This is a genomic window from Catellatospora sichuanensis (genome assembly GCF_007483665.1).
Lineage (GTDB): Bacteria > Actinomycetota > Actinomycetes > Mycobacteriales > Micromonosporaceae > Catellatospora > Catellatospora sichuanensis.
Genome location: NZ_ML660189.1, coordinates 114,754 through 210,429, shown reverse-complemented (window position 1 = coordinate 210,429; position 95,676 = coordinate 114,754). Strand labels below are relative to the sequence as shown.

Below are 95,676 nucleotides of genomic sequence, written 5' to 3'. Positions count from 1 at the left end.
GTGTCGCGTTTCGGGACGCTTGAGCGTCCCGAAACGCGACACGCCGGAGTCGACGTATAGCCGGCGGAAGGCTCAGCGGGCGCGGGCGGTGAAGCGGCCCTCGGCCGAGGTGACCTCCAGCGGCAGGCCGAACGTCGCCGACAGGTTGTCCGACGTGATCGTCTCCGGGATCGGCCCGGCCGCCACGATCCCGCCCTCGCGCAGCAGCAGCGCGTGGGTGAAGCTCGGCGGGATCTCCTCCACGTGATGCGTCACCAGCACCAGCGCGGGCGCGTCCGGGTCGGCGGCCAGCTCGGACAGCCGGGCCACCAGATCCTCCCGACCGCCCAGGTCGAGCCCGGCCGCCGGCTCGTCCAGCAGCAGCAGCTCGGGGTCGGTCATCAGGGCTCGGGCGATCTGGGTGCGCTTGCGCTCGCCCTCGGAGAGCGTGCCGTACTGGCGCCGGGCCAGCCCCGCCATGCCCCACTCCTCGAGCAGCGCCTCGGCACGGGCCTCGTCCATCGGGTCGTATGACTCGCGGAAACGCCCCACCACCGCCCAGGACGCGGTGACCACCACGTCCCGGACCAGCTCGCCCGGGGGCACCCGCTCGGCCAGCGCCGCCGTGGACAGCCCGATCCGGGTGCGCAGCTCGTTCATGTCGACGCGGCCGATGCGCTCGCCGAGCACGTACACCGTGCCCTTGGTCGGGTGCGCGCGGCCGGCGGCCAGATGCAGCAGCGTGGTCTTGCCCGCCCCGTTGGGGCCGAGCACCACCCAGCGCTCGTCCAGCTCGACCCGCCACGAGATGTCGCGCAGCAGGTGCTTGCCCTCGCGTACGACGTCGACGCTTTCGGCGGCGATCACGAGATCGGGGTCTTCCGGGGCGACGGCCCGGTTCACCTCATGGACGGTCTGAGCGACGCGGTGCAGTCCTGACACAGCCGATATCCAATCACGGCCGCACCCGCACAGGTGCGACCTGCCAGGCAGATCACAGTCCGTCCGCTGCCGGGGCACCACGACCGCCACCGGATCACATACGGTGTGGCGGCACACAGACCGATTGGGGAGGCGCTGTGACCGCCGTGATCGAGATCAGCGGGCTGTGCAAGACGTTCCACAGCCTGTGGCGCGAGGAGAAGACCGCGCTCGACGGGTTCGACATGGTCGTCGAGAAGGGCCAGGTCCATGGCTTTCTCGGCCCCAACGGCTCGGGTAAGACCACCACGCTGCGTACGCTGCTCGGCCTGCTGCGGCCCGACGAGGGCGTGATGCGGATCCTCGACACGCCCAGCGCCGACTTCGGCGACGTGGCGCACCGGGTCGGTGCGATCGTGGAGAGCCCGGCGTTCTTCACCCCGTTCAGCGGCCGCAAGACCCTCCAACTGCTGGCCACCGCGGGCGGCCTGCCCAAGGGGCGGGTGGACGAGGCGCTGACCGCGGTCGGGCTGCGCGACCGGGCCAACGAGCCCGTCAAGGTGTACTCGCTCGGCATGCGCCAGCGGCTCGCCGTCGCCTCCGCCCTGCTCAAGCGGCCGGAGCTGCTGATCCTGGACGAGCCCGCGAACGGGCTGGACCCCTCCGGCATCCACGCCATGCGCACCCTGATGAGCGACCTCGCCGCGCAGGGCGTCACCGTGCTGCTCTCCAGCCACCTGCTCTCCGAGATCGAGCAGGTCTGCGACTCGGTCACCATCATCGACCGCGGCCGCCGGGTGGCCCACGGCCCCGTCTCGGTGGTGCTGGCCGGCCACGACACCGGCGAGCATCTGGTCCGGGTCGCCGACACCGAGCAGGCCGCACGGCTGCTGCGGGCGGCGGGCGCGACGGTACGCATCGCCGACGGCGCGCTGTTCGTCGGCGGCGTCAGCGGCCCGGCCGCGATCAGCGAGACGCTCGGCCAGGCCGGACTGTGGCTGACCGAGCTCACCCCGCTCACCCCCGACCTGGAGAGCGTCTTCCTGGACCTCACCGGCACCCGGCCCGTCCCCGACGCCCCACCACAGGTCGCGGTGCCGACCCGTCGGCGCCCGCCCGCGGACAACGTCATCGACCTCGACGTGCGCAGCGAGGAGCAGGCATGAGCGAGCGCAGCGAGCGATTCAACGGGCTCGGGCAGCATGCCGTCGACGAGCGCAGCGAGGAGCAGGCATGAATCTGGTACGCGCCGAGGTGAGCCGGCTGCTGTCGCGGCGGTTCACCCACATCATGGTGATCGGCCTGTTGGCCGTCTTCGGGATCACGGCCGCGACCACGCTGGCCAGTTCGACGCGGCCCGGCAGCGACGCCTGGGTGGCCGCGGAGCAGACCGCTGCGGAGCGGCGCACGAGCCTGATCCAGTTCAAGGCCAACTGCGAGGCGGCATTCCGCCAGGACAAGGAGGCCGCTGAGGCTGCGTTCGCCGGCGGCTGCGATGCCGCGGGCGACCCGGCCGACGTCCGGCCCGAGCACTTCCTCGAGGACGCGTTCGTGTTCGAGCAGGAGATCCGCGGGCTGACCATCTTCCTGGCGGTGTATCTGAGCTTCTTCGCCTTCGTGATCGCCGCGTCGTTCATCGGGGCCGAGATGAGCAGCGGCGGCATCACCAACCTGCTGCTGTGGCGACCACAACGCTCCTCGTTGCTCGGGGCCAAGCTCGCCGCACTGACCGGCTGCGTCGTGCTGTTCTCCACCCTGTTCACGGTGCTCTACGTCGGCGCGTTCTACCTGATCGCGTACACCTCGGGCTGGACCGGCGACACCGGCGCGGCCTTCTGGGGCGAGCTCCTCGCGCTGAGCTGGCGCGGCATCGCGTTGTCGACGGCGGCCGCGGCGTGCGCCTTCGCGCTGGCCACGCTGGCCCGGCACACGGCGGCCGCGCTGGGCATCGCGGTCGGCTACTTCCTGGTCTGGGAGGCGGGCGCGCGCATCGTCTTCGAGATCGGCGGCATGCTGCCGTACGACCCCTACTTTCTGTCCAGCTACCTTTCCGCGTTCGTGGGCGGCGATCTGAAGTACTGGTCCGGCCTCGACGGCTCGGGCGATCTGGTGATCACCCGGCTGAGCGGCGGCATGGTCGTGGCGGGTCTCACGGCCGCCCTGCTCGCCGCCGCGTTCGCCAACTTCCGCCGCCGCGACCTCACCTGACCCCGCCCGGACGGACGCGGAGGGGATCAGGTGGCTCGGGCGGGATCAGTCGACGGTGGAACCGAAGACCTCGTCGCGGACCGCGTCCAGGGCGGTGAGCAGTGCGCCCTGGAGCACGGGCTCGTCGGCGACGCCGGTCACCACGACCCGCGGGGCCACCGGGCTGATCGCGGCGACCTCGTGCTGTACCCGCTCGGCCAGCGGCGTGCCGCCTGCCGCGCCGACCTCGCCGGCCAGCACGACCAGCGGCGGGTCGAGCACGATGCAGGAGGCGGCCACGCCCAGTGCCAGCCGCCGGGCGACCTCGTCGAGCACCGGGCCGCCCTTGGTGCCGGCCGCGATCGCGGCCTTGACCGCCTCGGCCGCCGTGCCCGCCCGGAAGCCGTGTTCACGGGCCACCTGACGGACCGCGTCCGCGCCCGCCACCTGCTGGAAGGCGCCCTTGCCGCGCCGGCTGACCTCGCGCGGGATCTCCGCGCCGGGCACCGGCAGGTAACCGATCTCGCCCGCCGCGCCGGAGGCGCCGCGGTGCAGCCGCCCGCCCAGCATGACGGCCAGGCCGGTGCCCTGGCCGATCCAGACCAGCAGGAAGTCGCCGACCTCGCGGGCTGCCCCCGCGTGGGCCTCGGCGACGGCGGCGAGGTTCACGTCGTTCTCGAACACGATCGTGGTGTGCAGGTCGTCGCGCAGGGCCGCGGCGAGGCCGCGCTGCCAGCGGGGCAGGTTGAAGGCGAAGACGATGTCGCCGGTGTTCGGGTCGACCAGACCCGGGGTGCCCAGCACGATGCGGCGTACGTCGCCGAGCTGCGCTCCGGCCTGCTCGGCCGCTTGGACGACGGCGTTGTGCACCAGCCGGACCGGGTCCTCGCCGCCGCCGTTGGCGTCGGGCTTGGTGGAGACCTCCACCCGCCCGACCACCGCGCCGGTGATGTCGGCGCAGGCGGCCACCACGTGCTCGTCGCCCACCTCGACGCCCACCACGTACGCACTGTTCGGGGCGACGTTGTAGAGCTGCGCGTTGGGCCCGCGGCCACCGGCCTGCTCGCCGACCCGACGCACCAGGCCGCGCTCCTCCAGCCGCTCGACCAGCTGGGAGGCCGTGACCTTGGACAGTCCGGTCAGCTCACCGAGCTGGGAGCGGGTGAGCGGGCCCCGGGCCAGCAACAGCTCGAGCGCCGCCCGGTCGTTGAGCGCGCGGAGCAGCCGAGGCGTGCCTGGTTGGGAAACTGCGGCCATGGTGCGTCATCCTAGAGTTCGGCATGCGGCACCACCGGATGTCGGCGTGCGCTGGCTTTTAGTAAAGTTTCTTATTAGATTGGGTTACCTTAACCGGTACGGCCGTAGCCTACGGCCTACGCGCACAAAACCACTATGGATGGCAAGACCCGACACACTGGCCGAAGGGCCCACCACCAAAGTCGGGTCGAAGCGGAGGACACCGTGACCACTGATCCAGGTCTGCGCCGGCTGGCACTGCGCACCATGCTCGCCGCGTTCCAGGGCCACACCGCCCCCGACTGGGCCACCCGCCTGCTCGGCGAAGGCCTGGCCGGCTACACGCTGTTCGGGTTCAACGTCGCCGAGCCCGTGCAGCTCGCCGGGCTCACCGCGCAGCTGCGCGCCGCGCGCCGCGACACCCTGATCGCCATCGACGAGGAGGGCGGCGACGTCACCCGACTGGCCCACCGCACCGGCAGCCCGTACCCGGGCAACGCGGCGCTGGGTGCGATCGGCGACCTGGACCTGACCCGCCGCGTCTATCACTCCATCGGGCGCGAGCTGGCCGACGTCGGCATCAACCTGAACCTCGCACCGACCGTCGACGTCAACACCGCCACCGACAACCCGGTCATCGGCACCCGGTCGTTCGGCGCGGACCCGGTCCGGGTCGCCGCGCACGCCGCCGCCGCCGTGGTCGGCCTCCAGCAGGCCGGCGTGGCCGCCTGCGCCAAGCACTTCCCCGGGCACGGCGCGACCGTCGCCGACTCCCACCTCGAGCTGCCGACCGTCGACGTGACGCCGCAGCTGCTGCGTGACCGCGAGCTGCCCCCGTTCGCGGCCGTCGTCGCGGCGGGCACCAAGGCGATCATGACGGCGCACATCCGGGTGCCCGCGATCACCGGCGACGACCCGGCCACGTTCAGCGAGACGCTGCTGGTGGACGTGCTGCGGCACGAGTACGGCTTCACCGGCACCGTGGTCACCGACGCGCTGGAGATGCAGGGCGCGGCCCGTGCCGCGGGCGGCATCGGCCCGGCCGCGGTCCGCGCGCTGCGGGCCGGGGCGGACCTGCTGTGCCTCGGCGCCGACATCGACCTGGAGATCACCGAGCGCGTCGCCGCCGCCATCGCCGGCGCGATCGCCGACGGCTCGCTACCCCTCGCGCGGGTCGAGCAGGCCGTCGCCCGCAACCAGGCGCTGGCCGCGTGGACGCACGGGATCGAGGAGATCGAGCTCAGCCCGCGGCTGGGCTACGACGCCGCGCGGCGCGCGGTGAGCGTCGAGGGCAGCCTGACCGGGTTCGAGCAGCCGTTCGTCGTACAGCTGCGGGCCGGGCACACCATCGCCGAGGGCGCCGTGCCGTGGGGCCTGTCGCCGCACCTCGACGGCACCCCGCAGCTGGCCGTGGCCGCCGACGAGACCAGTGCCGGCGCGCTGATCGACGCCGCCGCCGGACGGCCCATCGTGCTGGTCGGGCGGCACACCCATCGCAACCCCGCCGCCCGGTCCCTGGCCGAGCAGCTGGCCGCCGTGCACCCGCTGGCCGTGGTGGAGATGGGCTGGCCGGCCGGCTGGCGGCCGAGCGGCGTGAAGGCGTTCGTCACCACGTACGGCGCGAGCCACGCCAACGGCAGGGCCGCCGCCGAGATCCTGGGCCTCGCCTCGTAACCGGCGTCACCCGGATCACACGGTCTGGACCGCAGCCCGACTCGATGGCAGTATTCATGCTCACGCATCTAATGCGTGAGCATGAATCATTTCCGACGGGAGAATCCTGCCGTGCCGCACGACGATCAAAGCACCTTCCTCTTCCTGCTCGCCGGAGCACGGGAGGGCGGCAACACCGAGACGCTGGCCCGCGCGGCCGCCGCCCATCTCCCCACGCAGGCGCGTCAGACCTGGCTCAACCTCCGCGAGCTGCCGCTGGCCCCGTTCGACGACATCCGGCACGCCGGCGCGGGCGTCTACCCCCAGCCCGAGGGTGCGGAGAAGGTCCTGCTGGACGCCACCCTGGCCGCCGACCACCTGGTCGTCGCCTCTCCGCTGTACTGGTACAGCGTTTCGTCGTCCGCCAAGCTCTACCTCGACTACTGGTCCGGCTGGCTACGAGTGCCCGGCGCCGACTTCAAGGCCCGCATGCGCGGCAAGACGATGTGGGTCGTCACCGCCCTCAGCTCCACCGACCAGACCACCGCCGACCCACTCATCGGCACCCTCAAACTGTCCGCCCAGTACCTCGGCATGCACTGGGGCGGCGCCCTGCTCGGCTACGCCAACCGCCCCGGCGACATCACCGCCGACACCGAAGCCCTGACCCGCGCCAAAACCTTCTTCTCCTGACCGCGACCCCGCCCCAGCCGACGATCTTGCGTGAACCGTTAGGGATATCCCCGATTCGGGCGTGTCATCCCCACAGTTCACGCAAGATCGTCGGCTGGGGCGGGGCGGGGGGTGGGGGTCAGGCGGCGGCGGTGCGGACCAGGGTGCGGATCTGGCGGAGGAGGACGGAGAGGGGGGCCAGGTCGGCTTTGATGCCCTCTAGTTCGGCTATGGATTTGCGGGCCTGGGCGATGGTGGCGGCGTTGCGCTGTTCCCAGTGGGACACGCGTTCCTGGGCGGGGCCGGTGGGGGTGGCCGCGAGTACCTCGGCGGTGAGGGCGGCCAGGGCGGCGTAGAGGTCGTAGCGCAGGGCCATGCGGGCGAGGGTCTGCCAGCGGTCGTCGCGGGGGAGCAGCGAGATCTTCGTCAGCAGGTCGTCGACGCGGAAGCGCTCGGACAGCACGAAGTAGACGCCGGCCACCTCGTCGAGGTCGCGTCCGGTCGCCGAGGCGACCTCTACGACGTCGAGCAGGGCGAAGCTGTACAGCGTGCGGGCGCCCCACTCGGCCAGGTCCTGCGGCGCGCCCAGGCCGACCAGCTCCGCCTCGTGCTCGGCGATGCCCTCGCGCTCCGTGCCCAGGAACATCTCCTTCATGCGCGGAGCCAGGGTGGACACGCCGGGCTTGAGCCTGGCGATCTCACCGGGCACGTCCAGCGGCGAGCGCCGGTTCTGGATGAGCCAGCGCACCGCCCGGTCCATGAGCCGCCGGGCCTTCAGGTAGACCGCGGTCTGCGCCGCCGTCGGCACCCGGTTGTCGGTCGCCTCCACGGCCGCCCACAGCGAGGGCAGGTCGAAGACCTCCCACACGATCTCGAAGGCCCTCAGCACGTCCGCGGCGGACGCGCCCGTCTCCTCGACCGTACGGTGCACGAACGTGATGCCGCCCCGGTTGACGGTCTCGTTGACCAGCACCGTGGTGACGATCTCGCGCCGCAGCCGGTGCTCGGCCATCTGCTGGGTCATCCCGTGCAGCGGCGTCGGGAAGTAGTCGGCCATGGTCTGCGCGGTCCACGCGTCGTCGGGCAGGTCGGAGTGGACGATCTCCTCCTCCAGCGCGATCTTCACGTACGCCATGAGCACGGCGAACTCGGGCGTGGACAGGCCCTCCCCGTTCTCGGCGCGGGCCAGCAGCTCCTCGTCGGCGGGCAGGCCCTCCAGCGCCCGGTCCAGCCGGCCGGAGCGCTCCAGCTCGGTGATCAGCCGGCGGTGCACCGGCAGCAGGGACAGGGTCTGCGCGCGGGCGTTGCCCAGTGCCGTGGCCTGGCCGTAGTTGTCCCGCAACACGAGCGCGGCGACCTCGTCGGTCATGCTGGCCAGCAGCTCGTTGCGGGCGTCGCGGCCCAGCTCCGGGTCCGCGCCCAGCAGGATCTTGATGTTGACCTCGTGGTCGGAGCAGTCCACCCCGGCCGTGTTGTCGATGAAGTCGGTGAAGATCCGGCCGCCCGCGCCCTGTGCGCCGCGGCGCGCGTACTCGATGCGACCGGCCTGGGTCAGGCCCAGGTTGCCGCCCTCGCCGACGACCCGGCAGCGCAGGTGCCCGCCGTTGACCCGGATCGCGTCGTTGGCCTTGTCGCCGACCTCGGCGTGCGATTCGGTGGTGGCCTTGACGTAGGTGCCGATGCCGCCGTTCCAGAGCAGGTCCACCGGGGCGAGCAGGATGGCCTTCATCAGCTCGGCGGGGCTCATCGCGGTGACCGTGTCGGCCAGGCCGAGGACCGCGCGCACCTGCGGCGTGATCGCGATGGACTTGGCGGTGCGCGGGTGCACCCCGCCGCCCGAGGAGATCAGCGAGGTGTCGTAGTCGGCCCACGAGCTGCGCGGCAGGGCGAACATACGCCGCCGCTCGGCGAACGAGGCCGCCGCGTCGGGGTCCGGGTCCAGGAAGATGTGCCGGTGGTCGAACGCCGCCACCAGGCGGATGTGCTCGGACAGCAGCATGCCGTTGCCGAACACGTCGCCGGACATGTCACCCACGCCGACGACGGTGAAGTCCTCGGTCTGCGTGTCGCGGCCGAGGTCGCGGAAGTGGCGCTTGACCGATTCCCACGCGCCCCGGGCGGTGATGCCAATGCCCTTGTGGTCGTAACCGGCCGAGCCGCCCGAGGCGAACGCGTCGCCCAGCCAGAACCCGTACGACGCGGAGATCTCGTTGGCGATGTCGGAGAACGTCGCGGTGCCCTTGTCCGCGGCGACCACCAGGTAGGGGTCGTCGCCGTCGTGGCGGACCACGTCGGCCGGGGGCACGATCTTGCCGGCGTCGAGGTTGTCGGTGATGTCGAGCAGTGCCGAGATGAACCGGCGGTAGCAGGCCACGCCCTCGGCCTGCAGCGCGTCGCGGTCCCCGCCGACCGGTGCCTGCTTGAGCACGAAACCGCCCTTGGCCCCGACCGGCACGATCACCGCGTTCTTGACCATCTGTGCCTTGACCAGGCCCAAGACCTCGGTGCGGAAGTCGTCGCGACGGTCCGACCAGCGCAGCCCGCCCCGCGCCACCGCACCGAAGCGCAGGTGCACGCCCTCGAAGCGGGGCGAGTACACGAAGATCTCGAACTTGGGCCGTGGCGCGGGCAGATCCGGGATCGCCTGCGGGTCCAGCTTGAACGCGATGTAGGACTTGGGCCGCCCGTCGTTCGCCTTCTGGAAGAAGGAGGTACGCAGGGTGGCCTGCATCAGCGTCAGGAAGTTGCGCAGGATGCGGTCCTGGTCCAGGCTCACCACCGACTCCAGCTGGCGGCCGATCGCCGAGATCAGCTCCTTGGCCTGGCTGCTGCGCTCGGTGTCGCTCAGCTGCAGCTTCGGATTGAACCGGGTCTCGAACAGCGCCACCAGCATCGCCGCGATCTGCGGGTACGTCGTGAAGGTGGCCTCCATCGACTCCTGTGCGAAGACCGTGCCGGCCTGGCGCAGGTACTTGGCGTACGCCCGGAGCACCACGACCTGCCGCCAGGTCAGCCCGGCGCGCAGCACCAGCTCGTTGAAGCCGTCGACCTCGGCCTCACCCCGCCACGCGGCGGCGAAGGCGTTCTCCACGTGCGCCCGCACCTCGGCCAGGTCCCGCGCGCCGGAGGGCAGCTGCAGGCCGAAGTCGTACACGAACACGGTCGCGTCGTCGCGGCGCACCTCGTACGGCCGCTCGTCGGTGACCCGCACACCCAGCGAGTGCAGCACCGGCAGCACCGCCGACAGCAGCATCGGCTCGCCGTGCCGGTACACCTTGAACCGCACGTCGTTGCCGGGCGTGGTGGCCTCGACCACGCTGCCCGAACCCGCCGTGAAGCGCCGCCGGAACAGGTGCATCTCCAGCTGGCCGGGCTCGTCCAGCAGCTCCAGCTTGGCCAGGTCCTGCGCGCCCTCGTAGGGCAGGTGCCCGTCCTTGTACGTCTCCGGCAGCGCGTCGGTGTACCGCGCGGCCAGCAGCTTGGCCTGCTCGTCGCCGACCTTGCGCTCCAGCACCAGCCGGAAGTCGTCGTCCCAGTTGCGGGTGGCGTCGCCCAGCATCTCGGCGAGCGCGTCGGCGTCCACCTCGCCGGGCGGGTCGTTCGGGTCGGTGCGCACGATGAAGTGCACTCGGGCCAGGTTGGACTCGCTGACCCGGGTGGTGTAGTCGACGCCGACGCCGTTCAGCTCGCGCAGCAGGATGTCCTGCATGGCCAGCCGGTGCGCGGTGGTGAACCGGTCCCGCGGCAGGTAGATCAGGCAGGAGATGAACCGGCCGTAGCCGTCGCGGCGCAGGAACAGCCGCAGCTGGCGGCGCCCGGCCATGCGCAGCACCCCGGTCACGGCCTGGTACAGGTCGTCGGTGCTGATCTGGAACAGCTCGTCGCGCGGGTAGGTCTCCAGGATCTCCAGCAGGTCCTTGCCGGAGTGGCTGCGTGCGGACAGGCCGGAGCGGTCCAGCACGTTGTCCACCTTGCGGCGGATCACCGGCAGGTCCCGCACGCTGGTGCGGTATGCCGCCGACGAGAACAGGCCCAGGAAGCGCCGCTCGCCGCTGACGTTGCCGTCCGCGTCGAACATCTTGAAGCCGATGTAGTCCAGGTAGGCCGAGCGGTGCACGGTGGCCCGCGAGTTGGCCTTGGTGATCACGAGCAGGCGCTTCTCCAGCGCCTTGCGCTGTGCCTCCGGGGTCATCGACTCCAGCGTCCGGGCGGTGGAGGACGCGTCGTCGCGCAGGATGCCCAGACCGGTGCCGGGCACGGCCCGCATCAGGTCGGTCTCGCTGCCGGCCGCGCCGGGCACGTGGACCAGCTCGTACTCGCGGTAGCCGAGGAAGGTGAAGTGGTGGTCGGCCAGCCAGCGCAGCAACTCCACCGAGTCGGTGATGTCGCGGTCGGGCACCGGCAGCTCGGCCCCGGAGATCTCGTCGGCCAAGGCCAGCGCCTGCGCCCGCATGCGCGGCCAGTCCTCGACCGCCCGGCGCACGTCGCCGAGCACCCGCTCCAGGTCGGCCCGCAGGTGCGCCAGCTCCGCCTCGTCGCGGATGGCGCCGACCTCGATGCGCATCCAGCTCTCGACCAGGTCGCCCGGGATGGCGTCGTCCGGCTCGACCTCGGCGCAGACCTCGACCAGGCTGCCCTGCTCGTCGCGGCGCACCACCATCACCGGGTGCACCAGCAGCTGCACGTCCTTGCGCGCGGACAGTGCCGCGGTGACCGAGTCGACCAGGAACGGCATGTCGTCGGTGACGACCTCCACGACGGTGTGGCGCGGTTCACCGGACAGGGACAGGCGCAGCTTGAGCTCGCCCGGCATACGGGAGGCGGCCAGCTCGCGGTGGGCGCGGGCGGCCTCGACCAGGCGGGCCGGGGTGAGGTCGACGAGTTCCTCGTCGGGAGCGAAGCGCCAGTACCGCTGCACCAGCTGCGCCTCGGCCAGCCGGTCGTCGGCCAGGCTCGGAGTGTCGGGACTGCCCCCGGCCGCCAGCGCGACCGCGGCCGCGATCAGGCGCTCGCCGTTGGGCAGCGGCTCGTCGAGATCGCTGTCATCCAGGTCGTCCGGGTGCGCCTGCGGCAGACCCTCATTCCTGATGGTGTCGCCGCTCGCACCGGCGTCGACCTCGGCAGAAGCGCTGCCGCCGTCGATTCGGCCGCCAGACTCCATGAAAAGCCACTCCCCTTCGCCCACCGCGCTGTGGGTCGTTGGTGGGACGGGCCGTTGCAGGGGCCGTCCCGTCGTCAAACCCCAGCCTAGTCAGCACCCCCGGCCAGGCACGCGTTCGGGGGCCGCCGACATCGGCCCGCACGAGTCCGGTCCCGGACAGCGCTGGTGCCACGCGGATGGTGCCGTTGCGGCAGAATGCCCGCATGGCTCTGCGCTCGAAGGTACGCCGTCCCAAGATTGTCCTCTCCCTGGTGGCGATGTCGCTGCTGTTCCCCGCACTTGCCGCCTGCTCGAAGGACGACGGCCCCGAGCCCATGCTCGACGCGTTCCTGGCCGGCTGGAAGACGGGGACCTACGACAAGGTCACCTTCGTCAGCCCGACCGGCCAGGGTGTCGCCGCCGACACGGTCAAGACCGAGCTCCGCGCGCTGGAGGGTGCCTTCCGGGACACTCCCCCGACACTGACCAGGCAGGATCCGGTGGTGAGCGAGGGACTGGCGACGACCCAGATCAAGGTCGCCCAGCCGCTGCCGGACAAGACCATCTGGGAGTACACCACCACGGTGCGGATGACCAAGGCCAAGGACAACTGGCAGGTCGTCTGGGAGCCGGTGATCGTGCACGAGAAGCTGACCAAGGGTGACGAGCTCGCCGTACGCCGGCTGGCTCCGGCGCGGGCCGGTGTCTTCGACGGCACCGGCGTGGAGATCGTCCGGCCGCGACCGGTCGTCGTGATCGGCGTCGAGCCGCGGAAGGTCAAGGACATCGACGCGCTGGTCAAGGAGCTGACCACGATCTTCACCTCGGGGGCGTACGACGTCGGCAAGGACGACCTGGCCAAGCTGCCCGCCCGGGTGAAGGACGCCAAGCCCGACGCCCTGGTCGAGATCGTGACCCTGCGCCGGGAGATCTACGAGCCGATCGGCACGCGCCTGCGGGCCCTGATGGACGACGGGGTGGCGTTCCGTGAGGAGGAGTGGCTGCTCTCGCCGACGCGCACGTTCGCGCGGGCGCTGCTCGGCACCGTCGGGCCGGTCACCAAGGAGATCATGGACAGCAAGCCCGGCGCGTACCAGGTGGGCGACCAGGCCGGTCTCGGCGGCATCCAGCGCACCTACGACGACCGGCTGCGCGGCACCGCGGGCCTGCGCGTCGTCTCCAGCCGCAAGGCCTCCGACGGCACCGTCCAGGACACCCCGCTCTACACGGTCGAGGACAAGGACGGGCAGAAGCTCCAGCTCACGATCGACCAGAAGTACCAGATCGCGGCCGAGAAGGCGCTCGGCACGGTCAAGCAGCGCAGCGCGATGGTGGCGATCCGGGTCAGCGACGGCAAGCTCATCGCGGTCGCCAACAGCGGCGCGGACAACCTGGCGTTCACCGCGCAGGTGCCGCCGGGCTCGACCTTCAAGGCCGTGTCGGCGTACGGCCTGCTCGACGCCGGCAAGGTGACCCCCAACCAGGTCGTGCCGTGCCCGAAGTTCTTCACCGTCGAGGGCCGCCAGTTCAAGAACTCGAACTTCCTGGAGCTGGGCAACGTTCCGTTCCACACCGACTTCGCCAAGTCGTGCAACACCGCGTTCGCCTCGCTGGCCCCGCAGCTGGGCCCCGACGGCCTGATCAGCGCCGGCAACGCGCTCGGCCTGGGTCAGACCTGGGACCTGGGCGTGCCGGCGTTCACCGGCCGCGTCTCGACCGGCGGCAGCGCCACCGAACTGGCCGCGGCCTCCTTCGGCCAGGGCCAGACCATCGTCAGCCCCGTCGCCATGGCCGGCGTCGCCGCCGCCATCGCCCGCGGCCAGTGGAAGCAGCCGGTCCTGCTGCTCGACCCGGTCCCCGCCAAGCCCGCCGCCGACGGCCCGGCCCTCAAGCCGACCACCGTGGAGCCGCTGCGCGCCATGATGCGCGAGGTCATCACCCTCGGCACCGCCACGACCCTCAAGGACGTCCCCGGCGCCCCCGTCTTCGGCAAAACCGGCACCGCCGAGTACGACGACAACCCCGCGCACACCCACGCCTGGTTCATCGGCTGGCAGGGCGACATCGCGTTCGCCGTCTTCATCGAAAACGGCATCAAGCCCAGCGAAACCGCCGTCCCCGTAACCGAGTCCTTCCTCCGCAACCTCCGCTGACCCAAGATCGCGACGATCTTGCACGAACAGTGGGTACGACACACTCGTACCGGACAGAGCACCAACCGTTCGTGCAAGATCGTCGCGATCATCCGGGGTCACCGGGGCGGTGTGGTCAGGCGCGCAGGCCGTCGGCTATGGCGATCAGCTGTGCTGCGGTGAGCCGGGAGACCAGGCGGCCCTCCACGCTCAGGGTCACCGAGCGGCCGTCGGCGGAGTAGATCCGGACCGAGCGCGTCGTCGCGTCAGCGGTGTCCCGGACCGTCACCCTGCTCCGGTCGCCGCGCACGGTGCAGGACGTGTCCCCGGGCGCCGGACACGCCGGCGGCGGCGGGCAGTCCGGGCCGGAACAGCGCGGGGTCACCTCGACCAACACCATGCCCTCGCCCATGACGGTCGCCCCGGTCTGGTAGCCGGTCTCCGCCGTACCCCGGATCCGGAACATTCCGAATGGCCGGTCCGGCAGCTGGTTGCGCAGCAGCAGTGTGAACAGGCCGACCAGTTCCTCCGCCGTCGCGTCCCGGGTCGGCCGAGGGCTGGGCGAGCGCCCCGGGAACAGGGACAGCCCCGGAGCCTCCGCGATGTCGGCGAGTTGCGCGATGGTCAGCGGTGCTACGACGCCGGGTGGCCGGGTCTCGCCGGTCACCCCCGGCACGTCCACCGACACCATGATCCGCGTCCCGTCCTCCCGGTGTGCCTCCACCTGGCTGGTATCGCCGAAGTCGGCCGCGAACACCACGACTCCGGTCGTGGTGATCTCGTACGAGCATCGTTTGTCCGTGTCCGGGCAGACCCGGATCCGGCTGGGCGGGTCCTCGGTCAGCTCCGCCACCTCCACCCGCAGCACTGGGCCGCCGGGGCCGGACAGGTTCACCCTGGCCTCGTAGTGCGCATTTCGCGGCTGGTACACGAAGGCGGTCGTGGCGAGCGGGTGCACGGCCCGGCCCGGGGCGGTCACCGCCAGCACGTCGCGCAGCGCCGCCGACAGCCGCTGCACGGTCGCGGCGCACTCCTGCGCCGAGGGCGCGGCGGGGGTGGGCGCGGCGTCGTACGGCACCTCCGTCGGGTTCGGGCCGGGTGTCGGGCATGCGGCACCACCCAGCGCCGCGGTGACGCCCGCGCCACCGGCGTACAGCACGGGCATCGCCACCAGGGCCGAGACCACGACGGCGGCCGCGGTGCTCGCGCCACTCCAGCGCAGCAGGCGGGAGCGGCGCTGCTCCCGGGCGATGAAGGAGTCGAGATCGATACGGCTGGGTGGCGCGTCGTCGGTCGCGGCGCGCATCTGTTCGGGCAGGTCGTTCATGGGTCAGGCCTCCTCGGCGACCAGCCCGGTGCCCTGCAGGCGCGCGCGCAGCGCCTCCAGGGCCCGGGACGTCTGGCTCTTCACGGTGCCGGTGGAGCAGCCGAGCTCCGCCGCCGTCTCCTCGACCGACAGGTCGCAGAAGTACCGCAGCACGAGCACGGCCCGGCGGCGGGCCGGCAGTTCGGCGAGCAGGGCGACCACGGCCAGCCGGTCGGCGACGCCGTCCGCCCCGGCCTCGGTCGACGCCTGTTCTGGCAGCACGTCGAGGCTGCGTTCCCGCCGCCACGGGCGGCGGCGCTCGTTGAGCATCGCCCGCAGCAGGCTGGTGCGCACGTAGGCGTCGGGATTCTCCATCCGCGACACCCGGTCCCAGTGGCGGTAGAGCCCGGTCAGCGCGGACGACACCATGTCGTCCGCGAGAAACCAGTCACCGCTCAGCAGGTACGCGGTGCGCCGCCATTTCTCCAGGCGGCCCGCCGTGTACTCGCGGAACCCCTCGACGTCCTTCGCCATCCCGCCCCCTCGCTCCGCCCCTTGAACACGGGTCGCGTACGGCTGGGTTGCTCGAGCCGGACAGAAGTCAGCGGCCGGGCAGCCGGGCGGTGAGCGCGAAGAGGCAGACGAGGGCGCCCAACAGGACGACGAAACCGGGTTCGGCCAGCGCAGTGTTCGCGACATTGGCGAGCGTCACCGGCCTGCCGTGGATCAGCGCGTCGACGACGGACGCCGACGCGTAGACGGCCAGGCACACGCCGATCGAGACCACCATGTTCCACAGCAGCCAGGTGGCGTCCCACGGCTTGCCGGCAGCGGCACCCTGCGTCATCAGCGTCCCCCACCTGCCCGACGAATCGGCGCAGCCTAGCGGACGGCCGGGTCCTCCGCGACGGCCCCGGTCGCGACCGGCTGCGCCCGGCGCAGCCAGATCAGGCCGAGCACGGGCAGTACGAGCGGAAGGTAGCCGTATCCCTCACCGAAGCCCGACCAGACGGTGGCGTCCGGGAAGTCCTGCGGTGCGAGCATGCTGAGCGTGCCGACCGCGAGTACGCCGACCAGCTCGACGGTGAAGCAGGCCTGCGCCAGGCGGCGGCCACCCGCGTCGCCGCGCACCAGGCCCATCGTGGCGACGACGTAGAGCACCGCGGCCAGCGCGCTGAGCAGGTACGAGACCGGCGCCTCATCGAACTTCATGATGATCTGCACGGCGGCGCGGCATGTCGCGGCGACGGCGAACAGGCCGTACACGAAGACGAGGACCCGGCCGAGACCGGTGTTGACCGGCTTAGGCACCGAACACCTGCCCGATGCGCAGCACGAGCACGGGCACGATGAGCGCGGCCACGCCGACGATCAGACTGCCGAAGCGGGTGGGCTCCATCTTGCCGACGATCCAGGCGCCCGCGGGCAGCAGCACCATCGTCAGGGCATACCCGAGGAATGTGGTGGTCTCCCGCGGCGAGTGACCGCCGATCCAGCTCGCCACGGCGGCACCGACCAGCACCACGGTGGCGACGCTGACGATCACGGTGCCGACGAACTGCACCCGGTCCGGCGCGCGGTTCAGCGCGGACGCCAGCAGGGCGGCGGCGGCCAGCAGCAGGGCGACGACGGTCGTCACGGTCGAGAGCACGGCGGGCATGCGGGCCACATTAACCGCTCGGGCCGTTCCCATCGCGCGCGCCTCCGCCTCGGGTAGCCCACACCACCGCCCGGTGCCGCTCCCCGGCCCGACCAGCGATGCCGGGCCGGCACACCACTCCTCCGATGATCATGAAGTTAGGGCGGCGACACGCCGTCGAGCCGTGCCACAAGTTCATGATCAACGGCAAAGGGGAGCGGGCGGGTCAGGCGGCGGTGCGCTTTTCGGAGGCGGTACGGGGGCTCGGGACGCGGGGGGCGCGGGCGGGGCGTTTGGGCGGCATCAGCGGGGCCAGGCCGGTGACCAGGGTGCTGACCAGCTCCGCGGCGTAGCGGCCGTCGGGGTCGTGGTCGGGGTCGAACACGGTCAGCTCCATGCCCAGGCAGTCCGGCGTGTTGACCAGGCCGGTGAGCAGCAGTTCGAGCTCGGTGAGGGCGATGCCGCCGGGTTCGGGGGCGTCGACGGCGGGCATCACCGCGGGGTCGAGCACGTCCACGTCGATGTGCACCCAGAAGCCCGCGCAGTCGGCCAGGCGCTCGCGGGCCCACTGCGCCGTACGCCGGGCGCCCTCGGCGCGTACCGCGGTCGCCGGACGCGTCGCGAACCCGGCCGCCTGCAGGTCCAGGCGGTACTCGTCGTGCTCGCGGATGCCGAGCACGACCACATCGGTGTCGCGGAAGTAGGGGCGGCGGCCCTCGATCCCGGCCAGCTCCGTCTGGCCCCGGCCGGTGACCAGGGCGAGGTCCTCGCCCGCGGCCGCGCCGACGTAGGGCGCGTTGCCGGGATGGCGGAAGTCGGAGTGCCCGTCCACGAAGACCAGCCCGATCCGGCCGCCGACCTCCTCGCCGAGCCGCCGCATGGCCAGCGCCGAGCCCAGCAGGATCGAGCAGTCACCGCCCAGGACCAGCGGGAACTCCCCACCGTCGACGATCGCGCCGATCCGTTCCGCCAGCCGCACGCTGTACGAGTGGATCTGCAGCGCGTGCGCCACCCCGTCGCCGGGACGCCAGTCACCGGGGTCGTAGCGGGGCGGGGTGAGGCAGCCGGCGTCGCGCGCGTCGAGCCGGGTCAGCAGGTGCTTGTCGCGTAGCGCGCCCGGCGCCTTGGCGCAGCCGGGCACGGAGGTCTCGGTCGGCGGGCGCAGGCCCAGGTTCGATGGTGCGTCGAGAACCGCGATGCGGCGCATACCTTCTCCCCCTGGCCTCATGCACGCTGGTGGGGAGTTCCCGGCGACCCGCCGACCAGGCGGGCCGTCCGGGACGGGCCACTAGCGGTCCTAGAACAAAGCACTGGCCAGGGCACGCCGCGCGGCCGCCACCGCGGGATCGTCCGGGCCGGCGACGGCGAACAGCGACACGAGGTGCTGGCGCACCGTCTCCCGATCGTCACCGTAGACGCGGCGCACCAGATTGACCAGCCGCTGATACGCCTGCTCTGCCTGACCGGCCAGCACCTCGACGTCGGCCGCTCGCAGCTGCGCGGTCAGGTCGTCGGGTGCGGCGTCGGCCGCGGCCACCGCGGCCTGCGGGTCCACGCCCGCGATTCGCTTGGCCAGCACGACCTGGGCCAGGCCGGCCTCGGCCGCGGCGTCCTTCGGCGAGTCCGACAAGATCTTGCGGTACGCCTTCTCGGCCTCGTCCAGGTTGCCCATGATCAGGGCTTCGTCGGCCTCTTCCAGGCGCGGGTCCTCGGGCACGGCCACGTCCACCCCACCGGCCCGCAGCACGGCGTCCAGCCACTGGCGCAGCTGCGCCGGCGGCACGGGCCCGGCGAACGCGTCGATCGGCTGCCCGCCGACGACGGCGTAAACCGTCGGCACGCTCTGCACCCGGAACATGGCGGCCAGCCGCGGGTCGGCCTGCGCATTCACCCGGGCGAGCACCCAGCTGCCACCGTCGGCGGCGTTGAACTGCGCCAGCGCGTCGGCCAGCTGATCCACCTCGGGGTAGCCGGGGGCCAGGAACGCCACCACGACGGGCACGGCCATCGACTTCTGCAGCACCTCGTCCTGCACGTTGGCCTCGGTCACGTCCACCACGTGACCACCCCCGGCGGGCGCCCCGGGGAACCCCCCGTTACCGCCACCACCAGGACCGGCCGGGGTCGTCGCGGGCGCGGCCGGGGTCGCGGCGGGCACCTGCTGACTGCGCGCGGCCAGCGCGCCGAGATCCACCGCGCCACGCGTGAAGATCGACTGTCCGGGTCGGAGATCGCTCATGGTTACCCAGTCTCCCACGCCCGTAACAATCCCCCCGCAAAGGTCCCCACCCGCCCATAGATCGCGACGATCTTGCGTGAACTGTTGCCTTTTCGGCGGATACGAGCGTGTCGTACCCACAGTTCACGCAAGACCGTCGCCTCGACGGGTGGGTGTTAGAAGCGGGCGGGCTCGCGGTAGACGCCCCATTCGGCGCGGAGGGCGTCGCAGATTTCGCCGAGGGTGGCTTCGGCGCGGCAGGCGTCGAGCATGGCGGGGACCATGTTGGCCTCGGTGCGGGAGATGTCGATCATGCGCTTGAGGGCGGCGTCCACGGCGGCCTGGTCGCGGTCGGTGCGGCGGGCCTGGAGGAGTTTGACCTGCTCGCGTTCCACCTCGTGGGAGACGCGCATGATCTCGAGGTCCTTGGCGATGGTGCCGGTGTGGCAGTTGACGCCGACGATGCGCTTGTCACCCTCCTCCAGCGCGCGCTGGTGGGTGTACGCCGAGTCGGCGATCGCGGAGGTGAACCAGCCGTCCTCGATGCCGCGCAGGATGCCGCTGGTGATGGTGCCGTCGGTGCCGCGTTCCTTGATGCGCTGGAAGATGGCCTCGGCCTCGGCCTCGATCTTGTCGGTGAGCGCCTCGACGTACCAGGAGCCGCCCAGGGGGTCGGCCACGTTGACGACGCCGGTCTCCTCCATCAGCACCTGCTGGGTACGCAGGGCGATCTCGGCCGACTCGTCGGTGGGCAGGGCGAGGGTCTCGTCGAGGGCGTTGGTGTGCAGCGAGTTCGTGCCGCCGAGGATCGCCGACAGCGCCTCGACGGCGGTGCGGACCACGTTGTTGACGGGCTGCTGGGCGGTCAGCGAGACGCCGGCGGTCTGCGTGTGGAAGCGCAGCCATTGTGCCTTCTCGCTGGTGGCGCCGTACACGTCGCGCATCCAGCGGGCCCAGATGCGGCGGGCGGCGCGGAACTTCGCGATCTCCTCGAAGAAGTCGATGTGCGCGTCGAAGAAGAAGCTCAGGCCGGGCGCGAAGACGTTGACGTCCAGACCGCGGGACAGGCCCAGCTCGACGTAGCCGAAGCCGTCGGCCAGCGTGTACGCCAGCTCCTGCGCGGCCGTCGAACCCGCCTCGCGGATGTGGTAGCCCGACACCGACAGCGGCTTGTACTTCGGGATCTCCTGCGCGCAGTACTCCATCAGGTCGCCGATGAGGCGCAGGTGCGGCTCGGGGTCGAACAGCCACTCCTTCTGCGCGATGTACTCCTTGAAGATGTCGGTCTGCAGGGTGCCGTCGAGCTTGCTCAGGTCGGCGCCCTGGCGCTCGGCGGCGACCAGGTACATGCAGAACACCGGCACCGCGGGGCCCGAGATGGTCATCGAGGTGGTGACCTTCTGCAGGTCGATGCCGCCGAACAGCACGTCCATGTCCGAGGCCGAGTCGATGGCGACACCGCAGTGGCCGACCTCGCCGAGCGAGCGGCCGTCGTCGGAGTCGCGGCCCATCAGCGTGGGCATGTCGAAGGCGACCGAGAGGCCGCCGCCGCCCGCGCCGAGGATCAGCTTGTAGCGCTCGTTGGTCTGCACCGCGTTGCCGAACCCGGCGAACTGGCGGATGGTCCAGGTGCGGCCCCGGTAGCCGGTCGGGTACAGGCCGCGGGTGAACGGGAACTCACCGGGCCAGCCGATGCGCTCGAAGCCCGGGTACTCGACGCCCTCGGCCGGGCCGTAGAGCGGCTCGACCTCGACCCCGCTGAGCGTGGTGAAGTCCGCATGGCGCTTGTGCGCCTTGTCGTACCGCTGCTGCCAACGCTCGCGACCGGCGGCGATCTCGTTCGCGTCCACGTTTCCTCCCGGGGTCTGATACCTGGATCACAGGATTTCGAGCACAGCGTAGCCCGATTGCCTGAACGATCGCTCAGCCAGTCGCTACCCGCCGGTCACTTGCCGGGCTCGTCCGATCCAGGCCACCTGCCGTTCCTCGGCTGTTTACGCGGCCTGGGTCGTCCTGTTATGTTCTGGCGCACTATGGCCGCGGGGGCCACCTGGCCCGCGCGAACGGAGCGGACGGCCCGGACGGCACGCCGCCCCAGGCGACACACGCGAGGGGGAACCGTGGCGATGCTGCGCCGGATACGGTCGATCACCGCCAAGGCCCGCAAGGTGTCCCGCGAGCCCTCCCGCGTGCTCAGATACGCCCTCTACCGCGCCCAGCTGCGCCTGCCCCTCGACGAGCGGCTCGCCGTCTACTCCGCCTACTGGAGCGCCGCCTACAGCTGCAACCCGGCCGCGATCTACGAGAAGGCCCGCGAGCTGGCCCCGCACATCCGCGGCGTATGGGTGGTCAAGGCCGACCGCGTGCGGAACATCCCGGCGGGCGTCGACTACGTGGTCGAGGAGTCCCCGGCGTACTTCCGGGCCATGGCCCGGGCCAAGTACTTCATCAGCAACGCGAACTTCCCCGAGTACATCGTCAAGCGCCCGGGGTCGGTCGTGGTGCTGACGCATCACGGCACGCCGCTGAAGCTCATGGGCATGGACGGGCTCACCTTCGCCGGCCGCGACGGCACGGGCAGCGCCGAGCTGCGCAAGCTCGTCGCCCGGTGGGACTACAGCATCGCGGCCAACCCCTTCTCCACCGAGGCCTGGCGCACCGCCTTCCCGGGCGACTACGAGTCGCTGGAGTACGGCTACCCGCGCAACGACGTCCTGGTCTCCGCGGCTCCCGAGCACGGTGCCCGGGTGCGTGCCGAGCTGGGCATCGAGCCCGGAAAACGGGTCATCCTGTACGCGCCGACGCATCGCGGCAGCACCCCCGGCGCACGCTCCTCCTACCTCGACGTCGCCGCGCTGGCCGAGTCGCTGGGCCCGGACACCGTGATCCTGGCGCGCTCGCACTACTTCTACGAGGACCGGCCGTCGGCCGCGGCCGGCGCGGCACGGGTCGTCGACGTGACCACCCACCCCCGGGTGGAGGACCTGTACCTGGCCGCGGACGTGCTGATCACGGACTACTCGTCGACCATGTTCGACTTCGCCGTGCTGGACCGGCCGATCGCCGTCTACGCCGCGGACTGGTCGTACTACCGGCGGTCCCGCGGCGCGTACTTCGACATCGCCGAGGCGCACCCCGGGGTCATCGCCACCACCCAGGACGAGCTGGTCGGCCTGTTCACCTCGGGCGCGGTCGACGGCCCGGACGCGCGGCAGCGGCGGGCGGCGTTCCGGGAGCGCTTCTGCGCCCTGGAGGACGGCCGGGCCAGCGAGCGGGTGGTGCGCCGGGTGCTGCTCGGCGAGCAGATCGACCACCGGCCCCCGACCGCACCGCGCGTACCGCAGCAGGCCGTCCGCACCGACCGCCCGGCCGCCACCGAGCAGCAGCCCGCCCTGTCCTGACCTCGCCCCGCCGCACCCCGCGCCGAACCCCCCGCGGACCCGTGGCGTTCGCGCACCCATCGCACCCGTCGCACCCGTGCGCCCGTCGCGCCCCGCCATGATCGTTCGACTTGCCAGGCACCTGTGCGTATCTTGGGCGCGCTTTCGCCCACCTGCCCGGCAAGTCGAACGATCACCCGCCGAGTCCGCGGCCATTCGCACGATCGAGGAACGACTCTTTCATCGCCGTGAATACTTCGTTACCATCCGGTACACGAAATTGCTTCACGTAAGTGCGTCGGTGGCGGTCACGTCGCGTCAGGCTGCGCGTGAGCCTGCTGTCCGATGCGGATCAGCGGCCCCCGTTCCGTCCTGCCGAAGGGATCCACCCCATGTCCCGACGCGCCACCCTCCCCCACCTCCGGGTCAGACGCCCCCTCGCCGCCACGTTCGCACTGCTCACCGCCGGTGCCTTCGCGGTGGTCGCGCCCTCGGCGCCAGCCGCCGCGGCCGTGCTCGCCCCGAACGACTTCTGCCTCGCCGAGTGCGCCGACATCCTGCCGCCCGGGCAGAACGGCAACGCCACCCTCGTCGACATCCTCGGCCACCAGGTGTTCGGCACCCGGCCCGCGCACTCGGCCGACCAGCTCGACCGGTACGCCAACCTGGTCTACAACTACGCCGGCCTCACCGACGAGCAGATCCCGGCGTACTTCAACGACGCCTCGTTCGGCGTGCCCGCCGGGCAGGTCGAGCGCAGCTACGCGCCCCGCTCCGACGTGACCGTGGTGCGTGACAAGGCCACCGGCACGCCGCACGTCACCGGCACCACCCGGGCCGGGACCATGTTCGGGGCCGGCTACGCCGGGGCCGAGGACCGCCTGTTCACCATGGACCTGCTGCGCCACGTGGGGCGCGGCACGCTCACCCCGTTCGCGGGCGGCGCGGCGGGCAACCGCTCGCTGGAGCAGAGCGTGTGGCGCAACTCGCCGTACACCGAAGCGGACCTGCAAGCCCAGGTCAACGCGCTGCAGGCGCTCGGTGCCCGGGGCGCGCAGCTCTACACCGACGTGCAGAACTACATCGCGGGCATCAACGCCTACATCAGCAAGTGCATGGCCGACCGCAACTGCCCCGGCGAGTACGTGCTCACCGGCCACCTCGACGCGGTCACCAATGCGGGCGGCCCGGTCCAGTTCACGATGACCGACCTGATCGCCATCGCGGGCGTGGTCGGCGGCCTGTTCGGCGGGGGCGGCGGCAGCGAGATGCAGTCCGCACTGGTCCGGGTGGCCGCGCGGGCCCGCTACGGCGCGGTCGAGGGCGACGCGGTGTGGAACGCGTTCCGCAGCCGCACCGACCCCGAGACCGTGCTGACCGTCCACGACGGCACCGGCTTCCCGTACGGCGCGGCCGACGACAACGCCGCGGGCGTGGTGCTGCCCGACGCCGGCAGCGCCGTGGCCGAACCGGTCGTCACCAGCCCCACCGGCTCGGCGACCAGCCCGGTCACCGCGCAGTCCGACATCGCCGCGGCGCTGGGCAGCCTGACCATCGGCCCGGCCCACCGCGGCATGTCCAACGCCGCAGTGATCTCCGCGGCGCATTCGGCCACCGGCCACCCGATCGCCGTGTTCGGGCCGCAGACCGGCTACTTCTCCCCGCAGCTGCTCATGGTGCAGGAACTGCAGGGCCCCGGCATCAGCGCCCGCGGCGCCGCGTTCGCCGGGCTCAACCTGTACGTACTGCTCGGCCGCGGGCAGGACTACGCGTGGAGCGCCACGTCTGCGGCGCACGACATCACCGACACGTACTCCCTGCCGCTGTGCACGACCGATGGCAGCGCCCCCACCCTGAGCAGCAACAAGTACCTCTACCGGGGCGTGTGCACCGCGATGGAGGAGCTGTCGCACACCAACGCCTGGACGCCGAGCACGGCAGACCCCACTGGCGCGGGGTCGTACAAACTGCGCGCGTACCGGACCAAGCTCGGGCTGGTGGCCTGGCGCGGCACCGTCGGCGGCGCACCGCACGCCTTCACCCACCTGCGCTCGACCTACCGCCACGAGGCCGACTCCGCGATCGGCTTCCAGATGTTCAACGACCCCGCCGCGATGGGCACCCCCGCCGACTTCAAGACCGCCGCGGGCAACGTCGGCTACTCGTTCAACTGGTTCTACGTGAACTCCACCGACACCGCCTACTTCATGTCCGGCAGCAACCCGGTCCGGGCCGCAGGGCACAACCCCAACCTGCCGGTACGCGGCGACGCGGCGTACGAGTGGCTGGGTTACCAGGCCGACACCAACTCGGCGACCTGGGCCTCCAACGCCACCCACCCGCAGTCGGTGAACCAGGACTACTACATCAGCTGGAACAACCGGCAGGCCAAGGACTTCGGCGCGGCCGACGGCGACTTCAGCTTCGGCTCGGTGCACCGTGGCGACCTGCTCGACGCCCCGGTCAAGGCGGCCCTGGCCGCCGGGCACAAGTTCACCCGGGCCTCGCTGACCACCCTGGTCGAGAACGCCGGCGTCACCGACCTGCGCGGCTGGAAGGTGCTCGACGACCTGCTCCGGGTGATCGAGAGCCAGGCCGTCACCGACCCCGCGCTGGCCACCGTGGTCGGCAAGCTCAAGGCCTGGCAGCAGTCCGGCGCCCGGCGTGTGGAGACCACCCCCGGCTCGAAGGTGTACGCCCACGCCGACGCGATCCGGATCTTCGACGCCTGGTGGCCGCTGCTGGTCAGCGGCCAGTTCCAGGCAGCGCTCGGCGACGGGCTCTACGGGGCCCTGGTCGACGCCATGTCGATCAACGAGTCGCCGTCCGGCGGCCAGAACGGGCCCGGTTCCGGCCTGCCCGGCTCGCTCAACGCCGGCCAGGCCCACAAGGGCTCTTCCTTCCAGCACGGCTGGTGGGGATACGTCGACAAGGACATCCGGACCGTGCTCGGCGACCCGGTCGCGGGTGGGCTCGGGCGTACGTACTGCGGCAACGGCGTGCTCAGCACCTGCCGTTCGGTGCTGCTGTCCACCCTGGGCAGCGCCAACGGACAGGCGGCGAGCGCCGTCTACCCCGGTGACGAGCACTGCGCCGCCGGTGACCAGTGGTGTGCCGACGCCATCCTGCAGTCGGCCCTCGGCGGCATCACCGCGCCGCTGACCGCCTGGCAGAACCGGCCGACCTACCAGCAGGTGGTGTCGTTCCCGGCCAGGCGCGGCCAGGACATCACCAACCTGGCCCAGGGCCGCCCGGTCTCGGCGAACGGCAGCCAGCTGTTCTACCCCGTCGGCAACGCCGTCGACGGCAACCCGACCACCCGCTGGAGCAGCAGTTACGCCGACAGCAGGCAGATCACGGTCGACCTGGGCAGCGTACGCAGCGTAGGCCGGACCATCCTGCGCTGGGAGGCGGCGTACGGGCGCGCGTACCGCATCGACGTCTCCACCGACGGCAGCACCTGGACCACCGCCTGGTCCACCACCACCGGCAACGGCGGTGTGGACAACAACGCCTTCACCCCCGTCAACGCCCGCTACGTCCGCATGCAGGGCGTCCAACGCGCCACCACCTACGGCTACTCCCTCTGGGAGTTCGAGATCTACAGCCGCTGACCGTCCTCTCCCCTGCGACAACTCTTGAAAACGTGCGGCCTCCGAGTCCTTCGGAGGCCGCACGTTTTCAAGAGTCGCGAAAGAGAGGAGGGGTCAGTGGACGGGGGCGGCGGCGTGGCCGTCGACGAGGTGGAGTTCGTCGTCGCAGGCTGCCGCCGCTTGCGGGTCATGGGTGGCGAAGACGACGGCGGCGCCGCGCTCGGCTTCGGCGCGCAGCAGGGTCAGCACCGTCTGGCGGTTGGCGGCGTCGAGTTCGCTGGTGACCTCGTCGGCCAGCAGCACCGGGCCGCGCAGGGCCAGGCCCCGGGCGATCGCCGTACGCTGCTGCTGCCCGCCGGACAGCTCCTCGACCAGCTGCTCGGCCTGGTTGGCCAGGCCGACCCGCTCCAGCGCCTCCGCCGTGAGCCGGCGCGCGTCCGCGGCCCGCACACCCGCCGACACCAGTGCGACCAGGATGTTCTCGGCCGCGGTAAGGGTCGGGGCGAGACCGTTGTGCTGCGGGATCAGGATGATGCCCTGGGTGACGGCCTGGTCGCGGTCACGCAGCGGGGTCCCGTCGAGGGTGACCTGGCCCTCGACGGGGCTCAGCAGCCCGGCCAGCGCCCACAGCAGCGTGGTCTTGCCCGCGCCGGACGCGCCGGTGACGGCCAGGATCCGGCCCGGCTGGGCGGCCACGGTGATGTCGCGCAGCACCGCCCGGTCCTTGGCGTACGCCATGGTGATCCGATCGGCCAGCAGCATCCGGGTCATCAGGCCACCTCACGGCTGTAGTCGGGGACGATCTGCCCGCGCCGGGAGTAGGCGGTCGCGTCGTCCTCGGGCTCGTACTCGTCGGCCGACACGATCTCGCTGCCCGGCTGGGCGGCGTGGGCCGCGGCCAGCAGCACCGTGCCGTCGGGGCGCGGGTGGACCCGCAGCCGGGTGCCGGGCGGCAGCATCGCCAGCACGTCGGGCGGCAGGTGCACCGAGCCGTCCCGGCCGACCACGGCGAACTCCTCGCCGAGCCGGCCCTCGCCGCCGACCCGCCCGTCACGGATGGTGACCTGGCGGCCCATGCCCGCGCCGACCTCGGGGTCGTGGGTGACCACGACGACCGTCGTGCCGGCCCGGCGCACCGACTCCAGCGCGGCGATGACCTCGTCGCGGGCGACCGAGTCGAGCTGGCTGGTCGGCTCGTCGGCGAGCAGCAGCCCCGGCTTGTGTGCCAGCGCCACGGCCAGGGCCAGGCGCTGCCGCTCGCCGGGGGTCAGTTCGTGCGGACGCTGGCGCAGCCGTCCGCGTACGCCGAGCAGGCCGACCAGCGCCAGCACGTCGCGCGGGGCGGGCAGATCGCGGACGCCATGAGAGCGGGCTGCGCGCTGGGCGAAGCGCACGTTCTGCTCGGCGGTCAGGTACGGCAGCAGGTTGCGCTCGGCACCCTGCAGCACGACGCCGACCTCGGTGGCCCGCATCCGGGCCAGTTCGGCCTCGGACGCCTTGGCCAGGTCGGTCTCGCCGACCGTGGCCCGCCCGGCGGCCGGCCGGATCAGCCCGGCCAGCAGCGAGAGCAGCGTGGACTTGCCGGAGCCGGACGGGCCCAGCAGGGCCACCGACTCGCCGGGCGCGATGTCCAGGTCCACCCCGCCCAGGGCGACCACGTCGTATCCCTCGAGCCGGTAGATGTAGACCAGGCCCCGACAGGTAACCGTGCCGTTCACCGGCCGCCTCCTCGGATCAGTTCGGGGGTGGCCCGCTTGACCAGCCGACCGCCGCGCAGCACCGCCACCACGAGCACCAGCAGCGCGCCGGCGATCGCCAGCGGCAGCGCGTCCAGGGTCAGGCCGGGCACCAGCGTGCCGAGCACGTCCCCGGTCAGGTTCGGCGCACCGGCCGTACCGACGGTGACCAGCGGGATGCCGGGCAGCATCAGCGCCGCGGCCCCCAGGCCGACCAGCAGACCGACGATCATCGGCAGGCCGATCAGCGCGAATCGTTCCCGCCGCAGGCCGCGGCGCAGCACGTTCGGGCGTACGCCGGTGATGCGCAGCGCGGCCAGCTCGGCGCGGCGGTCACCGGCGCCCAGCCGGGTGCTGAGCATGAGCACGCCCAGTGCGAGCAGCGCGGCCGCGATGCCGGCCAGCAGGTAGAGCCGCAGCCCGAGCGCCGGGGCGCGGCGGCCCAGCCGGGCCAGTTCGTCCGGCACGGTCTCCGTACGCAGCACGCGTACGCCCTGGCCGGCGAGCTTGGCGGCGAGGTCGGTCGGGGCGTCCGGCGCGGCCCACACCTCATAGCGCAGGTCGCTCGCGTCGGACAGGCCCTGCGTCACCGCGGCCGCCCGGGTCGCCAGGTCCAGGTCGAACAGCAGGCCGCGCTCGCCCGCGCGGGGCAGCACCGCGGCCTTCTCCAGCACGCTGAACGACTGCGGCGCCTCGGCGAACGCGGGCAGGTCGAAGTGCTCCGGGTCGTCGCTGCTCGGCGCCGGGCCGGCCAGCACCGCGGGCAGCTCCTTCGGCGTGTCCAGGTAGGAGACGAGCACGTCGCCCTGGTCGGCCGAGTTCACGCTGAGGCCGAGCTGCGGGCCGGGGGTGACCCGTACGGTCGCGTTGGGCGTGCGGTCCACCAGGAACCGCCACGCCGCGGACTCGGCGAAGCGCACCGGCAGCGCCTGCCCGCCGGAGCTCAGCTCGCTGACGGAGAGCTGGACCTGCACCGGGCCGCTCTCCCCGGTCTGCCGGGAGACGGCCAGGCCCACCAGGCGGCACGGCGTGCCCGCGCAGGCCGGCGCGGCGGCGGTGTAGGTGCGCGCGCCCTCCCGCAACCGGCCCAGCCAGACGATGCTCGGCGGCTCACCGGGCGAGGAAACGACCGCGCCCAGGCGCGTCGGCGTCTTGCCGAGCGCACTCACCGACACCCGTGCACTCAGCTGGGCGCCGACCTCGGCGGCCTGAGGCACGTTGGCACGCAGGCGGCCGGCCAGCGCGGACAGCCCGGCGGCGTCGTACCCGCGCCAGATGGCGACGGCGGGCAGCCGCTCGGACTGCACCCCGATCAGCTCGACCCGCTGGTTGTTGTAGAGCTCGTCGACGCGCACCACGGCCATCGACCGGTTCGTCGGATCGGCCGTGGCCAGCGCCTTGACCAGCGCCTGCGGATGCTCCGCGGAGACGGCGTAGACGGTCGGCGCGCCGACCGCGTCGTCGGCCCGCTGGGCGCGGGCGTCCGCGGCGACGTCCCACGCGGTCGCGGAGAAGGTGAGCAGGGCGACGGCGGCGGTGAGCACCGCGACGGTGCGGGCCGCGCCGGGCCGGCGCGACAGCTGCGCCGCCGACAGCATGGCGGGCAGCCGGCCGCGGCGGCGGGCCAGGCCCAGCCGCGCCCGCGACCAGAGGCTCAGCAACCGGCCGGCGAGCACGCCCGCGACGATCGCGAGCGCGGCGGGAGCCAGCAGCGCCAGCGGGGCCGACCGGTCACGCAGCGCCGCGGCCAGCGAGGCGATCGCCAGCGCCGCGGCCACACCCTCCAGCACGCCCGCACGCCAGGTGCCGCGCTGCGGCACGCGCCGCAGCAGGCCCAGCACGCTGCGGCCGAGCGTGGCCCGGGCCGCCAGCCAGGCGGCGGCACAGGCGAGCAGCAGGCCGCCCGCCGCTGCGGCGAAGACCGGCCACCGGACCTCGACGTGTACGCCCTGGGCGAGCACCGAGCGGGCGGCCAGCTCGACCGCGCCCAGCCCGACCGCCAGGCCCAGCGGAGCCCCGAGGATGATCAGCAGCAGTGTCTCGCCCAGTCCGAAGCGGATCGTGCCGCCGCTGCCGTAGCCGCGCAGCCGGGCCAGTGCCAGCTCCGGGCCCCGCTCCTCGGTCAGCGCCGCGACCAGCAGCAGCAGCACCACGAAGGCCAGCAGCACCAGCGGCACCGCGATGATGGGCACGGTCCGGGCGAGCGCGTCCTGGTCCTTGGCCGCGTCCTCGACGATCGACGGCAGGGCCGTCTCGACCTGCAGTTCGAACCCGTTCAGCGCCAAGCCGAGTGTGCCCAGCTCGCCGCGCAGCGCGCTGACGTCGTCCAGCCGCACCTGCTCGGGTCGCAGCGGGTACATCACGGACAGGGTCACCGGCACCGCGTCACCCAGCCGCACGTCGTCCTCGGCGCCGGCGAACACGGCGTCCAGGCGCGCCGCGCCCTCCCCGCCGGACGAAGCCTGCGCGAAGTAGCCGTTGTTGCCCCAGTACGCCTCGTCGGGGGCGAGCGGGGTGTAGAGCCCGACGACCTCGTACGACCGGAGCGCCGCGTCACCCTGTGCCGGGCGTACCGACACCTTGTCACCGACCTCGACCCCGGCCTCGGCCGCGGCGCGCTCGCTGAGCAGCACCTGCTCGGCGTCGATGGCGCAGTCGCCGGTGATCCGCAGGTGCGCGCAGGCGCCCTGGTGCCAGGCCAGCCGGGCGGCGAAGCGGGAGCCGCCGGCGGTCAGCGACGTGTCGGTGCTGACGGAGCCGACGGGCCGGTCCAGCACCGCGGCCAGACGCGGCGCCTTGGCCAGCGCGCCGTTCACGGTCGACTGGGTGTCACCGACCGGCTGGTGTGCCGCCTCCGCGGTGTCGGCGCTGCCCTCGGCGGTCACCGTGACCGCGGCGGCGCTGGCCGGGGCCGCACTCAGCGCATCGGTCAGCACCGACTGCTGCGCGGCGCGGCCGTACGCCGGAGCAAGCACCGCCGCGGCGGTGGCGAAGGCCGCGAGCGACAACACCACCAGCGACCGGCCGGAGCGGTGCCGGATGCCCCGCATCATGACGGACCAACCGGTCACCATCGCCTCCACGCGTAAGAGCCCTATGTGCCCCGACACCTTAGCGATTGGTCAGTCCGTCCGTGAAGTCGCTTCGCCTTTCGTTGCCAACCCGCGTCCGAGCAGCTCTCCAGGCGGATTCACCTGCTCACGGAGCGTAAGCGACACCCTCGATCGACCGTTGCGTCCGCGGGTGCAGAGCAAGCGAATGGGTGCAGAGCAAAGTCGGCGAGACCTCTATACCCGTGCCGCTGCGCGCCGCGTCGCCACCGGTCGACGCGCCCGGCGGACGGCGGGACCGGCGACGGGTGCCGCTCAGACCAGTTCGTCGAGCAGCTGGGTGGCTGCCGCATACGGGTCGAGGGAGCCCGCGACGACCTTGTCGGCGAGGGCGGCGATGCCCGCACCGGGGAGTTCGGCGAAGCGGGCGCGCAGCTGGCCCAGGGCCAGCGCCTCGATCTCGGCAGCGGCCCGGCGGCGGCGGCGGACCGTCAGCTGGTCGGTGTCGACCAGCCAGGTGCGGTGCTCCTCGATCGCGGCGATGATGCCGTCGATGCCTTCGGCCCTGGCCGCGACGGCCTTGACCACGCGCGGCCGCCAGTCTCCGGGACCGCGGTCCGACCCACCGAGGGCGATCATGCCCTGGATGTCGCGGTGGGTGGCCTCCACGCCGTCGCGGTCGGCCTTGTTGATGACGAAGATGTCGGCGATCTCGAGGATGCCGGCCTTGACCGCCTGGATCGCGTCGCCCATGCCGGGTGCGAGCAGCACCAGCGTGGTGTCGGCCAGCGAGGCGATCTCCACCTCGGCCTGGCCCACGCCGACGGTCTCCACCAGCACCACGTCGAAGCCGACGCCGGCCAGCACGCGTACCGCCGCGGGGGTGGCCGCCGACAGGCCGCCGAGGTGGCCGCGGCTGGACATGGACCGGATGTAGACGCCGGGGTCGGTGGCGTGGTCCTGCATGCGGATCCGGTCGCCGAGGATCGCGCCGCCGGTGTACGGGCTGGACGGGTCGATCGCCAGCACGGCGACCCGCTTGCCCGCCGCCCGGAACGCGCGCACGAGTTCGTTGGTGGTGGTCGACTTGCCCACGCCCGGCGAGCCGGTCAGCCCGACGACGATCGCGTCGCCCGCGGTCGGCGCCAGCATCGCCGCGATCTCCGCCAGCGCCGCCGCCCCCGACTCCACCAGCGTGATCAGCCGAGCGACCGCCCTGGCCTCACCCTCCCGAGCCCGCGCGACGAGTTCAGTGACCGACCGCTGCGGCACAGGCGACAGAAACGGCGTACTCAACTCGCTCATCAACTCAACCATTCAAGGACGGCGGGACAGGTCAGCATGTGGATGTGCGCATCAACTCTTGAAGAGTCGCGGCATTCCGGGCAACCGGAAGCCGCGACTCTTCAAGAGTTGCGCCACGGGTGGAGGCGCGGGACGCGGGAGGCCCGCCGCGCGGTGGGTCAGGGGGCGACCTTGAGGATCAGGGCGTCGCCCTGGCCGCCGCCGCCGCAGAGGGCGGCCGCGCCGGTGCCGCCGCCGCGGCGCTTGAGCTCCAGGGCCAGGGTGAGGGCCAGGCGGGCGCCGGACATGCCGATGGGGTGGCCCAGGGCGATCGCGCCGCCGTTGACGTTCACGATCTCAGGGTCGATGCCCAGCTCGCGGGTGGACTGGATGCCGACCGCGGCGAACGCCTCGTTGATCTCGACCAGGTCGAGGTCGGCCGTGGTCAGGCCCTCCTTGGCCAGCGCCTGCTTGATGGCGTTGGCGGGCTGGGCGTGCAGCGAGTTGTCCGGGCCCGCGACGTTGCCGTGCGCGCCGATCTCGGCAAGCCAGGTCAGGCCCAGCTCCTGCGCCTTCTCCTTGCGCATGACCACGACCGCGGCCGCGCCGTCGGAGATCGGCGAGGAGGAGCCGGCGGTGATGGTGCCGTCCTTGGCGAACGCCGGGCGCAGCTTGCCCAGGGTGTCTGCGGTGGTGTCGGGGCGTACGCCCTCGTCCTCGCTGACCACGATCGGGTCGCCCTTGCGGGCCGGGATGGTGACCGGGGCGATCTCCTCGGCGAAGCGGCCGTCCTTGATCGCGGCGGCGGCGCGCTGGTGCGACGCGGCGGCGAAGTTGTCCTGCTCGGCACGGGTGATCTCGTAGCGGCCGTTGTGGCGCTCGGTCGACTCGCCCATGGAGCAGTCGTCCCAGGCGTCGGACAGGCCGTCATGGGCCATGTGGTCCTTGACCACGACATCGCCGTACTTGTAGCCGGTGCGCTGGCCGATCATCAGGTGCGGGGCGTTGGTCATGGACTCCATGCCGCCGGCCACCACGATGTCGAACTCACCGGCGCGGATGAGCTGGTCGGCCAGCGCGATCGCGTCGAGGCCGGACAGGCAGACCTTGTTCACGGTGAGCGCGGGCACGCTCATCGGCACGCCGGCGCCCACGGCGGCCTGGCGGGCGGTGATCTGGCCGCCGCCGGCCTGCAGCACCTGGCCCATGATCACGTACTGCACCTGGTCGGGGGAGACCCCGGCGCGCTCCAGGGCGGCCTTGATGGCAACCGAGCCGAGCTGCGTGGCCGACAGGTCCTTCAGGTTGCCGAGCAGGCGGCCCATCGGGGTGCGCGCTCCGCTCACGATCACAGAAGTCATGGTGTACCCCTCCGAGTGGCCTGGTTCACGTATCGCCTTAACGATGGTTCGGTCAGACTAACCGCATGACCGAACCCGGATCCCTGTCGACCTCATCACAGAGCACTCCGTCACAGCTCGTGGGTCTGCTGCGCATCGATCACGTGGGCATCGCGGTGCCGGATCTCGACGCCGCCATCGCCTTCTACGAAGGTACGTTCGGGATGACCTGCGTGCACACGGAGACCAACGAGGAGCAGGGCGTACGCGAGGCGATGCTCCAGGTCGGGCCGAGCCCCGAGGGCGGCGCCGTACAGCTGCTCGCGCCCCTGCGCCCCGACTCGCCCATCGGGAAGTTCCTGGACCGCAGCGGCCCCGGCATCCAGCAGATGGCGTACACGGTCGCCGACATCGACGCGACCTGCGCGGCCCTGCGTGAGCGCGGCGTACGCCTGCTTTATGAGGCCCCGAAGCGCGGCACCGCGGGCTCGCGGATCAACTTCGTGCACCCGAAGGACGCCGGCGGCGTGCTCGTGGAGCTGGTGGAGCCCGGCCACGGCCACTGAGCGGCCGTTGCGGGCCACCTCGACTGAATGATCGTTAAGTAAAGCGTGGACTTTTTCACACACCCGTTCCCGCGAAAGCTACCGACCAGTAACGTCCGGCTCACCTGAACCGCACATGTGTGCCCGACCACATGGCGACCCGCAGGAGGGCCCGCCAAGGATGGCCCGCAGACCCGGAACTCCGCCCGCAGCGCGAGCGCGGGACGCCGCAGTTCCCTCACCACGGAGGTGGCGCCGTGCAAGACATCCTCGACGTGATCATGGAAGCCGAGAACGCGGCCGACCCCGCCGCGCGGCTGCGCAGCCTGGCCGACGTGCCGGTGCCCGCCTCCTACCAGGGGATGGTGGTACGCGAGGACGAGACCGCCATGTTCGACGGACTGGCCACTCGCGACAAGGACCCCCGCAAGGCACTCCACCTGCAGGAAGTGCCCACACCGGAACTGGGGCCGGGCGAGGCGCTGATCGCGGTCATGGCGAGCGCGGTCAACTACAACACCGTGTGGACCTCCATTTTCGAGCCGCTGTCGACATTCGGCTTCCTGAAGCGATACGGACGGTTGTCGGCGTTGACCAAGCGCCACGACCTGCCGTACCACGTGGTCGGTTCGGACGCGGCGGGCGTCGTGCTGCGCACCGGCGTGGGCGTGACGAAATGGCAGGCCGGCGACCAGGTCGTGGCGCACTGCCTCAACGTCGAGCTGGAGGACGCGGCCGGCCACGACGACACCATGCTCGACCCGCAGCAGCGCATCTGGGGCTTCGAGACCAACTTCGGCGGCCTCGCCCAGCTGGCCATCGTCAAGGCCAACCAGCTCATGCCCAAGCCCGCCCACCTGACCTGGGAGGAGGCGGCCAGCCCGGGGCTGGTCAACTCCACCGCGTACCGGCAGCTCGTGTCGCACCACGGCGCCAACATGAAGCAGGGCGACGTCGTGCTGATCTGGGGTGCCAGCGGCGGCCTCGGCTCGTACGCCACGCAGATGGCACTCAACGGCGGCGCGATCCCGGTGTGCGTGGTGTCCTCTCCGGAGAAGGCGGAGATCTGCCGCCGCATGGGCGCCGACCTGGTCATCGACCGGGCCGCGGAAGGCTACAAGTTCTGGTCCGATGAGCACACCCAGGATCCGGCCGAGTGGAAGCGGTTCGGGGCACGCATCCGCGAACTGACCGGCGGCGAGGACCCGGACATCGTGTTCGAGCACCCGGGCCGGGAGACCTTCGGCGCCAGCGTGTACGTCGCCAAGAAGGGCGGCACCATCGTCACCTGCGCCTCGACCAGCGGCTACGAGCACCAGTACGACAACCGCTACCTGTGGATGTCGCTCAAGCGGATCGTGGGCAGCCACTTCGCCAACTACCGCGAGGCGTGGGAGGCCAACCGCCTGGTCGACCTGGGCCGCGTGCACCCGACGCTGTCCAAGGTGTTCCCGCTGGAGCAGACCGGCCAGGCCGCCTACGAGGTGCACCGCAACACGCACCAGGGCAAGGTCGGTGTGCTGTGTCTGGCCCCCGCGGAGGGTCTGGGCGTACGCGATCAGGAGAAGCGGGCCCGCCACCTGCCCGCGATCAACCGCTTCCGCGGGGTGTGATCTCCGGCTCACCGCAGATCACAGCACCGTGCGGACACGGACGGCGGAAGCGCAACGGCGCACTTCCGCCGTCCGGCATTTCGGGCAATACTGACAATTAGCTTCCGGTATGGATCATCCATCCGTTATGGTCACCGGCACCTTCGTGCCAACGGCCCACATCCGGTGGGCGAAAGTACCCCCACGCCCTTGCGCGACACCCGGGGTCATCTGCGAGTATGTGCCAATGTCCCAGCAGCCCTCCTCCGTCGCGTTCTTCGATGGCGCGAATACCCAACAAGACTTCACAGTCGTCCTGCGCGGTTTCGACCGCGAGCAGGTAAACGCGTTTGTCGGTCGCCTGAACGCTCAGCTTGCCCAGTCGGAGCAGGCACGCGCGGAGGCCGAGCAGCGCATGAACGACGCCCAGCGTCGTCTGCGCCAGGCTGAGCAGCGCCTCAACTCGGTCGAGCAGAAGCTGACCGACACGAGCAAGCAGCTGGAAGAGAACAGCCGCCCCACCCTGTCCGGCCTCGGCACCCGCGTGGAGCAGATCCTGCGCCTCGCCGAGGAGCAGGCCAACGACCACCGCGGCGAGTCCAAGCGCGAGTCCGAGGGCATCCTGTCCGCGGCCCGCCTCGAGGCCCGCGAGATCACCGACAAGGCGCGTGCCGAGGCCGCCGCCATGAAGGCGACCGCCGAGCGCGAGGCCGGCAACCTGCGCACCGCCGCCGAGCGCGAGGCCGCCGAGGTTCGGGTGCAGGCCCGCCGCGAGGCCGACACGCTGCGCGCCGACGCCGACCGCGAGACCAAGCAGCTGCGCACCGCCACCTCGCACGAGGTGGCCGAGCTCAAGGCCACCGTCGAGCGCGAGGTCGCGACGCTGCGCGCCACGGCCGAGCGGGAGATCACCCAGCTGCGCGCCAAGGCCGCCCGCGAGGCGGAGGAGAAGCGCGCCGAGGCCTCCAAGATGCTGGCCGACGCCCGGGACAAGCGAGACAAGGACCTGCAGGCCCTGCAGCTCGAGCTGGCCGAGCGCCGCGAGAAGTCCGAGCGCGAGGAGTCGCAGCGCCACTCCTCCGCCGTGGCCGCCACGCAGAAGCTCGTCGGCGAGGCCGAGGAGCGCGCCCGTGCCGCCGAGGACCGGGCCAAGGAGATCGAGCAGCGCGCCGAGGCGCGCCGGGTCGAGTCCGAGCGCACCGCCACCGAGACGACCGAGAAGGCCCGCATCGCCGCGGAGAAGGCCGTCAACGAGGCCAAGGCTGAGGCACACCGCCTGGTGTCCGAGGCCCGCAACGAGGCCGAGCTGACCACCACGGCCGCCCGCCGCGAGGTCGACGACCTCACCCGCCAGAAGAACGCGGTCACCGCGCAGCTCGGTCAGATGCTGTCCGGCCTGGCCGGCATCGTCCCCGGCGTCGGCAACAACAACCCGGCGCCGGCCCCGGCGGCCGAGGAGAAGCCGAAGGCCGAGAAGGCCGAATAACGACCCGGCCCACATCTGATCACGCCGCGCCCGGCACCTGCCGGGCGCGGCGTGACTCTTTATGTGAAGATGGACCGCATGTCGCACGGCGGAGACCTGTTCGCGCTCGGTGAGGGCGTCTCATCGGAACCAAGCTTCGATACATCCCTCAAGGGCTTCGACAAGAAGCAGGTGAACCGATACGTCGTCCAGGTCGAGTCCGAACTGGCGACTTTGGCCGCCGAACGTGATCAGGCCATCTCGCAGCTCCAGGCGCTGGCCGGGCAGGTGCAGCAGCTCCAGCTGGAGCTCGCCGACGCCGCGCGCCGCGCCGTGCCGTCCCGGGTCTCCTTCCGGCACCTGGGCGCGCGGGTGGAGCAGATCCTCTCGCTGGCCGAGGACCAGGCCGACGACCTGCGCAACGGCGCCGCCCAGGAGATCGCCGACCAGCGCGGCGAGGCCGAGCGCCTGCTCGCCGACGCCCGTGAGCGCGCCGCCACGGCGTCCCGCGACTTCGACCTGGCCCTGGCCTCCCGGCGTGCCGAGGAGCGCAAGGCCGAGGAGCAGCACCGCGTCGAGCTGATGGAGGAGACGCAGCGCCTGCGCACCGAAGCCCGCGAACTGCTCGCGCACGCCCAGGTGGAGGCGCAGGGGCTGCGCACCGCCGCGGCACAGGAGGCCGCCTCCCGGCGCATCCAGGCCGACAAGGAGATCGCCGCCGCCCGCGCCGAGACCGAGCGCCACGCGGCCGAGAGCCGGGCTCAGGCCGAGCAGCAGCTCGCGGCCGCCGCCGAGCAGGCCGAGCAGCAGCTTGCCGCCGCCGCCGCGCAGGCCGAGCAGCAGTTGGCCGCCGCAGCCGCGGAAGCCGAGCGGAAGCTCACCACTGCGACCGCCGACGCCGCGCAGAAGCTGGCCGACGTGGAGACCCAGGCGACCCAGCGCACCGACCAGGCCGAGCAGGAGGTGGCGCTCGCCCGTGGGCGGGCCGCCGCCGAGCAGGCCGCCGCGGACACCGCCAAGCAGCAGTACGAGGACGGCCAGACCCGCCTGGTGGCGGTGCGGGCCGACATCACGCAGGTCGAGCACCGGCTGGCGGAGCTGAAGCAGCAGCTCCACGTCGAGCTGGAACGGCTGGCCAAGGCACAGCGTGAGGCCGAGGAGGCGGAGCGCCGTCGCGCCGAGGCGTCACGTCCCGCCGAGGAGGCGACCCAGACCCTGTCCATGCCCGCACCACCGGCGCAGGCAGCCGTCCAGCCACCCGCTCAGCCGAAGTCCACCGAGGGCGCACCAGCCCAGGCGTCTCCTGCCCAGTCCGCACCGGAACAGTCGCAGGCCGCCCGGACGCAGCCGACCGGCCAGCAGGCCGGGGACGAGCCCACCATCATGCTGGCCGGCAACGAGCCCACCATCAGCCTGGACGGGCGCAGCACCGACGCCGAGGCCTCCAGCAGGTAACCCTCGAAACCCCTGTGCATCTCGGGATGTCAATGTCCCGAGATGCACGAGCGACCGGCACGCGAAGTTCGCTGACAACCGTTACTGTCGGCCTATGTCCGGCCCTGGAGACGTGCCGCCGGAGATCCTCGACCGGCTGCGACCGATCTGCCGACGGTTGCCGGACACCTACGAGGAACCGGCCTGGATCGGCGTCCGCTGGCGGATCCGCGCGCGGACGGTCGCCCACGTCTACACGCCGGACCCGGAACGGTTTCCGGTCTACGCCCGGCAGCTGACCGCCGGCGAGGCGCCGACCGTGCTGACGTTTCGCACACCCATCGACGACCTGCTCAGCCTGACCGTCCGCGGCTTCCCGTTCTTCCACGCTCCATGGGGCCACAACGTCGCCGCTGCCGTCCTCGGTGACCACACCGACTGGACCGAGATCGCCGAACTGATCACCGACAGCTACTGCGAGATGGCCCCGAAGTTCCTCGTCGCCCGGGTCGCTCTCCCCCCGCCGAGCAGCTGATCAGCAGCGTGGACGAAGGGACGGCAATCGCGTGTGCGTCCGCAGCCGCCGACAGGCCCCCAGGTCAGCGAGGCTTGTCGGCGAAGGCGGCGACGGTGCGATCGGCGTACGCGCTGGCGTCGCCGTACTCCATGGGACCGGGCCAGTCCTTGGGAAGCGGGACCTCGACTTCGGGGGCGACCCGGCGGACGATCTCGTCCAGCACCGTCTCGGCGTCGCCGACCCACAGGTGCTTCGCACCGGGCACGCCGACGACCTCGGCGTGCGGGATCGCGGCGAAACGCTCCGTCGCCTCGGCCGGGCGCAGGTAGTCGTCGTGCTCGGGCACCAGCGCGGTCACCGGTCGGCCGGACTGCGCCCATACCGCCAGGTCTTCGGGCTTGCTGAAACGCAGCGGCGGGGACAGCAGGATCGCGCCCGCGACGGCCGGGTCGCAGCCGTACTTGAGGGCCAGGTCGGTGCCGAAGGACCAGCCGACCAGCCACCGGTTCGGCAGCTCGTGGAACTCCGCGTACTCGATGGCGGCGGCGACGTCGAAGCGCTCCCCCACCGCGTGGTCGAACGCGCCCTCACTGGTGCCGCGCACGCTGGAGGTGCCGCGGCTGTTGAAGCGCAGCACGGCGATCCCGGCCAGCGCGGGCAGCCGCCAGGCGGCCTTGCGGTACACGTGGCTGTCCATCATGCCGCCGTGCGTCGGCAGCGGGTGCAGGCAGATCAGGGTGGCGACCGGGTCGCGGTCGGCGGGGAGCGCCAGCTCCCCGACCAGCTTCAACCCGTCGGCGGTATGCAGTTCGATGTCCTGCCGGCGCGCGGGCAGGATCGAGTTGGCACGGATCGCGGTCACGCCTACAGTCTGCCCGCGGGAGAGGCCGCCCTACCCCCTGACGTCACGGTGATCACACCCGGCCGCTCAGCCGTAACGGGGCGCGTTGCGCGACCGTTCGACGTTGGGTTTGCGCTGGTGACGGCTCCCCCAGCAGCTGCTGTGCCAGTGCCTGCGATCGCCCGCGTCACCCCAGCCCTGCGACGGCCAGGCGACCACGTGCGGCACTCCGGGTCGGATCTCCTGGTGGCACCCCGGGCACTTGTAGGTCTTGTCCGACCGCTCGCCGCTCAGATGCCGGACGGTGAACTCCCCGTCCGGATCGTCATGCACGTACTCCACCCCGCGTCGCGACATGGTCTCATCAAGATCGCGCTCCGGGCGATCCTTCTTGTTGTTACGACGCGGACTCATGTCCCCAAGATACGGCGCACTTCACACGACTCAACGATCTTGCGCGAACGGTTGGGGATATGCCCGATTAGGGCGTGTCATCCCCGCAGTCCGCGCAAGATCGTCGGGGTGGATCGTCAGCGGTGGGTGTGGTCGCGGAAACCGCGGCCGGTTTTGCGGCCGAGGTAGCCGGCGGTGACGAGGTGCTCCAGGAGGGGGGCCGGGGAGAAGCCGGGCTCGCGGAGTTCCAGGTAGAGCTCGCGCTGGATGGCGAGGGAGACGTCGAGGCCGACCACGTCGAGCAGTTCGAAGGGGCCCATGGGGTAGCCGCAGCCGAGCTTCATGGCGGCGTCGATGTCGTCGGCGGTGGCGTAGCTGGCCTCGAGCATCTTCACGGCGTCGTTGAGGTACGGGAACAGCAGCGCGTTGACGATGAAGCCGGCGCGGTCGGCGCAGTCGACGGCGGTCTTGCCGAGGCTGGAGACGACGGCGTCCGCGGTGGCCAGGGTGGCGGCGCTGGTGCGGATGGTGGCCACGACCTCGATCAGCGGCATCACCTGGGCGGGGTTGAAGAAGTGCAGGCCGACCACGTCCGCGGGGCGGTGGGTGGCCATGGCACACTCCACGACCGGCAGGCTCGACGTGGTGGTGGCCAGCACGGTGCCGGGCTTGCAGATCTCGTCGAGGCTGGCGAACAGCGCCTTCTTGACGCTCAGCTCCTCGACGACGGCCTCGACGACCATGTCCACGTCGGCCAGGTGGTCCAGGTTGGTGGACCAGGTGATCCGGCCGATGGCCGCGTCGCGCTCGGCCTCGGTGAGCTTGCCGCGCACCACGCCCTTGTTCAGCGAGGTCTTCACGGTCTCGCAGACCTTCGCGGACTTCTCCGCGCCGCGGGTCACGCTCAGCACCTCGTACCCGGCCTTGGCGAAGACCTCGATGATGCCGGTGGCCATGGTGCCCGAGCCGACCACGCCGACCGTGCCGATCGGGCGCGGGGCCGCCTCGTGCTCGCCGGCGGCCGGGGTCAGCTCGTCGGCCACCACGACCGGCGAGCCCTGCTTCTCGTACGTGTAGAAGCCGCGGCCGGTCTTGCGGCCCAGCAGGCCCGCGGTCACCATCTGCTTGAGCAGCGGCGCCGGGGCGTGGCGGCGGTCGCGGCCGCCGCGGCGGTACATGGTGTCGAGGATCTCGTACGCCGTGTCCAGGCCGATCAGGTCCATCAGCGCGAGCGGGCCCATGGGCAGGCCGCAGCCCTGCTTCATGGCCGCGTCGATGTCCTCGCGGGTGGCGTAGTGGTTCTCGAACATGGTGACGGCGTGGTTCAGGTAGCCGAACAGCAGCGCGTTGGCGATGAACCCGGCCCGGTCGCTGATGGTCACGTCGGTCTTGCCGAGGCGGGCGCAGAGCGCCTCCACGTCGGCCACGACCTCGGGCGCGGTCACCACGGTGCGGATGATCTCGACCAGCTTCATCACCGGCGCGGGGTTGAAGAAGTGCACCCCGATGACCTGGTTGGGCCGGTGGGTGGCCACCGAGATCTCGGTGACCGACAGCGAGCTGGTGTTGGTGGCCAGGATGGCGTGCGGCGGGCAGACCTTGTCCAGCTCGGCGAAGATCGCCTGCTTGAGGTCCAGGTGCTCGGGCACCGCCTCGATCACGAAGTCGACGCTGTGCAGCGCGGCCAGCCCGACCTGGAAGTCGACCCGGGCGTGCAGCGCGTCGCGGTCCTCCGCGGACAGCTTGCCCTTGGCCACGGCCCGGTCGGTCGAGCCGGAAAGGTTGGCCCGGCCCCGCTCCAGCGCGCCCTCGCTGATCTCCACGGCCACGACGTGCAGGCCGTTGCGCGCGAATACCTCGACGATGCCGGCGCCCATGGTGCCGAGGCCGACCACGCCCACCGTGTTGATTTCGCGAGCCACAGTGCCCATCCCATCTCCCGAACGATCGCTAAGGTTACTCGGGAGTCTGCCAGAGCCCCTGCCTTCCCACACCCTGCCCCCGAAGTGAACATAGCCACTCATCAGCAGGCGCAAAGGAAGGGCACCTGCACATCGCCATGCGTTGCAGAAGGTGCCCTTGTTAACGCTTCCTTGGCTGAGTAGCCGGGCGAGCGCCGTCGCCGCACAGGTCAGAGTGGGTGAGGGGCACCCGCCCGGACGGCTGCGGCCACGGCTGCGGCACCCTCGCGGCCCAGCGTGATCGTGTAATGGTTCACGTCCGGCACATCGGTCTCCGCCACACCCGGCAGCCATTCGCTCGCCCGGCCCGGGGTGTAGAGCGGGGCGTCCGGGTCGTCGAACATGCCTCGCGGGGCGCGCAGGAACACGGCGGGGCAGGGCAGCGGAGCGGGCGTCGTGCCCGGCAACGCGTAGAGGTCCTGGCCGTCCCGGACCGCGGCCTGCATCCGGCAGGCGGCGCGCAGCTGCGGCTCCTCGTCCACCAGGTCGTAAGCGAGATAAGCGTCGGCCCCCGCCGGCCAGGGATCGAAGGACGGGTGCTGCCGCCACAGCGCCAGATACTCGTCCCGATCCGCGAAGGTCATGTTCAGCCGCGCGAAGACGGCACCGACCGTCGTGGCGATCGCCTCCTCCAGCGCGGCCGGGCCACCGGACGCGTCGATGCCCGGCGGCAGCGGCAGCGGAGCCCCGCCGTCGACGAGGATCAGGCGTTCGGCCAGCTCCGGAAAGCGGCGCGCGGTCTCCGCGACCACGAAGCCGCCCATCGAGTGGCCGACCAGGGTCACCGGGCCGTCGGCGTACGCCCGGACGACCGCGACGATGTCGGTGGCGTGCTCGGCCATGCCGTACGGGCCGGGCAGGTCACGACTGCCGCCCCGGCCGCGCAGGTCCACGGCGACCACCCGGTGGTCGCGGCCCAGCTCGGGACCGATCAGCGTCCAGGCCAGGTGCGACGACGTGATCCCGTGCACCGCGACGACCACCGGCCCGCGCTCGCCCCATACGCCCACCCGCAGCTCACCGCCGCGGACGGGCACGACGTCCATCCGGTACGCCACCAGGTCACCCATACCCGCTCCTCACTCGCGTGCGCCGGATGCTGCCACACCGGACGCGCCGCGCCAGTGGTGTCCGCCCACACAATCCGCGGGACGGCGTAGCACCGCCGCCTCACGCCGTCCCAGGTTGGCGGCGCGCAGTCGTCGCGCATGTCAGGAAGGGCACCTTCTACAACACACAGCGATGTGAAGGTGCCCTTCCTTGCTCTCGGGCGGGAAGTCGGTTGCTGGGGGGCATGCCGGGCGGCGACCATTCTCGGCATGTCGACACTCAAGGTCACCGCGGAACGGCTGGTGATCCACCCGCACAACAATGCCGACGCGCTCGAGCTCGCCGAGGTGGGACGGCTGCGCGCGGTGGTCGCCAAGGGCGCTTTCCGCACCGGGGACCACGCCGTCTACCTGCCCGAAGGCTCCGTGCTACCGGAGCCGCTCATCGCCGAGCTCGGCCTCACCGGCCGCCTCTCGGGCGCGAACAAGGACCGCATCACCGCGGTACGCCTGCGCGGCGAGCTGTCCCAGGGCATCGTCTGCCTGCCGAAGGCGCTGTCCGACGTGGACCTGGCCCAGGCGGCCGCGGCGGGCACGGACTTCGCGGAACTGCTCGGCGTGGTCAAGTGGAACCCGCCGGTGCCGGTGCACCTGGCCGGGGACATGATGCCCGCGGCCGACCTGCTGCCCTGGCTGGAGGTGGAGAACGTCCGCCGCTACCCGGACCTGTTCACGGCCGGCGAGCAGGTGATCGCCACCGAGAAGATCCACGGCTCGGCCACGCTGATGACGCTGGTCGCGGCCACCGGCGAGGTGTACGCGTCCTCGAAGGGCTTCGGCAAGCAGCGCCTGGCCATCAAGCAGGCCGACGGCAACCTGTACTGGCGGGCGATCCGCACGTACGGCCTGCCCGCGTTCGCCGCGGCGGTCGCCGGCGCGCTCGGCGCGGCCCGGGTCGGCGTCTTCGGCGAGGTGTTCGGCCGGGGCGTGCAGGACCTGCCGTACGGCGCGAACGCCGGGGTGCGTCCCGGCTACGCGGTGTTCGACGTCTGCGTGGACGCCGGGGACGGCGTGCGCTGGCTGACCCTCGACGAGTACGCGCCGCTCGCCGCGGAGCACGGGGTGCCCCTGGTCCCCGTGCTGTACCGGGGCGCCTACGACGAGCAGGCGCTGATCGCGCTGGCCGACGGCACCGAGACGGTCTCCGGTACCGGCGCGAACCTGCGCGAGGGCCTGGTCGTGCGGTCGACGCCGGAGCGCTACAGCCCGGTGACCGGTGGCCGCGCCATCGGCAAGCTGGTCTCCCCCGCCTACCTCACCCGCAAGGGCGGCACCGAGTACGAGTAGGCGGCTTCGCCGTAGATCTTGGCTGTCTGCCGTCGTCCCGGCGGCGGCAGACAGCCGGGATCTCGCGGCGTACGGGGTTGGCCGCGTGGGCGGGGCGGTCCACGGACTAGCCTGTGAGCGTGCGTTATGTCGTGATCACAGGCGTGTCCCGCGGGCTGGGTGAGGCGCTGCTGAACCAGTTCGAGACCGACGAGGACACCACGGTGCTGGCGCTGGGTCGCGGCTTCACCGACGCGCAGCGCATCGCCGCCGGTCCGCGGCTGGTCCTGCGCCACTGCGAGCTGGCCGAGCCGTCCACCCTGCCGCACGCGTCCGAACTGAACGAGCTGATCGCGGACGCCGACGAGGTGGTGCTGATCCACAACGCCGCGGTGGTCGCCCCGATCGGGCCGATCGGCGACCTCGAGCCGGACGAGCTGGCCAACGCGGTCGCGGTGAACCTGACCGCGCCGATGCTGCTGACCAACTCCCTGCTGGCGGCCCTGCCCGCGACGGCCCGAGCCGTGATCATGTTCGTCTCCTCGGGCGCGGCGCACCGGGTCATCGACGGCTGGTCGGCGTACTCGGCGACCAAGCGCGGGGCCGAGGAGTTCTTCGCGCACCTGGCCGAGCAGTACGCGGACGAGCCCCGGATCAAGGTGGAGATCGTCAACCCGGGCGTGATGGACACCGGCATGCAGGAGACGATCCGGGCCGCCCGGTTCGCCGGGCAGCAGCGCTTCCTCGACCTGTATGAGAACAACGAGCTCCCCGACCCGGCGGCGATCGCGGCCCGGCTGATCGAGGACCACCTCCATGCGTGAGGATGTTTCGGATTACTCGTGAGTAGGCCTAGACTGCGCGCGTGACCACCATCTCATCCCTGCCGCCCGGCGCGAGTGTCGTCGAGGCCGGCGAGCTGATCTCGACGAACCCCGCCACCGGTGACGAGGTGGCCCGCCTGCCCGTCGCCACCGCCGCGGACGTGGCCGCCGCCGTCGAGCGGGCCCGCGTCGCGAGCGTCTGGTGGGCCGGGCTGGGCTGGCGCGAGCGCCGCCGGCGGTTGCTGGCCTGGCGCAGCCTGCTGGTGACCCGCATCCACGAGCTGGCCGAGCTGATGCACCGCGAGGGCGGCAAGCCGGTCGACGAGGCGCTGCTGGAGATCGTCGTCTCGGTCGACCACGCCGCCTGGGCCGCCAAGCACGCCCGCAAGGTGCTCGGCCCGCGCCGCGTCGGCGGCTCACTGATGCAGTCCGAGTACGCCGCGCACCTGGAGTACCAGCCGTTCGGTGTCATCGGCGTGCTCGGCCCGTGGAACTTCCCGATCTTCACCCCGTTCGGCTCCATCGCGTACGGGCTGGCCGCGGGCAACGCCGTGGTGTTCAAGCCCAGCGAGTACACCCCCGCCGTCGGCCAGTTCTACGTGGACGCGTTCGCCGAGGTCGTGCCGGAGCACCCGGTGCTGCAGATCGTGCACGGCACCGGTGAGACCGGCGCGGCGCTGTGCCGGTCCGGCGTGGACAAGCTGGCCTTCACCGGCTCCGCGGCGACCGGCCGCAAGGTGATGGCCGCCTGCGCCGAGTCGCTGACCCCGGTGCTCATCGAGTGCGGCGGCAAGGACGCGCTGATCGTGGCCGACGACGCCGACCTCGACGCGGCGGCCGAGGCGGCGGCCTGGGGCGCCAACTTCAACGCCGGCCAGGCCTGCGTCGGCATCGAGCGGGCGTACGTGCACGAGCGGGTGTACGACGCGTTCGTGAGCAAGCTGGTGGCGCGGACCGAGAAGCTGACGGTCGGCGAGCAGGTCGGCCCGATCACCATGCCCGGCCAGCGCGACATCATCGCCCGGCACATCGACGACGCCCTGAACAGCGGTGGACGCGCCCTGCTCGGCGGCCCCGACTCGGTGCAGGGCGCGTACGTCAAGCCGACGATCCTGGTCGACGTGCCGGAGACCTCGGCGGCCGTGCGCGAGGAGACGTTCGGGCCGACCATCACGGTCACCAAGGTCGCCTCGATCGAGGAGGCGATCACGCTGGCCAACGACTCGGCGTACGGGCTGGGGTCGGCGGTGTTCTCCAAGCGCCACGGCATGGCGATCGCACGGCGGCTGCGCACCGGCATGACCGCGGTGAACTCGGCGTTCTCCTTCGCGGTGCTGCCCACGCTGCCCTTCGGCGGCGTCGGCGCGTCGGGCTTCGGCCGCATCCACGGCGCGGACGGCCTGCGCGAGTTCACCCGCGCCAAGGCCATCGCCCGGCGACGCATGCCGAGCCTGCCGGCGCTGCTCACCTTCGAGCGCACGCCGTCGGCGGTCCGGCTGGCGCTGACCGTGACGAAGCTGCTGCACGGTCGCGACCGCTGATCCGAAAACACCACGAGGCCCCCGGCGCACCCGCCGGGGGCCTCGCTGTTTGCGCTCCATAATTATGGTAGCTACTGTCATTTTCTAGTGACTATCATTTTGGAGGAGCTGTCATGCAGGTTGGACGGCGCTGGTGGGCGCTCGGCGCGCTCGTGCTCAGCGTGCTCGTGGTGGGACTGGACGGGACGGTGCTCAACGTCGCGCTGCCCACGATCGCGGCGGACCTGGACGTGGGCACCGCCGGGCTGCAGTGGGTCGTCAACGCGTACGTGCTGGTGTTCGCGGGTCTGATGCTGCCGTTCGGGGCGCTGGGCGACCGCTACGGCCGTCGCCGGCTGCTCCTGGTCGGCCTGGCCGTGCTCGGCGCGGCCTCGCTGATCTCGGTTTTCTCCGATGGGCTGGCCGCGCTGCTGGCCGCCCGCACCCTGATGGGCCTCGGCGCGGCGATCCTCACCCCGACCGCGGTCGCGGTGCTGCCCGCGCTGTTCGCGCCCGCCGAGCGGCCGAAGGCGGTCGCGGTGCTGATGCTGGGCCTGGGCCTGGGCATCCCGCTCGGGCCGATCGTCGGCGGTTACCTGCTCGACCACTTCTGGTGGGGCTCGATCTTCCTGATCAACGTGCCGGTCGCGGCGCTCGGCATGATCGCGGTGGCGCTGCTGATGCCGGAGAACCGCGATCCGCACCCGCGCCCCGCCGACCTGCCCGGCGGCCTGCTCTCCACGACCGGGTTGGTGACCCTGGTGTACGGGATCGTCGCCGCCCCCGAACGCGGCTGGGGCGACCCGCTGGTGCTGGCCGCGCTGACCGGCGGCGTGCTGCTGCTCACCGCCTTCGTGTGGTGGGAGCGGCGCACCGCCCATCCGATGATCGATCTGCGGCTGTTCGGCGACCCCGGTTTCCTGTGGGGCGCGGTCGCCGCCACGATCCTCTCCTTCGGCCTGTTCGGACTGCTCTTCGTGGTGCCGCAGTACCTGTCGTTCGGATTCGGCTACGACGCCCTGGGCACCGGCGTCCGGCTGCTGCCCCTGATCGGCGGCCTGTTCGTGGCGTCGCCGCTCGCGGCACGGCTGTCCGTCCGGATCGGCCACCGGCTGCCGGTCACCGCGGGCCTGCTCATCACCGCGGCCGGGCTGGCCCTCGGGGCGACGACCGGACCCACCACCGGGTACGGCTTCGCGGCCACCTGGTGCGCGGTCGTCGGCTTCGGCACCGGCCTGGCGCTGGCCCCGGCAATGGACGCCGTGCTGGGCGCGCTGCCGCCAGAGCGGGCCGGCTCCGGCACCGCACTGACGATGACCATGCGGCAGGCCGCCGGGGCGCTCGGCGTCGCCCTGCTGGGCAGCCTGCTCAACGCCGTCTACACCGGACGGGTCGACGTCGCCGGGCTCGGGGCCGACGCGGCGCGGACCGCGCAGGACTCGGCCGCGGGCGCGTACGCCGTGGCCGCCCTGTTGGACCGGCCGGAGCTGGCGGCGAGCGCGCACGACGCGTTCGTCGCGGGCATGGCCGCGGTGCTGTGGTGCTGCGCGGCGATCGCGGTCGCCGGGGCGGCGCTGACCGCCCTGCTCCTGCCCGCCCGCCGCGCCGACCCCGGCGATGGTGGAGAATCCGCACATGAGCTCGTCGGGGTTGCGTGAGCGCAAGAAGCAGAAGACCCGCTGGTTGATCCAGGAGCACGCGCTGCGGCTGTTCACCGAGCAGGGCTACGACGCCACCACGGTGGAGCAGATCGCCGCGGCCGCCGAGATCTCCCCCAGCACGTTCTTCCGGTACTTCGCCACCAAGGAGGACGTCGTCCTCGACGACGAGTACGACCCGATGCTGGCGTCCGCGGTCGCCGCGGCGCCGGTCGGGATGGGGCCGGTCGACGCACTGCGGCACGCCGTGCGGAGCACGCTCGGCAACCTGCCGGACGCGGACCGCGACAAGTTGCTCCTGCGCGCCCGCCTGCAGAACTCCGTGCCCGCGGTGCGTGCCCGCCTGCTCGACAACCTGCTCGGCAACATCAAGCTGATCAGCGCCGCGGTCGCGCCACGCACCGGCCGCCCCGAGGACGACCTGGAGGTGCAGATCATGGCCGGCGCCTGCTTCGGCGCCATGCTCCCCGCCATCTTCGCCTGGGTCGACTCCAACGGCACCCTCGACCTCGCCAAGATCGTCGATGACTCCCTCACCAAGGTAGGCAAAGGCTTCACCCCCTAACCCACCCCGCCCCGCCCCCGCCCCACCCCAAGATCGCGACGATCTTGCGCGAACTGTTACGCCTTTGCCCGTTTCGGGCGTGTCGCACCCACAGTCCACGCAAGATCGTCTGGATCTTGGGGGTTAGAAGAGGGTTAGTTCGTCTTTCTTGGTGCCGCGGAGGCGGTCGTAGTCGACTACCACGCAGCGGATTCCTCGGTCTTCGGCGAGGACTCGGGCTTGGGGCTTGATCTCCTGGGCGGCGAAGATGCCGGCCACGGGGGCGAGCAGGGGGTCGCGGTTGAGGAGTTCCAGGTAGCGGGTCAGCTGTTCTACGCCGTCGATCTCGCCGCGTCGTTTGATCTCGACGGCTACGTGGGCCTTGGCGGCGTCGCGGCAGAGCAGGTCGACCGGGCCGATGGCGGTCATGTATTCGCGGCGGACCAGGGTGAAGCCCTCGCCGAAGGTGTGGGGGGCGGCGGCCAGCAGCTCCTGGAGGTGGGCTTCGACGCCGTCCTTCTGGAGGCCGGGGTCGGGGCCGAAGACGTGGGAGGTGTCCTCGAAGATCTCCTCGAGGGCGATCCTGAGCTCCTCACCTGCCTTGTTGACCACGCGCCACACGCCGGGTTCCTCGACCAGCTTGCAGGGTGGGCTCATCCAGTTCAGCGGCTTGTATGCCCGGTCGTCGGCGTGGATCGAGACCGAACCGTCCGCCTTCACGATGAGCAGGCGTTTGGCGGAGGGGAGATGGGATGACAGCCGTCCGACATAGTCGACGGTGCACCGGGCGATGACGAGACGCACCGAAACAGCCTAAGGGACGCGTATCCGCCGTAGCGTTCGCGTCCGTTGCACGAGCGGGGCATGCTGGGAGCGTGCTCGAACTTCTCACCGGTACGGGGCTGGCCACGGCGGCGGGACTGAACGCCTACATCCCGCTGCTGGTGATCGGCATGCTGGACCGGTACACCAATCTGATCAATCTGCCCTCGGCCTGGTCATGGCTGAGCAACGGGTGGGTGCTGCTGATCCTCGCGGTGCTGCTGGCGATCGAGTTCGTCGCCGACAAGGTGCCGGTGGTGGACAGCGTCAACGACGTGGTGCAGACGGTGGTCCGGCCGACCGCGGGTGGCATGGCCTTCGCGGCGGGTTCGGGCTCCGAGACCGTCACGGTCACCGACCCGTCGGCGCTGTGGACGCAGAAATTGTGGATACCGATCGTGATCGGGCTGCTCATCGCGCTCACGGTGCACAGCACCAAGGCGGTCGCCCGCCCGGTGATGAACGCGGCCACGCTCGGTGTGGCGGCTCCGGTCGTGTCCACGGTCGAGGACGGCGCGAGCGCGAGCCTGTCGGTCGTCGCCATCATCATCCCGTTCCTGGTGGTCGTCTTCCTGATCGGCCTGGTCTGGTGGATGATGACCGTTTCCCGAAGGCGGCGGCAGCGGCGCACGGTCCGGGCACTGTCGGAAAAGTAGCTACCGCCGCCAGGCGTGGCGAAAGGGTTATAAACGGGCGAAAACGTCATACTCTCGCGGAGGAATTCCATCCGATCCCCCGTGGAGGTGCCGTGGCCAGCGTCGCCGAGGTCAAAGCCGCCATCGATGCCGCCATGCTGCATGTGCAGGAAGGCCAGGACGCGGTCCGTTCCGCCAACGACCGGCTCGGCGAGGCCCAGCTCAGCCTTGCCACGGCCGTGGAGGGCTCCGGACACGAGGCCGTGACCGCCGCGCAGGCCGCACTCGCCCAGGCCGCCTCGGAACTCGAGGAGTGCCTCACCGCGACGCTGCACGCGGTGGAGCAGGCCGAGTCGTACGTCGCGACGCTGTGAGCGCCCTCATGAACGAGCGAATCAGCGTGCCCGGATCAGCTCACGCCGTCGGTGACGAGCGTAGCGAGCGAATCAGCAGGCCCAGGTCAGCTCATGCCGTCGGTGACGAGCGCAGCAAGGAGGCGACGGCATGAGCCTCGTTCAAGATCTTGCCGACCAGTTGCGGGTGGCCCGCGAGGAACTGCCGCTGCCGCAGGTCTCCGCCGCCGCCGAACGCCTGCGCAGCGCCACCGGGCTGCTGGCCTGGGTGCTGCACCACAGCGCGACCCCGGTCAGCGTGCCCGACCTGAGCCGCGCCGTCGAGCGCCTGGACCACGCCGCCGCCGCGCTGCGGGTCGCCCAGGACCGGCTCGACGAGTACGCGCTGGCGCTGGGCATGCCCGCCGATACACACGCCCGCCACGACGAGGGCTGGCAGGCCACCGTGCCCGCCCAGGCCCCGCGCGGGGAGGCCACCGGCTCCGGTGACTGCCGCCTCGCCGACTGGTGGGGAGAGCGGATCGCCGCGCTGACCGGCGAGGGCTTCTCCGCGTCCACGCTCACCGGCGACCGCGCCGACGCCGCGCAGTCCAGCGCCGAGCTGCTGCGCCGCTGCGTACAGGCGGCCCACGACGGCGACCGCAGGCGGCTGCACCGCCACCTGGCCGCGGCGGGCCCCGCCGTCGGCCTCGGCCTGGCCGCGATCGCACCGCCGCTGCTGCGCCAGCTCGCCGCCGACCTGGTCGGCTACCCGCCGCGGCTGGAGGACCTGGCCCGGGTACGCCGGGCCGCCCTGGCGCTGCCCTCGGAGCTGCTGCCGCAGCTGCCCGCCGAGGCGGCCGAGGAGATCGTGGCGCGGGTCTGCCACACCTCGCCTCAGCGCACCGCCGACCGGGCGCCCACCCACCCGGTGGACGCCGCCACCGCCGCCGCGCTGCTGGTCGCCGCGCTGCTGCGGGCCAACGGCCGGCCCGCCGACGAGCTGAACCAGATCATCGAGGCCGAACGGGCCGCCGCCGGGGCCGCGCAGCAGCGGGCCACCGAACGGGCCGAGGCCCACCGGGCCGCGCTGCGCATCACCGACAGCGGCCGCCGCCGCTCCGCCGTCGACGAGCTGGGCCGCGTCACGCAGCCCACGGCTCGCCGCCGCAGCGGTGGCTGAGCAGGACGCCGCGACTGCGCCGACCAGCCGAGGGATCGTCGCGGCGGTACGCAGGGAACTGGCCGCGGCCCGGCACGCCGCCCGCGCCTCGCTGGCCGCCACCGCGGCCGCCCGGGCCGCCGCGCTGGCGCAGCTCGACGCCGTCCGGCGCTCGGCTCCGCGACGGCGCGACGAGCTGCTGTCGACGCGTGACACGGCCCTGGCCGAGGCACGGGCCCGTCGCGAGCGGGAGACCGCGAAACTCGGCCGGGGCCTGCTCGGGCTCGCCGAGGCCGCCGCGCCCGGCACCGCGGGCAGCCCGTGGACGTCGTGGCGACCCGGGATGAAGCCGGAGCAGCAGGCCGGGCTCACCCCCGGACTGCTGCGAGTCGGCTCGCTGGTGCAGGAGCCCGCACCGGCGACGCCCGTCCCGGCCCTGGTGCCGCTGCTGGACACCGCACACCTGAGCGTGTCCGGCGATGGCGTGGCCGCGGTGGACGCCCTGATCGGGGCGATGCTGCTGCGCGCGCTGGCGTCGGTGCCGCCCGGTTCGCTGCGGATCAGCGTGTACGACCCGGGCCGGCTCGGCGGCGCACTGGCCGGGCTCGCCCCGCTGGCCCCGGCGGGCCTGATCTCGTACCTCGGGCCGGGCGGGCTCGCCCCGCTGCTCGACGACCTCGCCGAGCAGATCCGCCGGATCAACGAGAACGTGCTCGGCGGGGTCTACCTGAGCGTGGCCGAGCTGGCCGCGGAGACGGGCCGCCGCCCCGAGCCCTGGCGGGTGGCGGTGCTGCTGGCCGACCCGAACGGCGCGGAGCTGTCCAAGGCCGAGCGGGCCCAGCTCGACCGGGTCGCCCGCACCGGCGTCGCGGCCGGCGTACACCTGATCAGCCGGGGTTTCGACCTCGCCGCCGACACCGACGTCGAGTCGATCGCGATCCGGGCCAACGGCACGGCCCGCACCAGCCTCACCGGCGAGATCCCGGTGCGGCTGGACGCCCCGCCGGGTGCGGCCCTGGTCACCGGGGTCTGCCGGGCGCTGGCCGAGCAGGCCACCGCCGGGCCGCCGCCGGTGCCGTTCGCCGCGCTGCTGCCCGACGAGATCTGGCAGCAGTCCTCGGCCGAGGCGCTGCGCGCGCCGATCGGCGAGGGCACCGACGGCCGCTTGGTCGAGCTGGTGCTCGGCGACGACCCGCCGCACGCCCTGATCGGCGGCCCGTCCGGCTCGGGCAAGACGAACCTGATCTACTGCTGGCTGGCCGCGTTGGCCACCCGCTACTCCCCCGGTGAGCTGTCGCTGTACCTGCTGGACTTCAAGGAGGGCGTGTCCTTCGCCCGCTTCGCCCCCGGCACCCGCGACCCCAGCTGGCTGCCGCAGGTGCGGCTGGTCGGCGTCAACGTCAACAGCGACCGGGAGTTCGGCCTGGCCCTGCTGCGGCACCTGGCCGAGGAGCTCAAGCGCCGGGCCACCGCCGCCAAGCAGCACGAGGCGACCAAGCTCGCCGAGCTGCGGGCCGAGGACCCGGCAGGCAACTGGCCGCGCATCGTCGCCGTGATCGACGAGTTCCAGGTGCTGCTCGGCGCCCGCGACGCGGTCACCAGCGAGGCGGTGGACCTGCTGGAAGACCTGGCCCGCCGGGGCCGCTCGCAGGGCATCCACCTGGTGCTGGCCAGCCAGGACGTGTCCGGCATCGAGGCGCTGTGGGGCCGCTCCGGCCTGGTCTCGCAGTTCACGCTGCGCATCGCGCTGCCCAAGGCGCGCCGCATCCTGTCCGATGTGAACCTGGCCGCCGAGCTGATCCCGCGCTGCCACGCCGTGGTCAACGCCGACTCCGGCGTGCCGTCGGCCAACACCATCGTGCGGCTGCCCGACGCGGGCGACCGCGCGACCTGGCTCGGACTGCAGGAGCAGCTGTGGTCGGCCCGGCCCGACGGCGCCGAGCCGCCCCGGCTGTTCGACGGCGACTCCCGCCCGCTGTTCCCCCTGCTGCCGCCACCGCCCGCGCCGGAACTGCCCGCCTCGGTGGGCGCGGTGGCCCTGCTCGGCGAGACCATCGACGTGACGGGCCGCCCTGCCACACTGCGGCTGAACCGCGCGCCCGGCCGCAACCTCGCCGTGCTCGGCACCCGGGCCGACGAGGCCTGCGCGGTGCTGCTGGCCGCCGGGCACGCCCTGGGCAGCCAGCACACGTCCGGCTCGGCCCGGTTCAGCGTGCTGTGCCTGGACTCCGATGCGACCACGCCCGCCAAGTCGCTGCACGCGGTGCTCGAGGCCCGCCACCGCTGCGACTGGTACGACGCCGACGGCGTCACCGGCCTGCTGGCCGAACTGGCCCAGGAGCCGCCACCCGACGCCGGAGGCCGCGACCGCGGTGCTCCCGAGCTGCCTGCTCCCCCGCACTACGTCTTCGCCTTCGCGATGGACGCGGTCGCCGCGCGGCTGGCCGCCAAGCCAGGACCGGGCCTGCCCAGCGGCCACGAGCTGCTGCGCACCGTGCTCGCCCGCGGGCCGGAACGGCGCACCCACCTGCTCGGCTGGTGGCGTACGGTCGCCCGGCTGCGCGACGATCTCGGCGGCCCCGGCGCCCGTTTCGACGCGATCGGCGCCTGGGTGGCGCTCGACGTGCACGGGCCCGAGCTGTCCGCGCTCTACCCGCAGCCCGGCGGGCCGGCCTGGTTCCCCCGGCTCAACCGGGCCCTGCACTTCGACCGCGCGGTGCACCAGCGAGCGCAGATCATCATCCCGTACGAGGTGGCCCCGTGACCTCCCCGCCGACGGTCCGCTACCGCGCGCTGATCGCCGACCTGGTCGCCGCGTCCCGGCGGCACGAGGCGGCGCTTACCGCGGCCGTGCAGTCCCATGCGGACGGCATCGCCACCATCGAGCACGACCTTGCCGCGGCCGACGACGCGGTGGTCGCGGCGACCGCCCGGATGGCGCACGCGCAGCGCCTCGTCGCGCAGACCGACCTCGCGGCGGGCGCCCTGTGGGACGAGCTGAAGCAGGTACGCGGCCGCCGCGGCCGGCGGCTGGGCCCCGTGCCGCCCCCGCTGCCGCTGCCCGAGCAGCCCGCCTCCGCCGCCACCGACCCGATCCCGCTGCTGGAGAGCGCCGCCGCCCGCATCGACCGGGCCCAGCGCGGCGGTGAGAAGCTGCCGCCGCTGATCCTGCCGCTGCTGTTCGCCCTCGGCGCGGCCTGCGCCGCCGTGGTCACCCTGATCGCGGCCTTCCTGCAGGACCACGGCCCGGCCGGCCTGCTCGCCGGCTGGCTGGTCCTGCTCGGCGCGCCGCTCTCGGGCCTGCTCCCCGGCCGCGACCTCGCCGACCGCTGGTTCGGCGCCCGCCTCGACCCCGGCGCCATCGCCCTCACCATCCTGGCCGGCATGCTCGCCACCACCGCCCTCACCCTCGCCTGACCCCCGCGCACCCCGAGCTCCACCGCGTTGATCATGAACTTGTGGCACGGCTCGACGGCGCGTCGTGCCCCTAACTTCATGATCGGTCCGGATCGGCGGGACGCGATCGGTGCGGCGGATCAGGCCAGGCCGTGGCGTTCGCGTACCACGGTGACGAGTTCGGCCATGATGTCGGTGAGGGCGAAGTCCTTGGGGGTGAAGACGCGGGCCACGCCGGCCTCGCGCAGCACCTCGGCGTCGTCCTCGGGGATGATGCCGCCGACGACGACCGGCAGATCGGCCAGCCCGGCCGCGCGCAGCCCGTTCAGCACCGCGGGCACCGCGTTGAGGTGCGAGCCGGACAGCACCGACAGGCCGACCAGGTCCACGTCCTCCTGCACCGCCGCCGCGACGATCTGCGCCGGGGTGAGACGGATGCCCTGGTAGACGACCTCGAACCCGGCGTCGCGGGCCCGTACGGCGATCTGCTCCGCGCCGTTGGAGTGCCCGTCCAGGCCCGGCTTGCCGACCAGCAGCCGCAGCGCCGGGCGCGCCAGCTCGCGGGCCGTGGCGTGCACGCGCTCGCGGACCCGGGCCAGTGACCCGTCCCCGCCGCCGGAGACGCCGCTGCTCAGCCCGGTGGGGGCGCGGTACTCGCCGAACACCTCGCGCAGCACGCCCGCCCACTCGCCGGTGGTGACCCCGGCGCGTACGCACTCCAGCGTGGCCGGCATCAGGTTGCGTGACCCGGCGGCCTCGGCCCGCAGCCGGTCCAGCGCCTCGGCGGCGGCCGACCCGTCGCGCTCGGCGCGCCAGCGCTGCACCGCGTCGATCGCGGCCTTCTCCGCGGCCGGGTCGACCTGCTCGATGGCCTGCGCGCCCGCGGCGGTCAGCGGCGACGGCTCGGTCTCGATGAACCGGTTGACGCCGACCACCACGTCCTCGCCGGACTCGACCCGCCCGCGACGGCGGGCCAGCGAGGCGACCAGGGCGCTCTTGAGGTGCCCGCTCTCCACGGCGACGACCGCGCCGCCGAGTTCCAGCACTTCGGCCAGCTGCTTGCGGGCCCCGTCGGCGATCTCGTCGACCAGCCCTTCGACCACGTGCGACCCGGCGAACAGGTCGGGGTATTCCAGCAGGTCCGACTCGTACGCCAGGACCTGCTGGAGGCGCAGCGACCACTGCTGGTCCCACGGGCGGGGCAGGCCGAGGGCCTCGTTCCAGGCGGGCAGCTGCACGGCGCGGGCGCGGGCGTCGCGGGACAGGGTGACGCCGAGCATCTCCAGCACGATCCGGGCGACGTTGTTCTCCGGCTGCGGCTCGGTCAGCCCCAGCGAGTTGACCTGTACGCCATAGCGCAGGCGGCGCTGCTTGGCGTCGGTGACGCCGTACCGGTCACGGGTGATCTCGTCCCAGAGCCGGTTGAACGCGCGCATCTTCGCCATCTCCTCGACGAAGCGCACGCCGGAGTTGACGAAGAACGACACGCGCTGCACGACCTCGCCCATGCGCTCGGGCGGGACCTGGCCGCCGTCGCGCACCCGGTCCAGCACCGCGACCGCGGTGGCCAGCGCGAAGCCGACCTCCTGCACGGGCGTCGCGCCGGCCTCCTGGAGGTGGTACGAGCAGATGTTGACCGGGTTCCAGGCGGGCGCGTTCGCCACGGTCCACGCGACGACGTCGGTGGTCAGGCGCAGCGACGGGCCGGGCGGGAAGATGTACGTCCCGCGCGACAGGTACTCCTTGATGATGTCGTTCTGGGTGGTCCCCGCCAGCGCGGCCGGGTCTGCACCCTGCTCCTGCGCGACGGTGACGTACAGCGCGAGCAGCCACATCGCGGTGGCGTTGATGGTCATGCTGGTGTTCGCGGCGGCCAGGTCGATGCCGTCGAACAGGGCCCGCGCGTCGCCGAGGTGCGCCACGGGCACACCGACCCGGCCCACCTCTCCGGCGGCGAGCTCGTGGTCGGGGTCGTAGCCGGTCTGCGTGGGCAGGTCGAAGGCGACCGACAGCCCGGTCTGGCCCTTGGCCAGGTTCCGCCGGAAGAGCGCGTTGGTGGCCGCCGCGTTCGAGTGGCCGGCGTAGGTGCGCATGACCCAGGGACGGTCACGATCGGCGAGACGAGGCTCCATACGCCGATGCTAAGTGAACGTTCAGTAACTTGTGCCGGTGAAGTATCTCACTGGGGGTTCGTGGCGTCGCTCGCGTCCGGCCGAGCAGCGGCGGGTCTCGACGCGGCCCTGACGTATGGTGCCGGGTGTGACTCACGAAGAGCTGGCGATCAGCGTTTCCGGGCTGCGGAAGTCCTATGCGGACAACGTCGCGGTCGCGGGGGTCGACCTGGCCGTGCCGCCGGGCGAGGTGTTCGCGCTGCTGGGCCCGAACGGCGCCGGCAAGACCACGACGGTCGAGATCCTGGAGGGGTTCCGCACCCGTGACTCCGGCCAGGTGTCCGTGCTCGGCATCGACCCGGCCAAGGCCGACCGCGACTGGCGTCGCCGGGTCGGCATCGTGCTGCAGGGCACCGGCGAGTTCGACGAGCTCAAGGTGCACGAGGTGGTACGCCACTTCGCCCGCTTCTACCCGAATCCGGCCGACCCCGACGAGGTCATCGAGCGGGTCGGGCTGAGCGAGAAGGCCAACTCGCGCACGCACACCCTCTCCGGCGGCCAGAAGCGCCGGCTCGACGTGGCGCTGGGCATCGTCAACCAGCCCGAGGTGCTGTTCCTCGACGAGCCGACGACGGGCTTCGATCCGGCCGCGCGGCGCGAATTCTGGGACCTGATCCGCGGGCTCTCGCACACCGGCACCACCATCCTGCTCACCACGCACTACCTGGACGAGGCCGAGGCGCTCGCGGACCGGGTCGGCGTGATCGCCCGCGGCACCATGATCGCCGTGTCGACCCCCGCCGAGCTGGGCGGGCGGCACCTGGCCACGGCCACGGTGAGCTGGCGCGACGACGGCGGCCCGCGCAGTGAGGAGACCGACCGGCCCACCGAGGTGGTGCAGCGGCTGGCCGCCTCCTTCGGCGGTGAGGTGCCGGAGCTGACCGTCACCCGGCCCACGCTGGAGGACGTCTACCTGAAGATGATCGGCGAGAACGGGCAGGGGGCGGCGTGAGCGAGCGAACGATGTCATCGGTCGGCGCCGTCGACGAGCGTGGCGAGGAGACGGCATGAGCACGCAGACCGTGGAGCAGGAGACCGCGCAGCCCGCCGCGCGGCAGGCGGGCGCAGGCGGACTCAGCCTGGCCCTGGCGCAGGGTGGGATCGAGTTCAAGCAGTTCGTGCGTACCCGGGAGTCCCTGGTCTTCACGCTGCTCTTCCCCGTCATGCTGATGCTGATCTTCGGGTCGATCTTCGGCAGCACGATCATCACCCCGCCCGGCGAGAACCCCGCGGTGACCCTGTCGCAGTACTTCGTCACCGGCATGATCGCCTCGGGCATCATGGCCACCGGCTTCCAGAACCTGGCCATCACCATCCCCATCGAGCGGGACCGGGGTGTGCTCAAGCGCTACCGCGGCACGCCCATGCCGAAGTGGGTCTTCTTCGCCGGCAAGATCCTCTGCGTGGCGGCGCTCGCGTTCATCGCCGTTGTCCTGCTGCTCGGCGTCGCGGTGGCGCTCTACGACCTGCGCCTGCCCGACACCGGGCAGAAGTGGTTCACCTTCGGCTGGGTCAGCGTGCTCGGCCTGATCGCCTGCACGCTGTGCGGCATCGCCTTCTCCGGCGTCGCGAAGACCGGCCGGGCCGGACCGGCCGTGGTCACCCCGATCGCGCTGATCCTGCAGTTCACCTCGGGCGTGTTCTTCGAGTACCAGGACCTGCCGCACTGGATGCAGCAGTTCGCCGCGCTGTTCCCGCTCAAGTGGATGTGCCAGGGGTTGCGCAGCGTGTTCCTGCCTGAGTCGTTCGCGAGCCAGGAGGTCGCCGGCTCGTACGAGCTGGGCCGGGTGGCCCTGGTGCTCGCCGCGTGGTGCGTCGGCGGCCTGATCCTGTGCCTGCTCGGCTTCCGCTGGACGACCAAGCGGGAGGGCTGACCCGAAACATAGACGCTGGCCTATAACATCGACTTCGATCGACCGAAACTCGATGTAATAGGCCAGCGTCTATGAAAAACGGGGCCGCGGCGCGCGGCGCAGTGGAGCGTGGTCAGTACGTGTAGAAGCCCTTGCCGGTCTTGCGGCCCAGCTCGCCGGCCGTGACCATGCGCTGGAGCAGCTCCGGCGGGAAGAACTTCGGGTCGGCGGTGTCGGTGTAGATGTTGCGGGCGGCGTGCGCCAGGATGTCCACGCCGGTGAGGTCGGTGGTGGCCAGCGGGCCCATGGCGTGGCCGAAGCCCAGCTTGCAGGCCGTGTCGAGGTCCTCGGGCGTGCACACGCCGGACTCGACCAGCTTGACCGCCTCCACGACCAGCGCGGCGATCAGGCGGGTGGTGACGAAGCCGGCGATGTCACGGTTCACCACGATGCAGGTCTTGCCGATGCCCTCGGCGAACGCCCGCGCGGTGGCCAGCGTCTCGTCGCTGGTGCGGTGGCCGCGGACCAGCTCGCACAGCTTCATCATCGGCACCGGGGAGAAGAAGTGGGTGCCCACGACCATCTCGGGCCGGCCGGTGGCGGCGGCGATCTGGGTGATCGGGATGGCGGAGGTGTTGGTGCCGAGCACCGCGTCCGGCTTGCAGATGCGGTCCAGCGCCCGGAAGACCTCCTGCTTGATCTCCAGCTTCTCGAACACCGCCTCGATCACGATGTCGGCCTCGGCCGCCGCCTCGAGGTCCGTGGTGGTGGTGATACGTGCCAGCGCGTCCTGGGCGTCCTGTTCGGTGATGGTGCCCTTGGTGGCGAACCGGCCCAGCGAGGTGCGGATGCCGTCCAGGCCGCGCCCGGTGGCGGCGTCGTCGAGGTCGCGCAGCGTGACCTGCCATCCGGCCTGCGCCGCCACCTGGGCGATGCCGGCGCCCATGAGTCCCGCCCCGATGACCGCGAGCTTCCCTGCCATTGCACTGCCTCCCAGTGGGGAACATGAACCGGTGTCGTCCGGCCGCCGGTGACGCGCGGCCGACCGCAGTCGAGCCTAAACGATCGCTCAGGAGGCCGCGAACGGCCTCGCGACCCCACCACGGAGGTGCAGACTGGGATCATGCCTGCTAGTGCCTATCTCGCCGGCCCGATGGTGGCGATCCTGACGATCGCCGTCCTCGCCGTGGTCCTGCACCGCGGCCTGCAGCGCGACGCCGAGACGCCCGCCCCGCTCGCGCCGAGCCCCGCCCTCGACGACTACGGCCTGCTGGCCAGCGCCGCCGTGGTCCGCACCCTGGCCGACGCCGCGCTCATCCGCGAGCACCTGCACAGCGTCGGCATCCGCGCCACACTCGCCACCGCACCCGACGGGCGGATCCGGGTGCTCGTCTTCGCCGACGAGGTCAACCGCGCCCGCCGCGTCGTAGGCGAAACCCGCTGAACCCCGGTTGCCGTCAACGCCGCCGGCACCCGGCCCCATCACCCCGCCCGCCCGGCCCGCCGGATGCCCCGCGGGCCTGGCCCACGGCCCGCGCGACTCTTGGACTTGCGGCCTCAGAGACGGTCTTAGGCCGCAGTCTTTGAGAGTCGCGGCGCGCGACCCGACGCCCGTGGGCGTCGGGTCGGGTCGGGGTCAGAAGCCGTATTCGGGGTCGGCGGGGGTTTCGGCGCGTTCGACCTCGACGCCGAGGGCGCGCAGGTCACCGGCGAAGTCGGGGTAGCCGCGGTCGATGTGGTGGACCGCGCGGACCGTGGTCACGCCGTCGCCGCAGAGGCCGGCGATGACCAGCCCGGCCCCGGCGCGGATGTCACTGGCGGTGACCTCGGCGCTGGACAGGTTGTCCCGGCCGCGAACCATGGCGTGGTGGCCCTCGATGCGGATGTCCGCGCCGAGCCGCTTGAGCTCCTCGGCGAACATGAACCGCCCGTCGAAGATGTTCTCCGTGATCAGCGAGACGCCGTCGGCCACCGCCGCCATGCCGATCGCCATCGGCAGCAGGTCGGTGGCGAAACCCGGGAAGGGCAGCGTGCGTACGTCCACCGCGGCGGGCCGGTCGGCGATGCGCACCCGGAACCAGTCGGGGCCGTAGTCGACCGCGCCGCCCGCCTGCTGGATCTTGTCCAGAGCGATCTCCAGGCAGCGCGGGTCGATGCCGCGCACGGTGACGTCGCCGCGGGTCATCGCGGCCCCGAAGGCCCAGGTGCCGGCCACGATGCGGTCGCCGATGGTGGCGTGCTCGACGGGCTGGAGCTGGCGTACGCCGTGCACGGTCAGCTCGGAGGTGCCCGCGCCCTCGATGCGCGCGCCCATCCCGGTCAGCATCCGGCAGATGTCGACGATCTCCGGCTCGCGCGCCACGTTGTCGATCACCGTGGTTCCACGGGCCAGCACGGCCGCCATCAGCAGGTTCTCGGTAGCGCCGACGCTGGGGAAGTCCAGGCTGATCTTCGCGCCGTGCAGGCCCGACGGAGCCTCGGCGACCACGAAGCCGTGCTCGCCGCTGATGTCCGCGCCCATCTTCGCCAGGCCGGACACGTGCATGTCCAGCCCGCGGGAGCCGATCGCGTCCCCGCCCGGGTGTGCCACGCGCACCTTGCCGCAGCGTGCCAGCAGTGGCCCGAGCACGCAGATCGACGCCCGCAGCCGGCGCACCAGCTCGTAGTCGGCCTCGGGGTGCAGCCGGGCGGGCACGTTGATGCGCACCCGGTCGTCCTCGAAGGCGACGTCCGCGCCCAGCCGCCGCAGCACCTCGCCCATCAGCGCGATGTCCGTGATGCGCGGCACGTTGGTGATCACGCTCTCGCCCTCGGCCAGCAACGCCGCCGCCATCAGCTTGAGCGCGGAGTTCTTCGCGCCGACCACGGCGACTTCGCCGGCCAGCCGTACGCCGCCCTTGACCCGGATCACATCCACATCGGCCATCGTAGAAGCCGGACCCCCCGCCCGGACGCCCGCCAGCAACGCGCCGACGGAGTCACCACCGTCGGCCACCATTAGGCTCGCTGTCATGGCTGTTCACCTCACCCGCATCTACACCAGGACCGGCGACGCCGGCACCACCGCGCTCGGCAACGGCGAGCGGGTGGACAAGACCGATCCGCGCATCACCGCGTACGCCGATGTGGACGAGTGCAACGCCGCTCTGGGGGTGGCGCTCGCTCTGGGCAACCTAGCCGATGATGTGCGGAATGTACTGACCCTCGTCCAGAACGACCTGTTCGACGTGGGCGCCGACCTGTGCAACCCGATCACCCCCGATCCGAAGTACCCGCCGCTGCGCGTCACGCAGGACTACGTCACCCGCCTGGAGGGCTGGTGCGACGAGTTCAACGCACGACTGAGCAAGCTGGATTCTTTTATCCTGCCGGGGGGTTCGCCGGGTGCGGCCCTGCTGCACGTCGCGCGCACCACCGCCCGGCGCGCGGAACGTTCCTCGTTCGCGCTGCTGAGCGTGGACGCGGAGCGCACCGGCCCGCTGCCCGCACAGTATCTCAACCGGCTCTCCGATCTGCTGTTCATCCTCGGAAGAATCGCCAATTCCGATGGCACCGCCGACGTGAAGTGGGTGCCCGGGGCCAACCGGTGAGCCTGCACCACGTCGAGGTGTGGGTGCCGGACCTCATGGCGACCGAGCGTTCCTGGGGCTGGCTGCTGACCGAGCTGGGCTGGGTCGAGCACCAGCGCTGGGCGGCCGGGGTCTCCTGGCGGCACGGCACGGCGTACGTCGTCTTCGAATGCTCCCCCGACCTGGTCGCCGGGCGGCACGAGCGCCGCGCCGCAGGGCTGAACCATCTGGCGCTGCACGCGGGCTCCCCGGCGGACGTGGACCGGCTGGTCGCCGCGGCGGGCGGGCACGGCTGGCGGCTGCTGTTCGCCGACCGGCACCCGCACGCGGGCGGTCCGGGGACCTACGCGGCCTACCTCGAGGACGAACAGGGCTACGAGGTCGAGCTGGTCGCGACCCGGTAAAAGGGCGGATCCGGCTCGCCGGGTCCACACCGTGACTACCGTGTGTCCATGGCCGCTGCGATCGTCGTGGAAGGGCTGGTCAAGCGGTACGGCTCGGTGACCGCGCTGGCCGGCCTCTCCCTGAGCGTGCCGGAGGGCGCCGCGCTGGGCCTGCTCGGGCCGGATCGGTCCGGCAAGACCACCGCGGTGCGCATCATGGCCACCCTGCTGCGCCCGGACGCGGGCAGCTGTCTGATCAACGGCGTCGACGTGCTGTCCCGCCCAGGCTGGGCACGCCGGGACATCGGCGTGTGCGGACAGCGCCCGGCCGTCGACGACTTCCTCTCCGGGTTCGAGAACCTGGAGCAGCTCGGACGGTTGCACCGGCTCGGCCGACGGCGCGCCCGAGCGCGGGCGGAGGAGCTGCTGGAGCGGTTCCACCTGAGCGAGGCCGCGCACCGGCCCGCGCGCTGCTACCCGGCCGGCATGCGCCGCCGCCTCGACCTGGCCGGCGCGTTGGTGGCCGCACCGCCCGTGGTCCTGCTCGACGAGCCGACCGCGGGGCTGGACCAGCGCAGCCGACTGGGCATCTGGGACGTGATCAGCGAGCGGGTTCGCGACGGCACCACCCTGCTGTTGGCGACCCGGCACCTGGACGAGGCCGACGAGCTCGCCGACCAGATCGTGGTGCTCGACCGCGGTCACGTGCTCACCCGCGGCACGCCGGAGGAGCTGACCCGGCACATCGGCGGCGAGCGGCTGCAGGTCGTGCTGGGCAACCGGGCGGAGACCCAGGTCGCCGAGGACATCCTGAACCGCGTCTGCGGCGGCCAGGCAGTCGTCTTCCCGGATCAGCACCTGGTCCAGGCTCCCGTCGTCGCGGGCACCCCCGCGCTGGTCGAGCTGGTGCGCAGGCTCGACGCGGCCGGGATCGAGCCGGTCGACATCGGCATCCACCGGGCCAGCCTCGACGACGTGTTCCGCAAGCTCACCGGCCAGGCGGCCACCCCCACCCTGGCCGACGAGGAGGCCCGGACGTGAACGAACCAGGCCCGCGAACCATGATCGTCCGCAATGCCTTCGACGAGCGCAACGAGCGCAACATGACCCCCGGCGATGCCGCCGACGGGCGCAGCGAGGAACAGGCGTGAGCGAGTTCGCGGCGGCGGCACAGGACGCCTGGGTCACGGCCCGGCGCGGGCTGCTGCATGACCGGCGGGAGCCGCGCCTGCTGGCGCTGCCGCTGCTGCAACCCGTGCTGTTCATGCTGCTGTTCGGGGTGGTCCTGAGCGGCGTGGTCAAGGTGCCGGGCGTCGCCTCCTACCCCGGTTTCCTGACCCCGGGCCTGCTCGTGCAGGCGGTCGCGGTCACCGCCGGGCTGGCCGCGGTGGGCGTCGCGGAGGACGTGCGCCGCGGCATGGTCGACCGGTTCCGGACCCTGCCCGTGCCCGCGGCCGCGGTGCTGTTCGGGCGTACCGCGTCGGACCTGGTCCGGATCGCGATGACGGCGGGGGTCGCCACGGCGACCGGGGTGATCGCGGGCTGGCGCGTCCACAGCGGCCCCGCTGCGGCCATGGCGGGCTTCCTGCTGGTCCTGACCTTCGGGTACGCCGTCACGTGGCTGTCCGTGGTCGTGGGGCTGTCCGTACGCAGCCCTCGCGCGGCCCGGGTACTGGTGCCGGTGTGCCTGGTCCCGTTGACGTTCGTGTCGAACGTGCTGGCGCCGTCGGCCACCATGCCGTCGTGGCTGCGCCCGCTCGCCGAGGCGAACCCCGTCTCGGCCGTCGTCACGGCGCTGCGCCTGCTGTGGGGCAACGAACCCGCCCGCTCGGGCGCGAGCCCGGCCTCGGCGTACCCCCTGGCGCTGACCTGGCTCGCCGCAGCCCTGCTGCTGGCGGTCCCGCTCGCCCTGCACCGCTACCGCCGCACGCCCGCACCCTGACCCGGACGCCGGGCCCGCGGGCTCGCTAGGTGGAGTAGGGCGCGGCGGCTTCCAGCCAGGAGAGGAAGCCGGTGACGGTGTGCAGCGGCATGGCGATCTCCACCTGTGCCCGCGAGTCGGCACACTGCAGGACCACCCAGTCGGCGGGCACCAGCACCGCCTCCTCCGCGCTGGGCGCGCGCCGGGCGACCACCTTCAGATCGCGGCGCGAGAGCGTGCGGCGGGGGCGCGGGGAGAGGCTGAACATCCGGTACCAGCGCAGGTCGTCGCCGCGGAACTGGGCGAAGCCGGGGGCCCAGCCGCGCCCTCCGGCCGTCTGACGCAGCCGGAGGTACAGCTCGACGGTGCCGTGGCCGCGCGCGAACACCTCGCGGCGCACGAAGAGGCCCGCCAGCAGGGCGAGCAGGACGACGAGGCCGATGGCGACTACTTCGAGCAGCGACCTCATCGTCGTCGGGGGCGCTGGTCGCTCAGTGGCGTGCGGCCGGGGCGACCGGGGTCGCGGTCTCTGCCAGCACCGTCACGCCCTCGGTCGTGACCGACAGGAAGCCGCCGTGGACGTCGTAGGCCTTCTCCTCGCCACCGGGGAGGATGATGCGCACCCCGCCCGGGTTCGCCAGCTGGCCGAGCAGCGGCGCATGGCTGGGCAGCACGCCCAGCTCGCCCTCGGTGGTGCGGGCGATGACCATCTCGGCCTGCCCGGACCAGACCTTCTCCTCGACGGCGACGAGCTCGACCTGGAGCAGCTTGGCCACGATGACTCCTCAGGTGTGCAAGATTGGTGCAGCGAGTCTAACCGCCCGTGATCAGCGGCCCTCACCAGGACCGGTCAGTGTGAGCAGCGCGCCACTCTCACTTACTCAACATTTCCGGATGGAACGCCACGAAGTTCTCGACCGAGCCCGCGGCGACCGAGGCGAGAAACTGCTTGGCGAAATAATCCAGCTGCTCCCCGTCGTACTGGTACTTCATCTTGGGCTTGGACTTCTTCTTCTTGTCGTCCTTCTTGTCGTCGTCCCCACCGTCGTCGCCGTCGTCTCCACCGTCACCGTCGTCTCCGTCATCGCCGCCCTCGTCGTCGTCCTTGCCCTTGTCGACGACGTAGTGGCCGACCCCGCCACCGGACAGCTTCACCATGTGCACGGTGCTCGGACGCAGATCCTGGAGCGCGAACGCCCAGTCGATCACCGTGTGCCCCCGGCCGCTGAAGGTGAGCGACTGCCCGGCCGCCCGCAGCACCGTGTCCATCTGCAGCGGGTCGGTCAGCACGTCGTCGCTGAACGCCTTCTCGATCATCGCGCGGACCAGCTGCTGCTGGTGGCGCTGGCGGGCGTAGTCGCCGCCGGTCACGTACCGCTGCCGGGCGTAGTCCAGCGCCTGCCAGCCCTTGAAGTGGCGCAGGCCGGGCTCGTAGACCATCTGCTCGCCGACGTAGCCGGTGCTGCCGGCACCCCGGTCGCGGGGATCGCCGTCGGGCTCCAGGTGGATCGAGGCGACCCGCTCGTCGACCGTCATGTCGATCCCGCCGAGCGCGTCGATGACGTCCTTGAAGCCGCTGAAGTCGATGATCGCCCCGGCGTCGAACCGGGCGATCCCGGTGTACTGGCTGACCGTCGCGGCCAGCAGCTCGAAACCCTGGGCGTGGTTGGCGCGCCGGTCGCCGGGCACCATCGAGCCGAAGTACATCGCGTGCGCGAGCTTGTCCGCGGCGTTGCCGGGGTAGCCCGACTTCGGGAACGGCGGGATGGCCACCAGCAGGTCCCGGGGCAGCGAGAACAGGTAGCCGCGGTCCAGGCCGGCGGGGATGTGCATGACCAGGATCGAGTCGGCCCGCGGGATCCAGAACGGGTCGCCGCGCCGCGGGTCGATGCCCGCCAGCAGGATGTTGAGCGGGCCCTTGATGTCCTCCGGCCGCGGCGGCGCCTGGCGGCCCGACCCGTCGCCGAAGAGGTCCTCCTTGTGGATCGCGCCCTCGTAGCGCGCGATCACCCGGTCCACGGTGACCAGGGAGGCGCCGCTCAGCAACATCAGAGCCGTACCGGCCAGCACACTCCAGCGTGCCCACCGCGCCGCCTTACGCCACCGTTTCGCCACCATGATGTGGCTAACGACGCAGATGCGACGTTGGCTCCTGCCCTGTCCCCCCGGAAGGGGCCCGGCCGTGCGCAACGAAAAGGGGCACCCCTCCCGGCTGGGAGAGGCGCCCCTTTCGGCGAACAGACCTACTTGGTCAGCTCGCGGTAGTTCTTCTCGAGGTCGTCCAGACCGCCGCACATGAAGAAGGCCTGCTCCGGGACGTGGTCGTAGTCGCCCTGGGAGATCCTCTTGAACGCCTCCACGGTCTCCTTCACCGGCACGGTCGAACCCTCGACACCGGTGAACTGCTTGGCCGCGTAGGTGTTCTGCGACAGGAACCGCTCGATCCGGCGGGCCCGGGCCACGGTGATCTTGTCGTCCTCGGAGAGCTCGTCCATACCGAGGATGGCGATGATGTCCTGCAGGTCGTTGTACTTCTGCAGGATCCGCTTCACCTCGGTGGCGACGGCGTAGTGCTCCGCGCCGACGTACTCCGGGGCCAGGATTCGCGAGGACGAGGCCAGCGGGTCCACGGCGGGGTAGATGCCCTTGTCGGACACCTTGCGCTCGAGGTTCGTGGTCGCGTCCAGGTGGGCGAAGGTGGTCGCCGGCGCCGGGTCGGTGTAGTCGTCCGCGGGCACGTAGATGGCCTGCAGCGAGGTGATGGCCTGGCCACGCACCGAGGTGATGCGCTCCTGGAGCTCACCCATCTCGTCGGCGAGGGTCGGCTGGTAACCCACGGCGCTCGGCATACGGCCGAGCAGCGTGGACACCTCGGAACCGGCCTGCGTGAAGCGGAAGATGTTGTCGATGAAGAGCAGCACCTCCTGCTTCTGCACGTCACGGAAGTACTCGGCCATGGTCAGCGCGGACAGCGCGACCCGCAGACGGGTGCCCGGGGGCTCGTCCATCTGGCCGAACACCAGCGCGGTGTCGCCCAGCACGTTGGCCTCGGCCATCTCGGCGATGAGGTCGTTGCCCTCACGGGTGCGCTCACCCACGCCGGCGAAGACGGAGGTACCGCCGAAGTTACGGGCAACGCGGATGATCATCTCCTGGATGAGCACCGTCTTGCCCACGCCCGCGCCGCCGAACAGACCGATCTTGCCGCCCTTGACGTACGGGGCCAGCAGGTCGATCACCTTGACGCCGGTCTCCAGCATCTCGGTCTTCGGCTCCAGCTCGGCGAACGCCGGAGGCTTGCGGTGGATCGGCCAGCGCTCGGTGACCTCGAGCTTCTGCCCCTTCTCCAGGTTGAGGCACTCGCCGAGGACGTTGAACACCTTGCCCTTGGTGCCGTCGCCCACCGGCACGCTGATCGGGGAACCCGTGTCGGTCACCTTCGCGCCGCGGACCATACCGTCGGTCGGCTGCATCGAGATGGCACGCACGACGTTGCCGCCGAGGTGGTTGGAGACCTCCAGGGTCAGCGTGCGCTCACCCTCGCTCAGGGTCACGTTGACCTGGAGCGCGTTGAAGATCTCAGGCATCGCGTCGCGCGGGAACTCGACGTCGACGACCGGGCCGATGACCCGGACGACTCGACCGACGCCCGCCTTGGTGTCAGTAGCAGTGGTCATCATTCACTCCCCGCCGCCGCCAGCGCGTTCGCGCCGCCGACGATCTCGCTGATTTCCTGGGTGATCGCGGCCTGGCGGGCGGAGTTCATCTCCCGCGTCAGCGACTTGATCATTTCTTCGGCGTTGTCCGTGGCGCTCTTCATCGCCCGGCGGCGCGACGCCGACTCACTGGCCGCCGAGTCCAGCAACGCCGCGTAGATCCGCGTGTTGATGTACTTCGGCAGCAGCGCGTCCAGCAGCTCTTCCGCGTTCGGCTCGAAGTCGTACGCCGGCAGCAGCTCGCCCTTGTTGCCCTCGCGCTCCTCGACCTGCATCGGCGCGAAGATCTTCGTGGCAGCGTTCTGGCTGATGAGCGACTTGAACTCGGTGTAGACGATGTGCAACTCGTCCACGCCCAGCACGCCGTCGTCACCCGCGTGGTCGACACTGTCGTCCGCGCCGTGCACGAACGCCTGGATCAGCAGTTCGCCGACCCGGCGCGCGTCCTCGAAGCGCGGCTGCTCGGAGAACCCGCTCCAGCTACCGGCCAGCTCACGCCCGCGGTAGGTGTAGTAGGTGATCCCCTTGCGGCCGATCACGTACAGCGCCACCTGCTTGCCCTGGGCCTTGAGCCGCGCGATCAGCTGCTCGGTGAGCTTGATCGCGTTGGCGTTGTACCCGCCGCACAGGCCGCGGTCGCTCGTGATGAGCAGCACGCCGGCCCGGTGCTCCGGGTCCCGCGGCACCAGCAGCGGGTGCTGGGCGTTGGTGTTCGACGCCAGCGCGGTGAGCACGCCGGTGATGGCGTTCGCATAGGGCAGCGACGCCGCGACACGGTCCTGAGCCTTGGCGATACGGCTGGTCGCGACCAGCTCCATCGCCTTGGTGATCTTCTTCGTCGAGCGGGTCGCCTTGATCCGCCGACGGAGAACTCGTACCTGCCCGGCCATGGCTACTTCTTCTCAGCCACGATGCGGGTGACGGTCTCGGTCTTCTCGTCGCCCTCGAGCGCCTCGGCCTCGACGTCCACGATCGCCTGGGAGTCCTCGGCGGGCAGGAAGCCCTTCTTGAACTCGGTGATCACGCTGTCGAGCTTGGCCGCGACGTCGTCGTCCCAGGTGCCGGACGCGATCGTCTTCAGCACGTCGCTGTGCGAGCTGCGCAGGTGCTGCAGGAACTCCGACTCGAAGCGGCGCACGTCAGCGACCGGGATGTCGTCGATCTTGCCCTCGGTGCCGGACCAGATCGAGACGGCCTGCTCCTCCATCGGGTACGGCGAGAAGTTCTGCTGCTTGAGCAGCTCGACCAGCCGGCCGCCCTTCTCCAGCTGGGCCAGCGAGGTCTTGTCCAGGTCCGAGGCGAAAGCCGCGAACGACTCCAGCTCCCGGTACTGGGCCAGGTCCAGACGCAGACGCCCGGAGACCTTGCGCATCGGCTTGGTCTGCGCCGCGCCACCGACCCGGGAGACCGACGTACCGACGTTGATCGCCGGACGCACACCCGAGTTGAACAGGGACTCCTCGAGGAAGATCTGCCCGTCGGTGATGGAGATGACGTTGGTCGGGATGAACGCCGAGATGTCGCCGGCCTTCGTCTCGATGATCGGCAGACCGGTCATCGAGCCCGCGCCCAGCTCGTCCGACAGCTTCGCGCAGCGCTCCAGCAGGCGCGAGTGCAGGTAGAAGACGTCACCCGGGTAGGCCTCACGGCCCGGCGGGCGGCGCAGCAGCAGCGACACGGCACGGTAGGCCTCGGCCTGCTTGCTCAGGTCGTCGAAGACGATCAGAACGTGCTTGCCGGCGTACATCCAGTGCTGGCCGATGGCCGAACCGGCGTACGGCGACAGGTACTTGAAGCCGGCCGGGTCCGACGCGGGCGACGCGACGATGGTGGTGTACTCCATCGCGCCCGCCGCCTCGAGCGTGCCCTTGACCGACGCGATGGTGGAGGCCTTCTGACCGATGGCCACGTAGATGCAGCGCACCTGCTTGACCGGGTCGCCGGACTTCCAGTTGTCACGCTGGTTGATGATCGCGTCCAGCGCCACCGAGGTCTTGCCGGTCTTGCGGTCACCGATGATCAGCTGACGCTGGCCACGGCCGATCGGGGTCATCGCGTCGATGGCCTTGATGCCGGTCGCCAGGGGCTCGTGCACCGACTTGCGGACCATGACGTTCGGGGCCTGCAGCTCCAGCTCGCGGAAGCCCTCGTTGGCGATCTCGCCCAGGCCGTCGATCGGCGCACCCAGCGGGTTCACCACGCGGCCCAGGAACTTGTCGCCGACCGGCACGGAGAGGACGCGGCCGGTGCGCTTGACCGGCTGGCCCTCCTCGATGCCCTCGAAGGCGCCCAGAACGACGACACCGATCTCGCGGACGTCGAGGTTCAGCGCGACACCCAGGGTGCCGTCCGCGAACTCCAGCAGCTCGTTGGCCATGGTCGAGGGGAGACCCTCCACCTTGGCGATGCCGTCACCGGCCTCGGTGACGACGCCGACCTCCTCGCGGGAGATCTCGGGCGCGTACGAGGAGACGAAACGCTCAAGCGCTCCACGGATCTCCTCGGACGAGATGGTCAGCTCGGCCATCCTCAGCTTCCTAACGGGTGTCGTGACTGTCAAAAGTCAGGTTCGGTTGCGGTTCTCACGCGGTGCGGTTCGTCCCGGCGCGCCACCGCTCAAGCGGCGCATCCAGGCGTCAGCCGGCACTGCGGCGCTCACTATCCGGCGAGCGCGTTGCGGACTGCGGCCAGCCGCCGTGCGATGGTGCCGTCGTAGAGGTCGCTGCCGACCTGCACGCTCAGCCCACCCAGCACCGCGGGGTCGACGGTTACCTTCACCGAGACCTGACGGCCGTAGATGGCGGACAGGGAGGAAGCCAGCCGGGCCTCCTCCGCCTCGGTCAGCGCTTCGGCGACCGTGACGTAGGCGACCTGCGCCTCGCGGCGCTCCGCGGCCAGCTCCACCAGGCGGGTGATGCCGTTGCCGAACGTGCGGCCGCCGAAGCCGCGCACCGCCAGCGCTGCCAGGCTCACCGTGACCGGCTTCGCCTTGTCCTGCAGCAGGCCCCGGACCAGCTCGGCCCGGCGTGCCACCGGCACGACGAACTCGCCGATCGTGGCGGCCAGCTGCGGGTCGCCGTCGACGATCTGCCCGAAGCGGAACAGCTCGTCCTCGACCTCGTTGAGGTCGCCGGCCAGCTCGGCCGAGGCCAGCAGCGCGTCGACACCGAGCCGCTCAGCGGCCTCCAGCAGCTCCGACGCGGCCGACCAGCGGCCGGACGCGAGCACCTGGACGAGGTCGATGGCGCCCTGGCCGACCTTGCCCTGCAGCAGGCTCGCGGCGAGTTCGCCGCGCTGCCCGCCCGGACGGGAGGGGTCGGACAGCGCGCGCCGCAGCCGCGGCTCACGGGCCAGCAGATCCGCGAAGGACAGCAGCTCCTCGGCGGTCACCGCCATGGCGGCGGCACCGGCGCCCCCTGCGGAGGCCTCCAGCGCCGCCCGGGCCGCGGCGTACGACTCTCGGCTTGCCGCCTGCATCAGCGGGCTCCGGCACTCTCGAGGTCCGCGAGCGCACGCTCGACGGTGCCACGACGACGGGCCTCGTCCTCCAGCGACTCGCCAACGATCTTGCCGGCCAGGCTGACCGCCAGCGAACCCATCTCGGTACGCAGCTCACGGACGATGCTCGCCCGCTCGCCGGCCAGCTGCTCGCGACCGGCCGCGATGATGCGGTCGGACTCCTCGCGGGCCTTGGCCAGCACGTCGGTGCGGATGCCCTCGGCGTCGGCACGGGCCTCGTCACGGATGCGCGCGGCCTCCGTACGAGCCTCGGCCAGCTGCGCCTTGTACTGCGACAGCAGGGCCGCGGCCTCGGCCTGGGCCTTCTCCGCCTTGACGAGTCCACCTTCGATGGCCTCGACGCGCTGCTGGAACATGCTCTCCATACGCGGGAACACGAACTTGGTCAGCACGAACAGCAGGACGCCGAAGGCGATGAGGCCGACGATCACCTCAGCCAGCGGCACGCCGAGCACGTTGTAGCCGTGCTCCGCGGGCGCGTCTGGCGCCTCTTGTGCGATGTTCATTGGTCACTCCCCTTCGGCGGTGACCGGCCGTCGCAGGCCGGTCACCGAATCACCCAGCGGATGGCGTCGGCCTCAGGCCGCGGTGTTCAGCGCGAAGGCGAGCACCAGGCCGAGCAGGGCCAGCGCCTCGATGACGGCGAAGCCCATGAACATGTAGGTACGGGTGAGGCCGGCGCTCTCGGGCTGACGCGCGGTCGCCTGGATGTAGGCGGCGAAGACCAGACCCACGCCGATACCCGGGCCGAGCGCGGCGATGCCGTAGCCGATGACGTTAAGGTTGCCGGTCATGTCGGATTCCTCCTGAGTTCGACGCGTGCCAGTCACGCGCACGTTTTTGGTTACAGGTATGAGCGATCTTCAGTTGTGGATCGAAAGCCAGAGTGTGTCGCGCCGTCCGGCGCGGGTGTCTCGTGCGCCGGAGCTCAGTGCTCTTCGGAGATCGAGCTCTGGAAGTAGGTCGCCGAGAGCAGGGTGAACACGTAGGCCTGCAGGCTCAGGATGAACAGCTCGAACAGCGTCATCACGATGGCGAACGCCCAGCTGCCGAGCGCGGCGGGCTTCAGCAGCAGCGGGCCCGCGTTCCACAGCGCCACGCCGCCGAGGGTGAACACCAGCAGGATCATGTGGCCGGCGAACATGTTCGCGAAGAGACGGACCGCCAGCGTGATCGGGCGCAGGATCAGGTTCGAGAGGAACTCGATCGGGATCAGGATCGGGTGCACCCACCACGGCACACCCGGCTGCACCGTGGAGTGCTTGAGGTAACCCAGCAGGCCGTGCTTCTTGATGCCGATGCCGATGTAGATCACCCAGGTCAGCACGGCCAGCACCACCGGGAAGGCCAGGTGCGAGTTCGGGGAGATCTGCGCGAACGGCACGATGCTCCACAGGTTCGTCACGAAGACGAAGCAGAAGACGGTCGCCAGGTACGGCGCGAAGCGCACGCCCTGCGGGCCGATGATGTCGGTGGCGATGTTGTTGCGCACCACGCCGTAGGCAGACTCGGCGAGCCACTGCTTCTTACTCGGCACCAGCGTGGGGTTGCGGTACGTCACGAGGAAGAAGACGATGATGATGGCGACCGCCATCCAGACCAGGAGGCTCAGCTTGGTGAAGGCCCCGGCCCACATGCTGCCTTCGAGCGACGGAATCAGGGTCTTGTAGTCGAAGACATCCACGCCAGGGGGAAACTCCGAGGCAAGGAAACCCGGCTGCGTAATCAACCTGTCATCCTCCGTCGATCGGGCACGGTCACCCGTCCAGTCTTTTCACGGTCAGATAGACCCCGGCGGCCGCGCCGCCGATCAAACCGATCAACAGCCCGACGTTGGGGAGTCCCAGCCACTTATCGATGAGCCACCCGACCCCTCCCCAGACGAACATTCCGCCGAGGAGATACCCGATGGCCGCCCAACCCGCATCGGCGCCCTCTGCATGAGGGCGCTTCGGAGGCTGGTCATCGGCCATGACGGGGCGAACAATATCAGCCACCCCCTGCATCGGCCGACGCACCCCCCGTACGCGAGCGATGTTCATCACCAGGTCGGCGCTGCGTCATCTTCCATCAGGATGAGATCGATGTTGATTTAACCGCGTCGAACCGCTGAGATGGAGACAACCCTTCCGTTCTCCCCCACGGCGGTGCGGCGATGCGCAAGCTCACGATACCCGCAGTTTTCGTCCTGCTCACAGCATTGAGCAGCGGTTGTGAGCCGCGCGGCAACGACGACAGGGAGTCGACCAAGCCGGTGCACTGCACGGTCATCGTCGATGGCCCGAAGGCCGACGACGACCGGGACAACTTCGCCGGCCGCGTGCGCTACCGATGTGCCACGCCGGGTGCAGACCGCCTCGTTTTGAAGATCAAAATCGAGCGCCGGGACGGTGACGTATGGCGCAGTGTGGCCTCCCGCACACACACCCTCAAGGGCAAGGCCACCTACGCCGCGGAACTCAAGTACCAGACCAAGGACCTCAGCATCAGCTGCCGAAGCGGCACCTTCCGCACCGTGGTCGACTGGTCCCGCACCTCCCGCAAGGACACCGAGGGCGACAACCTCATCTCCGGCGCGGTCAAGGACCCCTGCCGCCCGCCCATCTTCGGCTGACCCACCCGGCGGCCCCGGCTGATCATGAGCCTGCGGCACGGCTCGACGCGTGTCGGCGGCGCAGGTTCCTGATCGACTACTTCTTCTCGGGCTCGTCGATGTAGGGGATCTTGGCCTGCCAGAGCCACCAGGCATGGCCGAAGGTCCACGCGATCGCGGCGATGCCGATGCCGATCGCCATGGGCTTGAGGCCGGCCCAGCCCGACTTGGCGATCACGGCCAGCACCAGGAACAGCAGGGTGAACTTGACGGCGTACATCAGCAGTCCGACCGACAGCACCATCTTCGGGTTGATCGAATCCGCCCAGGCGATCACGAAGCTGGACAACAGGTAGCTGGCCGCCACCAGGGCCACGCCCGCCAGCACGCCGACCGCGGCCATCGAGCCGACGGTCAGGTACGCCACCAGCGGCGCCACCACGGCCACCGCCGCGGTCACGCCGAGCATGAACGGCAGGAACTTCAGCCGCTTACCGAGCATTCACGCCTCAAGATCATCAGAATGTTGTGTCAACGACATGCCGCCCAACCGTGCCACAGGTTAATGATCAGCCAGGCGGGGGCGTGGGGTCGGTCACGGCAGGGGCGGGAGCAGGACCGCGGTGAGGGGGGCGACGGTGGACTGGATCTCGTCGCCGACGCGGGCGAAGACCTGGTCGCCGCGGCCCCACGGGTCGTCGAGATCGTCCTTGGCCTGGGCGGGCTCGCCGTTGCGGGCAGCGGCGACGGCCGCGACCAGGGCAACGCCGCGCTCGTACACCGCCTCGGGGGTGCGCTCGGCGGCCGGCAGCGCCGCCGGGTCGACGGCCGACAGCAGGCGGCCGAACTCGCCGAGCACGAAGGTGCGCTCGGCGGCGTCGGGACGCAGCGCGACCACGTAGTCGTACTGGTCGGCGGTCGCGGTCAGGATCAGGTCGGCCGCCTCGATGTGCTCCGCGCGCAGCTTGCGGGCGCTGAAGTCGTCGGGCGAGCCGCCCCGCGCGCGCACCTGGCGGGCCGCGGGCGGGTTCATCTCCTCGCCCTCGTGCCAGCCGCCGGTGCCGGCCGAGTGCGAGAGCACCAGATCGGCGCCCACCGGCCCGGCCTGCGCGGTGACCGCCAGCGCCAGCAGGCGCTCGGCCATCGGGGAGCGGCAGATGTTGCCCATGCACACGTGCAGGACGGTGAACGGGGCCATCACGACTCCTCCGGACCCTGGATGTCGGTGGCGACCTCGCGCAGCTGGTCGAGGCTGATCGCCCCGGCGCGCAGCACGCGCGGCCGGTCGCCGGTGACGTCCACGATCGTCGACGGCACCGGGCTGGGGCACTCCCCCGCTTCCAGGTACACGCTGACCTTGTAGCTGAGCTGGTCGCGGGCCTGCTCGGCAGTGAGCGCCGCGGGCTGGCCGGTGAGGTTCGCCGAGGAGACGGCCATCGGGCCGGTCTTGCGCAGCACCTCCAGCGCGACGGGGTGCAGCGGCATGCGTACGGCCACCGTGCCGCCGGTCTCGCCGAGGTCCCACTGCAGGCTCGGCGCCTGCTCGACGACGATGGTCAGCGCGCCCGGCCAGAACGCCTCGACCAGGTCTCGGGCCACCGACGGCAGCCGCATCACCAGGCCGTCCAGGGTGTGCCGGGAACCGACCAGCACCGGCGGCGGCATGTGCCGGCCCCGCCCCTTGGCGCTGAGCAGGTTGGTCACCGCCCAGGGCTTGAAGGCGTCGGCGCCGATGCCGTACACCGTGTCGGTCGGCAGGACCACAAGGTCGCCACTGGATACGGCGTCGATCGCGGCCTGGATCCCCCGGTCACGTTCGACTACGTTGCGGCAGTCGTAGAGCCTCACGGTGAGCCAGTCTGTCATGCGCTGTTCGCATTCGACACACACGGCTCCCACCCACCGGACAGCAGGTCCGCCGCCCTCCCGGCGAACACCCCGCGATCGCCCGCGGCAGGCCCCAAGATCGGCTGACTTGCCCGGCACATGGGCGAATGACGGATCAAGATACGCACAGGTGCCGGGCAAGTCGAGCGATCTTGGTGGCCGCCACGCGGGCAGCCGGCACACGCGCGGCACGAAGAGGTTAAGAAGGTGCCCTTCCTCTACGCAGAGCGATGTGAAGGTGCCCTTCCTTGCTTGCGGGCGGTGGTGAAGCGGGGGCGGCCGGCGAGGTCGGGGTGGGTGGTGATGTCGCGCCAGCCGGTGAGGAGGGCGGCCATGGCTTCGGTATGGGTGTCGTCGTGCTCGATGCCGAGGCGGCCGCCGTCGTGGAGCACCTCGGCGGCGCGGGCGATGATCACTGGGATGAGGTCGAGGCCGTGTTCGCCGGAGAAGACCGCCTCGGCGGGGTCGTGGCCGACCTCGGGTGGCACCGCGACCGCGAGCGGCACGTAGGGCGGGTTGCACAGGACCAGGTCGACCGGGGCGGGCAGCGGCACGTCGCGCACGTCGCCGGGGACCACCCGCACGGACGTGTCGGCGGTGTTGCGGCGCAGCCAGGGCAGGGCGTCGTCGCTGCGTTCGACGGCGTACACGGTCGCGTCGGGGCGACCGTCGGCCAGTGCGACGGCCAGCGCACCGGATCCGCTGCACAGGTCGAGGACCACGGGGTCGGCGACGCCTTGCAGGGCCTCGATCCCCCAGCGGGCCAGCAGTTCGGTCTCCGGGCGCGGGATGAAGACGCCGGGTCCGACCAGCAGCTCGCGGTCGAGGAACGGGGCGGTGCCGGTCAGGTGCTGCAGCGGCACCCGCTCGGCGCGGCGGCGCACCAGCTCGGCCAGCGCCTCGGCCTGCGGCTCGGTGACGTCGTCGATCAGCAGCAGCCGACCGCGGGCGACGCCCAGCACGTGCGCGGCAAGCAGTTCCACCTCGACCCGGGGCGAATCGATCCCGGCCGTGGCGAGCCGCGCCGCGGCGGCGCGGAGCTGGGCGGAGAGCACGGGCACCCGATCAACCTAGCGGCTTGCGCGGAGGAACCGGCCGAGTCCCCGCGCAGCGCGCCGGGACGGTCCGCGGGAAACCGGTTGACCCCTCGCGCGGCGCGTTGAGCGGGTCGGCGCATGTCATTGGTGGAGGCCCGAGGGCTGACGAAGATCTTCCGTCGGCCGGAGAAGGATCCAGGTCTTCGCGGCTCCCTGAAACACCTGGTGCAGCGCAGATTCAAGGAGTTCCGGGCGGTGGACGGCATCGAACTGTCCATCGAGGCGGGCGAGTCCGTGGCGTACGTGGGTCCCAACGGTGCGGGCAAGTCCACGACGATCAAGCTGCTCACCGGCATCCTGGTGCCGACGGCGGGCACGGTGCGGGTGGCCGGGGCCGAGCCGCACACCGACCGGATGGTCAACGCCCGCAACATCGGCGTGCTGTTCGGCCAGCGCACCCAGCTGTGGTGGGACCTGCCGGTCCGCGAGTCGCTGGCCCTGCTGCGCGACATGTACGACCTGAGCCCCGCCTTCTACAAACAGCGCCTGGAACGCCTCGACGAGGTGCTCGGCCTCGCCGACCTGCTGCCCGTGGTGGCCCGCAAACTGTCGCTCGGCCAGCGCATGCGCGCCGACCTGGCCGCCGCGCTGCTGCACCAGCCGAAGATCGTCTACCTGGACGAGCCGACCATCGGGCTCGACATCTCGGTCAAGGACCGGGTCCGGCAGTTCCTGCGGGAGCTGCGCGAGGACGGCACCACGCTGATGCTGACCACGCACGACCTGGGGGACATCGAGGACGTGTGCGAGCGGATCGTCATCATCGACGAGGGCCGCAAGATCTTCGACGGTCCGCTGGCCCAGATGAAGGACCGCTTCGCCCGGGTACGCCGGATGCACCTGCAGCTGGCCGAGCCGACCCCGGCCGAGAAGCTCGCCGAGCGGCTGCCCGACGTCGAGGTCATCGCGGGCGACAGCCCGACCGAGGTGACCGTCACCTTCGACCGGTTCACCCACACCGCCGGGCAGATCATCGCCGGGGTGCTGGACGTCGTCGAGGTCGGCGAGCTGCACCTGGACGAACCGGCCATCGAGGACGTCGTCCGCAAGGTCTACGCCGGGGAGCTGCTGCGATGAGCGGGCGCAGCGAGCGGATCCGGGAGCCCGGTGCCGCTGACGCCGCCGACGAACGCAGCGAGGAGAAGGCATGAAGCCGTACCTGGGGCTGCTGCGGATGTCGACGCGACGCATCCTCACCTACCGGCTGAACTCGCTGATCCTGTGGATCGGCGGCGCGACCTTCCTCGCGGGCTCGCTCGCGGTGTGGCATGCGCTGCTGTCCGAGGGCGCGATCGGCGGCTACGACTGGGACCAGATGAAGGCCTACCTGCTGGTGGGCTGGGCGACCGCGTCCATCGGCTCGGCGTACGGCGACTGGTGGATGGCCTCGCGCATCTTCGACGGCCACGTGGCCACCGACCTGACCAAGCCGCTGGACTACCAGTGGGCCCGGTTCAGCGAGCACATGGGCGGCCTGGCCACGGAGTTCATCGCGATCACCATCGCGGCGACCGCGATCGTGACCTTCACCGGTGGGCTGGTGGTGCCCGGCCCCGGGCAGGCGCTGCTGTTCGCGGTGAGCTTCCTGCTGGTCGCGCCGCTGAAGTTCACCATCGCGTACATCACCACGATGGCGTGCTTCTGGACGCAGAACTTCATGGGCGTCTCGTGGGCCAAGGACGCGATCGTCACGCTGTTCTCCGGCGCGCTGATCCCGCTGGCGCTGCTGCCGGCATGGCTGGCGGGCCCGGCGGCGGTGCTGCCGTTCGCCAGCATCACCGCCACCCCCGCCGCGCTCTACCTGGGCCAGGCCACCGGCTGGGAGGCGCTGCGGCTGCTGGCCGTGCAGGCCGCCTGGGTGCTGGTGCTGTGGTGGGGCGCCCGGCTCATCTGGCGGCGCGCGCTGCGCGCCCTGACCGTCCACGGAGGCTGACGTGCGCCGCACGCTGCGGATCTACCGGCGCAGCCTGGGCGCTCACCTGCGCGCGGTGCTGGAGTACGAGGCCGACTTCTGGGTGCTCATCGTCGCCGGGCTGCTGTTCCAGGTGCTCAACCTGATTTTCCTCAGCGCCGTCTTCGCCCACGTGCCCGCGCTCAACGGCTGGTCGTACCCGGAGGCGGTGCTGCTGGCCGGAACCTACGGTTTCGTCAACGGCCTGGGCCCGCTCTTCTTCGAGGGCACCTGGCGACTCGCCGGAAAGATCAACCACGGCGAGCTGGACTACCCGCTCACCCGGCCCGCTCCGGTGCTGGTCCAGGTGGTCAGCGGCGGGATCGGCCTGCACGGCGTCGGCGACCTCATCGGCGGCGGCGCGATGATCGGCTGGGGCCTGGCCCACTCCGACATCGACTGGAGCCCCGCCCGGATCGGCGGCGCGCTGCTGCTCCTGGCCTCCAGCGCCACCATCCTGCTGTCACTGATCGTGGTCGGCAACGCGGCGTCGTTCTGGGTCGGCGGCAACCACCCCGTCTTCGCGATGACCCTGATCCGCACCGGCGACATGGCCAAGTACCCGCTCAGCATCTACGGCGTGGCGGTCCGCGCGACCTTCACCGTCCTGGTCCCGTACGCCTTCATCAGCTTCTTCCCCGCCTCCTGGCTGCTGGACAAGGAATCCGCCTGGATCGGCCTACTCACACCCCTGGTAGCCCTCTACTGCGCCTACCTGGCCCGCCTCGTCTTCCGCCACGGCCTACGCCGCTACGACTCCGCCGGCCACTGACCCCCGCCCCACCGCCCAAGATCCCTACGATCTTGGGTCAGGAGCGGGAGAGTTCGGTTTCGCCGGCGAGGCGGGCGGCGCGGTCGGCGGTGGTGAGGGCTTCGAGGACGCCGTCCATGTCGCCGCCGATGGCGAGGTCGAGGTTGTAGGCGGTGTAGCCGATGCGGTGGTCGGTCAGGCGGTTCTGGGGGTAGTTGTAGGTGCGGATGCGCTCGGAGCGGTCGACCGTGCGGATCTGGGCCTTGCGGGCGTCGGCGGCGGCGGCTTGGGCCTGCTCCTCGGCTAGCTGGGCGAGTTTGGCGCGCAGCATGCGCATCGCCTTGTCCTTGTTCTGGAGTTGGGACCGCTCGTTCTGGCAGGTGACGACCGTGCCGGTGGGGATGTGGGTGATGCGGACGGCGGAGTCGGTGGTGTTGACGGACTGGCCGCCGGCGCCCTGGGAGCGGTAGACGTCGATCCTCAGATCGCCCGTGTCGATCTCGACCTCGGTGTCCTCGGCTTCGGGCATGACCAGGACGCCCGCGGCGGAGGTGTGGATGCGGCCCTGGGACTCGGTGGCGGGGACGCGCTGCACGCGGTGCACGCCGCCTTCCCATTTCAGGCGGGACCAGACGCCGTTGCCGCCGTCGGGCACGCCGCGGGTCTTGATGGCGACGGAGACGTCCTTGACGCCGCCGAGGTCGGAGTCCTGGGAGTCGAGGACTTCGGTGATCCAGCCGCGGCGCTCGGCGTAGCGCAGGTACATACGCAGCAGGTCGCCCGCGAACAGCGCGGACTCCTCGCCGCCCTCGCCGGACTTGATCTCCAGGATCACGTCCTTGGCGTCGTTGGGGTCACGCGGGGCGAGCAGCTCGGCGAGCTTCTCCTCCAGCTCCGGCAGGCGCTGCTCCAGGCTGACCGCCTCGGTGGCGAAATCCGGGTCGATCGCGGCCAGCTCGCGCGCGGCCTCCAGATCGGCCCGCGCCGCGTCCAGCTCGTGTGCCGTCTTGTGGATCGGGGTGAGCTCGGCGAAGCGCCGCCCGACCTTGCGCGCGGCAGCCTGGTCGGCGTGGATCGACGGGTCCGCGAGCCGTGCCTCCAGCTCCGCGTACTCGGCCAGCAGCGCGGTGAGCCGTTCGTTACTCATGTCCGAATCCTCACTCGACAGCGGTATGACCTGCAACAGCACAACGCCCGCCCCGTGTGCACGGAGCGGGCGTCGTCACTACAGCTACTTGGCGTCCTTCTTGGCGACCTTGGCGTACTTGGCCTGGAACTTGGCCACCCGGCCGGCCGTGTCCATGACGCGCTGCTTGCCCGTGTAGAACGGGTGGCAGGCGCTGCAGGTCTCAGCGTGGATAGAACCGCCCTTGGCGGTGCTGCGGGTGGTGAAGGTGCTGCCACAGGAGCAGGTGACGGTGGTCTCGTTGTACTGCGGGTGAATACCGGACTTCATAGTCACGGTCCTTTCGTTTTCATGGGCGCTGGGTCGCTGTCAACACCGCCGGACGCTCGTCCGGACGGCTCGGGCGTGAACCAGTCCCGGTGGCCGACTGACCAGTATGCCATCCACCTCGCTCGCGATCTTCAGCGGCTAACTCGGCTGCGATTCGCGAGGAAGTCTCGTAGCGTCACCGGCCATGTCCCCCATGGCAACAACGACGCTCGCCGCTATCTTCCCGCCCGGCGCCCTGGACCACGCCATGGCCGAAGGGCTCGTCCGCGCGCAGACCCACCCGGAGCTGCCGCTCACGATCTACAACTACACGGAGAAGTGCACGTACGCGAACGCGTGGGACGACGTGACACTGGCGTGCCGTGGGTTGATCAGTGATGCGTCCGGGACGGTGCTGGCGCGCCCCCTGGTCAAATTCTTCAACCACGGGCAGCCGGGCGCGGCCGCGATCGGGCTGGACGAGCCGGTGGTGGTGACCGACAAGGCCGACGGCTCGCTGGGCATCGTCTACCCCACCCCGGACGGCCCGGCCGTGGCCACCCGCGGCTCGTTCGCCTCGGACCAGGCCCGCCACGCCACGGCACTGCTGCGCCAGCGCTACCCGCACTGGGTGCCGCCCGCGGGGCTGACCGTGCTCGTGGAGATCATCTACCCGGGCAACCGGATCGTGGTCGACTACGGCGGCATGAACGACCTGATGCTGCTGGGCGCGGTGGAGATCGCGACCGGGCGCTCGTTCCCGCCCGGCGCGGTGGCCGACTGGCCGGGCCCGGTGGTGGAGACGTTCGCGTACCCGACGTTCGAGCAGGCGCTGGCCGCGCCGGCGCGGCCGGGCCGCGAGGGCCTGGTCGTGCACGCGCTCGGCACGGACGCCCGCGTGAAGATCAAGTACGAGGAGTACGTGCACCTGCACCGCATCGTCACCGGCCTGAGCGCCCGCGGTGTCTGGGCGGCGCTGGGCGAGGGCGCGACGGTCGCCGAGATCGCCGAACCGCTGCCCGACGAGTTCCACGGCTGGGTCACCGAGCTGGCCACCCGCCTCACCACCGGCCTGGCCGACCTGGAGAAGCAGGTGGCGCAGGCGCACGACGCGATCATGGAAGGGCTGCCCGAGGGCTGGTCGCGCAAGGACTACGCCATGGTCGCGGGCCGGCACGCGCTGCGCGGCTTCCTGTTCGCGCACCTGGACGGCAAGCCGTACCGGCGGCAGTTGTGGGAGGAGCTCAAGCCCGACGGCGACGAGCGCCCGCACGGCCGTACCTTCGACGACGAGTGACCACGACGGGAGCGACACGCCATGCCCACCCTCACCATCACCCGCGGCCTGCCCGGCTCGGGCAAGACCACCTGGGCCAAGGACCAGCCCGGCGTCCGGGTCAACCGAGACGACCTGCGGCGCATGCTGCACGGCGGCAACCTCGGTGAGGGCTGGGCGGAGCGGCAGGTCACCGTCGCGCAGCGGGCCCAGGTCGAGGCCCTGCTGAAGGCGGGCGCCGACGTGATCTGCGACGACACCAACCTGCGCGCCAGGGTCGTACGCGAACTCGCCGAGCTCGCCGTCGACTGCGGCGCGCAGGTGACCGTGCGCGACTTCACCGACGTGCCGCTGGCGACCTGCCTGGAGCGCGACGCGGCCCGGCCCGAGGACCAGCGGGTTGGCCCCGAGGCGATCCACCGCATGCACGAGCGCTACCTCGCCGGGCACCGCGAGCCGATCGTGCTGCCGAGCCCCGGGCCGCGCCTGGTGTACGAGCCGCGCCAGGACGCGCCCCGGGCGGTGCTGGTGGACCTCGACGGCACGGTCGCGCTGATGGGCGACCGCAGCCCGTACGACCACACCCGCGTCCACCTGGACCTGCCGCACCAGCCGGTGATCGACGCGGTCCGCGCCCTGCACGCCGCGGGCCACGCGATCGTCTACTGCTCCGGCCGGGTCGACGCCTGCCGCGAGTCCACCGCCGCGTGGCTGGACCGGCACGTCGGCGTGCCCTACGCGGCCCTGCACATGCGGGTCACCGGCGACCAGCGCAAGGACTCCGTGGTCAAGCGCGAGATCTTCGAGAACGAGATCCGCGACGCCTGGTACGTGGTGGCCGTCCTCGACGACCGCAACCAGGTCGTCCGCATGTGGCGCGAACTGGGCCTGACCGTCTTCCAAGTCGCCGAAGGCGACTTCTGACCCTCCCCTAAGGAAGGGCACCTTCTTATCGCTATTGGTAGAGGAAGGTGCCCTTCTTAACATGGATGGACAGATGTCGGTGTGAGAGGACGAGATGAGCAGGCCGTTGCCGAAGGTCGCCCAGGACGGGGCGCACATCACGCTGCCGAGCGCGGTGACGGTCACCCCTGACGAGTACGACGCCCTGCCCCCGGATTCCCGGATCGAGCTCGTGGACGGAGTGCTGCACGTCATGACGCCCCCCACAGCCCGGCACCAGATCGTCATGATGAGGCTCGTGAACAGCCTGCTCCGCCGGTGCCCGGAGCACCTGACCGCGCTGCACGAGCAGGAGATCCGCCTCGCCGACGACCACCGGCGCAACCCCGACGTGCTGGTGGTGCGCCGGGACGCGGTGAACCTCGACTGGTTCAGCTTCCCGCCCAAGGCCGTGCTGCTCGCCGTCGAGATCGTCAGCCCGGGCACGCAGACCGCCGACCGCAAACACAAGCCCGCCGAGTACGCCGACGCCGGCATCCCCTGCTACTGGCGCATCGAGCCGCTACCGGAACTCGTGGTGCACACCTACCAGCTCGACGAGACCGACGTGTACGAGTCCACCGGCGTCTTCCACTCCGGCGACCACATCTCGGTCCCCCGCCTCGACTGGGCCACCATCCCCATCACCGACCTCATCCCCTGACCGGCAACCATCCGCCGCCGCCGTCCAGCGACCGCGGCGACCACCAGGCCCTGCGCAACTCTTGAGGACTCGCGGCCTCAGAGCGCATCTGAGGCCGCGAGTCCTTGAGAGTTGCCGCTCGGATCGGCCCGGCCGCGCGGTGGGGCCGGGAGGCGAGGACGGGGGTGGGGGGTGTCGGGTCGGGGTTAGGGGACGGTGATCGAGGTGGTGGCGGTGGTGGCGTTGACGGTGACGGTGAGGGTGGCGGTGCCGGGGCGGAGGGCCGTGAGCAGGCCGGTCGACGGGTCGTAGGTTGCCACCGCGGTGCGCGGCGCGGTGCGGGCCGACCCGATGTGGACCGTTCCCGCCCAGTCCGCGGACACCGGGTAGGCCACCGGCACGGCTCGCCCGGCTTGGGTGACCACGGCCGACACCGGCCCGCTCGCGCCGACGGCGAGCGTCGCAGGCGCGGTCAGGTCCAGCGCGTCCACGTGCGGGCGGATCTCGGCGTGGAACCAGTCCGCCACCCCGGCCTGCGGGAACAGGCGCGGAACCAGCCACTCCAGCGGGCTGACCGGGTCGACGCCGACCATCGTCCAGCCGGTGAAGCCGCCCTCGGCGGGCGAGGTGGACGGCGCCTTGCCCGAGTTCCCGTTGATCAGGTACGGCACCCCGTCGACCTCGCTGGCCGCGAACGTGCCGACGTGGCTGTTCACCATCGCCGCGCCCTTGCCCGAGGTCCACTGGAAGTCGGCCAGCCAGCGCTCCACGGTGGCCACCTCCTTCGCCTCGGCCAGCTCACTGGCCTGCACCGGAGTGGGGTCCCGGGGCGGGTGGTGGAAGAAGACCGCGACCGAGCCGATCGCCGGGTCGTCGGCCGCCTCGTCGAGCGCCTGCCGCAGCATCAGGACCTGGTCGAACCCGCCGCCGCGCAGCGTGCCTTTGGCGGAGTCGAGCATGACGAACCGGGTGCCCCGGTGGTCGACGACGCGGTGGGTCTCGCCGAACACGGCCCGCCAGTTGTCCAGGTTGCCCGGTCCCATGATCTCGTGGTTGCCGGGCACGTAGTAGTACGGCAGGGTGCCGCCCAGTTCCTCGTCGAGGATCTGCTTGGCCAGCGCGATGTCGGCCGGGGCGGCCTCGTCCACGAAGTCGCCGTTGATGACGAGGAAGTCCGGCGCGGCGGCCTTGATCTCGCGCAGCGTACGCCGGGCGTTGCGGACCAGGTCACTGTCCGGGTTCCGGGCCACGAACTGGGCGTCGGACATGACCGCGAAGCGCCACTTCTCGTCCGCCGCCGCGCCGTCGCGGATCACGAAGTCCCGCTCGTACGCCGGGTCGGCCGGCACGTCGATGGTGGCGGGGAGCTTGACCGCGAGGTCGTCGATGACGATCGCGTTGGTGTAGGAGGCCTCCGGTTTGACCTCCGCGGGGTAGAACCAGCGGAACTTCAGCGGGTGCTGCAGCCCGGCCGGCACCGGGAACTCGATCTTCTGCCAGCCCGTCTTAGTGAGGTACGGCCCGCTGAACGCGGGAACGAGCGCGCCGGTGGCGTCGTACACCTGCAGCCGCGCCCACTCGCCGCGCCCGGCCTCGGGGTTGACCCACATGCTGACGGCCAGCGGCTGCCCGGGCAGCTCGATGAGCGCGGGCGGGGTGGCGTACGAGGTACGCGTGCCGGTGGACTGCGTGAAGTCGTACGACATGCGCAGGCCCAGCCCGTCGTGGCCAGGCACGGCGGCGACCGCGCAGGTCGCGCGGGCGGTGGTGCACTTCCAGGCGGCGGCGTCGTCGAAGTTCGCCACGACCACCTCGCGCGAGCCGACGGTGATGCCGACCCGCGTCGCCTTCCCGTCGACCTTCAGCTCGACGACGGTGCCGCCGTCGGCCTTGCCGGTGACCCGGAAGCCGCCCGCGCCGTCCGGGACGATGTCCACGATCGACGTGTCGTAGCTCAGCTCGACCTCGTCGGCCTCGATCGGCGCGCTCAGCGCGTCGCGGTCGAAGCCGAGCACGCCGAAGCCGCCGGTGCTGCCCGCCCCGGCCAGCGACAACCGGCCAGTGGTGGGACTGATCCGCTCCAGCCGGTTCAGCACGGTCATGGTGAGCTGCCCGGTCGCCGGGCCGCGGTACGCGGTGACGGTGGCCGTGCCCGGCAGCAATCCACGGAACGACCCGTCGGCGACCCGGCCGGACAGGGCCGGGAACACCTTCCAGGACGGAGTGCCCGCGGCCGGGCCGTAGGTCTCGTCGTACCCCGCCGCGGTCAGCCGGCGGGAGTGTCCGGGGAACACCCGGTCCGGCCGCCCGCCGCGTACGTCGTTGAGCGTGGGCGCGGCCATCGGCGCGGTCGCGGTCTCCACCCAGAACCCGTGCAGCCGCCCGCTGCCGACCGGCGACAGCACCGCCAGGCCGTTGGGCGTGGGCCGCTCGCTGCCGTCGGACGGCGCGTTCTCGAGCTGCGGCACGGCGGTGCCGGGCTCGCGGGCCAGCATCGTGGACGAGCCTCCGCCGTCGAGGTTGAGCGCGTCGTGCGCGCCCAGCCGCTGCATCATCACGGCCAGGTCGCGCAGGGTCAGCCCGTGGCTGTCGGCCTGCCGCCCGTCCACCGTGAGCAGGTACATCTTCGTGCCGGTGGCGTCGAAGCCGACCGCGGTGCGCGGGTTGTCGGCGTCGACCACCGCCCCGTCGGCGAGCTGCCCGCCACGCAGCAGCCAGGCGTTGCCGCCGATGGCGGTGGTCAGCTCGCCTCCGTCGGAGCTGCGCGGCCGGTACGCGACCGTGACCCGGGTGCCCGGGGTCAGCGCGGCCAGCGCGTCCGCGCCCGCCTCACGGCCCAGCAGCACCTGGGCGCCCTCGGCGATGGGGCCGCTGCCCGGCGTCGCCGAGACCGACTCGACCACGCCGCCGCGCAGTACGACCTCGGTGGTCCGGCTCGCACCGGTCACCGGCCGGGCGCGGCTGAAGTCGCCCCACAGCCCGGTGAACACGCCGACCGCGTTCGCGCCCAGGGCGTGGGTGTTGAAGCCGGTGAGCGTGATCGGGGCGCCGCCCTCGGGCGTGGCGGTGCCCTCGAAGTACACCTCCACCAGGCGGCCCACGTCGCCGGAGGTGAAGCCGACGGCCTTGTGGTGCCCGGCGAGCGGGGCCTGGATCAGCTCGCCGCCCTGGATGCCGACGCCCTGCGCCGCGCCCGAGTTGTTGATGTCGAAGAAGTCGCCGTTGACCGCGCCGACGACCCGCTTGTCGTCGCGGGCGGCCAGCTGCTGCGCCAGCGGCTGGGTGGCCGCCACCGCGCCCGGGAACACGTAGTCGACGGTGGCGCTGCCGGACAGGTCCACGGTGAGCGCGTCGGCGCGCAGGAAGCCGCGGGCGTCGTAGCGGTCGAAGGAGGTCAGCGTGACCCCGGGGGCGACGGGGCGGGTGCTGGTCGGGGTGTCCACGTAGTCGGAGCCGACCACGACGTCGCCGTCCTGCGCCGACCCGGCCGGGCCGAGCAGCGCGGCCGCCGTGCCGGTGAGGGCAGGTGCGGCCGCGACGGCGGGCTGTGACAGGGCCGTGGCGGCGGCCGTGGTGAGCGTGGTGAGGGCAAGGAGCAGGGGGTGTATCCGCCTTCGCGAAGGCACGGTTCCTCCCGGGGGGTGTGGGTGCTGCCGTCAGTGCAGTCCCATCCGGAGAGGCGCGTGCGGCAGCGCGGATGCCTGAAGGAAAACTTCAGACAAACAATAGAACCCGAAAGGTAATTGCACATCCCCCGATGCCGGACTGGTTCCGGAGGCTCGCGATCCGGCCACGCGCCTGCTCTGCCGGACCTAGCCTGGGTACATGGCAGACAAGCCGACCATCGTCCTGGTCCACGGGTTCTGGGGCGGCGCGGCCCACTGGGCCAAGGTCATCGTCGAACTGCACCGCCGCGGTTACGACGCGCTGCGTGCCGTGGAGAACCCGCTCACCTCGCTGGCCGACGACGCCGAGCGCACCCGCCGCATGGTGCGCCAGGTGCCGGGGCCGGTGCTGCTCGTCGGCCACTCCTACGGCGGCGCGGTGCTCTCCGAGGCCGGGGACCTGCCCAACGTGACCGGCCTGGTCTACATCGCGGCGTTCGCGCCCGACGCCGGGGAGAGCCCCGGCCAGGTCACCCAGGATATGCCGCCCGCGGCCATCGCGAACGTCGGGCCGCCCGACTCCGACGGCTACCTGTGGATCCGCCAGGACAAGTTCCACGAGAGCTTCTGCCAGGACCTGCCCGCCGACGAGGCCCTGGTCATGGCGGTGACCCAGAAGGCGCCGCTGGCCTCCACCTTCGGCGACACGATCACCGCGCCCGCCTGGCGGGCCAAGCCCACCTGGTATCAGGTCTCCACCCAGGACCGCATGATCAATCCGGACAACCAGCGCCGGATGGCCGAGCGCATGGGCCCCCGGCGGACCGTCGAGCTGGACGCGGGCCACGCCTCGCTCGCCTCGCTGCCCGGCCCGGTGACCGACCTGATCGTCGAGGCCGCGGCGGGCTGATCCCGTACACGCGAAAGGGCCGGCACCTCGCGGTGCCGGCCCTTCATGTCGCTGCGCTCAGCTCACTCGTTGGGAGTGGACTTCGCGATCTGCATCAGGAACTCGATGTTGGTCCGGGTCTGCTTGAGCTTGTCGAGCAGCAGATCCAGGGCCGCCTGCGAGTCCAGCGAGTGCAGGACCTTGCGGAGCTTGTGCACGATGACCAGCTCCTCCGGCGCCAGCAGGATCTCCTCCTTGCGGGTGCCGGACGGGTCGATGTCGATGGCCGGGAAGATGCGCTTGTCGGCGATCTTCCGGTCGAGCTTGAGCTCGGCGTTACCCGTGCCCTTGAACTCCTCGAAGATGACCGTGTCCATCATGGAGCCCGTCTCCACCAGCGCCGTGGCGAGGATGGTGAGCGAACCGCCGTTCTCGATGTTGCGGGCAGCGCCGAGGAAGCGCTTGGGCGGGTACAGCGCGGTCGAGTCGATACCACCGGACAGGATGCGGCCGGAGGCCGGCGCGGCCAGGTTGTAGGCCCGGCCCAGACGCGTGATCGAGTCCAGCAGCACCACCACGTCGTGACCCAGCTCGACCAGGCGCTTGGCCCGCTCGATCGCCAGCTCGGCGACGGTGGTGTGGTCCTGCGGCGGCCGGTCGAACGTCGAGGCGATGACCTCGCCCTTGACCGAGCGCTGCATGTCGGTGACCTCTTCAGGCCGCTCGTCCACCAGCACCACCATCAGGTGGCACTCCGGGTTGTTCGTCGTGATCGCGTTCGCCAGCGCCTGCAGGACCATGGTCTTGCCGGCCTTGGGCGGGGACACGATCAGCGCACGCTGGCCCTTGCCGATCGGCATGACCAGGTCGATGACCCGGGTGGTGAGGATGTGCGGCTCGGTCTCCAGACGCAGGCGGTCCTGCGGGTACAGCGGAGTGAGCTTGTAGAACTCGCCACGGCGGCGGGCCTCCTCGGGCTCCATGCCGTTGACGGTGTCCAGGCGCACCAGCGGGTTGTACTTGTCCCGCCGCTGCTCGCCGTCCCGCGGGCTGGCCTTGACGGCGCCGGTGATGGCGTCGCCGCGGCGCAGGCCGTACTTCTTCACCTGCGACATCGACACGTAGACGTCGTTGGGGCCGGAGAGGTAGCCGGTGGTGCGCACGAAGGCGTAGTTGTCCAGGACGTCGACGATGCCGGCGACCGGCACGAGCACGTCGTCCTCACCCACGTGCGGCTCGCCGCCGCCACCGCTCGCGCCGACCGTCTCGCCACGCTCGCGGCCTCGGCGGCGGTCACGGAACCGGCTGCGCCGGCCGCGACGGCCGTCGCCGTCCTCGTCGCCGTCGAAGCCGCCCCGGTCGGGGCCGCGGTCGGCGCCACGGTCGTTGCCGCGGTCGGCGGTACGCTCCCCGCGCTCCGGCCGGTCGCCGCGCTCGGCACGTTCCCCGCGCTCGGGACGGTCACCACGCTCGGGACGTTCCCCGCGCTCGGCGTTGCGCTCGGCACGCTCGGGACGGTCGCCGCGCTCGGCACGCTCGGGACGGTCACCGCGCTCGGCACGCTCACGGCGGGACTCGCGACGGTTCTCGCGGCCCTCGGCCGGTGCCTCCGCCTCACCACGGGGCTCCGGAGCGTTGCGGCGGCTACGACGCTCGCCACGCGGCTCGGTGCCCTCGGCTGCTGTCGGCGCGGGCTCGCCCGCTGCCTCGCGGACCTCGGCCCGCACCTCCTCGCGAGCCGGAGCAGCGGCCGCGGCTACGTCAGCACGGGGGCGCGGTGCGCCACCGCCCTGGCTGGCCGTGATCGCGGCGATCAGCTCGCCCTTGCGCATGCGTGCGGTGCCCGTGATACCCAACCCCGCTGCCATGGTCTGCAACTCAGGCAGCAGCTTCGCGGAGAGACCGCTGCCGGCGGAGCGGCGGCGCCGGCCGGTGGAGGCGTCGTCAGCGACGTGGGAGACATCCGACGTCATGTCGGTGGTGTCGCTCAATGGATTCCTTCCCTCGATTGGCCGGGGCTGCCCGGGTCTTCTTGCGACAGTTGGCGGCCGGGCGGCCTCGGAAACCCGTGGTGCTCATCCAGAGCGCTACGGGAGTTTTTGCGCAGTCACGACGACGTTCCGCCACCGTCCACATACGACGGCGTGGACACGCCTGGAGCGTGCGATCAGTCTGCGGCAGGCATAGGACTGGGGGTGGACGGCCGTTTGGCGAACGTATCCGTCTGAACCGAGCTCCGGTTGCGCCGCCCCGCAAGATCGGGCGCTTCGCGGCTGTGCTGCCTAGAGCGTAATCAACGACTGAGACCAGCGGCAACACCGGGCTACTCGGCGTGTCTGAAATGCTGCAAAAGACAGGTGATACGCCCCGGTTTCTAACCAGGGATCCTACCCGCCGAAACGCGGGCGCCACCAGCGAACACCGCAAGAGTGTGTGCCAACCAACTCCCGCCGGCCTCGAAACCGGACGGCACGGCTGAAAGCGCCAGCACGCTCGGCCCGGCCCCGCTCACCACGGCGGCGACGCCGGCCTCCCGGAGCTGTGCAACCAGCGCGGCGGTCTCCGGCATTCCCGCAGCCCGGTAGCCCTGGTGGAGGCGGTCCTCGGTGGCCGCGAAGAGCAGGCCCGGGGCGCCGGTCAGCGCATGGGTCAGCAGTGCCGCCCGGCCCGCGTTGAAGGCGGCGTCGGTGTGCGGCACGGTGGCCGGCAGCGCGGCGCGTGCGTGGGCGGTCAGGCCGCGTACGGCGGGCACGAACACCGTCGGCCGGATCTCCGCGGCCACCGGCAGCGCCACGGCACGCGCCCCGCCCGCCTCGGTCCAGGCGATCGTGAAGCCGCCCAGCAGGCACGGCGCGATGTTGTCCGGGTGCCCCTCGATCCGGCCCGCGATGCGCACCTCGTCGGCCCGGGTCAGCCGCCCGCCGGTCAGCGCGTTGGCCAGGGTCACCCCGGCCGTGATCGCGGCGCTGGAGGAGCCCATGCCGCGCGCCTGCGGGATCCGGTTGACGCAGCGCAGGCCCAGGCCGACGGGCTGGGCGCCCAGCTCGCCGAACGTCTCCCGCATCGCGCGTACGACCAGGTGGGTGTCGTCCTGGGGCAGCTCGCCCGCGCCCTCACCGGTCACCTCGACGGTCGTCTTGCCGTCGTCGGCCACCCAGGCGGTGACCTCGTCGCAGAGGTCGAGCGCCAGGCCCAGGGCGTCGAAGCCCGGTCCGAGGTTGGCGCTGGTGGCGGGCGCATGGACGGTGTACGCCCCGGGCGCGAAGGAGATCGTCACGATGGCCATGGTAGGGCCGCGCCCTGCGCCGCCCGCCCATCCGGTGGCCCGGCCGCCCAATCCTCGGGAGCCGGCCCCGGCCCCATCGCCGCCGCGGCGGATCCCTCCTGCCGCAACTCTCAGGGACTTGCGGCCTCAGGACTCCCCGAAGGCCGCAAGTCCTGAAAGTTGCGACTGGGCTGGGCGCGGCGGCAGGTCGGCGGCGTGGGGAGGGCATCGGCCGCCATGCGGTCGGGCGGGGATGGCGGGCGCTCGATACGGTGTCGGGGTCGCCCACCCCTCGGGAGCATGCTGTGGAATCGTTCGACATGTCGCTGCTCGGCGTCATCCTGCCGCAGGCCGTCGGCGTGCTGCTGATGATCGCCGGCCTGGTCGCGGCGCTGGCGCTGCGTACCCGCCTGGGCTCCGCCGCCACCGGCCTCACCGTCGCGGCGACCGGACTGGGCGCGCTGACCTTCCTGATCAGCACCTGGTGGCAGACCTTCGGCCTGCGCTCGGTGATCGAGGAGGGCGGCAGCTCGCGCTACGCCGCGATCAGCTTCGTCAGCCTCGTCCTCTGGCTGCTCCACCTGGTCTGGACGGGTCTGCTGCTCGGCGCGGTGTTCGCCGGGCGGCGCCGACCGCCGGTGGTGGAGAACGCCGTCATGGCACCCGGATCGCCGCTGTAGCGCCGCCGTCCGTTATGGAGGGACGGCGGTCTCAGCCGCCGTCCGGCTCCTCGTCGGCGGGCACGCCCGCGGTGGGGCGGTCGATCTGCCGCCCCACCGATTTCAGCGCCGCCCGCAGGGCGTACTCGATCTGCGCGTTGACGCTGCGCAGGTCGTCGGCCGCCCAGCGGGCGACGGCGTCGTACACCGCGGGATCCAGCCGCAGCAGCAGTTTCTTGCGCTCAGGCACGCGGCGTCCTCAGTAGAGGGAGCCCGTGTTGACGACAGGCTGCGCGTTGCGGTCGCCGCAGAGCACCACCAGCAGGTTCGACACCATGTGCGCCTTACGCTCCTCGTCCAGGTCGACGACGCCCTGCTCGCGCAGCTGCTCCAGCGCACTGGAGACCATGCCGACCGCGCCCTCCACGATGGTGGACCGCGCCGCGACGATGGCCTGCGCCTGCTGGCGGGCCAGCATCGCCTGCGCGATCTCCGCAGCATAGGCGAGATGGGTGATCCGCGACTCGACCACCTCCACGCCGCCGAGGATGACCCGCTCGCGCAGCTCGGCGGTGAGCTCCTCGCTGGCGGCGGCGCTGTCGCGCAGGCTGGTCCGGCCGCTGGCGTGCGCCTCGTACGGGTAGCTGGTGGCCAGGTGCCGCACCGCGGTCTCGGCCTGCACCTCGACGAAGTGCACGAAGTCGTCCACGGCGAACTTGGCGGCGTAGGTGTCCACGACCCGCCACACCACGACCGCGGCGATCTCGACCGGGTTGCCGTCGGCGTCGGAGACCTTCAGCCGGTTGGACTCGAAGTTGCGGATCCGCTTGGAGATCTTCGACTTCCCGGTCAGCGGCCAGGTCCAGTGGAAGCCCGGCTCGCCGATGGTGCCGACGTACTTGCCGAAGAACTGGATCACCCGGGCGTCGTTCGGGCTGATCACGATGAAGCCGGTCGCGATCAGCACGAGCAGCAGCGTGCCGACCGCGACGGCGGGGGCGATGGCGGCGACGGCGTCGTCGGCGTCCGGCACGCCGACGTTGGCAGCGATGACCGCGATCATGGCGGCCAGCACCAGCAGGCTGACGACGATCATGATGAACCCGGAGACCCGGAACGCCTTACGCTGCATGGCGACTCCCTCTACTATCGAAGTGATATCACTAAGCTAGCAGTGAGTGTCAAGCCCGGTCAGTCGGCGAGCGCGGCCACCGGGGCCTGGACCGGGATGCGCCGGGTGACCAGGAACCAGCCCACGGCGTAGGACAGCGTGGTGACGCCGCAGCAGGCGACCAGCACCCGCCAGTCCACCGAGTCCACGAACGCGCCCACGACCAACTGCGAGGCGGTCACCGCGAGCATGGCGATCATCGTGTCGGTGGCGTTGACCCGGCCCCGCAGCTCGTCGGGCACCTCCTGGGCGATCGCGTAGTTCGACATCACCCAGTTGCCGCCGCCGGCCGCGTGCGCCAGGAAGATGCCCGCCAGCACCAGCGGGAACCAGCCCGCCGCGGCCACCCCGACGTAGACCAGGCCGTAGGTGGACATGGACAGCGCCAGCGCCGGGAACAGCCAGTGCGGCCGGGCCAGCGCCGCCCGGAACAGGAACGGGCCGACCACACTGCCCAGGCCGCGCACCGCGAACATCAGGCCCAGCCCCCGTGCACCCATCCCGAACGTCGCTGCGATCAGCGGGAACGTGGCCAGCAGGCCGTTGCCGGTGCCCACCGCCGACTTCACGGTGACCAGGGCCAGCAGCCGCGGCTCCCGGCGCAGGTAGCCCATCGCCTCGCGGATCGCCGCGAACGCCGGGCGGGACACCGCCGGCAGCGTGTCCTGGGTCGGCCGCTTGATCCCCGAGGTCAGCAGCGCCGAGGTCACCAGGCTCACCGCGACCAGGCCGAAGCAGGCGTACGGGGACAGCCACTCGGTGACCAGGCCGCCCAGCGACGAGGCGACCACGGTCATGGTGCCCCACGCGGTGCCGTTGACGGCCATCGCCGGGCCCATGTCGGCGGGGTCGACGAGGTTCGGCACGGCCGCGTTGGCCGCCGGGGTGTAGAACGCCT

84 protein-coding genes and 1 pseudogene (1 of these 85 only partly in view) are annotated in these 95,676 nt (G+C 71.6%); 38 read left to right on the top strand and 47 right to left on the bottom strand.

Annotated features, from left to right (window positions below; genetic code table 11):
• Positions 1-72: 72 nt before the first annotated feature.
• A complete protein-coding gene (locus tag FLL47_RS11280) occupies positions 73-882 on the bottom strand; it encodes an ABC transporter ATP-binding protein (RefSeq protein WP_246157800.1) in 810 nt (269 codons plus the stop codon).
• A 176-nt stretch (positions 883-1,058) separates the two neighbouring features.
• Between FLL47_RS11280 and FLL47_RS11275 the strand changes: the two genes are divergently transcribed.
• The gene (locus FLL47_RS11275) at positions 1,059-2,066 is read left to right on the top strand and encodes an ATP-binding cassette domain-containing protein (RefSeq protein WP_144120422.1); all 1,008 of its coding nucleotides are present in this window, start codon (positions 1,059-1,061) and stop codon (positions 2,064-2,066) included.
• 67 nt (positions 2,067-2,133) lie between these two features.
• On the top strand, positions 2,134-3,108 hold the full coding sequence (locus FLL47_RS11270) for an ABC transporter permease subunit (RefSeq protein WP_144120421.1): 975 nt from the start codon (positions 2,134-2,136) through the stop codon (positions 3,106-3,108).
• A 45-nt stretch (positions 3,109-3,153) separates the two neighbouring features.
• On the opposite strand, the gene FLL47_RS11265 is transcribed toward FLL47_RS11270, so the two are convergent.
• A complete protein-coding gene (locus FLL47_RS11265; RefSeq protein WP_144120420.1) occupies positions 3,154-4,344 on the bottom strand; it encodes an ROK family transcriptional regulator in 1,191 nt (396 codons plus the stop codon).
• 204 nt (positions 4,345-4,548) lie between these two features.
• Here FLL47_RS11265 and FLL47_RS11260 point away from each other — a divergent pair, with 204 nt between their 5' ends.
• Together FLL47_RS11260 and FLL47_RS11255 are read left to right on the top strand one after the other, a co-directional pair.
• Positions 4,549-5,997, top strand: a complete 1,449-nt coding sequence (locus FLL47_RS11260) for a glycoside hydrolase family 3 protein (protein WP_144120419.1) — start codon at positions 4,549-4,551, stop codon at positions 5,995-5,997.
• An 81-nt stretch (positions 5,998-6,078) separates the two neighbouring features.
• On the top strand, positions 6,079-6,669 hold the full coding sequence (locus tag FLL47_RS11255; RefSeq protein WP_144120418.1) for a flavodoxin family protein: 591 nt from the start codon (positions 6,079-6,081) through the stop codon (positions 6,667-6,669).
• Between the two features lie 118 nt (positions 6,670-6,787).
• On the opposite strand, the gene FLL47_RS11250 is transcribed toward FLL47_RS11255, so the two are convergent.
• Complete coding sequence (locus FLL47_RS11250; protein ID WP_144120417.1) at positions 6,788-11,809, bottom strand: NAD-glutamate dehydrogenase; 5,022 nt, start codon at positions 11,807-11,809, stop codon at positions 6,788-6,790.
• Between the two features lie 203 nt (positions 11,810-12,012).
• Here FLL47_RS11250 and FLL47_RS11245 point away from each other — a divergent pair, with 203 nt between their 5' ends.
• Positions 12,013-13,941 carry a penicillin-binding transpeptidase domain-containing protein gene (locus FLL47_RS11245; RefSeq protein WP_144120416.1) on the top strand — a complete coding sequence of 643 codons (1,929 nt, stop codon included), beginning with the start codon at positions 12,013-12,015 and terminating at the stop codon, positions 13,939-13,941.
• 115 nt (positions 13,942-14,056) lie between these two features.
• Here the strand turns inward: FLL47_RS11245 and FLL47_RS11240 are convergent, their stop codons facing one another.
• The 8 genes and pseudogenes from FLL47_RS11240 to icmA form a co-directional block, all read right to left on the bottom strand.
• Positions 14,057-15,247, bottom strand: a complete 1,191-nt coding sequence (locus tag FLL47_RS11240) for a hypothetical protein (protein WP_144120415.1) — start codon at positions 15,245-15,247, stop codon at positions 14,057-14,059.
• A 3-nt stretch (positions 15,248-15,250) separates the two neighbouring features.
• Positions 15,251-15,760, bottom strand: coding sequence for a SigE family RNA polymerase sigma factor (locus FLL47_RS11235; protein WP_144120414.1), 510 nt, complete (start codon positions 15,758-15,760; stop codon positions 15,251-15,253).
• Positions 15,761-15,827: 67 nt separating this feature from the next.
• Positions 15,828-16,073 (bottom strand): hypothetical protein, encoded by a 246-nt coding sequence (locus FLL47_RS11230; protein WP_144120413.1) that lies wholly within the window; start codon positions 16,071-16,073, stop codon positions 15,828-15,830.
• Between the two features lie 35 nt (positions 16,074-16,108).
• Positions 16,109-16,537: a hypothetical protein gene (locus FLL47_RS11225; protein WP_144120412.1), complete on the bottom strand. Its 429-nt coding sequence runs from the start codon at positions 16,535-16,537 to the stop codon at positions 16,109-16,111.
• Positions 16,530-16,886, bottom strand: a complete 357-nt coding sequence (locus tag FLL47_RS11220) for a hypothetical protein (protein WP_144120411.1) — start codon at positions 16,884-16,886, stop codon at positions 16,530-16,532. The genes FLL47_RS11225 and FLL47_RS11220 overlap by 8 nt, the downstream gene beginning before the upstream one ends.
• Before the next feature lie 208 nt (positions 16,887-17,094).
• A pseudogene (locus FLL47_RS11215) lies at positions 17,095-18,072 on the bottom strand (arginase family protein); the annotation flags it as partial.
• Between the two features lie 90 nt (positions 18,073-18,162).
• The gene (locus tag FLL47_RS11210; RefSeq protein ID WP_144120409.1) at positions 18,163-19,104 is read right to left on the bottom strand and encodes a tetratricopeptide repeat protein; all 942 of its coding nucleotides are present in this window, start codon (positions 19,102-19,104) and stop codon (positions 18,163-18,165) included.
• 155 nt (positions 19,105-19,259) lie between these two features.
• The gene (gene icmA, locus FLL47_RS11205) at positions 19,260-20,933 is read right to left on the bottom strand and encodes a coenzyme B12-dependent isobutyryl-CoA mutase large subunit (protein ID WP_144120408.1); all 1,674 of its coding nucleotides are present in this window, start codon (positions 20,931-20,933) and stop codon (positions 19,260-19,262) included.
• 276 nt (positions 20,934-21,209) lie between these two features.
• On the opposite strand from icmA, the gene FLL47_RS11200 reads away from it, so the two are divergent.
• Both FLL47_RS11200 and FLL47_RS11195 read left to right on the top strand, forming a co-directional pair.
• The gene (locus FLL47_RS11200; protein WP_246157812.1) at positions 21,210-22,484 is read left to right on the top strand and encodes a CDP-glycerol glycerophosphotransferase family protein; all 1,275 of its coding nucleotides are present in this window, start codon (positions 21,210-21,212) and stop codon (positions 22,482-22,484) included.
• 371 nt (positions 22,485-22,855) lie between these two features.
• On the top strand, positions 22,856-26,077 hold the full coding sequence (locus tag FLL47_RS11195; RefSeq protein ID WP_144120406.1) for a penicillin acylase family protein: 3,222 nt from the start codon (positions 22,856-22,858) through the stop codon (positions 26,075-26,077).
• Positions 26,078-26,170: 93 nt separating this feature from the next.
• Here the strand turns inward: FLL47_RS11195 and FLL47_RS11190 are convergent, their stop codons facing one another.
• The 5 genes from FLL47_RS11190 to FLL47_RS11170 form a co-directional block, all read right to left on the bottom strand.
• Positions 26,171-26,827 (bottom strand): ABC transporter ATP-binding protein, encoded by a 657-nt coding sequence (locus FLL47_RS11190; protein WP_144120405.1) that lies wholly within the window; start codon positions 26,825-26,827, stop codon positions 26,171-26,173.
• Positions 26,827-27,774, bottom strand: coding sequence for an ABC transporter ATP-binding protein (locus tag FLL47_RS11185; RefSeq protein ID WP_144120404.1), 948 nt, complete (start codon positions 27,772-27,774; stop codon positions 26,827-26,829). The genes FLL47_RS11190 and FLL47_RS11185 overlap by 1 nt, the downstream gene beginning before the upstream one ends.
• Positions 27,771-30,863, bottom strand: coding sequence for an FtsX-like permease family protein (locus FLL47_RS11180; protein WP_144120403.1), 3,093 nt, complete (start codon positions 30,861-30,863; stop codon positions 27,771-27,773). The genes FLL47_RS11185 and FLL47_RS11180 overlap by 4 nt, the downstream gene beginning before the upstream one ends.
• 294 nt (positions 30,864-31,157) lie before the next feature.
• On the bottom strand, positions 31,158-32,147 hold the full coding sequence (meaB, locus tag FLL47_RS11175; RefSeq protein ID WP_246157799.1) for a methylmalonyl Co-A mutase-associated GTPase MeaB: 990 nt from the start codon (positions 32,145-32,147) through the stop codon (positions 31,158-31,160).
• Between the two features lie 158 nt (positions 32,148-32,305).
• Positions 32,306-33,487 carry an acetyl-CoA C-acetyltransferase gene (locus tag FLL47_RS11170; protein ID WP_144120401.1) on the bottom strand — a complete coding sequence of 394 codons (1,182 nt, stop codon included), beginning with the start codon at positions 33,485-33,487 and terminating at the stop codon, positions 32,306-32,308.
• Positions 33,488-33,552: 65 nt separating this feature from the next.
• Between FLL47_RS11170 and mce the strand changes: the two genes are divergently transcribed.
• The 5 genes from mce to FLL47_RS11145 all read left to right on the top strand — a co-directional run bounded on the left by mce (position 33,553) and on the right by FLL47_RS11145 (position 39,037).
• Complete coding sequence (gene mce / locus FLL47_RS11165; protein ID WP_144120400.1) at positions 33,553-34,032, top strand: methylmalonyl-CoA epimerase; 480 nt, start codon at positions 33,553-33,555, stop codon at positions 34,030-34,032.
• Between the two features lie 236 nt (positions 34,033-34,268).
• Positions 34,269-35,624, top strand: a complete 1,356-nt coding sequence (gene ccrA / locus FLL47_RS11160) for a crotonyl-CoA carboxylase/reductase (protein ID WP_144120399.1) — start codon at positions 34,269-34,271, stop codon at positions 35,622-35,624.
• Positions 35,625-35,850: 226 nt separating this feature from the next.
• Positions 35,851-37,089, top strand: a complete 1,239-nt coding sequence (locus tag FLL47_RS11155) for a coiled-coil domain-containing protein (RefSeq protein ID WP_144120398.1) — start codon at positions 35,851-35,853, stop codon at positions 37,087-37,089.
• Positions 37,090-37,167: 78 nt separating this feature from the next.
• On the top strand, positions 37,168-38,523 hold the full coding sequence (locus tag FLL47_RS11150; protein ID WP_144120397.1) for a coiled-coil domain-containing protein: 1,356 nt from the start codon (positions 37,168-37,170) through the stop codon (positions 38,521-38,523).
• Between the two features lie 94 nt (positions 38,524-38,617).
• Positions 38,618-39,037: an MmcQ/YjbR family DNA-binding protein gene (locus FLL47_RS11145; protein ID WP_144120396.1), complete on the top strand. Its 420-nt coding sequence runs from the start codon at positions 38,618-38,620 to the stop codon at positions 39,035-39,037.
• Positions 39,038-39,101: 64 nt separating this feature from the next.
• Here FLL47_RS11145 and FLL47_RS11140 read toward each other — a convergent pair whose 3' ends face one another.
• The 4 genes from FLL47_RS11140 to FLL47_RS11125 all read right to left on the bottom strand — a co-directional run bounded on the left by FLL47_RS11140 (position 39,102) and on the right by FLL47_RS11125 (position 43,284).
• A complete protein-coding gene (locus tag FLL47_RS11140) occupies positions 39,102-39,881 on the bottom strand; it encodes an alpha/beta hydrolase (RefSeq protein ID WP_144120395.1) in 780 nt (259 codons plus the stop codon).
• Positions 39,882-39,947: 66 nt separating this feature from the next.
• Complete coding sequence (locus FLL47_RS11135) at positions 39,948-40,274, bottom strand: hypothetical protein (RefSeq protein ID WP_425457680.1); 327 nt, start codon at positions 40,272-40,274, stop codon at positions 39,948-39,950.
• A gap of 116 nt (positions 40,275-40,390) precedes the next feature.
• Positions 40,391-42,184, bottom strand: coding sequence for a 3-hydroxyacyl-CoA dehydrogenase family protein (locus FLL47_RS11130; RefSeq protein WP_425457679.1), 1,794 nt, complete (start codon positions 42,182-42,184; stop codon positions 40,391-40,393).
• A 200-nt stretch (positions 42,185-42,384) separates the two neighbouring features.
• Entirely contained in the window at positions 42,385-43,284 is a 900-nt protein-coding gene (locus FLL47_RS11125) for an alpha/beta fold hydrolase (protein ID WP_144120394.1), read from the bottom strand.
• A 249-nt stretch (positions 43,285-43,533) separates the two neighbouring features.
• On the opposite strand from FLL47_RS11125, the gene FLL47_RS11120 reads away from it, so the two are divergent.
• The 5 genes from FLL47_RS11120 to FLL47_RS11100 all read left to right on the top strand — a co-directional run bounded on the left by FLL47_RS11120 (position 43,534) and on the right by FLL47_RS11100 (position 49,156).
• Positions 43,534-44,610 carry an RNA ligase (ATP) gene (locus FLL47_RS11120; RefSeq protein WP_144120393.1) on the top strand — a complete coding sequence of 359 codons (1,077 nt, stop codon included), beginning with the start codon at positions 43,534-43,536 and terminating at the stop codon, positions 44,608-44,610.
• A 119-nt stretch (positions 44,611-44,729) separates the two neighbouring features.
• Complete coding sequence (locus FLL47_RS11115; protein WP_186315661.1) at positions 44,730-45,413, top strand: SDR family NAD(P)-dependent oxidoreductase; 684 nt, start codon at positions 44,730-44,732, stop codon at positions 45,411-45,413.
• Between the two features lie 50 nt (positions 45,414-45,463).
• Positions 45,464-46,954, top strand: coding sequence for an aldehyde dehydrogenase family protein (locus tag FLL47_RS11110; protein ID WP_144120536.1), 1,491 nt, complete (start codon positions 45,464-45,466; stop codon positions 46,952-46,954).
• A gap of 113 nt (positions 46,955-47,067) precedes the next feature.
• Positions 47,068-48,591, top strand: coding sequence for a DHA2 family efflux MFS transporter permease subunit (locus FLL47_RS11105; RefSeq protein ID WP_144120391.1), 1,524 nt, complete (start codon positions 47,068-47,070; stop codon positions 48,589-48,591).
• A complete protein-coding gene (locus tag FLL47_RS11100; protein WP_144120390.1) occupies positions 48,569-49,156 on the top strand; it encodes an acyl-CoA-like ligand-binding transcription factor in 588 nt (195 codons plus the stop codon). Before FLL47_RS11105 ends, FLL47_RS11100 begins: the two co-directional genes overlap by 23 nt.
• 123 nt (positions 49,157-49,279) lie before the next feature.
• On the opposite strand, the gene nucS is transcribed toward FLL47_RS11100, so the two are convergent.
• Positions 49,280-49,939 (bottom strand): endonuclease NucS, encoded by a 660-nt coding sequence (gene nucS / locus FLL47_RS11095; RefSeq protein WP_144120389.1) that lies wholly within the window; start codon positions 49,937-49,939, stop codon positions 49,280-49,282.
• A 71-nt stretch (positions 49,940-50,010) separates the two neighbouring features.
• On the opposite strand from nucS, the gene FLL47_RS11090 reads away from it, so the two are divergent.
• The 5 genes from FLL47_RS11090 (at position 50,011) to FLL47_RS42815 (ending at position 55,503) form a co-directional block, all read left to right on the top strand.
• The gene (locus FLL47_RS11090; protein ID WP_144120388.1) at positions 50,011-50,613 is read left to right on the top strand and encodes a DUF4126 domain-containing protein; all 603 of its coding nucleotides are present in this window, start codon (positions 50,011-50,013) and stop codon (positions 50,611-50,613) included.
• Positions 50,614-50,705: 92 nt separating this feature from the next.
• The gene (locus FLL47_RS11085) at positions 50,706-50,966 is read left to right on the top strand and encodes a hypothetical protein (protein ID WP_120318357.1); all 261 of its coding nucleotides are present in this window, start codon (positions 50,706-50,708) and stop codon (positions 50,964-50,966) included.
• A 130-nt stretch (positions 50,967-51,096) separates the two neighbouring features.
• On the top strand, positions 51,097-52,107 hold the full coding sequence (locus FLL47_RS11080) for a hypothetical protein (RefSeq protein WP_144120387.1): 1,011 nt from the start codon (positions 51,097-51,099) through the stop codon (positions 52,105-52,107).
• Positions 52,100-54,850: an FtsK/SpoIIIE domain-containing protein gene (locus tag FLL47_RS11075; protein WP_246157791.1), complete on the top strand. Its 2,751-nt coding sequence runs from the start codon at positions 52,100-52,102 to the stop codon at positions 54,848-54,850. The genes FLL47_RS11080 and FLL47_RS11075 overlap by 8 nt, the downstream gene beginning before the upstream one ends.
• Entirely contained in the window at positions 54,847-55,503 is a 657-nt protein-coding gene (locus tag FLL47_RS42815) for a hypothetical protein (RefSeq protein WP_186315660.1), read from the top strand. The genes FLL47_RS11075 and FLL47_RS42815 overlap by 4 nt, the downstream gene beginning before the upstream one ends.
• Positions 55,504-55,622: 119 nt before the next feature.
• Here the strand turns inward: FLL47_RS42815 and FLL47_RS11065 are convergent, their stop codons facing one another.
• A complete protein-coding gene (locus FLL47_RS11065; RefSeq protein WP_144120386.1) occupies positions 55,623-57,614 on the bottom strand; it encodes a protein meaA in 1,992 nt (663 codons plus the stop codon).
• 127 nt (positions 57,615-57,741) lie between these two features.
• On the opposite strand from FLL47_RS11065, the gene FLL47_RS11060 reads away from it, so the two are divergent.
• Both FLL47_RS11060 and FLL47_RS11055 read left to right on the top strand, forming a co-directional pair.
• Positions 57,742-58,605, top strand: a complete 864-nt coding sequence (locus FLL47_RS11060; RefSeq protein WP_246157789.1) for an ABC transporter ATP-binding protein — start codon at positions 57,742-57,744, stop codon at positions 58,603-58,605.
• Positions 58,606-58,660: 55 nt separating this feature from the next.
• On the top strand, positions 58,661-59,527 hold the full coding sequence (locus tag FLL47_RS11055; RefSeq protein ID WP_144120384.1) for an ABC transporter permease: 867 nt from the start codon (positions 58,661-58,663) through the stop codon (positions 59,525-59,527).
• Positions 59,528-59,639: 112 nt separating this feature from the next.
• Here the strand turns inward: FLL47_RS11055 and FLL47_RS11050 are convergent, their stop codons facing one another.
• On the bottom strand, positions 59,640-60,488 hold the full coding sequence (locus tag FLL47_RS11050) for a 3-hydroxyacyl-CoA dehydrogenase family protein (RefSeq protein ID WP_144120383.1): 849 nt from the start codon (positions 60,486-60,488) through the stop codon (positions 59,640-59,642).
• A gap of 141 nt (positions 60,489-60,629) precedes the next feature.
• Here FLL47_RS11050 and FLL47_RS11045 point away from each other — a divergent pair, with 141 nt between their 5' ends.
• The gene (locus tag FLL47_RS11045; protein WP_144120382.1) at positions 60,630-60,950 is read left to right on the top strand and encodes a hypothetical protein; all 321 of its coding nucleotides are present in this window, start codon (positions 60,630-60,632) and stop codon (positions 60,948-60,950) included.
• Between the two features lie 192 nt (positions 60,951-61,142).
• Here FLL47_RS11045 and murA read toward each other — a convergent pair whose 3' ends face one another.
• Positions 61,143-62,519: a UDP-N-acetylglucosamine 1-carboxyvinyltransferase gene (gene murA / locus FLL47_RS11040; RefSeq protein WP_144120381.1), complete on the bottom strand. Its 1,377-nt coding sequence runs from the start codon at positions 62,517-62,519 to the stop codon at positions 61,143-61,145.
• Here murA and FLL47_RS11035 point away from each other — a divergent pair.
• The 4 genes from FLL47_RS11035 to FLL47_RS11020 all read left to right on the top strand — a co-directional run bounded on the left by FLL47_RS11035 (position 62,518) and on the right by FLL47_RS11020 (position 65,400).
• Entirely contained in the window at positions 62,518-63,096 is a 579-nt protein-coding gene (locus tag FLL47_RS11035; protein ID WP_144120380.1) for a cob(I)yrinic acid a,c-diamide adenosyltransferase, read from the top strand. The genes murA and FLL47_RS11035 overlap by 2 nt on opposite strands.
• On the top strand, positions 63,093-63,479 hold the full coding sequence (locus tag FLL47_RS11030) for a VOC family protein (RefSeq protein WP_425457678.1): 387 nt from the start codon (positions 63,093-63,095) through the stop codon (positions 63,477-63,479). The genes FLL47_RS11035 and FLL47_RS11030 overlap by 4 nt, the downstream gene beginning before the upstream one ends.
• Before the next feature lie 48 nt (positions 63,480-63,527).
• The gene (locus tag FLL47_RS11025; protein ID WP_144120378.1) at positions 63,528-64,499 is read left to right on the top strand and encodes an ATP-binding cassette domain-containing protein; all 972 of its coding nucleotides are present in this window, start codon (positions 63,528-63,530) and stop codon (positions 64,497-64,499) included.
• Positions 64,500-64,605: 106 nt separating this feature from the next.
• Positions 64,606-65,400 carry an ABC transporter permease gene (locus tag FLL47_RS11020; RefSeq protein WP_144120377.1) on the top strand — a complete coding sequence of 265 codons (795 nt, stop codon included), beginning with the start codon at positions 64,606-64,608 and terminating at the stop codon, positions 65,398-65,400.
• A gap of 25 nt (positions 65,401-65,425) precedes the next feature.
• Here FLL47_RS11020 and FLL47_RS11015 read toward each other — a convergent pair whose 3' ends face one another.
• The 11 genes from FLL47_RS11015 to FLL47_RS10965 form a co-directional block, all read right to left on the bottom strand.
• Positions 65,426-65,848, bottom strand: a complete 423-nt coding sequence (locus FLL47_RS11015; RefSeq protein ID WP_144120376.1) for a DUF2550 domain-containing protein — start codon at positions 65,846-65,848, stop codon at positions 65,426-65,428.
• Positions 65,849-65,870: 22 nt separating this feature from the next.
• Entirely contained in the window at positions 65,871-66,155 is a 285-nt protein-coding gene (locus FLL47_RS11010) for a F0F1 ATP synthase subunit epsilon (RefSeq protein ID WP_144120375.1), read from the bottom strand.
• Positions 66,156-66,252: 97 nt separating this feature from the next.
• Positions 66,253-67,497 (bottom strand): LCP family protein, encoded by a 1,245-nt coding sequence (locus FLL47_RS11005; protein WP_144120374.1) that lies wholly within the window; start codon positions 67,495-67,497, stop codon positions 66,253-66,255.
• Between the two features lie 125 nt (positions 67,498-67,622).
• A complete protein-coding gene (gene atpD, locus FLL47_RS11000) occupies positions 67,623-69,056 on the bottom strand; it encodes a F0F1 ATP synthase subunit beta (protein WP_407924750.1) in 1,434 nt (477 codons plus the stop codon).
• Complete coding sequence (locus FLL47_RS10995; RefSeq protein ID WP_144120372.1) at positions 69,056-69,985, bottom strand: F0F1 ATP synthase subunit gamma; 930 nt, start codon at positions 69,983-69,985, stop codon at positions 69,056-69,058. Before FLL47_RS10995 ends, atpD begins: the two co-directional genes overlap by 1 nt.
• A gap of 2 nt (positions 69,986-69,987) precedes the next feature.
• Positions 69,988-71,622 (bottom strand): F0F1 ATP synthase subunit alpha, encoded by a 1,635-nt coding sequence (atpA, locus tag FLL47_RS10990; RefSeq protein WP_144120371.1) that lies wholly within the window; start codon positions 71,620-71,622, stop codon positions 69,988-69,990.
• Between the two features lie 131 nt (positions 71,623-71,753).
• Positions 71,754-72,572 carry a F0F1 ATP synthase subunit delta gene (locus FLL47_RS10985; protein ID WP_144120370.1) on the bottom strand — a complete coding sequence of 273 codons (819 nt, stop codon included), beginning with the start codon at positions 72,570-72,572 and terminating at the stop codon, positions 71,754-71,756.
• Positions 72,572-73,120 carry a F0F1 ATP synthase subunit B gene (locus FLL47_RS10980; protein ID WP_144120369.1) on the bottom strand — a complete coding sequence of 183 codons (549 nt, stop codon included), beginning with the start codon at positions 73,118-73,120 and terminating at the stop codon, positions 72,572-72,574. Before FLL47_RS10980 ends, FLL47_RS10985 begins: the two co-directional genes overlap by 1 nt.
• 72 nt (positions 73,121-73,192) lie before the next feature.
• Entirely contained in the window at positions 73,193-73,408 is a 216-nt protein-coding gene (atpE, locus tag FLL47_RS10975) for an ATP synthase F0 subunit C (RefSeq protein WP_144120368.1), read from the bottom strand.
• A gap of 134 nt (positions 73,409-73,542) precedes the next feature.
• Complete coding sequence (atpB, locus tag FLL47_RS10970; RefSeq protein ID WP_407924751.1) at positions 73,543-74,343, bottom strand: F0F1 ATP synthase subunit A; 801 nt, start codon at positions 74,341-74,343, stop codon at positions 73,543-73,545.
• A 28-nt stretch (positions 74,344-74,371) separates the two neighbouring features.
• Positions 74,372-74,587: an AtpZ/AtpI family protein gene (locus FLL47_RS10965; RefSeq protein ID WP_144120367.1), complete on the bottom strand. Its 216-nt coding sequence runs from the start codon at positions 74,585-74,587 to the stop codon at positions 74,372-74,374.
• A gap of 182 nt (positions 74,588-74,769) precedes the next feature.
• Here FLL47_RS10965 and FLL47_RS10960 point away from each other — a divergent pair, with 182 nt between their 5' ends.
• Complete coding sequence (locus tag FLL47_RS10960) at positions 74,770-75,228, top strand: hypothetical protein (RefSeq protein ID WP_144120366.1); 459 nt, start codon at positions 74,770-74,772, stop codon at positions 75,226-75,228.
• Positions 75,229-75,304: 76 nt separating this feature from the next.
• On the opposite strand, the gene FLL47_RS10955 is transcribed toward FLL47_RS10960, so the two are convergent.
• The 4 genes from FLL47_RS10955 to prmC all read right to left on the bottom strand — a co-directional run bounded on the left by FLL47_RS10955 (position 75,305) and on the right by prmC (position 78,155).
• Positions 75,305-75,709 carry a hypothetical protein gene (locus tag FLL47_RS10955; RefSeq protein WP_144120365.1) on the bottom strand — a complete coding sequence of 135 codons (405 nt, stop codon included), beginning with the start codon at positions 75,707-75,709 and terminating at the stop codon, positions 75,305-75,307.
• Between the two features lie 93 nt (positions 75,710-75,802).
• Positions 75,803-76,405, bottom strand: a complete 603-nt coding sequence (locus FLL47_RS10950; RefSeq protein ID WP_144120364.1) for an arsenate reductase/protein-tyrosine-phosphatase family protein — start codon at positions 76,403-76,405, stop codon at positions 75,803-75,805.
• Positions 76,405-77,073 carry an L-threonylcarbamoyladenylate synthase gene (locus FLL47_RS10945; RefSeq protein ID WP_144120363.1) on the bottom strand — a complete coding sequence of 223 codons (669 nt, stop codon included), beginning with the start codon at positions 77,071-77,073 and terminating at the stop codon, positions 76,405-76,407. Before FLL47_RS10945 ends, FLL47_RS10950 begins: the two co-directional genes overlap by 1 nt.
• A gap of 239 nt (positions 77,074-77,312) precedes the next feature.
• Positions 77,313-78,155, bottom strand: a complete 843-nt coding sequence (gene prmC, locus FLL47_RS10940) for a peptide chain release factor N(5)-glutamine methyltransferase (protein WP_144120362.1) — start codon at positions 78,153-78,155, stop codon at positions 77,313-77,315.
• Between the two features lie 114 nt (positions 78,156-78,269).
• Here prmC and FLL47_RS10935 point away from each other — a divergent pair, with 114 nt between their 5' ends.
• The 3 genes from FLL47_RS10935 (at position 78,270) to FLL47_RS10925 (ending at position 80,914) form a co-directional block, all read left to right on the top strand.
• Positions 78,270-79,268, top strand: coding sequence for an ABC transporter ATP-binding protein (locus FLL47_RS10935; RefSeq protein ID WP_186315658.1), 999 nt, complete (start codon positions 78,270-78,272; stop codon positions 79,266-79,268).
• A gap of 70 nt (positions 79,269-79,338) precedes the next feature.
• On the top strand, positions 79,339-80,124 hold the full coding sequence (locus tag FLL47_RS10930) for an ABC transporter permease (protein ID WP_144120361.1): 786 nt from the start codon (positions 79,339-79,341) through the stop codon (positions 80,122-80,124).
• A 1-nt stretch (position 80,125) separates the two neighbouring features.
• A complete protein-coding gene (locus FLL47_RS10925) occupies positions 80,126-80,914 on the top strand; it encodes an ABC transporter permease (RefSeq protein ID WP_144120360.1) in 789 nt (262 codons plus the stop codon).
• A 37-nt stretch (positions 80,915-80,951) separates the two neighbouring features.
• Here the strand turns inward: FLL47_RS10925 and prfA are convergent, their stop codons facing one another.
• Together prfA and rpmE are read right to left on the bottom strand one after the other, a co-directional pair.
• Entirely contained in the window at positions 80,952-82,040 is a 1,089-nt protein-coding gene (gene prfA, locus FLL47_RS10920; RefSeq protein ID WP_144120359.1) for a peptide chain release factor 1, read from the bottom strand.
• 84 nt (positions 82,041-82,124) lie between these two features.
• A complete protein-coding gene (rpmE, locus tag FLL47_RS10915) occupies positions 82,125-82,349 on the bottom strand; it encodes a 50S ribosomal protein L31 (RefSeq protein ID WP_120318328.1) in 225 nt (74 codons plus the stop codon).
• A gap of 193 nt (positions 82,350-82,542) precedes the next feature.
• Here rpmE and FLL47_RS10910 point away from each other — a divergent pair, with 193 nt between their 5' ends.
• From FLL47_RS10910 to FLL47_RS10900, 3 genes are all read left to right on the top strand, one after another.
• On the top strand, positions 82,543-83,625 hold the full coding sequence (locus FLL47_RS10910; protein WP_144120358.1) for an RNA ligase: 1,083 nt from the start codon (positions 82,543-82,545) through the stop codon (positions 83,623-83,625).
• A gap of 21 nt (positions 83,626-83,646) precedes the next feature.
• Positions 83,647-84,528 carry a phosphatase domain-containing protein gene (locus FLL47_RS10905; protein ID WP_144120357.1) on the top strand — a complete coding sequence of 294 codons (882 nt, stop codon included), beginning with the start codon at positions 83,647-83,649 and terminating at the stop codon, positions 84,526-84,528.
• A gap of 94 nt (positions 84,529-84,622) precedes the next feature.
• Positions 84,623-85,210 (top strand): Uma2 family endonuclease, encoded by a 588-nt coding sequence (locus FLL47_RS10900; RefSeq protein ID WP_144120356.1) that lies wholly within the window; start codon positions 84,623-84,625, stop codon positions 85,208-85,210.
• A gap of 185 nt (positions 85,211-85,395) precedes the next feature.
• On the opposite strand, the gene FLL47_RS10895 is transcribed toward FLL47_RS10900, so the two are convergent.
• Positions 85,396-88,815, bottom strand: coding sequence for a phosphodiester glycosidase family protein (locus FLL47_RS10895; RefSeq protein ID WP_144120355.1), 3,420 nt, complete (start codon positions 88,813-88,815; stop codon positions 85,396-85,398).
• Positions 88,816-89,014: 199 nt separating this feature from the next.
• On the opposite strand from FLL47_RS10895, the gene FLL47_RS10890 reads away from it, so the two are divergent.
• Positions 89,015-89,704: an alpha/beta hydrolase gene (locus FLL47_RS10890; protein WP_144120354.1), complete on the top strand. Its 690-nt coding sequence runs from the start codon at positions 89,015-89,017 to the stop codon at positions 89,702-89,704.
• Between the two features lie 62 nt (positions 89,705-89,766).
• On the opposite strand, the gene rho is transcribed toward FLL47_RS10890, so the two are convergent.
• Both rho and thrB read right to left on the bottom strand, forming a co-directional pair.
• Positions 89,767-91,674: a transcription termination factor Rho gene (gene rho / locus FLL47_RS10885; protein WP_144120353.1), complete on the bottom strand. Its 1,908-nt coding sequence runs from the start codon at positions 91,672-91,674 to the stop codon at positions 89,767-89,769.
• Between the two features lie 383 nt (positions 91,675-92,057).
• Positions 92,058-92,960 (bottom strand): homoserine kinase, encoded by a 903-nt coding sequence (thrB, locus tag FLL47_RS10880; RefSeq protein ID WP_425457677.1) that lies wholly within the window; start codon positions 92,958-92,960, stop codon positions 92,058-92,060.
• A 293-nt stretch (positions 92,961-93,253) separates the two neighbouring features.
• Here thrB and FLL47_RS10875 point away from each other — a divergent pair, with 293 nt between their 5' ends.
• The gene (locus FLL47_RS10875) at positions 93,254-93,628 is read left to right on the top strand and encodes a hypothetical protein (RefSeq protein WP_144120351.1); all 375 of its coding nucleotides are present in this window, start codon (positions 93,254-93,256) and stop codon (positions 93,626-93,628) included.
• Positions 93,629-93,659: 31 nt separating this feature from the next.
• Here FLL47_RS10875 and FLL47_RS10870 read toward each other — a convergent pair whose 3' ends face one another.
• The 3 genes in view from FLL47_RS10870 to FLL47_RS10860 are tightly spaced (at most 59 nt apart) and all read right to left on the bottom strand, a layout consistent with a single transcriptional unit that may run on beyond the window.
• On the bottom strand, positions 93,660-93,857 hold the full coding sequence (locus FLL47_RS10870; protein ID WP_144120350.1) for a type II toxin-antitoxin system antitoxin: 198 nt from the start codon (positions 93,855-93,857) through the stop codon (positions 93,660-93,662).
• 9 nt (positions 93,858-93,866) lie between these two features.
• Positions 93,867-94,739: an SPFH domain-containing protein gene (locus FLL47_RS10865; protein ID WP_144120349.1), complete on the bottom strand. Its 873-nt coding sequence runs from the start codon at positions 94,737-94,739 to the stop codon at positions 93,867-93,869.
• A gap of 59 nt (positions 94,740-94,798) precedes the next feature.
• A protein-coding gene (locus tag FLL47_RS10860) for an MFS transporter (protein WP_144120348.1) crosses the window boundary here: on the bottom strand, positions 94,799-95,676 show its 3' portion. It continues 340 nt past the right edge of the window; the window shows 878 of its 1,218 coding nt (coding positions 341-1,218); its start codon lies off the right edge, out of view; the stop codon is at positions 94,799-94,801.

Bases quoted from the DNA above. Each gene is read 5' to 3' on its own strand.
- FLL47_RS11270 (WP_144120421.1), top strand. From the start codon at position 2,134: ATGAATCTGGTACGCGCCGAGGTGAGCCGGCTGCTGTCGCGGCGGTTC.
- FLL47_RS11265 (WP_144120420.1), bottom strand. From the start codon at position 4,344: ATGGCCGCAGTTTCCCAACCAGGCACGCCTCGGCTGCTCCGCGCGCTC.
- FLL47_RS11255 (WP_144120418.1), top strand. From the start codon at position 6,079: ATGAATCATTTCCGACGGGAGAATCCTGCCGTGCCGCACGACGATCAA.
- FLL47_RS11250 (WP_144120417.1), bottom strand. From the start codon at position 11,809: ATGGAGTCTGGCGGCCGAATCGACGGCGGCAGCGCTTCTGCCGAGGTC.
- FLL47_RS11245 (WP_144120416.1), top strand. From the start codon at position 12,013: ATGGCTCTGCGCTCGAAGGTACGCCGTCCCAAGATTGTCCTCTCCCTG.
- FLL47_RS11240 (WP_144120415.1), bottom strand. From the start codon at position 15,247: ATGAACGACCTGCCCGAACAGATGCGCGCCGCGACCGACGACGCGCCA.
- FLL47_RS11235 (WP_144120414.1), bottom strand. From the start codon at position 15,760: ATGGCGAAGGACGTCGAGGGGTTCCGCGAGTACACGGCGGGCCGCCTG.
- FLL47_RS11230 (WP_144120413.1), bottom strand. From the start codon at position 16,073: ATGACGCAGGGTGCCGCTGCCGGCAAGCCGTGGGACGCCACCTGGCTG.
- FLL47_RS11220 (WP_144120411.1), bottom strand. From the start codon at position 16,886: ATGCCCGCCGTGCTCTCGACCGTGACGACCGTCGTCGCCCTGCTGCTG.
- FLL47_RS11210 (WP_144120409.1), bottom strand. From the start codon at position 19,104: ATGAGCGATCTCCGACCCGGACAGTCGATCTTCACGCGTGGCGCGGTG.
- FLL47_RS11200 (WP_246157812.1), top strand. From the start codon at position 21,210: ATGCTGCGCCGGATACGGTCGATCACCGCCAAGGCCCGCAAGGTGTCC.
- FLL47_RS11195 (WP_144120406.1), top strand. From the start codon at position 22,856: ATGTCCCGACGCGCCACCCTCCCCCACCTCCGGGTCAGACGCCCCCTC.
- FLL47_RS11190 (WP_144120405.1), bottom strand. From the start codon at position 26,827: ATGACCCGGATGCTGCTGGCCGATCGGATCACCATGGCGTACGCCAAG.
- meaB (WP_246157799.1), bottom strand. From the start codon at position 32,147: ATGAGCGAGTTGAGTACGCCGTTTCTGTCGCCTGTGCCGCAGCGGTCG.
- FLL47_RS11170 (WP_144120401.1), bottom strand. From the start codon at position 33,487: ATGACTTCTGTGATCGTGAGCGGAGCGCGCACCCCGATGGGCCGCCTG.
- mce (WP_144120400.1), top strand. From the start codon at position 33,553: ATGACCGAACCCGGATCCCTGTCGACCTCATCACAGAGCACTCCGTCA.
- FLL47_RS11155 (WP_144120398.1), top strand. From the start codon at position 35,851: ATGTCCCAGCAGCCCTCCTCCGTCGCGTTCTTCGATGGCGCGAATACC.
- FLL47_RS11150 (WP_144120397.1), top strand. From the start codon at position 37,168: ATGTCGCACGGCGGAGACCTGTTCGCGCTCGGTGAGGGCGTCTCATCG.
- FLL47_RS11145 (WP_144120396.1), top strand. From the start codon at position 38,618: ATGTCCGGCCCTGGAGACGTGCCGCCGGAGATCCTCGACCGGCTGCGA.
- FLL47_RS11135 (WP_425457680.1), bottom strand. From the start codon at position 40,274: ATGAGTCCGCGTCGTAACAACAAGAAGGATCGCCCGGAGCGCGATCTT.
- FLL47_RS11130 (WP_425457679.1), bottom strand. From the start codon at position 42,184: ATGGGCACTGTGGCTCGCGAAATCAACACGGTGGGCGTGGTCGGCCTC.
- FLL47_RS11125 (WP_144120394.1), bottom strand. From the start codon at position 43,284: ATGGGTGACCTGGTGGCGTACCGGATGGACGTCGTGCCCGTCCGCGGC.
- FLL47_RS11120 (WP_144120393.1), top strand. From the start codon at position 43,534: ATGTCGACACTCAAGGTCACCGCGGAACGGCTGGTGATCCACCCGCAC.
- FLL47_RS11105 (WP_144120391.1), top strand. From the start codon at position 47,068: ATGCAGGTTGGACGGCGCTGGTGGGCGCTCGGCGCGCTCGTGCTCAGC.
- FLL47_RS11100 (WP_144120390.1), top strand. From the start codon at position 48,569: ATGAGCTCGTCGGGGTTGCGTGAGCGCAAGAAGCAGAAGACCCGCTGG.
- FLL47_RS11080 (WP_144120387.1), top strand. From the start codon at position 51,097: ATGAGCCTCGTTCAAGATCTTGCCGACCAGTTGCGGGTGGCCCGCGAG.
- FLL47_RS11065 (WP_144120386.1), bottom strand. From the start codon at position 57,614: ATGGAGCCTCGTCTCGCCGATCGTGACCGTCCCTGGGTCATGCGCACC.
- FLL47_RS11055 (WP_144120384.1), top strand. From the start codon at position 58,661: ATGAGCACGCAGACCGTGGAGCAGGAGACCGCGCAGCCCGCCGCGCGG.
- FLL47_RS11050 (WP_144120383.1), bottom strand. From the start codon at position 60,488: ATGGCAGGGAAGCTCGCGGTCATCGGGGCGGGACTCATGGGCGCCGGC.
- FLL47_RS11045 (WP_144120382.1), top strand. From the start codon at position 60,630: ATGCCTGCTAGTGCCTATCTCGCCGGCCCGATGGTGGCGATCCTGACG.
- FLL47_RS11035 (WP_144120380.1), top strand. From the start codon at position 62,518: ATGGCTGTTCACCTCACCCGCATCTACACCAGGACCGGCGACGCCGGC.
- murA (WP_144120381.1), bottom strand. From the start codon at position 62,519: ATGACAGCGAGCCTAATGGTGGCCGACGGTGGTGACTCCGTCGGCGCG.
- FLL47_RS11025 (WP_144120378.1), top strand. From the start codon at position 63,528: ATGGCCGCTGCGATCGTCGTGGAAGGGCTGGTCAAGCGGTACGGCTCG.
- FLL47_RS11015 (WP_144120376.1), bottom strand. From the start codon at position 65,848: ATGAGGTCGCTGCTCGAAGTAGTCGCCATCGGCCTCGTCGTCCTGCTC.
- FLL47_RS11005 (WP_144120374.1), bottom strand. From the start codon at position 67,497: ATGGTGGCGAAACGGTGGCGTAAGGCGGCGCGGTGGGCACGCTGGAGT.
- atpD (WP_407924750.1), bottom strand. From the start codon at position 69,056: ATGACCACTGCTACTGACACCAAGGCGGGCGTCGGTCGAGTCGTCCGG.
- FLL47_RS10995 (WP_144120372.1), bottom strand. From the start codon at position 69,985: ATGGCCGGGCAGGTACGAGTTCTCCGTCGGCGGATCAAGGCGACCCGC.
- atpA (WP_144120371.1), bottom strand. From the start codon at position 71,622: ATGGCCGAGCTGACCATCTCGTCCGAGGAGATCCGTGGAGCGCTTGAG.
- FLL47_RS10985 (WP_144120370.1), bottom strand. From the start codon at position 72,572: ATGCAGGCGGCAAGCCGAGAGTCGTACGCCGCGGCCCGGGCGGCGCTG.
- FLL47_RS10980 (WP_144120369.1), bottom strand. From the start codon at position 73,120: ATGAACATCGCACAAGAGGCGCCAGACGCGCCCGCGGAGCACGGCTAC.
- atpE (WP_144120368.1), bottom strand. From the start codon at position 73,408: ATGACCGGCAACCTTAACGTCATCGGCTACGGCATCGCCGCGCTCGGC.
- FLL47_RS10965 (WP_144120367.1), bottom strand. From the start codon at position 74,587: ATGGCCGATGACCAGCCTCCGAAGCGCCCTCATGCAGAGGGCGCCGAT.
- FLL47_RS10960 (WP_144120366.1), top strand. From the start codon at position 74,770: ATGCGCAAGCTCACGATACCCGCAGTTTTCGTCCTGCTCACAGCATTG.
- FLL47_RS10955 (WP_144120365.1), bottom strand. From the start codon at position 75,709: ATGCTCGGTAAGCGGCTGAAGTTCCTGCCGTTCATGCTCGGCGTGACC.
- FLL47_RS10950 (WP_144120364.1), bottom strand. From the start codon at position 76,405: ATGGCCCCGTTCACCGTCCTGCACGTGTGCATGGGCAACATCTGCCGC.
- FLL47_RS10945 (WP_144120363.1), bottom strand. From the start codon at position 77,073: ATGACAGACTGGCTCACCGTGAGGCTCTACGACTGCCGCAACGTAGTC.
- FLL47_RS10935 (WP_186315658.1), top strand. From the start codon at position 78,270: ATGTCATTGGTGGAGGCCCGAGGGCTGACGAAGATCTTCCGTCGGCCG.
- FLL47_RS10930 (WP_144120361.1), top strand. From the start codon at position 79,339: ATGAAGCCGTACCTGGGGCTGCTGCGGATGTCGACGCGACGCATCCTC.
- prfA (WP_144120359.1), bottom strand. From the start codon at position 82,040: ATGAGTAACGAACGGCTCACCGCGCTGCTGGCCGAGTACGCGGAGCTG.
- rpmE (WP_120318328.1), bottom strand. From the start codon at position 82,349: ATGAAGTCCGGTATTCACCCGCAGTACAACGAGACCACCGTCACCTGC.
- FLL47_RS10910 (WP_144120358.1), top strand. From the start codon at position 82,543: ATGGCAACAACGACGCTCGCCGCTATCTTCCCGCCCGGCGCCCTGGAC.
- FLL47_RS10905 (WP_144120357.1), top strand. From the start codon at position 83,647: ATGCCCACCCTCACCATCACCCGCGGCCTGCCCGGCTCGGGCAAGACC.
- FLL47_RS10900 (WP_144120356.1), top strand. From the start codon at position 84,623: ATGAGCAGGCCGTTGCCGAAGGTCGCCCAGGACGGGGCGCACATCACG.
- FLL47_RS10890 (WP_144120354.1), top strand. From the start codon at position 89,015: ATGGCAGACAAGCCGACCATCGTCCTGGTCCACGGGTTCTGGGGCGGC.
- FLL47_RS10865 (WP_144120349.1), bottom strand. From the start codon at position 94,739: ATGCAGCGTAAGGCGTTCCGGGTCTCCGGGTTCATCATGATCGTCGTC.